Genomic DNA, 115343 nt, shown 5'->3' with positions numbered 1-115343 from the left:
CAAAAAGAACATACAGGCCATTTTCTTTCATGACCAAAGTAGACCAGCTTAATGGCTGTCTGTACCGAATCCTGGCTAACCAACGCCGGTTTTGACCGGGGGTCAATCTTAAGTCTTCTCTGATCCAATGTACATCTGCGGATGGAACAAAAAGTCCATGCCTCATCAGACCAGGATGTTCTTCCCCCAAACCGGTATAGATAACATTTTCCTTGGTGTCCGTTTCGATAACAAACAACGGTTTACCGGTTCCGCCCACATTGAGTCCTTTTCTTTGACCGACGGTAAAGTAGTGGGCACCGTTATGTTCAGCTACTTTTTTACCTTGTGCAGCCTGATAATGGATCGGTAAACAAATCCTGTCCAGGCTTTCCTGATCAAGATCTCCCATATCCACCCCAGCGGGAATTCGCTGTTTCTCGTAAACAGGAAGGTCATCCGGAATGATCACAATATCACCTTTCTTGGGCTTCAACTGCTGCTGCAAAAACTCAGGCAACCTTACTTTACCAATGAAGCAAAGCCCCTGGCTATCCTTCTTATCAGCTGTTACCAAATCCTGTTCTTTGGCGATCTTCCTTACCTCGGATTTTTGGAGGTGACCGATGGGGAAGAGGGCTTTGGCAAGCTGTTCCTGGCTGAGCTGACAGAGGAAATAACTCTGGTCCTTATTATTATCGGCACCGGCTTTAAGCTGGTAAATGGGATTTCCATCCTTTTGGATTATACCTTTTTGACAGTAATGTCCCGTGGCCACAAAATCCGCTTTCAGCTTTTGCGCGGCTTTCAGAAAAATATCGAACTTGATTTCCCGGTTGCAGAGCACATCCGGATTGGGGGTTCTGCCGGCTTTATATTCGGCAAACATATAGTCCACTATCCTTTCCCTGTATTCTTCGCTCAGGTCGATGGCCTGAAAGGGGATTCCCAGTTTTTCTGCCACCAACATGGCATCTGTACTGTCCTCCATCCAAGGGCATTCATTGGAAATGGTGACCGATTCATCGTGCCAGTTTTTCATAAACATGCCGATGACTTCATAGCCCTCTTGTTGTAGTAGGTAGGCGGCGACAGAACTGTCCACACCTCCGGAGAGCCCTACAACGACTCTTTTCTTGTTGCTCATGACATTTACTTTTTCATGGGGTCAAGGCCCATGAGGTTTTGTAACTTGATTTCACCCTTGGTGAAGCTTATTTTACTTTATTGAAACCTTCTTCTTATAGATTAGTTCCAATAAGCAGAGTGCAAAGATACATAAAATAGCCAGTGGAAAGAGGATTGGAAACCGTTTCCTTCAAATGAGGCTGTCTCAAAAGTAATTTTCACCGTTCCATGACCAAATTTTATTCAGAGATTCGAATAATAGTGATTTGATAAAGGAAATGTGATCTATGCTATCAGACTAAATGAATCGAATCACAAATTACCAAATCCCGAATCACTGCTGACCGCTCATTAGAGACAAAACATTGTATGGCCGGATTTTGGTAAAAATCTGTGGGGATACTTCCTGTTCTTCTCTATAAATCAGCCCTATAATTATTTCCAAGAGTGCTGAAATATTAGTATATTCTTGAAGGCAATAAGGTGAGGGAAAAGCCCTTTTTTCATGGATTTTAAGAAGCAAATATGGATTTTGGTGTAGTCCTTGCGTATAAACAGATATAAACCCGATAAAACAATTTAAACATGAAGCGCTTAATAAAAGAAGCAGTCAAAACCATCAAAGAGCATCCCGAAAAATTTATTTATTACGATACCAAGGGAAAAGAAGTCAAACTGGACGATGCCGCCCAAAAAGGACTATCCATCAAAGCGGTACTGGTAAAAACTAAGGCTGTCGAAAAGCTCAAAAAAGAAGGCTTGGACCTTGGTGATGCCGAGCTGAGATCATCCCTTCGGGAGCTTTTGAATATGTTGGATGATAATGGTAACCACCTTCAAAAAGAAATATCCCACAAGGTCTTCAGCAAAGACGAAATCATAGAAAAATGGTTTGACTACGCCATGATCGATGAAAACGCCAATGCGGAAGAATTTGCCGATGAACACCATATCGGTTACAATACCTTGACCAAATGGATCAATGAGGTAAAACCCAAATAGTAACTTTTTATTTTTTCAAATCAGTTAAACCTGACAGGTTAGGTATCCAAAGGGTCGTTTTGGACTTTAGGACAAAACCTGTCAGGTTTCTTTTCCTTAAACAAATCCAGTAACGTCGGCAGGAAATAAACTTTCACAATTGACAGAACAGGCAGTTCACTTCGACAAGCTCAGTGACTGTTTAATTATCAATACCTTTCATTCTTACTGCTTATACCCAAATTAATTCTCCAAAAAGCCTATTTTTGTCCCCATGAATAACTTTGATAGAAAAGGGAAGGTGGTAGTGACCTGTAAAGACCGCTTTGCCCCTTACTTGGAACAGGAGTTAAGGGAACTGGGCTTTAAGCCCAAAAAGGTGGACCGTACCAGTATAGAAATCTATGCCACGCTTAACGAGTGCATATTCCTCAACATGCACTTAAGGGTAGCCAGCAGTGTACTCTATGAAATAAAATCCTTCTATTTACATCATGCAAGGGATATTTACCGGCGGATCAAAGCCATCCCCTGGGAAGAATACATTGACAATGACACCTATTTTTCGGTGGTTTCCCATGCGGAAAATGAAAGCATCAACAACCCTCTGTTTGTAAACGTCAAGGTTAAGGACGCCATAGTAGATCGGTTTCGCGAAAACACATCAAAACGTCCGGACACCGGCGCAGATTTCAATGGCGCTGTTTTCCAGCTATTCTGGAAGGAGCAGCAGGCCGCCATTTTTATCAATACCTCCGGGGAAACCTTGTCCAAACGGGGCTATAGAAAAATTCCCTGGAAAGCACCGATGGTGGAAAACCTGGCCGCAACCACTATTTTAGCAAGTGATTGGGACAGAAAAAGCCCCTTTATCAATCCTATGTGCGGGGCGGGAACTTTGGTCATAGAAGCAGCTTTGATGGCCACCAACCGCTATCCGGGATTATTCAGGGACCATTATGCCTTTATGTATATCAAAGGTTATGATCCCGAAAAGTACCAGCAGCTTTTATCCCAGTTAAAGGCCAAAGTAACCGATAATATTCAAGCCAAATTTGTGGCATCAGACCTTAGCGACAGAGCATTATATGCTGCGAAGGAAAATGCTGAAATGGCTGATGTAGTGGACCATATCATTTTCGAAGAAGGAGACTTCGCGGCCACCACCGTACCTGAAGCTGACAAAGGAGTGGTCTTTTTTAACCCTGAGTATGGGGAAAGGTTAGGAGAGGAGGAGGAACTGGTTGAGGTATACCAAAGGATCGGAGACTTCCTCAAAAAAGAATGCAGCGGTTATACCGGTTATATCTTTACAGGCAACCCGAAACTGGGTAAGCGGGTAGGCTTAAAAGCCAGCAGGAAAATAGAATTTTACAATGGCACCATAGATTGCCGCTTGCTGAAATATGAACTTTATCAGGGTACAAAAAAGGGAAACCCCAATATCAATTCATAAAAAAAGCCCTTTTCCTTGAGAGGGGAAAAGGGCTTATGATTATCCCTTGAGTAAAGGAACAATCAGATAAGCAACGTTTTCAAATAACTGACTTTTAAACTTATAACGCCAACCGAGGCATTTTATTTTACCCCGTTCAGTGCAATGCTTGATCGACAGATAGAACATGTTCACTGTCCACCTTCCGGATACGTTTGGTCCTTAAATACCTGCCCAGTTCATAGGCATCATAATGGGGACTCTCAGGATCAAAACTGCTTACGCGGACTCTTCCACGGGAATGAATAAAGGAATCATTTCCTATCCACATGCCCACATGGACCACTCTTTCGGGACTGTCCTCTGTTGCTTTCCTTCCAAAAAACAACAGGTCACCCACTTTTAAATTCTTCCAATCTTTGTCCGTATCCACCAATTCTCCTTCCATTATCTGCTGTGATGCATCCCTGGGGATTACCTGTCCGTTGAGAAAATAAATGGTTTTGGTAAAACCGCTACAATCCACGCCCTTGATGGATGTACCACCCCACAGGTAAGGCACCCCCATCATGTTGTGGGCAGTACTGATCAGCTTTTCATCTGTCAACTCCCTGCTGCTGATCCAATCGCCAAACAATTGCGCTGTTTCCTTTTTTATATATCCACTGCGGCCGTCAGGCAGTTGCACACGATAGTGCTCCTTGTCAGTATCCAATAATTCCAATAGGTTTCCTGCAGTGAGGTCACTGACCATAGCGGCCTCGCTTTGGTCCTCATACACATAGCCCAATAAACCGGTAAAAACCACCTTTTCCGCCTTATCCCAGGTTTGAAAGGACCTTTCGTCCATCACTTCGATTCCTGCAGCATCTACCCAGGAAATGTATTTGTCGGGCGTCTGTACCAAATACCAGCTGTCCTCTTTTTTCAACACCTGTAAAGGCGTTCCCATCGTTGCCTGTGTGGCCAGCTCAGCACTATGTTTTGGGGCACTTCGGATATTGGCGACCGATAGGGTGACCACAGCACGGTGTTTTCCTTCCAAATTCTCCTGGGGAAGTAGGTTTACTGCATTTACATAATCCATACCGGCACTGTCCAGTTTTGCCGCCAGAGCGGTCAAGGCTTGGGGAAGATTGGTCTCTCCCTTCAAGGTATCTCCTGTCCATTCGATATCCCATACGGCCACCCGTTTATCCGGGGCATATTGTTCCTTTATTTGGGAAAGAATAGGGGAGATGTCCTGTTGCTGTCCTTCCTGACATGCAGAGAAAAAGACCAAAAGCAACAGTAATGATAAGATGGATAAGGTATTGAGGATTCTCATAAAGGGTTAAATTACATCTATCAAATAAAACAAAATCCCCGGAAATTATACCGGGGATTTTCAGTTATTCTTCCAATCCTGGATTTCTCTCCAAAAATTCCTGGTAAAGACGAATGTGTCTGTTGGTCATCGGTATTTTGTAGCCATCGATAAACAAATGGTTTACCTGTGTTTTCGGCTCGAAGGGATCTCCATCACAAACAAACAACGAGGCACTTTTGCCTACTTCAATGGAGCCCAAGTGCTCATCCACCCCAAAAATTTCTGCAGGAATGATGGTTACTGCCTTCAGCGCTTCCTCTTTGCCCATTCCATAAGCAGCGGCAAAGCCGGCATTGAAGGGCAGGTTCCTGACATTTTCGGCATCGGCCGTTCTTAAGGCCACTTTTACCCCTGCTTTATGCATTTTTCCGGGATTGGTATAAGCTGCGTCATAGCGGTCTGATCCTCTTGCCGGGAGCGCCAATACCGGACCGGTGATCACCGGCACCCCCGCGGCAGCAATCTCATCGGCCACCCTGAATCCTTCTGAAACCCCAGTAAGAATGGCATTTTTCAGCTCCTTTTCACTGATCCATTTCAAGGCGTTCTGGATATCTTCTGCCTTGTTCACTTCGATCAGCAAAGGCAATTGTCCCCGAACAGCTTTGGCCAGTTGTTCCATTTCAGGATAATACTGTAAGGCTGCTCCAGCATCTTCCAGCTTCCTATAATTGGTGGCCCTTTCCCAGATATCGTTGATATCCTTCATTGCTTTCTCCGCATCCTTTTTTATTTCCTCATCAGAACGCTTGTCCCAACGCCCCCTTCTAGCAGAAGTGGGGAAGTTCATCGGAATGCCTTTAAACCCGGCATACATCTGATCCGGCGTATAGCCGTTCAGATTGATCAAAGCTGCCGTACCGGGAAACAAGCCTCCGGAAGGCACAGAAAGCGCTGTGGTGACACCATTGACGCGGGTAACGGGTATGGCCACCGAATTGGGGTTGATGGCTGTAAGGGCCTGCATATTGGCGCTTACATTGCCTATCTCAGCATAGTCCTGGGTTTCGGCCAGAGAACCTACTTCCACTAATCCAAGCCTCGTGCCGCTGTCAATCAGTCCAGGATAAAGGAACTTTCCCGAACAATCAATTACCTGGGCTCCTTCAGCACTCAGATCCTTCCCAATGGCCTCAATCTTACCTTGGTCAATCAGTACATGGGTATTTTCCAAAACACCCTTGGTGACGGTGACCACTGTCCCCCCCTTAAGCAAAAATCTTCCGCTCTGTGGTTTCAACACTTCACCGTCAATTTGTCCGTAGGACATCACGGGAAAAAGGAGGAACAATATAAAATATAGTATTAAATTATTTTTTCTCATCTGTAAACCAATTGATTGTTTATCAATTTATTATGACTAATGACTGTGTGTAAAATTAGCCTGCCCATTGGTAAAGAGCTCTACCCCGTGCATGCACCTTTCATCTTCTGCTTGGAGGTAGACAGGTTCCACCATCTCCGTAGGGCTTACCTTAAGCCTTTGGTCATTTTTGTCCGTATTGATATCAAAGTATTTTACCCCGTCAACAAAGGTCATCTGGGGTATGGCATATACGGAAAGCGGGTGTTCATCAAAAATCACCAAATCTGCCTGCTTGCCCTCTTCTATAGATCCTACGTATTGGTCAATGCCCAACTGTTTGGCCGGATTAATGGTGATCAGTGACAAGGCCTGATCATCGCTTAGGCCACCGTACCGCTGGGTTTTGGCCGCCTCATGGTAAAGATGCCGGATCAACTCGTCAGAATCCGAATTGATAGAGGTGATCACATCGTTTTCCAAAAGGATGGCCGCGTTATAGGCAGTGGAATAATATACCTCAAACTTATAGGCCCACCAATCACTGAACACCGAGGCCCCCATGGTGTACTTGGCCAGTTCTGGAGCCACCTTAAACCCTTCATTTACATGGGTAAAGACCAGTTTATCTACACCAAAATCCCGGCAAACTTTGATCAGCATATAGATTTCATCTGCCCGATAAGAATGACAATGGATAATGATCTTACCGTCCAGAATATCTGCCAAGGTCTGTAATTTCAAGCTGTATTTCGGAGGTGTGGCTTTTTGATTTTTCTTGCCTTCTACCGCCCGGTATTCTTCCCACGCTTTTTTGTACTGCAGCGCCTCGGCAAAACCGTTTCTGATAATCGCTTCCACACCCATCCTGGTTCTTGGTTGGATGTTTTTTCCTCTTCCGTGAACTCTGGTGGGGTTTTCGCCCAAAGCAAACTTGATCGTTCTGGGGGCTTCCTTCATAACGATGTCTTCCGGATTGTCCGTGCCATAGCGGTACTTCATGGTGATGCTTTGCCCGCCTATGGCATTGGCAGAACCATGGAGTCCGTGTGCAATGGTGGTTCCTCCAGCCAAAGCCCTATAAATCCCTACATCAAAGGGGTTGATCACATCAGCCATGGAAACTTGAGCGGTAATTGGAGCGGTGGCTTCGTTTATCACATCAAGCGCCAAGTGGGAGTGCGCATCTATTATGCCTGGCATAAGGTATTTCCCGCTGGCATCAATGGACTCTACTCCTTTGGGAGCGGATAATCCCTTTCCGATTTTTTCTATAATCCCATTCCTTACCAATACATCGGTATCTTCCAAAGTACCCTGTGTAACTGTCAAAACAGTAGCATTTTGAATCAAAACACTGCCCTTGGGAGTTTGTGCATGCAGATAGTTGACTGCAAATACCAGTATTGAAAGCGTCGTATATATTACTTTCTTCATTGATTTCATTTGTTAAAATTTAACCTGAGGCTCTTTGGTGGCTTTAAAGGAATAGCTTCCCATATCCTTAATGTTTAAGGTGCCTTCAAATTTATCCCCTTCTACAGTCCCTTTGATATTTACCAACAGTTTCTCTCCTTTTACCATGATATGAAATGAAAAAGAAAGTTTAGTGCCGTCAAAGTGAATATCCTCCAAGTCCAGGGTAGTTTCTCCGCTACCATCAGGATCATCGACAACAATTTCACCGCTCAGATCTCCTGAACTCTCACTGAAGTCCATGGTCCCATCAGAGGTCCCTCCAGGTGTTTCAGAGACATATTTCCAAGAACCCAATACTTTTTTGTACGCCTCTTTGACGTTTTTTGACCGATCCACATCGTATTCAAAAAGGTAACCATCCGCCATGACATATTTTACCGCGGTGCCTTCTTTAAAGAGGGTATCAGTTGTGGCAATCCAGTTGGCGAGCTTGCCCTTTTCCAGACTTCCTGTAAACCGCTCAATGCCCAGCAGCTGAGCAGGGTGGGTGGTCAGCGCAGCCAGTGCTGCTTCTTCACTAAGCCCCTTTTCGAGCATTAAGCGTACATTTTTAAAAAAATCATCATGTTTGGCCCCTGCAGTGCCAAAAGCAAATGGAATATCAGCCTTCTCAAATTGGGAAGCCTCGGCCAGCCTTGTGTCATAGGCTTCTTTTACCCTTTGGTGGGCCATTTGCGCTTCTTTTCCAGCATCCTTCATTTCCTTTTTGAAGGCTTTGTCCTCTGGTAGCTCCAGCGCAAGGATTACTTTTGCATCGGATAGGGAGATATCATCGCTTAAACTGCTTCCGCTCTCGACTCCTGCCAGGACCAGTTTAAAACCTAATTCATTTTGTAGCTTCAAAGCCCTTCGGATTTCCAGTTCATCCTTAGTTCTGAAAACTACTGGAATATCTCCTTTAATTACAGGGTATAAGGCCTCCAAAGTCAGGTTGCTTTCGGGACGGATGACCCCATTGGCTGTGGACACAAACAGTTGGTCATGCGCTGCCCCGAGCTCCGCATTCTTATAAAGGTCCCGCCATTTGGCCATAATGCCCAAAACAGTTCCTGGATAAAGGTTCCTAGGAGTCTCAAACTGGGCAAAAAGACCGGTGGACCTGGAGATAATATTACTAGAATTTCCACTTCCCAAAATCACCACGGCAGATTTACCGGGCAGCATTTCCCCTTTGGGCATGATTTGGGCCATGGTAAAGCCTACATTTCTCCACTTTTCCAGCTCCTTGTGCTTGAGATCCCAATAATCCAGCACATCGCGCTCCGGGGTGATTCCTGCCACATTATTGGGCGGATCGGAAGGGTCCATGTTTTCAGGCTGTTCTATTTTTGGCGGAGCAGAAACTCCCTGGAAACCCATGGCATCGATAAATCCGGCATAAATAAACAGGGAATCTCCCTTTATTTCGATGGCGTCTTTCGGAATGTCCAGTCCCTTGCCTACAGATTGGATCAGTCCATCTCGGATGATTATGGTGGCATTTTTTTCGAGTTTGCCCGGTTGGGGAATGATGGTCGCGTTGGTAATGGCATAAGCCCCCGTCACCCTTTTTTGGCCCGATGGATCGCTTTGGCCAAAAGCAGTTTGAAGTGACAGTAGGCATATCCATGCAACTACCTGAAATAAAATGTGTTGTCTTTTAATCATAAAATTTGGGATAGGTTGATGCTTACAAACAAGCTGTAAACTAACAAAACATTTATTTTTTGACCCAATATAATTTTCTAATTGGCCGAAAACTATATTAAAATACAATAAACTGTATACAAATGAATCCAAATGCAATTTGAAAATAAACAAACAAAATTCGGGTTTATACGAATGGTTTTTGAGGATAGAATTCTGGATAAAAGTATATATTTTTACATCTTAGAGTAAAAAGTTTGAATTATCCATGAAAGATATATTAGTAATTGAAGATGATCAGCTTATTTTGAAAATGGTTGAGTTCAGGCTAAAAAAAGAAGGACACAAGGTGATCATCGCAGAGGATGGCAACCAAGGTGTAAAAATATTGGATGAATGTATGCCCGACCTGATCATCACTGATATTATGGTCCCTTTTAAAAGCGGAATCGAAATTATTGAATATGCTAAATCCAAATATCCTGATTGCCCCATTCTCGTTTTAAGTGCCCTCGGGGAAGAAGAAAGTACGGTCATGGAAGCATTTAAAATGGGCGTTTCCGATTTTGTCCCCAAACCATTTAACCCAAATGAGCTAGCGATCAGGGTAAAACGTCTGATTAACTAAAAATTAATCCCTAATGTGAGTAAAACACTGCGTAAACTATATTTGACTTTCCTGCTGTTCTGCGTCATTTTCACCCTCAAGGCGCAAAGTAACAGCGACTCGCTATCAACCATCGAATTCCTTAAAAAAGCGGATAAAGTGCAGTCCATGACTTTTGGTGTGGCCATCGATGATCTTAGCACTTCATCAAAGGAAGAGGGGAACCAAAGCAAACAGTCCCAAAGCTTTGGCGCAAAAACCTATGTGGATTTTATGTCCGCCCTTAATTTAAGGGATTCCCTGCTCCAGTCTGGCGAAAAGAGAGCGAGGCTCCAATTTTTTATATTTGACAAGGAAAAAAACTTTAAGAGTGTAGTGGAATATATCTCGATCGTTAAAGAAAATGAGCTGTATATTCCGAAGTCAGAAGAGTCCCAATCGGATGAGGACATCATCATTGCAGCGAACAGGGTGGATTTTAAGCCTTATTACAAATTAAGGTATCGGATTTTGACCGATATTAAATTCATTATCCTCATAGGCATCTTGGGCCTTATGCTGATCACGTTTACCTTTCTTTTGTTTTTTCTCTTGGTGATCCGTTCTAAAAACAGAAAATACCGAAAAACGGTAAAGGAATTTAAAGCCATATGCCAGGACCCCTTATCCAGTTTACTGTTTGAATTCAGTTTGGAAGAAATATCCAATATGTCCTACGCTGAACTAAAAAGTAAATTCAGCAACGACTATTTCGAAATAGATCTTTTCAAAGATACCTTGATCAAAGAAATTGTCAACGTCAATAAAAGTTTGAAAGGGGAATTTAAGGATAAACTCAGGGAAATTTACATCATTCTTAAGCTTGACCAATTTTCCATCCATAAGCTGGAGAGCCGTAAGTGGGACGTCCAAAGCTCCGGGATTATAGAACTGTATGAAATGAATATCGATACAGCCAACAACAAGATCCAAAAGCTTACTTCCAGTAAAAACTTTATCGTAAGAACCAATGCTGTCCGGGCGATGCTTCATCTTTCAAAGGACAAAGACCTAAAATTTTTGGCAGACCAGGAATACCCCTTGTCCAGATGGCAGCAGATGGCCTACTATAGGGTATTAAAAAACCTCCGTCAAATCCAAAAAGTAAAAGTCAGCAACCTTTTGGAATCTCAAAACGAAAGTGTCAGGATATTCGGCATCAAGCTGGTACGGTTTTTAGGCAGGGTAGAGCTTCTGGAAAAGCTATCTGAGATGTATCCTACTGCAAGTTTGGAGGAGAAAAATGAAACCCTCATCACCTTTAGGGCTTTGACAGCTTTTGGGGAAACCAAAATTGCTTATGAGGCATTGATGCAAGAAGACACCAAGCTGGCCATCAGTGCAGCCACTTTGTTGGGAGAAATTGGTGACCAGGAATCCGTTGAAAAATTGGTGGAGAAGCTGAATTCTACGGATGAATTTATACTTCAAAAAACGATATTGACCAGTTTGTACCAATTGGATGAAGTCCGTTTTGAACAAGAAGTAGAAAAACAAAATGAAGAACACATCTATCTTATCAGGAATCATATAAAGGACAGTCTATTGACCTATGTATAATTTATTATTTGATATTGGGATTGAGATTTTGGGAATATTCTTCCTACTGTACTGTTTTGCTACCATCATTATATACATGGTGATCGTAGGGATAGCAGCGGTGGAACTGAGGATACAAAGCAAAAAGAATAAGTTTGTCGATTATAATGACGTCATTACCACACCGGTGGGGCCTGGTGTATCTATTTTAGCCCCCGCATACAATGAGGGCAAGACTATTGTACAAAATGTGCGCAGCTTGCTTTCACTGCACTACAGCAAGTATGAGGTAATTGTAATCAATGATGGCAGTAAGGATAACTCCATGGAGGTATTGATCAAAAATTTTGATCTTCGCAAGACCTCCCTGGCCTATGACCAGGTAATTGATACCCAACCTGTGAAAGCAGTCTACCGGTCCAATAACCCTTCGTTCAGCAAACTCATTGTTGTGGACAAAGAAAACGGGGGCAAGGCAGATGCATTAAATGTGGGCATCAATGTTTCCGGACAAGAGTTGATTGCCTGTATTGACGTAGACTGTATTCTGGCTCCGGACAGTATCATCAGAATGCTACGTCCCTTCCTCGAGGAAACCAACAAAAAAGTGATTGCCGTAGGAGGGGGGATTGGAATCGCCAACAATTGTGACATCAAGGACGGCACGGTGCTGAAATACCGTGTGCCAGAAACACTACTGGGCAGGTTTCAGGTGATAGAATATTTCAGGTCCTTTTTGATGGGAAGGATGGCTTGGTCCAGGGTAAATGGCTTATTGCTTATCTCTGGAGCCTTTGGCTTCTTCGATAAGGACTTGGTCATCAAAGTCGGGGGATATTTCCCAAAGACGGTTGGTGAGGATATGGAATTGGTGGTGCGCATGCGAAGATACATGGAAGAAAAAAAACTTCCCTATAAAGTAGCCTTTATTTCGGATCCCCTTTGCTGGACCGAAGTGCCGGAATCCGAAACGGTTCTCTCCAAACAGCGGAACCGATGGATGAGAGGTACGATAGAAACCCTTCAGCTCCATCGTGTAATGCAAATGAATCCCAAGTACGGATTTATGGGTATGGTTTCGTTTCCTTTTTGGGCAATGTTTGAAAAAAACGCACCGATTATAGAAGGTACCGGGCTGCTTTATACCTTAATTCTTATTTGTATAGGGGACTTTAGTGCATTGTATTTTTTAGGATTATTTATTCTGATTTATATTTTTGCCGTAACACTTTCTACCTTTAGCATCTTGTTTGAAGAATTGATCTTTAACAATTACCAAAACAAAGGGGATGAAAAGAAGCTTCTCCTAACAGTGCTTAAGGAACCTTTTTATATCCACCCGAAGCTAATGTACTGGTGTCTAAAAGGCCATTGGAACTTTATCAAAGGCATAGGAGGCTGGGGAGAAATGGTCAGGACGGGCTTCAACAGTATGATAAAAGAACAAAAAAAGACATGAGAAATAGATTACTGCTAAGCTTAGCGTTGTTATTTTCCTTATCATTTGCCTCAATCGCGCAGGAAAGCTTTGATCCGGACAAGAAGTTTTTCGAAGCTCGGGACCTGGCGCTGGACGGTAAAAAGAAAGAGGCCATTTCCCTGGCAAAAAAAATAGTGGAAAAATACCCGGGATATTCCGATGTATGGATTCTTCTGGGCAGAGTATACAGCTGGGAAGGGATGAACGATACAGCTTCGGTTTATTTTGAAAGGGCCATCAAAGAAAGTCCCGATTACGAAGACGCCTACATCGGCTATCTGGACAATCTGTTCTGGGCTGACCAATATGATTCCGCACAGCATGTATTGGAAAGGGCCGAAAAACAGTTCGGGGAAGGATCCTCTGCTCTGCAATACAGAAAATCAAGGTTGGCCTACTATCAGGAAGACTACAAAAAGGCTATTGAAATTGCGGAAAAAATCTACAAGAACCAGGCTGATATTGAAGGATTACTTTCTTATATCCAGCGATTGAAGCGGCTTACCATGAACAGTTCTGTCGGCATTACTTCGGATTTTGATAGTTTTGGTGGACAGATAAGTCCTTGGCAAACCTATGCGCTCTATGCAAGTTCGAGGATTGGATTCTTAGGCACTGTGATCGGCAGGGCGACCCATTCCCACCGTTTTGACAATTACGGAACACAGTTCGAAATAGATGCTTATCCAAGTCTGGGAAAAAACTCCTATGCTTATGTCAATCTGGGCTTTTCGAATGCCTCCTTTTTTCCCAATTATCGTATCGGCGGTTCCATCTACTGGAGCCTGCCCAAGGCTTTTGAATTTGACATAGGATACCGGCATTTGAAATTCTCGGAGGTAACCCATATCTATACGGCTTCCGTGGGGAAGTATACCGGGAACTGGTGGCTGAATTTAAGGGCCAATCACGTCCCTTCTGAGCAAGGAGGATCCATCAGCGGCAATGTTCAGGCCCGTTATTATTTCAAGGGGGCAGAAGATTACCTTATGGTGCAGTTCAGTACCGGGGTTTCTCCCGATGAGGAAAACAGGGACCTTCGCAGCCAACTCTTGGACTCTTACCGGGGAAGGGTGGGCTACCAGCAATTATGGACTCCCAGATGGATGGGGTTTGCCTTTGTAGGCTATTCCTATGACGAACTGAGCCCCGACAATTACCGACCCAATTTCAATGTAACACTAGGCACCGAGTTTAGATTTTAGTGGCATCCAACAAAGAACCATACCAGTACCCCAAAACGAGAATAAGGATTACATTAACGGCCTTTTTTCTCTTTTTTGTGCCTTTGATCATTATTCCAGGGATCAGCCATTTGATCTGGTGGGTATTTCCCAGCCAGCAGATGAATGTATTGGTCCTGGATAAAACCGTTTCTGATGAGGAAAGGATCGAACATCGCTCTATTTTCTGGACGCTAAAGCACCTTAAGATCAGACGCAAAGACAACGAGTTTTATCAGCACAAAAAAGACTATTTAGGTTTCTATCCGCAAAAGAACGGTCAACACAAAATAAAAAGCATCCATCAGTACAGTAAGGAGGATGTCGAGAAGTTAGTGGACCAGCTTGACCTCTTTTATGTTTCGGATACCTATGGTGTTTATGAAGCTGATTTCAGGGAAGAAGACCGGCAGGAATTTTCCAATAAAATATACGGTGGCCTCAACGCAAAGGAACTTGAGCTGATAAAAAGGGTGATCGATGAAGAAAAAGTTCTGGTGGCTGAATTCAATACCATTGGGGCCCCCACCCCCCTGAAGCAGCGAACAGAGTTTGAAGAACTGATGAAAATCAAATGGTCAGGTTGGATAAGCCGCTACTTCGATGAAATGGACACCCTGATCAATGATGAACTGCCCAAATGGCTGGTAAGAAATTATAAGAAACAACATAATGGGGAGTGGCCGTTTATCGGCTCAGCTCAGGTGTTTGTCAGTGAAGCCGGCAGGATAGAGGTATTGGAGCATAAAAAAGATGTGCGCAACAAGGTTCCCAAAATCATGTCCACTTTGGACAGTCAGGAAAAGTACGATATTCCAAAAGAAACCCAGTACCCTTATTGGTTTGAAATTATCCGGATAGACAATTCTTACGAGGTCATTTCTTATATTGATTTGGCAACGACCAAAGCAGGGCTGGAGAAGCTTCAGGCCATGGGCCTTCCCACTTATTTTCCCGCCAGCATCGTCCGAAAAAACGGCAGAGGGAAAATATTTTACTTTACCGGAGATTTTTCAGACAATCCTGTTCCCATGTCCTCCTCACCATTCTATGGGGTTCCTTTTCTTTACAAATTGCTCAATGAAAGTTCGGATTATTCCAACAGGACCTCCTTTTACTGGAACTATTATTTTCCATTAATGAAAATAGTCTTGGCCAATGAGGAGGAAGACCAATAGGGCCTATTTCGGAAGCAGGGAATTGTTAGTGATCACATAGGCGTCTTTTCCTTTATACTCCTCAAATGCTGCCCGCATTGGGTCGTATTTCTCCCGCATTTGAACCGGCTCGATGTACAGGTTTTCCATGATTTTAAATAACTGATCATCCGACATGAAATACTCGCCGTCAATATAATCTCCAAACTGATACTTGTTACGCATCAAAGCGTGACTCACATGCGATTGAAACTGGGCTGCCGTATCCAAGACATATCCCCTCCAGGCCACGGTGTCAGGAAGCTGTAAGCTTTGGTATTGGTCAAGATAGGCCAGCAGACTTGGAGCCACCTCAAAATGCGTATTCACCGCCTCCATTGTTTTGGGTCGTTTAATATTAGGGGAGTAGATCAACAGCGGAACATGAAAACGGTCAATTTTGGTGGACATGGGAATCTCAGGAAGCCTGTGGTCACCGGTGATGATGAAAATCGTGTTTTCTGCTTTAGGCCTTTTTAAATATCCCTGGAAAAACCCTTTTAACGCATCATCTACATAGAGAATACTGGCCAGCTCTTTTTGGTATTTACTGAGGTCAATCGTCGGGTGCTTATAGCGCTTTTCCGCCAGAAAATCCTGGAACTTTTTATTGTAAAAAGCCTGATCGGGTACCGTAAAAGGGGAATGGGAAGACATGGTTTGAAAGATATTCACCTGCGGTTGGTTGGTGACCGGCAACTTTCGTAACCCATTGGAGAACGTTTCCTTATCGGCATATCCCCAAGAAAAACCTGAGACATCAGGAGATTTATCAAAATCCGGGTCAAAATCATCAATGTCCACCAAAAGGTCTATCTTTTGATAATTCAAGAAAGCCTTCGCATTGTCAAACTCCTCATCCGCACCGATGAAATAGTTGACCTGGTACCCGTTTTCCTTTAATATGGACAGCAAGGTTTCGTGATATGGAAAAGGATCGACTTCCATAAATCCGTTTTGCCCAAAGGGCAGGGATCCAAAGAGCCCGGGAAGTACCCCAAAAGTCCTTCCTGTAGTAGAAAGCGTATTTTCCCAGTATAGGCCATGTTCACTTAATGAATCCAAAAAAGGCGTCCAACTGCCCAAATAGGCATTCTTACCAGAATAAGCTTTCCCTAAGCCTTCCACGACCACAAATACAAGATCGGGTACTGTATCAAACTCGTGGAAAAACGTTCCCAACATATCCGGATACTCATTGAGATGCAGAAAAGGGTAGTTGGGATCGAGAAAAGTTTTTTGTACCAACGCATTTTCGTTTCCTTCAGGAGCAAGGTAAAAATCGAAATAAATATTTTGGGAGGTCGAGAAATATTCATAAGCCTCTTCATAAAAAAACAATGACTTGTTGTCTGCCAGGTTTTCCTCTAGCCCGGTAAAATCGGAAGATTTGCCGACAGGCACGAACAGTAGTACAATAAGGACCATATAAGAAAGGATGGAAAGTAAGTACACCGTCCGAGACCTGAACTTAAAGTACCTGCCCAAGCCGAACAAAAGGTAAAACAGCACCAATATGATCACTAGCCCTGCCAAATTGGTGGCATTTAATGCCCCTGCGGCCTGAACGGTTTCTTTGAGATCCTCAACCGAATAGGTGAACAGGTCGGCCCCAAGTGGAACCAAAGTTTCTGAAAAATAAAATACCAATCCCAATTGGCTGATAACCAACAAGCTTAACATCAAGCGGTAAAGAAAATAGGATAAACCGGGGAACAGCAGGCCGGTAAAACCCAATACTATAAAAAATACCCCAACAGTATACAAGCCCCATTCTAAAGTATTCAGAAAATTCAATAAAAAGATTTCGTATTGATTATCAGCACTTATGCCATGCTCAGAACTGATCCAGAGCACCTCAAAAAGACTCACAAGAATTAAAAGCAATAAGAAACACGTGCTGATTTGCCAGAATTTAATCAAATTGCTCGTAATATTGTTGACCAGATTCGATTTGATGACCGCTTTTTGGCTCATTTCGTTTTTATTATTATTGGTTTTATCCGTCGGATTATTCGACGATACTGAAATAAATTTCTCTGCAAAATAACTATATTGTAAAATAAACTGGAAGTCAAAAATGAATAAAAGTTCCTTAATCAAAGAACTCTTTGCAAATATAAAAACTACTGGAGCAGTAACTTTTAGTTCCAAATCCCTGGTGAACAAAATGCTTTCCTTTGCCAATTTTAAAGGAGCCAAGATTATCGTCGAGTTGGGTGGGGGAGATGGCAGCATCACCCGCGGTATTATCGATAGGATGGATAAAGATGCCCAACTGTTGGTTTTTGAAATCAGCAAGCCTTTTTGCGAGAACCTGAAAAGAAAATTCCCACAGAAAAATGTACAAATCATCAATGATTCTGCGGAAAACCTTGATCGATACATAGAAGGAGCAAGCGCCGACCTTATCCTGTCCTCCTTGCCCTTCAGCCTCATTCCAAAGGAGTCGCGTAACGAAATCTATAAAAAGAGCCGGACACACCTTAGCAGTGACGGTTTTTTTATCCAAATCTGCTATTCCTATCTGCTCAAATTCCAATTTGCCGAATACTTCCAAAGTATCAGAACGGCTTTTACCTTAAAAAACTTTCCGCCGGCATTTATCATTATCTGTAGCTGATTTCTCCTACTTATCCGGTATAAAAGAGCTTCCTTTTAATTTTTGAGACATTCTCTGTCATCGGCTTTTTTGGTTCGTTTTATAAAGGTAACTTGATGTCCATGAGTAAGGATGTATTCAAAGGAAGAGGAGCCAGCATCAGTCCGGCAAATCCCTACCTGAAGCGTAGGGAGGTAACGGATCATCTAGAGGGGATCGATGAGGAGAAGTATTTGGATAGGCCGACAACCAAGTATTACAAGGAACATACTGTCGGCGCACTGAGCAAAAACGACAGTCCAGATCTGCCACTCAACTATTCGGTAAATCCCTATCAAGGCTGTGAGCATGGCTGTATTTACTGTTATGCACGAAATTCCCACCAATATTGGGGATTTGATGCAGGCCTGGGATTTGAGACCAATATTATGGTGAAAACAAATATCGTTGAGGTCTTGCGCAAGCAATTTCTGGCCAAAAAATACCAGCCCTCGCCCCTCATGCTTTCAGGCAACACTGATTGTTATCAACCTGCAGAAAGAAAATATGGGCTAACCCGAAAAGTATTGGAACTCTGTCTCCAAATGGGCCATCCTGTAAGTGTCATTACCAAAAACAGCCTGATACACCGTGATCTTGACATCTTGGAGCGATTAGCGCAAAAAAAGCTCGTTCATGTATATTTCTCAATCAACCACTTGGACAGAAAGTTAAAGTCCGTTTTGGAACCTCGGACGGCTACCGCTGAGAAAAAGTTAATGGTGATGCGGGAATTTACTGATGCAGGCATTCCATGTGGTGTCATGGTTGCCCCTATAATTCCTGCACTCAACTCCGAGGATATACCGGCCATTATCAAAAAAAGTGCGGAAGCAGGGGCCTTGGCAGCTGGATATACCATTGTTCGCCTGAATGGAAACGTCAAAGCTGTTTTCACCGACTGGATACAAAAACATTATCCAAACAGGGCAAACAAAGTTCTTTATCAAATAGAAGCTGTCCATGGCGGCAAGCTGAACGATACAGAATGGGGAAGGAGAATAAAAGGGAGTGGACAATTTGCGGAAATGATTGCCGCCATCTTCAAATCCTCCAAGGCGAAATACCTTTCAGGACGTTCCATGCCTGATTTTGATTTGGGTGCATTTATGCCCCACGGCCAAACCAGATTATTTTAAGCAGCAGCGAATGGATAATATATTAGAAATAGCTATTTTGGAAATGGGAAGGCAGAAAGCCGGTGAGCCCTTTGACCTCAAAGAGGTGATCAAATGGATCTATCCGCAGGACTGGAAACATTTCGAAGGAGACATTCAGCAAGCTGCCCAACAGTTAAAAGACAAAGGAAAAATCCAATTGCTCAACAAGACTACAATGACAACACTTCCACAAACCACAGTGAACAATATCCCATCCGGCCATGAGGTCACTACATTAGGAGCAGGCTGTTTCTGGTGCATCGAGGCTGTATTCCAAAGGTTGAAAGGGATAAAAGGCATCGTACCTGGCTATAGTGGGGGATTGATAGAAAACCCCAGCTATCAGGAAGTATGCTCTGGCACCACCGGGCATGCGGAAGTGATACAGCTTTTCTATGATCCTGCTGTCATCGCATTTCAGGATATCCTAGAGGTGTTTTGGGCCACCCACGATCCCACCACCCTGAATCGCCAAGGAGCTGATGTAGGCCCACAATACAGGTCAGCGATTTTTTATCATTCTGACGAGCAAAGGGTGATTGCTGAGGATTTTAAGCAAATGGTGGAAAAAGCAGAAATCTACGATAAGCCTATCGTAACCGAAATTACAGCATTCAGTAATTTCTATCCGGCAGAGAACTATCACCACAATTATTATGAAAGCCATAAAGGCCAACCTTACTGTCAGTTTGTGATCAGCCCCAAACTAAAAAAACTGGAGGGCGCTTTTGACAACCTATCCAAAAAGGAATAATTACCGTCAAGGCTCTTAAATAAACCCAAGGAAAATGCAGTATGCCCATTTTCTTAAGAGATCTTTGACCAGATCACTCTTCAATCGTATAACAAGCTGATAACCAAATAATCCTATTGGCTACCGCTGATCAGGCAAGCTTTCCATGTTCAGTTTAGCCATCAATGGACATCAATCCCCATCTTTTAAACCCTAGGGAATCCCAATAAAAGTCCTATTTTTAAGCAAAAGCCCAACGAATAGGAGAGGGGAGTGTTTACTTACTTTTATTTCTAACTTATGAGAACAAGAGCACAAGAATCAAGAGCAGCCATAGAAAGACTTTATATTACCATGCGACACCTTTTTATGAGGGGGGTGTATAAACCTTTAGGGGTTTCCGGTGAATCCTTGATCAGTGCACTTTACCTGTTAAGGCCCGAGATATATGGCTTGGTAACAGAAACTGAAAAAGTGGAATTGGACGGCTTGCTGTATGTGATGGAGAGGCTGCCGAGAGGTATTGAAGAATGCCGCTACATCAGGCTGATCAGTAGGGAGGGCTATGAAAATGCTGATTTTGAAAAACTCATTCCCTCAAAAAGAAGAAGGAACTGCTATCGGGTGGACAAGGATCAGATGTTTGTGGAGATGACCCGTGGAAAAAGTGATATTTATGATATTCTCACCCACCTTACTTTTTTGTACATCGAAGCAGAAAAAATCCGAAACAACAGTACCGATGGCAAGGGGCGGATCAACCTCAACTGGAAGATGCTTGCCGAAATTGTGGAAAAGGAAAAACACGGAGAACCTTATAACCATGAGGCGGCCTGTAGCTATCTCAGCCATATTACGGGAAGGACTTACGATGAAACCCATCGTGCGATGGAAAAATTCAATGCTTCCAGGAATTCTAATAGCCTGTTCTCCATCATCCATCATTTGGGCAAATTGTCGATAGATGAGGCTGTAAACAATAATGACAGGGAAATCTCTTTTTCCGCCACCTTAAGGGAACGGATAGGACATCATGTCTATGGTGAAATGTGGGCGCAAAATATTAAAAGTATCCTGGATGAAAACAACCTGCTTCACCGCCCCATCCATATCATCAGTGCCAATCTTCATAGTGTGGTCAATACCATATATGGGCACCAGGGACTTGGTCTGAACAGTTTTGAGGAAATTGAACAGGTGGTGCTTGATATCAGTGTCGGTGCCAAGAAAAACAAGCAAAAGGATATTTTGACCTATGCCGGCAAACATGGATTTATCCAAGTTCCCGATGTATCAGGAACCAATATTGGCGCACAGATCATTGACACGGCCAAAATGGATGAGGCGACCATCATTCCAGGAGTGGAGCTACCGAAGGATAGCAAGAAGAAACCCGTGATAGTTGTCATGGATTATGCTTTCGGTGAACAAGCTTATGAATGCTTTGATGAGCTGCTGAAACCGTTTGAAGCCGAAACCCAAATGGTTCCCCTGGATGTCGTTTCGGCTTCCATTATGGGAAAAGCAGGAATTTTGGAGGGTAAAAAAGGGGACCTGATGATTCCTGACAGCCATGTCTTCGAAGGCACAGCGGACAACTATCCTTTTAAAAACCATCTAAAGGCCAGCATCTTTGAAGGTTACGGTTTGGGCGTCTATGAGGGAGCCATGATCACGGTATTGGGAACTTCCCTTCAGAACAAAGATGTGCTCAGCTATTTTAGGGATTCTTCATGGAAAGCCATAGGACTGGAAATGGAGGGAGCGCACTATCAAAAAGCTATTCAGTCCGCCAGTAAAATACGGAGAAGTATTCGGAAAAACGTGAAAGTACATTATGCCTATTACGCCTCGGACAACCCTTTAAAGACAGGCAGCACACTGGCTTCGGGAAGTCTGGGCATGGATGGGGTAAGGCCCACTTATTTGATTACTTATAAGATTTTGGAACAGCTGTTTAAAAGTTAAAAGGGTTCAATATATCCTTTTTTGAACGGTCATAGCATTATAAATCAAAAAGAGATTTTTATATTTCATTGATTAGAAGTAGTTTTGGAAATAGATGAAATGGAAAATTTTCTTCGTATAATGGATTAGGTCCAAAAAAGGGAATCAATCAACGGAAAGGAATTTTTAAATTTAAGTTCACCCATAACCTCCTAACTTTCAAATCCCCTCTCTCTGATTGATAAATGACGAATGAATTAATTTATGGAAATAGTGACTTTCAGCAGTTTTAGCTTCAATGACAGCCTCCAAGAGGGTTTGGATGCTATGGGTTACAATAAACCCACACCGATTCAGCAACAGGCAATTCCTGAAATATTGGCGGGAAAAGACCTCATTGCCTGTGCCCAGACGGGGACAGGAAAAACGGCAGCCTTTATTCTGCCCGTTTTGAACAAGATTGCTGAAAAAGGTTCGAGCAAGTTAAACACCCTAATACTAGCCCCCACCAGAGAGCTGGCCATTCAGATTGACCAACAAATCCAAGGCTTGGCCTATTTTGTTGGAATCAGCTCCATTCCAATTTATGGAGGCGGCGACGGCTTGGTGTGGGAACAGCAAAAGAAAGCCCTGGAGCATGGCACAGAGATCGTAGTGGCCACCCCGGGAAGGCTGATTGCCTTATTGGCCAGTGGAAAGATGGACCTGTCCTCTTTGGAACACCTGGTACTGGATGAAGCGGATAGGATGTTGGACATGGGATTTTCTGATGATCTTTTGAAAATCATCACCTACCTACCGAAGAAACGCCAAACAGTACTCTTCTCCGCAACCATGCCGCCAAAAATCCGGCAGTTCAGCAAAAAAATCCTCAACCATCCGGTAGAGATCAACATTGCGATCAGCAAAACAGCAGAAGGTGTCAGCCAGTCTGCCTACCTGGCCTATGACAGCCAAAAGGAGGAGCTCCTCCAGCATATTCTGAACCAAAAGCCCTATGAGGCAGTGGTAATTTTCGCTTCCACAAGGGAAAAGGTCAAAAACATCTATAAATCACTCCGCAAGAAATTTGAGGTGGAAGCCTTTCATTCTGACCTCGAGCAGGTGGAACGGGAAAAAATCATGTCCCGCTTTAAAAATAAGACCTTAAAAATACTGATAGGTACCGACATTATTTCGAGGGGAATAGATGTGGACGGCATTGAACTGGTCATCAACTATGACACGCCAAATGATCCCGAAGACTATGTGCATAGGGTAGGGCGGACTGCCAGGGCTGACAAAAAAGGGGAGGCCATTACCTTTGTTAATGACAAAGACCTCTTTAAGCTCCATAAAATACAGCAATTGATCGGCATAGAGGTGGAGCGCACGCAACTCCCCGAAGGATTTGAGCAAGGTCCTGATTATGTGGAAAAAGCCCAAAAATCGAACAGAAACAAGGGTAACAATGCTTCCAAAGGGAACAACAGAATTAAAGGAAAACAGCAAAGGCCAAAAAATAAACCAAACAAGGCCAAAAGTGGCGATAAGCCTAAAAAGCAATCAACAAAGACCACTGAGACTGCTGCTAAGCCAACCAATAACTCCAATCAGGGTAAGTTTAGAACCAGATCAAACGTTAAAGAACAGGGGAATTAACCCTATTGCCAAAAGGCCTGCCCCCAAGTCAGGCCTTTATTTTTTAATAATATCATCATTTTTTATTATAAAAAAACTGAATAATTCCATTATTAATTTTTTAGTACCGAAATTATATTTCTAATAATTTATTTATAACAAGGATTTGTTTGATATTCTAATGCTATTACCTATCTTTATTTTAGTTCAAATCGAGTAAATACCAACACTCGAACAGGTATTGAGAGGCCACTGTCTGTCAACGGTTACTGAAAACAGCATTAAGGATAGCATTTTTTCCTTTTGTATTCAGGGAATAGAAATCATAACAGGTTTTACTAAGCCTGCCGAAGGAGTATTATAAAAGCCGGAGTGTTTTTTAATTGTTGAATCTTTTACCATGATTTTTGAAGTGCTCAAAATCATTGCTGGTGAGGTCAACCAGTATTTCAGTGAGTTAGAAATGGAAGATTCCGAGGTAATTCTCGAGAATGTAGCCATGATTGATTCCCAGCAAGATGGAGCTGAAGCCTTAAAAAACAAGGTTATTCTTTCCTTGATCAATCTAAGGGAAGAAATCACGCTAAAAAACTTTCCCAATCACCTTAAAGAGGGGGAACAGGTAAGCTATAGAAATCCCAAAGTCAATTTAAACCTGTTTCTGATATTTTGTGCCAACAGGTCTGTCTACAAAAAGTCCTTGAACGATCTATCAAAGATCCTTGAGCTATTTCAAACCAAGAAAGTTTTCACCCAGTCCAATACTACGTTTGACCGTGATTTAGATGAAATGAGTGCGGTGAAAAACTTCCGCTTTACCATGGAACTGTTCACCCCAACTTTCGAAGAGCTCAACTACATCTGGGGAACACTGGGAGGAAGGCAGTTTCCGTCCATTTTCTACAAACTCAACTTAATCGAAATAGATAGGGGACTTACTGCTTCAGAACAAACCGTTATCACCGAAATTCACCGACGATACAAACAGCAATAAACATGATAGCCTCTTCTATCTATAAGCCATTGATAAAGCTGAGCATCCATCACAACTATTTTTTAAATGATGGTGAGGAAACATTTTTTGATATGACCGATAAAGATAAAAATAGACAGTTGGAACTTTTTGACTTCGGTTCATTTATTCGAATAAAACCGACACAAGAGACCTCAAGACTAATTTCCGGCTCTAAAATGGTTTTTAAGCACTACAAGGACCACCTCCTTATTGCCCTAAAAGTGTCGGAAGATGATCACCGAGAACCCTATATAGCGCTTTCAAATGATGATGCTTTGGTATTTGCCATAACCATCCTTGATCCCTTTTTTGGAAACTACACCAAACTTGGAGCCACTGGGACAGCGTTAATGTACTTTACCAACAAAAGCCCTGATCTACCGGCTCCTGTTACTTTTGAAGCTATTCACAGGAATTCGGAAGCCAAAACCGTCAATGAAAACTTTCTTTTCATCGATGAAAATAAATTGGCATTACTGGAGCAAAACGGGTTTGCAGGCACTGCTCCTGATGGACTTATTAAACTCCATCTAAAAGGAGATAATGCAGCAATGAGTATTATCCAGAACAATGGCAAGCTAAAAAACAATTTGCCCCATTTCAAAATCCATTTTGAGAACCAAAAGACCATCTGGAAATACATCAATAATAAGGCTGGGTTTGAAGTGGAAACCAAACAGGAAAAACCTTTGACCCATTTTGGCTTTATTCAGCTGGAGCCCCCTTCCGACTTCAAGTCACCACCAGCAGACCTGGATAAGTATAAATTCCCCAATCCCAATGCCGGTCAAGTAAAAAAAATAGGCAATAAACTTTACTCAGAAATATTCATCTAAACATTTTTAATCATGGCAACAACATATAAAACACCTGGTGTTTACATCGAGGAAATCACGAAGTTTCCTCCATCCGTAGCGCAAGTAGAAACCGCAATACCCGCTTTTATCGGCTATACCAAAATGGCTGTGATTGATGGTGTTGATTACCACGCTGAAAGCATCGTAAAACCCATCAAGATCAGTTCCCTACCGGACTATGAGTTCTTTTTTGGTGCAGGCCCTGAGCCGACTACACTCGAAGTGAACCTCAACAGCGACAATACGGTCAAAAGCACGGTGGTAAACGGCATTAACCTGCTGTATGACTCCCTACGCATGTTTTATGCCAATGGAGGAGGTGACTGCTATATCGTTTCCGTTGGGGACTATAACACTGATGCAAGCAATATTGATAAACAAGCACTGTTGGATGGGCTGAAAACCCTGGAAAAAGTGGACCAACCCACCTTGCTGGTAATTCCGGAAACAGTACATCTAAGTGTTTCTGAAGCAGGAGAAGTACATGCTGCCATGCTGGGCCAATGCAACAAACTGCAAGACCGCTTTGCTGTAATGGATATTGTAAATGGGGACAAAGAGATCACCCCAACAACAGACCCCATCCAGGATTTTAGGGATAATGTCGGCATGAACTATCTAAAATATGGTGCTTCCTATTACCCTTGGATCAAGACCACCTTGCCCTTCAGTATCACTTATGATGCCATCATCAATGGCGATTATACCAAAGACGGTGCGCCTTTGGCAGATATCACCACTTTATTGAATCCTACCTTAGTGGGAGGGATCAATAAGATCACCACCGACATCACCGCTGCAGGGGCCATTTCAGCTCCTGCTAATACTGCTATTACCAACCGGACAGAATTGGCCACCTATGCAGAGGCACTGTTTGATTATTTAAAGGCCTTTTATGCTCTCAGTCCTGCGGACAATGATGCCAGCGACCCCAAAAACGCAGCCTTGATCCATCAGAGATACGTGGGACCAAATTCCAACTTCCAATCACTCGTGCAGACTTTTTACGATTACATCCATTTCAGCGACAATGCCAACAGTGCCGCCTCCATGCCCTCATGGACAGGAACCATTTTGGACACAACTGCCGGTAATGGATTCAATGCCGGGGAAGAATTCAACGGTTTGACATTGGCTGCTCCGGCAAATTCCAATGATATCTATACGGCGACACAAACAGCCGTCAATGCTGCCCCCCAATTTAAAAGCATAACCGGAAAGCTCACTTCACTGATCAACGAGTACATCACCGAACTGAAGGGCAGCAAAGAACTTAAAGTCGAAAGTATGGCGATGCTGGATCCGGTATATGCTGCCATCCTAAGTGCCATTCAGAAAAAGGGAGTGGTATTGCCTCCCAGTGGTGCCATAGTCGGCATTTACGCTGCCGTGGACAGTAACCGCGGTGTTTGGAAAGCTCCCGCCAATGTCAGCCTTACCGCCATCAAAGGTCCTACAGTCAATGTTACCCATGAAGAACAGGAAAGTCTCAATGTGGATGTGGACGCCGGTAAATCCATCAATGTAATTAGGACCTTCACCGGAAAAGGAACCATGGTCTGGGGAGCCCGCACCCTGGCGGGAAATGACAATGAGTGGCGTTACATTCCTGTCAGAAGGTTTTTCAATATGGCCGAGGAATCCATAAAAAAGGCCACAGAACAGTTCGTATTCGAACCCAATGATGGAAACACCTGGGTAAGGGTAAGGGCCATGATAGAGAATTTCCTGATTTTACAATGGAGAGCAGGTGCTTTGGCAGGTGCTAAGCCAGAACATGCCTTTTATGTCAAAGTAGGGCTGGGGCAAACCATGACCAGCCAGGACATTTTGAACGGCAAGATGAACATTGAAATAGGTATGGCAGTAGTACGTCCAGCTGAATTCATCATCTTGAAGTTCTCCCACAAAATGCAGGAATCATAGTGAGGACGACATACGAAGGCGAGGTACTAAGTGGGAAGGACGAAGTGGGAAGGACGAAGTGGGAATCCCATAAGTTCATGGGGCCTTTCAGAGATCCCTTACCTTAATTTTCAATAACTCAATTTTTCAATAACTAATAACACTATCATGAGCTATCCATTATCAAAGTTTCACTTCTCTGTACAATGGGGAGGAACAAAAATCGGATTTACAGAAGTTTCCGGATTGGATGTGGAAACGGAAGTCATAGAATATAGACATGGAGCAAGTCCGGAATACAGCAAAATCAAAATGCCCGGTATGCAAAAGTTCTCCAACATTACTTTGAAACGGGGCACTTTTAAAAGTGACAATGAATATTATGAATGGTACAATACCATCAACCTCAATAAAGTGGACAGAAGGGACATTACCATCAGTTTACTCAATGAAGAACATGAGCCAGTGGTAACCTGGAAAGTCAAAAATGCTTGGCCGCTCAAAGTCCAAAGCACAGACCTCAAAGGAGACGGAAATGAGGTGGCCATTGAATCCATGGAACTGGTCCATGAAGGATTATCCATCCAAAATGAATAGCGCATATGGCCACCTATTATCCTCCTTCCAGCTTCCATTTTATTGTGGAATTCACCGGTATAGATTCCAAAAGGCATGATCACGAATTTCAAAGTGTTTCGGGACTGTCAGTGGATATCGACACAGAAGAGTTTGCTGAAGGAGGGGAGAACCGGTTCAAGCATAAATTTCCTGTCAAGACCAAGTATCCCAACTTGATCTTGAAAAGGGGCATTTTAGCAGATTCTAAAGTCATTTCATGGTGCAGGGATGCTATCGAAGACTTTGAATTTAAGCCCATCGACCTGACCGTCAAACTGCTCAATGAAGAGCATGAGCCTCTAATGACCTGGAATGTGGTGCATGCCTACCCGGTAAAGTGGACCGTGGAAGATTTTAATGCCCAGGAAAGTAAAATGGCCATTGAATCCATCGAGTTGTCCTATAACTACTTCAAAACAATCATCTGATGCCCATAGAGATCAAAGAGCTGCATATCAAAATAACTGTGGACGAAGGCAAAACATCTTCTCCTACAGGTGCTGCCAAAGGAATGGACAAGCAGCAAATCATTTCGGAATGTGTAGAGCAGGTCATGGAAATTTTGGAAGCCAAAAAAGAACGATAAGTCATGAGCGAAGGTAAGTTGGAAAAATTAAAAATTGTGGCTTATAAGGATGCCAAATTCTCCGAAGAAGTCGACAACGGGGAGTTCACCACCCTGCTCAATCCAGAAAAATACAAATTCCAATATCGGGTAGAGCAAAACGAAGACCAGGCCTCTGGCACCAGTGCCGCTCCCATACGTTTTAACAAGATCCTTCCCCAAACCCTGGAGCTTGATTTTCTATTTGACCGTACCGGGGTCATCGCCGGCTACGAAGCTTCTGAAGACGGCGTAATCAACGACCTCGAGCATTTCAAAAAAGTGGTCTACGAATACAATGGGGAAAAGCACAAACCCAATTACCTGATGATCACTTGGGGCAGTCTTTTGTTCAAAGGTTACCTCAAGGAGATGGATATTGAGTACAAACTTTTCCGGCCGGACGGCACGCCCATCAGGGCATTAGCCACGGCCAAAATCGGTGAGTTCGTCGAGGAAGAGCTAAGGACAGCCCAGGAAAACAACCAGTCTCCTGACATGACTCATTTCCGTACCGTGAAGGAGGGAGACAGTCTGCCACTAATGGCCTATCAGATATACGGAGATTCTCGGTATTACCTGAGCGTAGCCAAAGCCAACAAGCTTACGAACTTTAGAAAGTTGGAAACCGGAATGGAAATTTTCTTTCCTCCCATTGAAAAAGCAAAGTAAATGAATAACAGCGGAACCATACAAACCAGCCAAAGTGTCGACAGAGTGACCCATAAGGTGCTGATTGAAGGTCAGGAAATTCCCGGAAGCTTTCAGGTAAAAAGCATTATGGTGAACAAAGAAACCAACCGTATCCCTACTGCCAAACTGGCCATCTTGGATGGAAACCCGGCTGAACGTGATTTCTCCGCCAGCAATGACGAGCTGTTCATTCCAGGCAAGGAAATCGAAATCACCGCTGGATACCATTCCGATGAGGATACCATTTTTAAGGGAATCATCATCAAACAGCAGATCAAAGTCAGAAGCAACCAGTTCCTGCTTCTGGTCGAGGCGAAGGATCAAGCGGTAAAAATGACCTTGAGAAGGAAAAACAACTATTTCTACGAATCTTCTGACGCCGATATCATGGAAGAACTTATTGGGGCCTATGCCTTGGACAAGGAGGTCGAAGCAACCAATACCACACACGCAGAACTGATTCAGTATGATGTTACCGACTGGGATTTTATGATGCTTCGTGCCCAGGCTAATGGATTAATTGGTCTGATCGATGATGGAAAAATCACACTGAAAAAACCAGACCTCAATGCTGAGGAGGTAGAAACGGTCACCTTTGGAGCCACTATGCTGGAATTTGATGCGGAGATGGATGCCAGAACCCAGGTTCCCAAAGTCATTTCCCAAGCCTGGAATCCTGCCAACCAAGAAATCCAGGAAATGGAAGGTACTGATCCTAATTTAGCTGCCAACGGCAACATAGAAGCATCGGATTTAGCCTCACTGCTAGATGAATCGGAGGTGGTTCTGAGGCATGGAGGAAATAAAATGGACAGCAGTCTACAGGACTGGGCGGACTCTAAATGGACTTTTCAGCAAATGGCCAAAATCAGGGGAAGGGTCAAGTTTCAGGGAATCCCTTCGGTTAAACCCGGGGCAATGCTGCTTTTGGAAGGAGTGGGGGACCGCTTCAATGGCAAGGTATTTATATCAGCCATCAGCCACCAAATTTCCGAGGGAAATTGGACTGTGGATGCCCAATTTGGTTTCGACCCCAACTGGTTCTCAGAGAGCGAAAAAAATATCCAATCACCACCTGCAGCGGGATTGACAGCTGCCATCAAGGGATTGCAGATCGGCATTGTCACCCAATTGGAAGGGGATCCAGACGGTGAGGACCGGATTTTGGTCAAATTGCCCATCGTCAATTCAGAAGAACAGGGAATTTGGTGCAGGCAAGCTTGCCTTGATGCGGGAGAAGAACGAGGAGTAAGTTTCCGGCCGGAATTGGAGGATGAGGTAATCGTTGGCTTTATCAATGAAGATCCCAATGATGCCATTGTATTAGGCTGCCTGCACAGCAGCGCGAAGCCATCCCCCTTACCTGGATCTGATGATAACCACGAAAAGGGGATTGTTACTCGCTCCGGTATCAAGATGATTTTCGATGACGACAAAAGCAGCTTCGTATTGGAAACACCTAATGGCAATAAACTTTCCCTTTCGGACGATGAGGGAGCCATAAGTTTGGAAGATGAAAACGGCAATAAGGTCATGATGAACGGCGATGGGATTACCATTGAATCGAGCAAGGATCTCAATTTAAAAGCAACCGGTGATATCAATGTCCAAGGGGTTAATATCAGCACCAAGGCAGATGCCCAATACAAAGCTGAGGGGGGCGCAGGAGCGGAACTGTCCACCAGTGCAGTAGCGGTTATAAAAGGATCATTGGTACAGATCAATTAGTGGAGGATTTAGTATGGAGTATTAAGTATTGAGTATAGAGTATTGAGTATGGAGTATGGAGAAGCAAGAACAAAGAGCAAAGAGGGAAACACTAATGGAAATAGATGCTGAGATACGAAGAGTATGGCATGTCCCGAGGGGCAAAAAAGTCCACAAATGTATGGGCGATTGGCAGTGTGGGAGTGTTCCCCCTTTAGGGGGCCAGGGGGGAGCTTAGCTAGTAGGAATTATTGAGAACAAAGAGTAAAGAGAGAAAAACTAATGGGAATAGATGCTGACATACGAAGAGTATGGCATGTCCCAAGAAGGGTAAAAAAGTCCACAAATGTATAGGTAATGCGCAGTGAGGGGGTGTTCCCCCTTTAGGGGGGCAGGGGGGAGCTTAGCTAGTAGGAATTATTCAGAACAAAGAGGAAAGAGGGAAACACTATTGGGAATAGATGCTGACATACGAAGAGTATGGCAAGTCCAAGGGCAAAAAAGTCCACAAATGTATGGGCGATGGGCAGTGAGGGGGTGTTCCCCCTTTAGGGGGCCAGGGGGGAGCATAGCTAGTAGGAATTATTAAGAACAAAGAACAAAGAGTAAAGAGAGAAAAACTAATGGGAATAGATACTGACATACGAAGAGTATAGCAAGTCCCAAGGGGCAAAAAAGTCCACAATAGTATAGGCGATGGGCAGTGAGGGGGTGTTCCCCCTTTAGGGGGCCAGGGGGAAGTGAGATGTGCTGAACTAGGTTGACATAAAATGAAAGCCAAAAACGATTAAGAGGAGTGTCAAATGTCTTAAATCTAGAGTCTAAAGTCTAGGGTCTAGAGTCTAATATCTAAAGACTTAAAATATGGGAATGCCCGCAGCAAGAATCAACGATATGCATATCTGTCCGATGTCCAATGGACCTGTTCCCCATGTCGGGGGGCCGATCATGCCTCCAGGAGAGCCTACCGTGCTCATAGGAGGAATGCCCGCTGCGCGCGTAGGTGATATGGCCGTTTGTACAGGACCTCCTGATAGCATCATAGCCGGTTCTGCCACTGTCCTGATAGGAGGGATGCCTGCAGCAAGGTTAGGAGACAGCACCGCCCATGGAGGCAGCATAGTATTAGGAGAACCAACAGTTTTAATAGGATAAAGATGAATGGAAGTGATGACTTTTTGGGTACAGGCTGGAGCTTCCCACCTGAATTTGATCAGGGAAAGGGAACACTCAAAACCACCAGTGGAGTAGAGGATATCCAAAGGAGCCTCCAGATTCTCCTGAGCACCAAACTCGGTGAAAGGGTCATGCAGCCCACTTATGGCTGCAATTTGGAGGACCTGCTTTTCAATCCAATAAATAGAACCCTTAAGACCTATGTATCAGAATTAATCAAAAATGCCATTTTATACCATGAACCTAGGATTGATGCGGAAAAAATCAACATCAACCAGGGTGATGCCCTAAAGGGAGAACTATTGATTCAGATTGAATACCGCGTGAGGGCCACCAACGCCCGAAACAATATGGTATTTCCATTTTATATCAATGAAGGAACCAATATCTAAAACAAGTATAAATGAGTATGGATTGTAACCATATCGTTAAGATTTTGAAAAGAGATGGGACTGACCGGACCAGTTTGCATATTCCGCAGCTGGATCCCAATAGCCTCCAGCTACAAGGCTTCAAGCTGAGTGATTGGATCATCTTTGCGCTTAATTTTTCTACCCACCTTAATTTTTACAAAAAAGAAAACCCTAAGGATCCCAATGGTGACTGGTCCTCCTTTTTCAGTTTTTTTACCGATGACAAAAACATCCTACAAAAGGATCCTGACAAAAAGGTAATTGATAACCTTAAAGCAACAATCGATACCTACTTGAACCAAGCTGCCTCCACGCGGGATCTAACCCCACATTTGACCTTGTTTATCAGTTTTCTCAAACTGTTGGAGCATGGTCAGGATCGGTTCAACGGCTTGACCAAGCGGCATCTCGACTTTTATTACCGGGAGATTTTGCACTTGGAGAAAGCCCCTTTGGTGCCTGATCACGTCTATCTCGTATTTGAGTTGGCCAAAAACATTTCCCAAAGCAAGCTGGATGCCGGAACAGCTCTGGATGGAGGCAAAGATAGCCAAGGAAGCAAAAGAAGCTATTTGACAATAGAAGAAGCCCTTGTCAATCAAACCAAAGTGGCTGAGCTAAAAAATGTATTTAACGAGATCAAGCTTCCCAAAAGCAGCATTAGCAATCTTGAATCCGATTCAAAAAGCGGGATCATGGTGGCATCCCCTATTGCCAATTCCGCAGATGGTTTAGGGGCAGATTTCCCAAAAGAAAGCCGGCAATGGTGGCCGTTTGGGCATACCAAACCATGTAGTGGTTCCACGGAGCTTTTGCCACTCCCCAATGCCCATATTGGCTTTTCACTTGCCTCAAGCATGCTTCTGCTAGCGGGGGGAAGAAGGACAGTGACCCTTAAATTCACTTTTACGGATACCATTCTCAATGCTGATAGGACCACGCTAAACAAGGCTTTGTCCCTGGCCATCACCTTGGAAAAAGAATGGATGACATTGGGCTTTGCCCAATTCGAAGAAGCCACGGAAATAAGCGGAAATATCCTCACTTTGGCTTTTACTCTTGCCGAAGACAGTCCGGCAGTGATTGCCTATGATCCCGTTATCCATGGCGGTCAATACGATACCCATCTACCGCTTATTAAAGTCAGCTTTTTGACGCAGAACAAAGAAGGCTATAACTTATACCGACTGCTAAACGAGAACATCCTCCGGGAGCTAAGCATTAAAACCACCGTAACGGAAATCAAAAAGCCGATCATAGAAAATGAATTGGGTAATCTCAATCCGGAAAAGCCCTTTTTCCCTTTTACCCCAAGGCCCTCAAAAGGTGCTTCCTTTAGGATCCATTATCCAGAAGCAATACACAAACCGTTGACAGCCATGAGCTTTCGGATGGACTGGCTAAATACTCCCATAGACTTCAAAAGCCACTATAGTGCTTATCTGACCTCAGCGGGGGACGAAATTGTCGATGGGCCGGAATATTTTAAGGCGCAACTTATGCCGGGCGCAAGTGAGGGAAACCTTTTTGAGGAATCCAGTGAAGGAGGCTACTATGCTGAATTTAACATTGAATTCGGCAGTCCCGTTTGGGCAGATGGGGAAGAAAAGAAATTAAAGCTAAGCATAAGCAATTCCTTTCTCCACGAACTTTATGCCCAGTACTTTACCCTTGCCGCCATAAAAAGCAACAACAGTACTACCATCGAGGAATTACCAAAAGAACCCTATACACCTTTTGCTGAGAACATTAATCTCTCTTATACGGCTAAAGAAACAATTGACTTTAGTTCAAATGTCTCCGCTACGGATTTAAAGCTTTACCACGAAGAACCTTTTGGACATTATGAGTCCTATCCCAACTCCACCGACAAAAAGGAGCTGTGTTTGATTCCGGCTTTTTGCCATGGGGGAGAGCTGTATATAGGGCTTGAAAAAGCCCTTCCGTTGCAGCAAATATCACTGCTTTTTCAGTTTTTGGAAGGCAGTGAAAACCCCAATGAATTGAATATTTTCAAAGGAAAACAACAGATTACTTGGGCTGTACTGGCCAATAATGCCTGGCATGACTTGGATGCGGACGATATAGTACTTAACCAAAGCCCAACTTTCCTCAAAACAGGTCTTTTCAGATTTGTCTTACCAAAACAGGCCACTACAGACCATACAAGGTTGCCAACTGGTTATCATTGGTTGAGGGCCAAGATGAAAAAACCGTACGATGTAGTGTGCCAATTGCTAGATGTACAAGCCCAGGCTGTAGAAGCTGTATTTGAAGACAACGGAAATAACGGTGACCAATTGGACAAAGGACTGGAAGCCGGGACCATCAGCAAATTGCAGCAGCGCTTAAGCACCGTAAAAAGCATCAAACAGCCTTTTCCTTCCTTTGGAGGCAAAGAGCAGGAAAACGATGATGCCTACTATCGCAGAATCAGTGAGCGATTAAGACATAAGCAGCGGGCCATAAGCCTATGGGATTACGAACATTTGATTTTGCAGCAGTTCCCAAAAGTCCATAAGGTAAAATGCCTCAACCATACCCGTGAGAAGGCCTTCCAGTCTCCTGGAAACGTAACCCTCATTCTGGTTCCGGATACTGTACAACAAAAGGTTTTTGACATTTACCAGCCACGGGTGAGCCAAGCCACCCTCAACGAGGTAAGTACTTTTATCAATGGACTGAATTCATTCCATGTGGATGCATCCGTCATCAATCCCCATTATGAGGAGGTAAGAGTGGTCTTGAAGGTGAAATTCAAAAAAGGATTGGATGAGAATTTCTATCTGATACAGATACAGGAAGACATCAAGCGCTTTCTTTCTCCATGGGCGTACGATCAAACGACCACAGTCAGTTTTGGGGTTTCCCTACACAAAAGCCAATTGATCCACTATTTGGAGCAACTCAACTATGTGGATTACTTGGAAGATATCCAGTTCAAGAGAAGGGCTGAAAACAGTACTGACCCTTGCAATCCTGAATTTGAGGAAGTAAAAAACAAAGAAGTCATCAATCCAACCGATCCCAAATCCATATTGGTTTCGGCAAAAAATCACAAGATCGATTTGGTGGAAAAAAATTGTTCGAATTCGAATAACGAACCCGAAGAAGCATGTCAACACTAAGGCCACATATTACCATTCCCAAAATCAAGGCACAAAACAATGACCTGGATTTTGACTTTTTGAGAAAGGAAGGGATCAACTACATCGAGCAGTTTGGTTCCAAACTTTGGACGGATTACAATACCCATGATCCCGGAATTACCATGTTGGAAGTATTATGCTATGCCATCACTGATCTGGGACACAGGATTGACCTTCCAATTGCCGATTTGATGAGCCAAGAGGGCAAAAAGGACTATCAGGGACAGTTTTACAAAGCCACGGCCACCCTACCTTCCGCGGCTACCACCGCGTTGGATATCCGGAAGATCATGATTGATATCCCGGGAATCAAAAACTGCTGGGTCAAAAAGGCCATTATCCCGGTCCACGCAGACCTGAAACAGCAAAAACTTTCCTATGATGCAGAAGATTTTAAACACACCACGGACGCGCTGAAAACGGAATTCAACCTCAAAGGCCTCTATAAGCTATTGGTAGAAACTCAGGATGCCGAAAAGGAACTGTCAGAAGACCTCCAAAGTGCCATATACAAAACCTTCCATGCCCACCGAAACCTTTGTGAAGACCTTATTTCGGTAGAGAAAGTATCGTCCCATCCCATTTCTATTTGCGCCAATGTGGAAGTTTTACCTGAAGCAGATGAAGAGTTTGTACATGCACAGATAATCATTGCCTTGGAAGATTATCTTGCCCCAGCTCCACAATTTTATTCCCTTAAAGAAATGACGGATAAGGGCTATCCTACAGAGCAGATTTTTGAAGGCCCATTATTGGACCATGGCTTTATTGACCTCCAGGAATTGATGGATTCTGAACTGCGCAAAGAGGTTCGCTTGTCGGATATCATTAATCTCATCATGAAAATCAAGGGGGTGAAGTTGGTCAAGGAGATTACCATGGACAATTGCAATACAGGAGATGAAAAAAATGGGGACAACTGGATCATTTGCGTGCCCGAAAACAAAAAGCCCAAGCTTTGTGATAAGACCACAATAAATTACTTCAAGGGAATCCTTCCGGTCAATCTAAACAAAAACAAGGCTGCTTCTTACAAAAACGAAATTCTTTTGGCCCGTAAAGAGCAGCTATCCCACGCAGCTGAACATAGGGAGCCCCCTCTCCCGGAAGGAGTGGCTGGTCCATGGGGGCATTATGACTCCATCCAACACAATTTCCCAGAGACTTACGGGCTTAGTGACAAAGGCCTACCGAAAGAGCTTGGGCCGGAGAGACATGCCAAAGCCAAACAGCTCAAAGGCTACTTAATGTTCTTTGACCAAATTCTGGCCTCTTACTTTAAGCATCTGGAAAAGATAAAAGAAGTGCTTTCCCTGGACCAAAAGCCCAAGCAAAGCTATTTTACCCAAGCAGTTAAGGACATCAAAGGCTTCAATGAGCTGATCAAGGAAGAGTATGAGGACCTTTTTGATGATGATGAAAGTCTTTCGGAGGCTTTAATGGGACTGCTTGATGAAGATATCGCCAGAAGGAATCAGCTATTGGACCATTTACTGGCAAGGTTTGCCGAGCAATTTGGCAATTATGCCTTTTTGATGAAGCTTCTTTACGGGGAAAGCACCGATGAACTGGTCCTTCAACACAAACAGGAGCTACTGAAAGAATACGATGTGATCAGCAGGGAAAGGGGAGAAGCCTTCAATTATTATGAACAGGAAGGGGATCAGCTTTGGAACACCAAAAATGTCAGCGGTGTACAAAAGCGGATTGCCCGTTTAGCAGGCATCAGGGACTATAGCAGAAGAAAAATATCAGATTCCCCAGTAGAGATTTACAAGTATGAAAATATAAATGGAAACTGGGTCTACCGGTGGCGGATACGGGATGAAGAAAACAAAATTATCCTCTCCGCTACCGTTTCCTATGACAGTTATAATGAAGCTGGACAGGAGATGTATTTCTCTATTTTGAAAATTCTTGAAACCAGGGAAAAAGATATCGAAGCGCTGAAAGAGATCAGCTTTGGGACATCTATAAAACAGGGCAGCTTTCATATTCATAAGACCGCCACCTCGGAAAAATTCAGTTTTGATGTAATCGATCCTGAAATCGAAAATGAAGATGATACGGATTATATCATTGCGAAACAATTCAAATACTACGCAGGACGGAGAGAGGTTGTCGATGGCATTTTAGCGCTTATCTCATTCATTAAGTACAAATTTACCGAAGAGGGCATTTTCCTGATAGAGCACATCCTCCTTCGTCCCAACCAAAAAGATAATGCTCATGCCAAAACACAGGCTGAGGCAGGGAAGGACTATACCTTAGCACGCTTCATGCCCTTTTGCTCAGACGACTTTGAACTTTGTCAAAATATCGATCCCTATTCCTTCAGGGTCAGTATTGTGTTACCGGGATATACTTACCGGTTTGCCAATAAGGATTTTAGGGATTATCTGGAAAACCTGATCAGGGAAGAGCTTCCGGCCCATATAGTGGCAAAAATCTGTTGGATAGGATACAGGGAGGGAGAGGAGCCTGAAATACCGCAGGAAGATGTGGAAAACCCCACAGAACCCATCTTTAAAGAAAACCAGTTAGTCAGGTTTGAAAAAGCCTACAAGGCTTTTTTACTGGAACACACCGATATCCATCAGCGGGATGGTTCAGCGGCATCCTTGAATAAATACAACAAGGTGCTGAATGAATTGATAACAATACTTACAGGCCTTCACACCATCTATCCGTCAGGCAGACTATACAACTGTCAAGATGAGGAGGAGGACTTAGCTGGCAAAATTATTTTAGGAAAAACGAACTTGGGAACTCTTTAATCAATACCGTCATGGCCAATAAACTTACCGCTATAACCACACAGTACCGTACCTACAAGGTAGACCAGGTGCTCACCCATACACAATTGAACGAATCCATTGCTTTTTTTGAAGATCAGGACAGGTTGACGCGAGTATTTTTAAATGGAGTGGGACTGGTCTGCGGCTTTAGGACCAAGCTATTGAGCAATCCTACCCGTGTCAGTATTAGACAAGGTGTAGGAGTAACTACCGACGGGGATCTTTTAAAACTCCTGGAGGACATTCCCAATGAAAGTGCCAAAAGCTTGGTGGATGGGGATCTTGAATACAGCCATTACCATGCTTTTGAGGATATCCATGGCAATTATCCGCGGTTTTTAAATGGTGAAAACCGCATCAATCTTTGGGAAATTGTTCCGGAAAGCAAAAAGGCCGATACAGATTTGCCTTTACAAAATCTGGAAGGACTGAGCGAAAAGGTAGTGGTACTCTACCTGGAAACCTATGCCAAGGAAGCTGACCTCTGTGGGGGTATAGATTGTGACAACCAAGGTGTGGAACAGGTGGCCCGTTTAAGGGTGCTTTTAACAGACAAGGAAGGGGCTGATTACTTGATGTCTAAGGACACTGTATACGAAAAGATTGATATCAAATCCGTATATGCCTCTTTACAGAAAGTAAAGTTAAAAAGGGTGCTGCTCAGCAAAGCCAATACACAAAAGCTCCAAAAATTGGAAGACAGCTATTATGCGGCCATCAATTCCTTAAACCTTAACCAACTAAAATCCGGCATCAAAGCAATCAGTGACTTTCTTGGACTAAACAAAAACATTGAAAGCTATATCAACCAATTTGCGCTTAAGCCTCATCCAAAATTCGTCAACCAATTCCAATATGACTATGATTGGCTGAAAGACGTGGTCGACACCTACCATGAGATAATAGATCAGTTGTTCAACCTAAACACCACTTGCCTTCCTGATATCAAGGCCTTTCCAAAGCATCTAATGCTTGGAATAGTGGGCGATACAAGGCCATATGCCCAATACCGTCATTCCTTCTATAAATCTCCCATAACCGGAGATAGTCGGCTTACAGCAAAGCTTCATCTACTGGTCGAGCGGCTCTATTTATTGCTTAAGCTCTACCGAAAATCCGCTACAACCCTACGCATCACTCCTTCCCAGCAAAGGGGAAGGCTAGGAGATAAGGCCATTCCGGTTTATTACAAATCCAACCCCACGCTGTTGAACCATTGGAGCTATGAAAAGACAGCCAAAGGTTTTCAGGAGGATATCTACCAATATGAAAGAGAGGTCGACCCAGCAACCAATGAGGTGAAATTTGAACCTTTGGAATATGATGTTAGCAATTATGACTTTTATAGAGTTGAAGGCCATATCGGACAAGATTACCAACGAGCCCTGATTAAAATACAGGACATGGTTAGCACCTACAACCTTGATTTTGATGTAAAAGCCCTTTCCATTGACCAAGTGTTGGAAAATATCAAAATGGAAGATTACAAATGCCATTTTGAAGATTTAATGGTACTGCTGGAAGCCTGGAATGATGAGATCAGCTGCATCACCGGGAAGATTTCCAAGTTTTTCTCCTCACTGGATATCAAAAAACTGCTGGCCGCCAATACATCAACGAACCCACCCCCCTCCCCAGCTATCAGGGAAGAAGCTGTAGCCACGGCCAAACCCAGTGAAAAAAGTAAACAGATGACCTTGGAAAAGCTTGCCACACTGATCAAATCAGGCAAAATCACCCTTGCCGAGGCCCAAAGGCTTTATCCCTACCTCTTCGAATCCACTAAAGATTATAAGACAAAGACCAGAACAAGTATCCAGGATAGCATCTCCAAAAACATCAACAAAGACACCGAAGCCTTGGGCATTGTCTTTGACAGCTCGATCAAATCAAGAACGGAAACCTATTATAGTTATAACGACATCAAAGTGGCAGCTGAAAAGGAAGCCATCAATTATATCAAGGATATCAACATCACAGCAGACTACAAAGCAACCTTTATAGACAAACCCATTGAGATCATTGCGGCCTCTTATGATATTTCTAATTACATCCCGGAAAGGCTATTTGAATTGGACAATACCTATATCGGAAAGTACGAGACATCCATCGAAAGCCTCTGCCTGAAGCTAAACGAATTCAGTAAGAGAATTGAAAAGTTGGATTTAAATGACCGCTTGAAGTCCTTTTATCAGTCACAAGCGCTCTATTATACTTCTATTTGCTGTGCCGCTAACAAACTAAAAATCCTGCAAGCGGAAATTGAAGCCCGAAAGAAAATCATCTTGGAAGGCCTTCAATTGAACAAGTTTATAGAACATCACCCTGGTTTGGAACATCAGGCGGGAGTCCCCAAAGGAGGTACCTTTGTAATGGTATATTATACCCAGCCAGCAAGAACAGGTAATCAGTTCACGATAGGCACAGCTCTTGGTTCAAAGGAAGGTACAAGCAGGACCAGTGCTTTGGAATCCAAGATAATCGATTATAATTCCCTGGCAAAAGAGCTGAACCTTTTTACTGATCCTACCAAACTGGAAAGTGATCTTGACCTCTTAAAGGAAAGACTTTCAGCAGGCTTGCAACCTTCCTCTCTTTTTGAACTGACCATGGGTCAACTCAAAAGCAATTTAAAGGACAAAACGGTCATAGCCGATTTCATGTTACCCTACCGATGTTGTTCTGATTGCAATCCTATCAACTTCATTGTTCCACGTCCGGTGGTATTCCTTAATCTGGATGAGGACACTTATTGCTTGGGCTTGGATCAGGCCCCGGTATCCTTTGAGGTCATTCCGGCCGACGGGGAGATCAAAACCAGCGAGGAGATCCCAGGGGTGATTATCGGAACAAGTGCCATTTCCATCGATCCGGCACTTTTCCCTAAAGCCATGCTGGGCCAGGCCATTTCCTTTACGGTGAATGGGGAGACGGTCAATGCCGAACTGACTGTTCACCAAAGCCCGGTATTTGTTTTGAACCTTCCTGATGGGCCCGTCAGCAACCCGACCCTGAGCCTATCAGCTTCACCGGTCTTCGAAGGGGCTGCCTATGCATGGGATTTTGGTGATGGTACGAGCTCCACGGACAAGAATCCGCAAAAAACCTATCAGCTTCCTATAAATGAAGAAAACAAGGTGACCATAAGCCTGACCATTACTCCTACAAATGGGGCTTGTCCAGCTGAGGTAACAGGAGAAATCCTTTTTGAACAAGCCGATGAAGAAGTGAGTTTGGACCTCAATCCTAAGGAGATCTGTAGAGACCGACAAACACAGCCGATTCCATTTGAGGTGACACCAGAAAATGGGGTAGTTGATGGGGAAGGCGTACAGTTGGTATCGGGCAAATATGTCTTTAACCCACATTTGGTAAGTACCATTAACTTGGGCAAGGAACTGAATTTTACAGTAAATGGCGAGTCCACTGATTTGGTGGTAAGGATTTTCGAAAGACCTACCGTCAGCTTTACGGCCAGCGTAGCCCGAAACCCAAGCAATGCCGCTTATAGGGTTACTTTTACCATAACCAGTCCATTCCCGTCCGGAACGGCTTATAGATGGACCATAGAAGATAAAACCCTGGAGCCAACAACGTCCACCACCTTGGTGCAGGACTTCTCTGGTGATATGGATCAGATCACCGCTTTTGTTACTGTAGACCTTAACAACTTGTGCGAACAAGCCCAATCAGCGGTTCAAACCATCTCTCTCACTACAGATAATCCAGAGCCTGGACAATGCATGGAAGAAGGCAATACCTTTATCCAAACAGAGGCAAAACGCTACGGCGCATTCCTAAATTCACCCGATTTCGAAAAAATAGACGGCTGGGGCCAAGGCATCCTTTCGCAAGCCATTGATGTCCTTGTTAATACCGCCCGTGAGGCACAAACCTATTTGGAAGGCAAACAGAATGATTTCATCACTGAAAAAATCACCGAACAAATCAATAACCTGGTGGAATACATGATCGAGATGAATTCCGGAAATGGACCCGGTATGCCTCCTGCCAAAGCACTTTATAAGGTATATATCAAACTCTTCTATATGCTGATCAAATGCCAGCCAGAAGAAAATTTTGATATTAATAAAGACCAATTCAATAAGGTGATGCTGCGGATTACTGAAACTATGAAGCAGCTGATTGAATTTAAGGTGATCTGGGACGTGGAAAAAGATATGGCTGCTTACTTCGAAGCACTCATCAAAGTGTTTACCAAGGCTCCATACGTACAAGAAGCCATCAGGGAACAAATGGGCCTTATAAACTCATAAAAGATGGATATCAGGCCTAAGCATATTGTCCATAAAGTCAGTTGTGAACTGATCAGTCATAATTCCCAGAATGCCCACCTTCTGAAAGACTATCTAGGGGATTGGCTAAAGACGGATCTTTTGCCAATTATTGAACAGGTATTAGACACCATAGATGATCACACTGGACGGATGTATCTCCAAGTGCCTGAATTGGAGTTAGTGCTGAAGAGTCCCGGACCTTTATTTGAAGGGCAAAATGGAAAACTCAATCATCCATCAAGCGATCAAATGCTGGGACAATTAAAAAGACAACTGACCATGCAGTTACAAAAAGCACTTGACAAAATCGATGATGTAAGTGATCCAAACCATACTCTTTTTGATGCACTTCAGGTGGGGCATGCAAAAAAAACAAGCTCGCTTAGTCATTTAAATAGAGAAATAAATACCATCTGTCATTTGCTTCAAAACGGCAGCAAACCTTGGTGGATGGGTGAGAATGAGAAAGCACCGCTATTCTTTTCAAATTGGAATAAAAAAGGCGCTGTGAAGGAAATATTGGACCATCCAATCTTCATTGCTTTACTCAAACATTCCGCTCAAAACCCATCACTCCGCAGAAGACTGGTCAAACAGTTTACCATCCAACAGAACAGGATGATGTATGAGCAATTTGTACATCAGGAATATGGTCTTACGGTGGATAAACAGCTCTTAAACGCCTTGGAAACCAAGATCGGAATAACTTTGAAGATACCGTTATGGGACTTTATTTGGGCCATCCCCAATTCTGCGGTACTAAAAGACAATCTTAAACAACTCATCTCAACAGTACTTGAACAGCTGAGGAATGCTCCCAACAATGAAAAGATGGCTGCACAAATCACACTTAAGAAACTTATCGACTGGGTTAAAGCAATTCACCAGTCTCCCAGAAACTGGTTGGATGAGGACATTTACATGCGGCTTTCAGGAGATAGGATTATTCCAAAGAATGAAGTGAAGTCACTTTTCCAAAAAGGACAAAAGTCACGGAAAAATAGCGCCGACAAGGATGAATCACTTCCTTATTCAGACTCTAAATTTGAATCTTATTCAAGTATATCGGATACTCTCACCAATCAAAACCATCTTTCCAATGAGGCAGACCATGTAGAGAGTAGCTCTGATGATACAGGTCTTGAGGAATTAGAGGTAGGGCAGGCAGGGCTTATCCTTTTGCATCCCTTTTTGAAAGAACTATTCCTAAAGACAAAATTACTTACTGCTAACAATGTATTTTCCGATAGGGAAAGGGCTGTGCTTCTGCTACATTATTTGGCTACAAAAAAGGAATCGGCCTTTGACCATGAGTTGATTTTTGAAAAGTTCTGCTGTGGGATGAGAGTGTCTACAGCGGTAAACAGAGAGCTTGTATTATCCAAGGAGTTGAAATCGCAAGCAGAAGAACTATTAAAAACGGTAATAGGCCACTGGACTTCCCTGAAGGGGACGGGTGTGGATACATTAAGGTCAGCATTTCTTTGTCGAAAGGGGAAGTTGTTCTTGGAAGGGAAATACCCTAAACTGATTCTAGAGCGGAAAACTCAGGACATTTTGCTGGAAAAGCTCCCATGGGGCATCAGTATGGTCAAGTTTCCATGGAGAAAAGAACTCCTCTTTGTCGAATGGTAATTGGTAGTATCAAGATTTGAGACATTAGACTTTATACCCTAATTGTAAGACTTGAGATGCCGGTTAAGGAATATAGAAGGATGGTGATCAAATCCGGATTAGAAAAAGGTAAAGGTTTTCACACAATAACCAAAAGCCATGAGGGAATTAAAACATCTAAAGAAGGCGAACCAAGGCCATAGTCAACAGCTGTTCCAGAAAGCAGAAGACAAGCCGAAGGATTTTTTCGGTGTCCAGGCCAAACTGGAAATGGGCCAGCCAGGCGACCAATATGAGCAAGAAGCCGATGCCATGGCCGATCAGGTGGTCAATCAGCCATCCTCATCGGTGGATCTTATCCAAAAGCAAGGAAGCGAGGAGGAGGAAGTACAGCAAAAACCCCTGGCAGATTCAATAAGCAGGGTTCAAAAACAGGAAATGGCCGAAGAGGAGCCTGTTCAGGCCAAGTGTGCCGAATGTGAAAAAGAAGAAAGCCTGCAACAAAAACCAGCAGAGGAAGAAGAGCCATTACAGAAGCAGGAAGAGGAAGAACAGGTCCAAAGTAAGACCGGAACATCAGCAATGCCCCCGCAGGAAACAGGATCAATTGAAGGCCCCTTGTCCCAAAGCAAAGGATCCGGCACCATGATGGATAAAACCTCCAAACAAGAAATGGAAAATGGATTTGGTGCGGACTTTAGCAAGGTGCGCATCCATACCGATGCCCGTGCCCATGAAATGAGTGATCGGATAGGCGCCCAGGCTTTTACCCATGGCAATGATATCTATTTCAATTCAGGCAAGTACCAGCCGGAATCCTTAAAGGGCAGACATTTATTGGCCCATGAGCTCACCCATACCATTCAACAGAAGGGAGCAGTCCAAAAAAAACTACAAAAGAAAATAGGGGATGGGCATGATCTCAAAGCCCAAAGATTTGCGGGAAATGCTAAGTTGGAGGCCGCATTTGATGATGAACAGCACATTAGAAACGGCAGCAGTGGCGGACATGTCAAAAGTCTCCAACTTGCCCTGATGGATATAGGGTACGAATTGCCCAAGTTTGGGGCCGACGGTATTTTCGGCTCAGAAACAGACAGCGCGGTCAAAGAATTCCAAAAGGAATTTTCCCTTTTAGTGGATGGTATTGTGGGGCCTGAGACCATGGGCACATTGGATAATGTTTTCAGTTCAGAAAACACAGAGGAAATCATTGATTTCGATGATGATTCCGGCGCCGATGTGTTGGACGGGGACTCAGGGCAAGGCCCTACCGTTCCTACCCAAGAAAAATCCATCAACCAGATGTTGGCAGGTGACTTTGACACAGTTTCTGAAATTCAAACAGCGCCACTGGAAAATCCTCCTGAAAAAGTAAAACCGCCTTCTATTTCCAAAATAACCATCAACCTGACCAATCAAAATCTCAAGATCCTTTGGAGCAATGGCAAAACGAGAGGCCCCTATGACATCTCCAGCGGAAAGGGATGTCCAAATACAAAAGGGGATCCTTGCATTGATCCAAAAAGAGGGGACAAGGACACCTACTGTACCCCTGTGGGCAGTAATTTCAAAGCAGAAAAACTGGGGGGAGAAGATTATAAGAGCGCTGCAGGAGATGCCATGTCCTGGTATATGGCATTTGTCACAGAAAGAGGCATTGGCATTCACAATGCCCAAGCGGTCACCGGAACCCCCAAATCCCATGGATGTGTACGCGTGGTCGAATCAGTGGCAGAACTGATTCACAATAATGTCACCAAAAGTTCAACAATAGTGGTCACAGGCAAAGCCGCTACTTCCGCTTGGTCACTGTCCAAAAAGAAGGCGGCCAAATCCTATAAAGGCTGTCCGGGCAAAAAAGCAAAATGAAACAAACCCACTTTTTATGGCAGAAAAGACGCAAAAATACAGACCAAAGAGCCAAGCCCCTCAGAAGCCTTCTGAGACATTTTTTCAGGCCCAGCTCAACATGGGCCAAGCCGGGGATAAGTATGAAGTTGAAGCTGATCAAATGGCCGATCGGATAGTGGCCGATAATAACAGTCCGGAACCTTCAATTTCCAATAATGACATAAAGGTTCAAAGCCAGCAAGAGGAAGATGTCCAAAACGAGGAGCTGGCAGAAAATACCCTTCAGGAAAAGCCCGTGGCGGAATCCATCACACCTCTGGTACAGACCAAGGTAGAAGAAGAACAAATCCAGGAAAAAGAAGAAGAGGAAGAGTTGCAAAAGCAGGAAGAGGAGGAGGTACAAAAAAGCCCCGAAGCATCGAATGAAGATGATGACAATAGTGGGGAAAACCTGCAAGCCAAATCGGAGAATTCCACTACCGTTTCCCCAAAGCTTGAAAGCCAATTGAACCAAAGTAGCGGCGGTAATAATATGGATTCTTCTACCCGACAAACCATGGAAAGTGGTTTTGGAGCGGATTTCAGCGGGGTCAACATCCATACCGACAGCTCAGCCGTGCAGATGAACAGGGAGCTGGGCGCCCAGGCTTTTACCCATGGCAATGATATCTACTTCAATGAAGGAAAATACGATCCAGGAAGCTCATCTGGTCAGCACCTACTGGCCCATGAGCTGACCCATACCATCCAGCAGGGAAGCAGTACTGCTGTGCATGGAAAAATGCTGCAGAAGGAAGAGGATGATACCGAAGTACCTCAATCAGGTACTAATTTTGACTTTACCACCAATCCACCCAAGATATTTGTAGACGACCTGCCTATTCCCGCCTTTAAACTTCCCTTTATGAACGGGGAAAATAATTTTAGGGCCAAGGAGTTTAGCGATGGTGGACGTGAAGAAGAGAATAATCCAGATCAGGCTGGCGAGTGGGACACTATTTCCAGTGACGGAGCCTTGGCAAAGTTAAGAGAAGGAGGGATTCAGGATGACAGACTTTACCGTGTGTCCACTTCTGTAAGATCAGGGGGGAAAACGAAAAGATTCGAGCGTAACGGGGATGCTATTCTGCTAGCTGATAACCTGAAAGTTCCTTTTTGGGATGATCCAAGTGGAGAAAAGGAAATCTATCAGATAGATCACAAACAGGAATTACAGTTAAAAGGCTGGCCTAGGATTAAGAGTAACAGCATTAAAGGTGTACAAAATCTGCATTTACTCAGTAAAGAGGCAAATAGGGAATCGGGTAATTTGATTAAAGGTAATGTAAATACTGCCTTAATTAATTTAATCAATTCCGACCAGGCTTTAAAAACCGCATTGGAGTCAAAAGACATCAATCTAAACAGGGTTAACAACAGGACTATTGATAGGTATATCAAGCCACGGTTTGACATTCATTACAGAAGCTTCAGCGCCGGTACCAATCCTGCCAATATCAAAACCTGGGATCAAACCAGAATCGAAAGTGGAAACCATATTGAAAAGCTTTTAAATAGACAAAAGGGAAGAGGAGCCATCAATATGTATGACTTCCAAGACCCCAATCCCAACATAAGCTTACCTTATGATGCACATCCGGCTGGACTGGACTTGGCAGGTCAAATAGGTTCCACCTCCTCTTATGTGATTTACTGGGGTGACAATCTGAATTCAAGAACAAAAATCTCATGGCAAGATCCTAATGCGATTGAACAGCAGTTATCCAATAGCCTGTTTGATCCTGTTCTAAGGCTTCATAACAAGTTTTTTAATGTTGAAAGTATGAAGTTTGAACCTCAGGTAAATGAAGGGAAAAAGGGGCATATGAGGGGAAAACCTTTTTATTTAAAAAGTGTAGATGGCTCCAAGAAAATAATGGAACTTCCTGAGTATTTTAACTGGCCGATTTATAAAATGCCAGGAACCACCTATGCGGGCTATCTAAAATCACAAGACTTAAAGGACTTTATTAACAATAGTGAGGCTGACTTTCAGTTTTTGAGCCCTTTTACCATTTCATCCCTTCAAATCACAGAAGCTGGTTTGGTGGGTACGGGAACCCTATTACCATCCGTTCCTTTTATCTCCAGATCCAATGTGGAGATTGTCATCACCGAAGATGATGTACGGTTGCAAAAAGTATTTTCAACAGGGGATTTGGATATGCCAGCTCCCTTTACCATAAGCGATGTAAGTTTAACCTTAGGTTATGGAGTCCAACGGGGCTTCCTTATTGAAGGCCAGGTCAACTTCGGCATTGACCAAGTAGGTGAGGGGCATATCGGAGCTTCAGCCTCCACCGAAGGCGGTTTTGAGTTGGAAGGTGCTTTCAATTTTGATTCGGATCTTTTTGACCCAGCAGAAATCAATGTAGAATACAAGGACAATATCTGGACCATAGGCGGAGAAATCGGTATTCCGGAAGGCAAGGTAAGAGGGGTAAAAAACGCCAGCATTACTGCTTCCTACAGTGAAAACAACTTCACGGCTGCCGGAGAGGCCGAACTGGACATTCCGGGAATTGAACGAGGTTCAATGACCATTCAATATGGTGAGCAAGGTTTTTCCATAGGGGGAAATTTTGACCTGAGCAGTGAAATACCGGGCATTACCGGAGGAAACGTGGAAGCCCGGGTATCCAAACCTGCCGGAGCCGAGGAATATGATGTATTTGTCTCCGGTACCGCCCAGCCCGATATTCCTGGCATTTCCTCCTCCTTGACCGTTACCTATGAAAATGGGGCGCTGACCATAGAAGGTTCCGCTTCCTACAGTAGGGGCATGCTCAGCGGAACGGTCAATGTAGGGGCCACCAACCGAGTCATTGGAGATGATGGGCAGCCTACAGGAGAGCCGGACGATACCATGAGGGTTTATGGTGGGGGAAGTTTGACCTTACAGCTCACCCCATGGCTGGCCGCCACAGCAGGCGTGAATTTCACCCCTGAAGGGGAGATAGAAGTGACCGCCAGGTTGTCCTCAGATCGCTATGAGGTATTTAGAAGACGGGAGGTTAACCGTAACCTGTTCAGCGTTCCTACCATAGAAATACCACTATTTGCCATTCCTCTTGGCCCCCGAAGCATTGGTTTGGTCGCTCAGATAGGAGGAGGGCTTGATTTTACGGCTGGCTTTGGTCCGGGAGAATTAAGAAACATGTCGGCCGAGATTACCTACAATCCTGAAAGGGAGGAGGAAACCACGGTAAGCGGACATGGGGAATTTGCCATTCCTGCCGATGCGGGACTGACTTTAAGAGGAGATTTAAGCTTAGGTGTCAGCGTGGCGATAGCCAGTCTATCTGGAGGAATAGAACTGGCCGGTACGCTTGGGCTTGAGGGAGAGGCTGCAGCCGAAGTGGATGTCAACTGGAGCCCACAAACCGGCCTGGCATTGGATGCAGAGGGCCGGATTACGGTCAATCCCAAGTTTACCTTCGACCTCAATGCCTTTGCCAGGGCCTCCTTGGGAATTGGCTGGTTTTCCATTTCGGAAACCTGGAGGCATAATTTGGCCTCTTACGAATGGGGCCCAGACATTCAGTTCGGAATAGTATTTCCGGTCCATTACCGGGAAGGAGAGCCCTTTGATATGTCCTTTGATGATATCGAAGTTATCTATCCGGATCTGGATGTAATCGATATGGCCAAGGGACTGGCCAGGGACGTTAAAAACGATTTATTTGATTAAATTATACTATGGAAATTAGCAAAGCAACCGAACTCAATAATGAAGGGGTACAACATTTCCTTAATGGGAATTTTGAAAAGGCCGGGAATTGCTACAGAGAAGCTTTTAAACTCAATCCCCAAAACCCTTCTTTGCTCAACAACCTGGGGCTTTTTTACCACCATCAAAAGCAATTTGATGATGCCTTGGACTATTTCGAAAAGGCAATTGAGCAAGAAGATAAACCCAGCTATATCATAAATTCGGGAAACACCTTGGCGATGCTGGGCAAACTGCAGGAAGCAGAAAAGCGCTACCGGCTGGCCGCAGAAAAATACCCTGACCATGCCAATGCCTGGCTGAGCTTGGCAAAGCTTTCCACTCATAAAAATGAGCTGGATAAAGCCAAAATCTACTGGAATACCTTGCTGAACCTGGAAGCCAAGTTGGAATACTTTGTGGAACTGGCCAAAGTATTCCTTCTGCAAAAGGATTATGAAGGGGCTTTGAAAATTCTCCATGACCTTACCGCCTCCGATGATCATCCGGAAATTTGGTTTCACATCGGAAGGTGTGAGTTTCATCTCCGCAATCATGGATTGGCCGAAAAGGCCTTTAAAAAAGCCCTGGCAGATTTGCCTGACCAGCCGGATTTCAGGTATTATTTGGCCACCAATTATCTGGGCATGGGAAACATAGAGGAGGGCCTAAAACAGTTGAACATTTTACTGAAAATGAATCCTGAAAATCCCCTGATTTTAACTGAAAAGGGAGTCATCCTGTGTAGCATGCACCAATACGACGATGCCCTGCTGCTTTTTAATAAAGCCCTCAGCATCCAACCTGATTTTGCCAAAGCCTTGCATTATAAAAAGTTAATCGAGAACCAAACTTCCTAATTTTATGAAAACCCTAAGATACCGTTCCCGAGGACCGGAAGTCCAATTTTTAGAAGAAATATTGGCCGATATGGGATACCGTGTAAATGTCTCCCATTTCTTTGGCCAGGATACGCATCAGGCCGTGGTGGATTTTCAGCAAAAGCATGATCTGGTCGTTGATGGTATTGTAGGATTGAAAACCTGGACCAAACTGCTGGCTTTAAATCCCAAAGCCTTAAAAGAACATTCCAAATTTCTTTCCGAGCAGGACCTGATCAACTTTGCCCAGGAATATGGATTGGAACTGGCCGCAGTAAAAGCGGTCAACGCAGTAGAAAGTAGTGGAAAGGGCTTTCTTCCCGATGGAAGGGCCAAAATTCTATTTGAGGGACATGTTTTCTGGAGGGAATTAAAGAAACGGCATATCAACCCTGAGGATTTTTATAAGCAGCAGACCAAGGATGTGCTTTATCCCAAATGGACCAGGAGCCACTATAAGGGAGGGGCAGGGGAATACGATCGCTTGCAGAAAGCGGCGACCATTTCAGACAATGAGGTCTTTAAAGAAGCCGCTTACCGTTCTGCTTCCTGGGGGGCTTTTCAGATCATGGGCTACCATGCGGACAGCTTAGGATATGCCTCCATTGACGATTTTGTCGGTAAAATGCAGCAGCATGAACGCGAACACTTGAGGGCGTTCGGAAAGTTTTTGGAAGTCAATAAATTAATGTCCCATCTTAAGGCCAAGGACTGGGCCAAATTTGCCCGTGGTTACAATGGTCCCGGCTATGCCCAAAACCGCTATGATGTGAAACTACAGCAAGCGTATGAGAAATATAGTATTGAGTATTGAGTATTGAGTATTGAGTAGATAGTCTTGAGTATTGAGATAGACGGTAGATAGTAGACGATAGATTGTAGATAGACATAAGACGCTAGATTTTAGATGCTGGATTTCATCGGATTACATGGCGGCTGGTCGGAATTTGCAATTCCGACCTTTAATAAAAAGGTTTGGGAATCCAGATTATACTTATCATTGGTCCTCGGTTCCCCATAAGCTATTAACCAATTACAAGTAACTAACACCATGAACGAACTGTTACAATTTTTAAATATGGCCATCAGGTCCAGATTGGATTTTGAACTGGGAAGGAGCAAGGCCCTGCAAAAGCCCCAAATGCAACTGCATTTGAACAGGGAAGAAGCCTTAGGGAATTTTATTTTTGAACAGAGAATCAAAAACCAAGAACTACTCCTTCTCATACTCGCGTTGGTGCCTCATATCGATCCGGGCTTTTTCAACAGGATCATACAGGATTATTTTCCAAAAGGAGGGGAGTTCCCCGAATTCGGTGGCATCAAGGCCAAAAACCACCGGGGCATTATTCCCACAGGGGAAACCGCTTTGTATATCCTGGCCGGTAATGATCCCAACACCCGTAAAAAATACTTTCCGCTTTTTTATCAATCCCCGCTTTTTGGGAAAGGCATTCTCCACTTAGGGGATACAGAAAGGAAGGAGCCCGAATGGGCAGGGCCGCTGCTGATGGACAGGGAATATGCTGAGCTCTTTACCACCGAACATATCAGCAAGCCTAAGCTAAGCTCCAATTTTCCCGCACAACTTATTGACACAGAATTGGATTGGGAGGATCTTGTTCTCAACCAGAAAACATTGAACCAGATTCAGGAAATAGAAGAATGGCTGAAACATGAACAAACCTTGCTACATGACTGGGGAATGAAGAGCAGGATCAAACCGGGCTATAGGGTCATGTTTTTCGGGCCTCCTGGTACCGGAAAAACACTTACGGCCAGTTTATTGGGGAAATACACCAACAAAGACGTCTATAGAATCGATCTATCATTGGTTACTTCCAAGTACATAGGCGAAACCGAGAAAAACCTTTCCTCCTTATTTGATAAGGCCATCAACAAGGATTGGATCTTATTCTTTGATGAGGCGGATGCCATCTTCGGAAAACGTACCAATGTACGGGACGCTCACGACAAATATGCCAACCAGGAGGTTTCCTACCTTCTCCAACGGATAGAAAGCCATCCAGGCTTGGTCATTCTTGCTTCAAACTTTAAGAGCAATATCGATACGGCCTTCACCAGAAGATTCCAGAGCATCATCGAGTTTCCGATGCCTGTGGCTGCTGAAAGACTGGTACTGTGGGAGAAAAACATCCCGCCAAAAGCCGGCTTGGCCAAAGACCTTGACCTTAATACCTTCGCCAAAAAATATGAACTTACCGGAGCCAATATCGTGAACGTCATCCAGTTTGCCAGCCTTAAAGCCCTCAGCAAACAGCAAAAAGTACTTGATAAGGATGACTTATTGACCGGAATCAAGAAGGAACTGGTCAAGGAGGGAAAAATGGTGAATTGAAACTAATTATCCACAGATGAAAATGATAAACACAGATAATTTTACCATTTATCTGTGTTTATCCCCTTTATCTGTGGATAATATAGGATATTATACCAATTTGGCTTCCAAGGTGATTTCGGTATTCAGGGATTTGGAGATAGGGCAGTTTTCTTTGGCCTCGATGGCCGCTTTTTGGAAATCCGCATCACTCATGCCTTCAACCGTTGCCGAGAGTTTCAAGTGGATATTACTGATTTTTCCATCCTCAAAAGCCACGATGGCGGTGGTATCGATATTGGAGGCGGTATGTCCCTTTTCATTGATCACAAAAGCCAGCTTCATGCTGAAACAACCAGCATGTGCGGCGCCTATAAGTTCTTCCGGGTTGGTGCCTTTGCCGTCCGCAAAACGGGCCTTGGTGGAATACTTCGCTTTGTCCAATACACCGCTTTGGGTGCTTACCGTGCCTAAACCCTCATCGCCTGTTCCTTGCCAATTGGCCGATGCTCTTCTTGTAAATTTCATAATTTGGTTATTTAAGGTGGAAAAACTATAATTTACGCTTAAGTATCGAGCAGAACAAGGGTTTGGTTGTTGAGTTTTTACCACAGAGGCCCCAAAGCTGGCACAAAGGGAGCAAAGGTTTTAAAATATAAAACTCAGTGCCCTCTGTGCTACCTTAGTGAACTTTGTGGTAAAAAATTAAAAATCAGTGACCTCAGCGCACTTTGCGGTAAAAATAAACAGTTAAACCACGGAGGACACCAAGAACACTGAGGTAATGGCTGTCCACAAATAACTTAAGTTTAAAATTAAAAACTCAGCGACCTCCGTGACACCTCAGTGACCTTTGTGGTTAAAATTTTAATTAACCACGGAGGACTCAAAGGTGGCACAAAGGGAACAATGGTTTAACAAATAAAAACTCTGCGACCTCCGTGCACTCTGTGGTTAAAATAAATAGTTAAACCACAGAGGACACCAAGAACGCTGAGGTAAAGACTAAAAACAAAAGTCAATGGTTAAACTCAGTGCCCTCTGTGCTACCTTAGTGAACTTTGTGGTTAATGGTCTAAAGTCTAGCATCTTATTACTAGATACTCAATACTCACTACTAAAATATTCCTACCTTTACATTATGGCAAGACATGATATCCAAAACAGGGAAGATGTGGAAAAACTGGTCCATAGTTTTTACGCACAGGTAAGGGAACATCCCAATCTGGGACCGATATTCAACGGGATTGTCAGCAACTGGCCGGAGCATCTGGAGCATTTGTCGGATTTTTGGGAGATGATTTTGCTGCAAAGCGGTCCGGGAAAAAACAAGTTTAACCCACTCAAAGTCCACAAGGAAGTGGACCAGAAAATAGGCCAGGGCATTACCCAAGTACATTTCGGCAACTGGCTGGAATTATGGTTCAACACCCTGGACATACTTTTTGACGGCAAGGTAGCCGACCACGCCAAGGAACATGCCAGGAATATGGCGAGTATATTGTTTTTGAGGATTTATGAGGCAAGGGACAATTAGGGTGGCCAGTATTGAGTAGGGAGTCTTGAGTATTGAGTAAGACGCTAGATGTCAGACATTAGATGGTAGACTCAGACTTCCTTGGCGAGATTGAATTTTATCCGTCATACTAAGTTAGTGGCGGAAAAAGCGTTGTAAAAATATCGGAATATTATTTGGTTTGCCTGAGAAGCGGGACGCTGCTACCAGGTAAATGCAGAAGGAATAAGGACGTTATCCGTCATTGGTCGTAAAGACTGTTCGCAATGCTGTTCCCTTCTGCTCTTATTACCGAAATCAGGACAATTCATTAGGTCACAAGAACCTGTTTTAAGTATAGATTGATCCGGTAAAAGACTTATCTGATAGCAACGGCCGCCATAGACATAGGGTAAAGTTAGCAAGAAAATGGAAAAACCAGAAAAGGTATACATAGGCGTTGATATTTCGAAGGCAAAGTTTGATATCTATTTCAAATTGGGAAATGGAGAGGAAACCAAGGCAAAGCTGAATAATAATTCGGAAGGCTTTTCAGAGTTACTGAATCTTCTTCCTTCTGATTCCTGGGTGATTATGGAAGCATCTGGACCATATTATTATCAACTGGCAAGCTTTCTATATGATGAAGGAATCATGGTTTCGGTGATCAATCCGCTTGTAATCAAAAGGTTTACGCAGATGCAGCTTAGTAGAACCAAGACAGACAGTGCCGATGCAAAAAGCATAGCTGAATATGGAAGCCTACTCAAAACAAAACCCTGGGAACCGTTAAAGTCCTGCTACCTTGAGATCAAACAATGGTATGCCTATAGAAAGCAGCTGTTAAAACACCAACATGCCATTCAAATGAAACTGGAAGCCTTTATATCAACAGGTAGGCTTAACGACCTTTTGAGGGAATCAATAGAGAATGAGCTCTTTAGGATTGATGAAAACATCAAGGAAGTGGACAGACAATTAAACCATTTGATAGACCAGGAAAACGGCCAGTTAAGGGAGATTCGGCTTACTATGGCAATTTACTTCTCCAACGTCATCACGAATGGAGCCTTAGCGGAATGAAGTAATCCCTTCTAAGGACAGGGGAAATTTCGTCTTGACTGATAACATAAACCACAGATCCGAGAGATAAACACAGATGCTGTATGAAAGGGGATGCCAAAAACATAAGGGGAGGAATCAATGTTTGGAGGTATTGAATTCTTTATTTAACATAATGTAAATTATATAACTATTTTAATTATTTGATGTTACATTTAGAAATGTCCAAGATTTGTACTGTTTAAATAGAATGCAGATATCATCCCATGTAATTCCATTTTCTATTCCAGAAAAAGTTACATCTAACTTTTTTTTAAAAATTAATTCTTGTTAACCTGTCTAGCGCCAGATAAATCCGTGTAATTCGTGGACACCTTTTGGTGTAATTCGTGGACCCCTTCTTGATATTTTCGTTTGCTGCCATATTTGCGGATATTCATAATTTCTGATTTAAGCTGGCTTAGTTCGCCGGTCTTCCGGCTCTTTTTTTTATGTTTGCGGAATTAAAATGCTTTCATCATTCGCTTCTGACCCCAACCTATGTTTTTATCCTTGACCACAGAAATCAGTACCGCTTCATGGATTCTAAGTTTTTTAGCCGCTTTTGTGATCGGATTGTCCAAAGCCGGAATCAAAGGAATAGCGGTCATCAATGTGATTTTTATGGCCATAGCCTTCGAAGCTAAACAATCCACTGGCATCGTATTGCCCCTTTTGGTGGTGGCAGATGTGTTTGCGGTGATCTATTACAACCGACATACCCAATGGAAATACGTGGCCAAATTTCTTCCCTGGATGATACTGGGAATTGTGCTGGGAAGTTGGTTCGGTATGGACCTTCCTGAGCAAACCTTTAAAATCATTATGGCCACCATTATCTTCCTTACCGTAATCTTTATCGTCTGGTGGGATCAAAAAAAGGTAAAAGATGTACCCACTCACTGGGCTTTTGCAAGTGGTGTTGGGACCTTGGCTGGCTTTACCACCATGGTCGGTAACTTGGCCGGGCCCATATCCAATATTTACTTTTTAGCCATGAGACTGCCCAAAAACCAATTTATAGGAACCGCTGCCTGGCTTTTTATGATCATCAATGTCTTCAAATTACCCTTTCATTTCTTCATCTGGAACACCATTACAGAAGAATCACTCCTACTCGATCTGAAATTGATTCCAGGGATAATCCTCGGATTTATCCTAGGCATCAAGATCGTTAAAATAATCGATGAGGCCTTTTTTAGAAAAATGATTTTGGTATTAACAGCCTTGGGAGCGGTTATTATTCTGTTTAAATAAATGATACTGCAAAGGGATTTTAAAGGATCATGCTGACAGATCAGGTGCCTGAGCCCGGTAATCGCTTTGGAAATGATTGAAATTAAAAGAGGCTGTCCCATAAGTCATTATCGGAATCTGATTACCAAATATTCTATGGGTATAGGATTTCTGATCGCTTGTGATGACGTAATTATAGACATTATCTTGGGTAGATTTCTCAATTGAAATCTGCGGGTTTTGGCGTCAAGTTATATGCTCTATTGCTATTAATCCGGCCAAAACATGACCCTTTCGGGTTACTATTGCCTGGGGCTGCCACCCCAGGCTATTATTAGTTCGCCCCTTTGGGGCGGGCCCTTTCTTCACTGATTCAGACACTACAACGAAATATTATTTGTGTAGGACTCAGAGAAATCTACTTATGAGACAGGCTCTCGATTTTGAATGTGCTTAAGCTAAGGCCTCTTTAAGGGCTTTGGCAGCGGCGGCGGGATCTTCAGCACCATAAATGGCTGCTCCGGCTACGGCAACTACCGCACCTGAATTCTTTACTCCCTCAATGCTTTTCAAGTTTACACCACCCGCAATGGAAACAGGAACTCCGGCTCTGCTGGCCTCATCAATCAATACCTGGATGGAATATCCTGGTTCGGCTTGTTCATCCAGTCCGGCATGCAACTCCACAAATTCTGCTCCCAAAGCAATCACCTCTTTGGCGCGTTGAACACGGTCTTTGACACCAATGGTATCCACCACAACTCCTTTATGGTATTTTTTGGCAGCTGCCACCGCTCCGGCAATCGTCGAATCTCCGGTAGCACCTAAAATCGTGATATAGTCTGCTCCCGCTTCAAAGGCCATCTGGGCTTCCAATGCACCGGCATCTGCTGTTTTGAAATCCGCAAAAACCTTTTTATCAGGAAAAGCATTCTTCATGGCAGTGATGGCACTCAACCCTTCGCTTTTGATCAGGGGGGTCCCCAATTCTATGATATCGATATAGGGAGCGACTTTAGTGGCCAGGGCGATGGCCTCTTCAGTCTTTAACAAATCAATGGCTACTTGTAACTTTGTCATAATATATGTTTTAATGGTAATTTTTTTCAAGCTTCTAAAGCGCTTCCTTACTCCATATTGGTATGCCGCTTCCAGAGTTCTTCCGCAGTGCTCCCCTCTTCTTTCCAAAGGTGCTGAATTAGGGCATCAGTGAGCAGCAGAAAGGACTGTTCAAACAAGCTTCCCGCATACTGCGCAGACACCGTTCCATCATGGTCTTGCTTACCGGCAGCAGGAATGCTGATCATATGCCTGGCTAATCCAGCCAGCGGGGATTTGCTATTGGTGGTAAAACAGATCACCTCCGCCTCATTTTTAACAGCGGTCTCTGCCGCCTTTACTATCGAAGCAGTAGTTCCTGATCCGGAGGCCGCAATCAGCACATCTCCCTTCCCAATGGCTGGTGTGGTGGTCTCTCCCACTACGTGCACTGCATAACCCAAATGCATCAAGCGCATGGCTGCGGCTTTGACCATAAAGCCCGTTCGGCCAGCCCCGGTCAAAAAGATTTTATGGGCTCCTTGCAAAACGGGAATGATGGCACTCAGGGATTCAAACTGAAAGTTTTGGGATACCTGCAAATGTTCCCTGATGATCATGTCCAGGGACTCCTTTAAAGTAATGGTTTCTATCATTGCTTCCATATTATCGATCATGATACCGCTTGGTGAATAGCTAATTGCATAAATACTGGACACAAAATTAGGGGGATCCAATGGTCCCATTTGTACACTATTTGATAGATGTGTGGCACAATTTGCCCAAGATGGTTAGAGCCCGGGTGATATTCGCTAGTTTTGTGGTACTATATGGAAACACAGCAAAATTTACCCCAACAAACCAACGCATATGTTAAGTGATAAGGTAATCTATATTCGCAACCTTGATAACTGTCCTCCTTCCTATCTGGATGATCCGGGAAGGAAGGAGTTTTTTGAGATTGTATGGCTCAAGGATGAAGAGGCCCTTCATGTTCCACAGCATAATTTCCAGACCCTGCGCGGTGACTGGATCTACCTCATTCCCCCATATCGGGTACATCAATTGAACAAGGCAGGAAAAAAAGGACTCTTGATTTCCTTCAAGAGGGAATTGCTGGAAGGAGATCTCAAGGAATTTTTGCTCGATGTCTTCCGCATGTTCAATATCCAAGGGGAGTTTTCTTGTTTACAGGTCAATGCAGAGAGCTCCAAAAAGCTACAGACGGTTTATGAACTGATGAATGAGGAATACCAGCAGCCCACCTTGAACCTCATCATGATCAAAGCCCTTCTGAAGGTGTTTTTACTTCAGTTGATCCAATTGAAAGAGCAGCATTTTACCTTGCAGGACATCAATGAAAAGCGCATCTATGAATTCATGCTGTTGTTGGAAATGAATTATTTAGAAGAGCGAACTGCAGAATTTTATGCAGATCATCTTGGTATCAGTGCCAAAAGACTGAACCAAATTCTAAAGGAAAAATTAAACAAGACAGGCATGCAGCTGATCCATGACAGGGTTTTACTGGAGGCCAAAAGGCAGATCATCCACAGTGAAAACACCATCAAGGAAATAGCCTTCAACCTGGGCTTTAAGGACAGGTCCTATTTTAGCCGCTTTTTCAAATTGCATGCGGGGCAAACTCCCCAGGAATTTCAGTTGAGTGTCAAAACCCATATCAGCCATTACGAAAACACCCTTATTAACTGACCACATTAACCATCGATTGGACTGACACACTCCTCCCCCGCGTTTGCAACGCGGGGGATTAAGTATAAGCATTTGCAATGCGGCTAGAGAGCCATAGATATGCGGCGTTGAAAACACGGGGATTTAGGAGTCCTCGTTGCAAACGAGGACTAGGGATCACGTTCTATTATTTGAAAATTAGCGCATTAAGTCTATTTTTAATACTTAACAAATTTTTTCATTATGTCTGGAGACCAATATAAGATCGCTGATCAAAATGCTTTATACTTTTTAACCTTTACCATTGTGGGGTGGCTCGATGTATTCACCCGAAAAGAATACAAGCTTGACATTGTTGATTCCTTAAATTTCTGCCACAGTAATAAAGGCTTGGTCATCTATTCCTGGTGTCTTATGAGCAACCATCTTCATTTAATTTGCAGGGCTAAGGAGCCTTACCATTTATCAGGGATTATCCGTGATTTTAAAAAATTTACGGCGAAAAGAATTCTTTATAGAATCGAAAATGAGCCTGAAAGTAGACGCAAATGGATGCTTAACCAATTCGAATATGCGGGCCGGAATCTTAAGCGTATAAAGAAATACAAATTTTGGAAAGATGATAACCATGCCATCCTTTTGGAGAAAAATTACCTGCAAAAACAAAAGCTAAATTATATCCATCAAAATCCGGTCAAAGCACTGATCGTGGATGAACCGGAAGATTATTTGTTTAGCTCCGCAAGAGATTATTGTGGCATCAAAGGCTTGGTTAATATCGAATTTATGGCTTGAGTTATAATGGGCTTAGTGGCGTTCAAAACACGGGGATTTAAAAGTCCTCGTTGCAAACGAGGACTAGGAATTTCGTTCTGCTTTACAATTCTACTTCTCACCCGCGTTTGCAACGCGGGGGATTAAGTATAAGCATTTGCAATGCGACTGGTGATCCATCAACAAGAGATCTTGTATTTATCAAAATGCCAATGCGCTATCTACTGTGCTAGATAGGCCTTCATTCCCGTGGTATCCACATTCCCCTGAATGGACCAGGCAAAATCCAACAATAACTGTCCCTCAAAGATCGCATCAGAACGGCTCACATAGGAATTTCCCACATAGGGTGTTTTGGAATTGGAGGAAGTGGAAAGTGCATCAGGATTTACCGAGGCCATTCTATGGCAGCTCATGCAATTGGTCCTGACCCCGGCATAGGTATCGATTTTTCCTTCTTCTGTATTTACAAAACTAATGGCATCATCAAATACCTTGGGGCCAAAACCTGCCTCTAAATACGGATTGAAGGCATAATTAGGAGCACCCACAATATCCTCTCCCTCATAGGGCTCATTGGGATTCACCATATAATAGGCAACTGCCATGGCATAATGGCGGGCAGCTCCCTTCAGTTCCTCGGGCCTGCTATCTGCAATGGACTTAGAGCTGGGTGCTGGAGGATTGCTGGGATCAGGTGTCCACCAAAAGGTCTGCCATGTCCAGTTGGTGATTTCCCTGGTGGTCACGTGCATCCCCACCAAAATGGCTACATCACCGGGTTGGGCATTGAATTGATTTCCGCTATTTTCCGAAAATTCCTGATTGAGAAAATAGACATCTTCATCATTTAACTTAAAGTGAATGAAATCATCCAAAGGATAAACACCATTTTCCACATTTCCCTTATTGTTCACATCCACCGTTACATAACTTCCCCAGTCAGACTCGGGAAAAGCAGCCAGTGAATCTATCGTGCCCGGCCAGACAGCAATGTCAAACTGTGTTTCTCCCCCGGAGGTAGGCAGCAATTTAAACACCGGCTTAATGGTAATTGCATCCGTTGGGAAAAAGGGAATTTCCTCCCTGTTTTCTACTTTGGCAAAATCGTAAAGTGTGGTAGCCATGAATAATTTATTTTCAATGGCAAAGCTGGATGCCCCGGGACTATAGGATACCGACTCGAAGATACTGTCATTCACCGTTTTTTGCTTTGAAGCAAAGTGGGTAAACTGGTTGGGGACTTTTAGGTTAGACCTGTTGGATCTTTTGATCGGCTGGTTTTTGATGGAGTCGATCATCTCCTCCGGGGTGAGCCAAGTCTCAAAAACCAGTAAATTCCTAGGGTCTCCGGGGATTTTCTGGGAGCTCATGGAAGTGATTCCTGTCCAAATCCCCCACCCGTGCAAGTAGATATTGTTGGTATCCATCTCATGGATCCATTGATTGAGAACGGTCGAATCCTCTGGAAAATTAAAGCCGGGGATATTCAGCTGAGGAAAATCAGCAGGCTCTACCTCATGGTAGGCAAAATGCATTAGAGCGGTGTCGGCAGCTTCCTTTTTTTGGTCCTTGCAGGAAAATAGAATCAGCAGCAATCCCGCCAATAATGGGTAATGTAAATTTCTGTACATGATCGTTGTGTTTGGTGAAAAAAATCTTTTAAATCGTCAGGTTTATTTAGATGCACTACACTATTCCATTGATTTGAAATAGAATGCTCACAAACGCATACTTAGGGCGGAACCAAAAGACTTTAATTGGAACCGTCACAATCATTAAAATTTATACAACTCGAATGTTCTTATCCCATCATCCCTTCAAAGTTCCCCTTTAAAACAATCTTGAAAGTAGGGGCTGTTTAGACCAAAATCCACTAGTGTCTTTCTCACATTCGTCAACAACTGGTATAAAGCTAACCATTATAAGTTCTTTATAATATTTTTTAGGGATTATTTTTTATCATTAAAAAGCAACCATTTATTTACATTAAACTTTAATTCATTTACAAATACCCTATTTATCAACTTGATCTAAACCACCGATGCTGCCGGCCTCCCGACGAGGATCATTTAAAATTTTAATTGATGGATTTTACAACGCTAATCGTTCTTTTTCAGTTAAGCAGTCAAACAAGCCGTCTTGTCTTATCAGCACAATCAAGCAGCTTTTTGAATAGTTAATCCTGCCTTGCCCTTTGCAATGGGCCACCTAAAATCTTGTGCTGGCGTCTTGTGTCTTTTATCTAGCGTCGTGCGTCTCTATTACCTAACATCCAGTGTAATCCTGGAGCCTGAAAAAAGATCATAAACTGCCACCAGTCCTTCCTCGCCAGAATGATGGGGATACTGCTGAAAGCCATTGATTTCGGGACGCTCTTCTACATATACCGGCTGGTATTTTTCCTCATAGGCATTCCAGATAATCAAGAGGTAATTATAGCTGATTTTCTTGGCGCGGCCTTCTTCCAACCAGGTTTCAAAAAGTTCCTCATCAAGAGGTTTTGGGTAATCTGAGCTTTCAAACATATATGTACCGTAAGGAAATTTTCCTGAAAGTTAACAAGGATATCATACGGTGACAAGGAAAAGGAGGATTGAATATCAAGTATTGAGAGCAAACTAAAGCAGAGTCCTATAAACCCTGGTAAACTCAGTACCCTCCATGGTTTTCCCAGCAATAACCCAAGTTTTCCCTATCTTTGTGGCCTTATAAAAACCAAATACCGAAATGTCCGAAATACTCCCCTGTCCTAAATGTGGTTCTGAATACACCTACCCTATGGATGCCCTGATGGTCTGCCCAGAATGCGCCCATGAGTGGAATCCTGAAGAAACTGCGGAAGAGGAGGCAGGCCTCTTGGTCAAAGACGCCAACGGGAATCTCCTTCAGGACGGGGATGCTGTGGTGGTCATCAAAAACCTCCCGGTGAAAGGAGCCTCACAGCCAATAAAGGCAGGTACCAAAGTAAAAAATATCCGGTTGGTCGAAGGTGACCACAATATCGACTGCAAAATAGACGGCTTTGGCAGTATGGCTCTGAAATCGGAGTTTGTGAAAAAAGCGTGATAGAGTAGTGAGTATAGAGTAATTAGTATTGAGTAATTAGTATTGAGTAATTAGTATTGAGTACTTAGTATCAAGACGCAAGACCAGTACTTCTTACTTTGTACCTTGTACTTAGTACTTGATACTTCCTACCCCTTCAACTCCTCCAACACCTCCTGATAGTCGTATTGTAAATCCTCATGGAGACCGGCAACCAGTTTTTGAATTTTGTTCAACTGCATCTGATAAAGGTTATCGATCACGGGATGGTCAAACTTCAGGTAGCCCTGTTCCTGAAGTCCGCGACAGAAAAAGGCAATCAATTCAATCTGGATTGTTTTCTCCTTGGTGAACTTAAGGTACTTGTTGAGCTTACGGCGAATGGCCTGGGCGGATTTTTTGGCAAAGTGCGCATGATCCAGATTGGCACCCTCAAAAGCCAATTGCAGCTCCTCCTCTACCATTTCCTGAAAAAATCCAGGATTCTCCCTTCCATAAACCTTGAAAAACAGAAACTGCTTATTGTCCGTGGTGAATTTTGCCGTCTCCATCAATAAGGCAATCAATTCTTCCTCTGTTAAGTGAGAAAGTTCCTTTTTGATCTGAGCAAGGCTGGGGAGTTTCATACTGGGAATTGATTTGATAGAAATATGTCCACGAATTACACGAATTTTCACGGATTTATACCTCGCTTGAAAAGAAAAATCAAATTGGAGATGGGTAAACCCTGTTCTGCACCAAGGTCTTGCTACAACACTTTTGGGAAACAAAAGTTGTAAACCATGAAGGCATGAAGGAAATTAAGACGTCCCCTATCCTTCTTCATGCCCTTAACTCCTTCATTTATTAATGGTTCAAAAAAAGGCCTCAGTCAAGGTGATTTCTGTAGTTTAACAGCCGTCCGGAAGATACAAAAAGGGAGAGAATCGAGAAAAGTTGTAAACCATGAAGGCATGAAGGAAATTAAGACAGGCCCCTATCCTTCTTCATGCCCTTAACTCCTTCATTTCTTAATGGTTCAAAAAAAGGCCTCAGTCAAGGTAATTTCTGTAGTTTAACAGCCGTCCGGAAGATACAAAAAGGGAGAGAATCGAGAAAAGTTGTAAACCATGAAGGCATGAAGGAAATTAAGACAGGCCCCTATCCTTCTTCATGCCCTTAATACCTTCATTTATTAATGGTTCAAAAAAATCATCATTTTATGCACTCTTAAACGGAAATAAAGAATGTACGCCTATTCTTTTGCCAAACATTGACTTATGGTCAGTTTTTATTTATTAAACTTTTAGGCGAACATGCCGTAATGTTACACTATTAGTTTAGCCAAATTTGCTATTCTATGATTTGAAAATCATCAAGGACTTTTATAAACCTATCAAAAAATCACTTTTATGCTAAAATCCTTATCCCTATGCTGCCTCATTCTTTTTTCACTTCTTGTATTTTCCCAAGCTGACTACCAAAATCAATGGGACCGGGTAGAAAAATTGGAGGTTAAAAATTTGCCCCAATCAGCTTTGGAACTGACCGATTCCATCTTCAATCAGGCCAAAGAAGAAGGCAATGCTCCTCAATGGATCAAGGCATTGATCTATCAATCCAAATTTGCCCTGACCTTGGAAGAAGAAGCTCAGTTGAAGGTTGTAAGTAGGTTTCAGAAGGAAATAGCCAATGCAAAAACAATCGAAAAGAACATCTTGGAGAGCATGCTGGCCCAGTTTTACCATGACTATTTACAGCAAAACCGATGGCGGTTTTATAACAGAAGCAGCACAGGGCAAATAGTTGACAGTACCGATTTCCGAACTTGGGATCTAGATAACCTTAATAAGGCTGTCCATACACATTACCAAAAATCACTTGAAAATAGTGGCCTTCTGAAGGAAACTCCCCTAGAAGATTTTGAAGCTATTTTGATCAAGGAAGAGAAAACCACTCCGCTGAGACCTAGCCTATTTGACTTTTTGGCCCACAGGGCAATCGCTTTTTACCGAAACAGTGAAAGCAGCATTACCCAACCCATCCATCCCTTTCGGATAGATGATCCCAGGTATTTTTATAAGGAAGATTTCCTCCCTCCTTATGATTCAAGCGGCTTCTCCCCTACTTATGAAGCCCTGAAACTATTCCACTCGCTTATTGAATTCCATTCAAATGATGTTCTCCCAGCTGCCAAGGTCATGGCACAACTGGACTATTTGGAGTTCATTTCCCAGTCCTATGTGGGCAGTGAAAAATCTGTCCATTACGAAAAGGCTCTTAAAACGCTGTTGAGCCAATATGAAGGAAAGGAAATCAGCGCATTGATCAGTCATCATGTGGGCCAACTCTATTATGATCTTGGGCGTCAATATCAAATAGGTAAAAACACTTCCCATCAATTTAAAAAGAAAGAAGCCCTTGAACTCCTTGATCAAGCTATAACGCAATACCCCAATAGTATCGCTTTGGAGAGGATGATGCAGCTAAAGAAAGCCATCGAAGAACCTTCCTTGGTGCTGAATATGGAAGAATACATTCCTGTGATGAAGGCAAACCGTATTTTGGCAAATTATAAAAATATGGATGGGCTGGCCTTTAAGCTTTATCCCCTGACTGCCCAACAACAGAAACAGTTTAAAGAGCTGTACAACAAAGAACAAAAGGAAAAGTTTATCCAAGCCCTAAAGCTGTCCAAGAGTTGGGAAAGCACCTTGGTCAATGAAGGGGACTACCAAGTACACAGCATGGAAAACCTCTTTCCTGCCCTCCCCGCGGGAGCTTACCTGCTTACCGTTCAAGGCCAATCCAAACAGTTGGAGGGAGCAAAAAGCCAAAAAGCCCATCGTATTGTGCAAGTGACCGACCTTGCTTTGATACAGCAAAAGATAGGTGACCTGCTCCGCTTTCAGGTCATTGACAGGAACAATGGCAGCCCGGTTTCCAAAGCCAGCATCTCTTTGAAAGCCCACAAACAGGGGAAATTGAGCACCATCAAAGACCATTTGATTACGGACCAAAACGGTTTTGTAGCGCTAAGTTTTTCGGAAAACTATTATGGTATCAGCGCCGAGGTAGAAAAGGGTAATGACAGGGCTATTTTTGACAATCTGTATTATTCTATGCGGTACAGGCAGCAACAAACCCCTACTAAGATCAAAACCCAACTTTTTACAGACCGGAGCATTTACAGACCGGGACAAACAGTCTATTTCAAAGGCATCCTTTTCACCCAAAAGCAGCAAGGCAGTGAAGTCATGGAAAAGAAGCCGGTGGAGGTCAGCCTCTATAATGTTAACGATGAGGAAGTATCCAGCCTATCGCTTTGGACCAATGAGTACGGTTCTTTCAATGGGGAATTTGTGCTCCCCTCATCCGGACTCACCGGAAGGTATTACCTGGAAGTGAGTGAGGACTTGGACGAAAAAAGCAGCGATAAGTTTAACCAATATGAATTTATCGATAACGAGCACTCTTTCTCTGTGGAGGAATACAAACGGCCTACTTTTGAAGCGAGTTTTGAAGCCATAAAAGAGGAATATCAGGTCAATGACAGCATTGCCCTTCATGGTACTGCCCAGTCTTTTTCTGGTAGCCCACTTTCCAATGCCAAGGTGGTTTATCGCGTACATCGTAAAGTGGAAATGCCTTATTGGTATTATTTCAGAAGAAGTTTTCCACAAGGCCAATCGCAGGAAATTGCCTACGGAGAACTGGAAACAGACCCGGAGGGCAACTTTACGATTCCCTTCAGGGCAGTTCCTGATCCTAGCGTAGATAAGGAACAACAGCCAGTTTTCCATTACGAAGTAACTGCAGAAATTACCGATATCAGTGGGGAAACCAGAAGCACCCAAACCACGGTGAATGTGGGGTACCATGCCCTGTTGCTGAACTTGGAAACGCAGGCTAGCTGGACTAAACAGCAGGACAGTCTTTCCCTGCAGGTCAACAGCAGCAACCTGAATGGGGAATTTATTCCGGCCAAAGGCAAAGTGACAATCTATAAACTGCAGGCACCTGACCGGGTTTTAAGGAAGGCCGCCTGGGAAGCACCGGATTATAAGCGTTGGGAAAAAGAAGAGTTCAAAGCACTCTTCCCCCACGACCCATATGACAAGGAGTCCATGATGGAGTCTTGGGACAAAGCGGAAGTCGTATGGGAACAGAATTTTGACACGGATACTTCGAAAACTATGCTGGTCAGTGATTTTGGACGCTGGTCAGCCGGACAATATCTGGTGTATGTAGAAGCCTTGGACAAATATGGTCAGCAGGTCAAAACCGAGCAATTTATCAAACTAGAAGATGACAAGGCAAGGAAAGTAACCGAAAACCAATTGTTTGAAATCAAGCTGGATAAGAAACAGTATAAGCCCGGAGAACTGGCAAAACTGACATTGGGCACAGCCGCACGCGACCTGACCGTGGCAATTATGGTAGAAAAAGCTGGAAAAATCCGAAGCACTCAACTATTGAAACTCCGTGATGAATACAAATCCTTAAATATTCCGGTCGAAGAAAACGATTGGGGAGGTTTTGTAATCCATTACAGCTTGGCTTTTGCCAATTCGGCCCAAACAGGCCAATTAAGCGTGAATGTCCCCTACCAGAAAAGCGAACTGAAAATCGAAACCCTAAGTTTCCGGAATAAGATACATCCTAGGTCCCAGCAGCATTGGACCTTTAAAATCAAGGGCCCTCAAAAGGACAAAGTGGCTGCCGAGCTATTGGCCAGTATGTACGATGCCTCCCTGGACCAGTTTCAGCCACACCGTTGGAGTTTCCAGCCCATTAGAAACCGTCCTTATAACAGCCAATTATCGCTTGATACAAACATCAGTTTTGGCAGGGGCTATTTTGAGAGGGATTACCACCCCTACCTAAACCCTTTCACTTCTTTTAGCTTTACCGATTTTGAATGGTTTGGCTTTAATTTAACCAATACCTATGCTAACCATGCTTACCTGAAGAAGATACGGGAAAAGTGGATGCCCATCAAACCTGAAATAAATGCATCCCACGATCCTGACCTGAAAAAGGGAATGGTGAAAGGCCATGTAAGCGATATGGAGGGCAATCCTTTGGCCGGGGTTTCTGTGGTGCGAATGGCGGACAAGAGCGGCACCGTCACTGACATGGAGGGCAACTATATCCTCCAAGCTAAGGCCGGCGATCAACTGGAATACCGTTATATAGGATTTATCAGTGCTAAAACACTTATAAGCGGAAATACCAATGTACTAAATGTAAAACTAGCCAATGACCTCAGCGGCCTCGATGAGGTGGTTGTCGTAGGCTATGCCGCAGAGAGAAAGCAATCCTTTACCGGAGCGGTAGCCGGGGTGGCAGATGAAGCAGAATTTGAAGAAGTACTCAGTGTTCCTACAACCGAACAACCCAATTTGGCCATCCGTGGCAATAACAGTAATTTAGAAGGCCTGCTCTATATCATCGATGGTAAAGTAGCCGATTCTTTTACAGGATTTGAAAAGGACATTTTGTCCATGGAGGTATTGGAAGCCGAAGAGGCCATGGTCCTATACGGGGCAAAGGCTGCCAACGGAGCCCTTGTGATCACCACCCTTACCGGACAGGCTGAACTGGAAAAGCAGCTCAAGCAGGTCAAGGCCCGAACTGACCTGAAGGAAACCGCCTTCTTCTATCCTACCCTACAAACTGATGAAGAAGGAAACATCAGCTTTACCTTTACTGCACCTGAATCCCTTACCCGATGGAAACTGCAGTTGCTGGGCCACACCAAAACACTTGATGTGGTGTATCAATCACTGGAAACGGTCACGCAAAAAGAACTGATGGTGGTGCCCAATGTCCCCAGGTTCCTGCGTGAAGGTGACCAAATCCGAATCTCGGGCAAGGTTTCCAACCTGACCGACCAGACCTTGAGCGGGAAAGTAAAATTGGAACTGACCGACCCCATTACAGGTGAGAAGTTGGACGGAGCACTGGGAAACAGCCATGCAAGCAAAGACTTCCAAATAAAAGGCAAAAACAATTTGGCCCTTCACTGGACCATCTCCCTTCCTGAGGGCATCCAGGCGGTGCAGTACAAGATGGTCGCTGCTGCTGGGGACTTTGCTGACGGGGAACAAAATGCCCTACCGGTACTGTCCAACCGCATGCTGGTCACCGAGACCATGCCGATGTGGATCAGTGATTCCGGAGAGAAAACCTTTAAGATGGAAGCCTTGGACGATAAGTCCTCCAAGACCCTTCGTCACCATCACCTGGCTTTGGAAGTCACCTCCAACCCTGCTTGGTATGCCGTACAGGCATTGCCCTACCTGATGGAATACCCCTATGAATGTTCCGAGCAGATCTACTCCCGCTTCTTTGCCAATTCCCTGGCCAAACATATCGTGGACCAGCAGCCAAGGATCAAAGCGGTCTTTGAACAATGGAAGAACCAAGGTGCCCAAGACTTGTTGAGCAACTTGGAAAAGAACCAGGAGCTGAAGTCACTGATCATCCAGGAAACCCCTTGGCTGAGAGAGGGCCAGTCAGAGGCCGAGCAGAAGCAGCGAATTGCTTTACTGTTTGACTTGAACAAAATGAATGATGAACTGTCAAAAAACAGCAACAAACTGCAGGATATGCAATTTGGTATGGGAGGTTTTCCATGGTTCAAGGGAAGTCAAAGAGCCAACCGCTACATCACGCAGTACATCATCTCGGGACTTAGTGACTTGCGCAACATGGGCGTTCAGGCGGCACTTGCCCCCACTGTAGAGGAAATCATCAAAAAAGGGAATAGCTATTTGGACCAGCAGCTATTAGAAGATTATAAAAAGCTAAAGACTGAAGCTGAGAAGATCAGATCCAAAGGGAAAGATGAAACTGAAGGCTCCAATATTGCCCAAAATTTCCTGAATGAAAACCATATCCGACCTATCCATATCCAGTATCTCTACCTAAGGTCGATGGATAAGAACAGGATTTATCCGAAAGAACTGAACGAGGCCATTACTTATTATCAAAAGCAGGCCAAGCGTTACTGGACAGCATTGGGTTTGCAGGAGCAGGCCTATATGGTGCTGATCAGCCATCGGCTTCAGGCCAATACCACCAAGCAGGCCATTATGAATTCACTGGTGGAAAACAGTATCAGCAGCCCCGAATTGGGAAGGTACTGGAAAACCAATAAGGCCGGCTGGCTCTGGACCGAAGCCCCGATAGAAACACAGTCCCTGCTGATCAGGGCCTTCTCGGAGGTAGCTATGGAGCCAAAAATGAGTGAGGAGCAAAAGCAATTGATCCATCAGATGAAAATATGGCTGCTGAAACATAAGCAGACCAACCGCTGGAGCAATACAAAGGCTACGGCCTCTGCCGTTCAGGCTTTGCTGCTGGAAGGCAACGACTGGCTTAGTATCTCCCAATTGGTAAAGGTGCGTATAGGAACGGAAAATATCTATCCGGATCAAGATCCTGGTATAGGAAAAGAAGCTGGAACCGGATATTTCAAAAAGTCCTGGACAGCAAATGAGATCAAACCGGAGATGGGCCATGTTACCCTCAAAAAAGAAACTGACGGTATGGCCTGGGGAGCCTTGTATTGGCAATATTTTGAAGACCTGGACAAAATCCACAGCAGTACCACCACCCCGCTTCAACTGACAAAAAAACTGTTTTTGAAGACCCTAACAGACCAAGGTGAAGTGTATCAGCCGCTAGATGAATCCAATCCTGCTCATATTGGGGATTTGGTCAAAGTGAGGATTGAAATCAACGTGGACAGGGACATGGATTTTGTTCACCTGAAAGACATGCGTGCAGCAGGTTTTGAACCGCTCAATGTGCTCTCTTCCTACAAATACCAGGATGGACTGGGATATTATGAAAGCACCAGGGATGCGAGTACCAATTTCTTCTTTGAGCGATTGAACAAAGGGGTCTATGTTTTTGAATACGAGCTCAGGGCCACCAATGCAGGTACCTTCTCCAATGGCATCAGCACCCTACAGTGCATGTATGCACCGGAGTTCAGCAGTCATTCTGAAGGGATTAAGGTGAGGATAATTGAGTAAGGTGTAAACCATGAAGGCATGAAGGAACTTAAGATGGGACTCTAACCTTCTTCATGCCCTTCACTCCTTCATTTCTTAATGTTTAAAAAAAAAGACTCTGTCAAGGCACTGTCCATAGTTTAGTGGATGTCCGGAAGATAAAAAAGCGATGAGAATTGAGAAAAGTTATAAACCATGAAGGCATGAAAGAAATTAAGATGAGTCTCTAACCTTCTTCATGCCCTTCTCTCTTTCATTTCTTAATGTTTAAAAAAACACACTCAATCAATGTGTTTTCCATAGTTTATTAGTCCTGCAGCAGATACAAAAGCGATGAGAATTGAGAACAATTTTAAACCATGAAGGTATGAAGGTAATTAAGATGAGGCCCTAACCTTCTTCATGACCTTCACTCCTTAATTTCTTAATGTTTCAAAAAAAGACTCAGTCAAGTCGCTGCCCATAGTTCAGTGGGTGTCCGTATGATAATAAAGTGAGAGAATTGAGAATTATTTTAAACCATTAAGGTATGAAGGTAATTAAGATGAGGCCCTAACCTTCTTCATGTCCTTCACTCCTTCATTTCTTAATGTTTTAAAAAAAAGACTCAGTCAAGGCACTGTCCATAGTTCAGTGGGTGTCCGTATGATAATAAAGTGAGAGAATTGAGAATTATTTTAAACCATTAAGGTATGAAGATAATTAAGATGAATACCTAACCTTCTTCATGCCCTTCTCTCCTTCATTTCTTAATGTTTAAAAAACACACTCAATCAATGTGTTTTCCATAGTTTATTAGTCCTCCAACAGATACAAAAGCGATGAGAATTGAGAACAATTTTAAACCATGAAGGAAATTAAGATGCCCCCTAACCTTCTTCATGACCTTCACTCCTTAATTTCTTAATGTTTCAAAATAGCCCCATTGAATGCACTCAAAAGAGGGAATTAAAGTCAAGAAAAATGAGTTAGTTTTGGTAAGAGGTTAAAGCCTTTAAAAAATAAGGAAAATAATAATCTGCGCATATCAGCGCGAACCAGTTTAAGGTTTTCAAATCGACCAGTATAATTGTGCATAGACATTATTCCTTAATCGACGAATCTTGTATCTTATGTCCCTTGTCTCAAATCTAAAGTCCCAGCATCATGCAAGAATCCTGGAAATTTAATTTATCCGAAGATATCCGTTTGGATGAAAAGGAAGACTTAAAGCATAAAATTAAAACAGCGCTGAAAGCGCAGCAAAAGGAACTGGGAATCTTCCTTTCCTACTATTACAAAGCCGATGGTGCCGTGGTGGAGGAGGTAGAAGTGGAAGATTTCATTGAATTAAATTCATCCGGTTCGGGAAAAGTATTACTCTCTTTTAGGTTGATCTTTTACAATGCCTGTCTGAATATCCACGAAAAGGAAAAAGATAAAATGGAGCTTGAGTTCAGCATTGACAAAAAGGAGAAAAAACTACAGTTGACTGGACCTTTTGTGCCCGAAAGAGGGATGGATGAGATTTAGTATTGAGTATTGAGTAGATAGTCTTGAGTATTGAGATTTGGATCTCTCAATGATTGTAGGACTACAGTCCATTGACAACTGTTGACCGTTGACTGAGGACTGTAGACTGTGTACTTTAACCACCCAACCCAAACTTTCTCACCAAACAACTCAGTAAGCCCATTTCCCAATAACTCAATAACCACCCCATAAATTTGAAAATCCGTTTCTTGCGCCTATTTTAGTGCCCAACTTTTAATTAAACCTATCTAAAACCCATAAAAATGACGAAAACCATCAAAGCAGCTATTGTTGGAACCGGTTTTATTGGCCCGGCACATTTAGAAGCCCTAAGAAGAATTCCAAATATCGAAGTAACAGCCCTTTGTGAAGTAAACCAGGAACTTGCTGAGGAAAAGGCAAAGCTTTTGGGAATCCCCAATGCCTTTACCTTTGATGAAATGCTCAAGCAACCGGATATTGATGTAGTCCATATTTGTACCCCTAACTTCCTTCACTATTCCCAGTCCAAGGCGGCCCTGGAGGCAGGCAAGCATGTGGTATGTGAAAAACCTCTGGCCACCAAAATTGAGGAAGCCGAAGAACTGGTAGCCCTGGCCAAGGAAAAAGGACTGGTGAATGCGGTGCACTTCAACCTTCGCTATTACCCTATGGTCCGTCAGATGAAGACCATGCGGGAAAATGGTGAGCTTGGCGATATCTACAGCATTATGGGCTCTTATCTGCAGGATTGGTTGTTTTTGAAAACAGACTACAACTGGAGGCTGGAGCCGGACAAATCCGGGGATTCCAGGGCCATTGCAGATATTGGTTCCCACCTCTTGGACCTCACCGAATATGTTACCGGACTGAAAATAACCGAGGTGATGGCCGACTTTTCCACAGTGCACAAAACCCGACTGAAGCCTTTGAAAGCCATCGAAACCTATTCAGGTAAGATGTTAAAAGAGTCTGATTATGAAGAGGTTCAGATCAACACCGAAGATCATGCCACAGTACTCTTGCGATTTGACAATGGCAATAAAGGTTCGGTAACGGTAAGTCAGGTAAATGCCGGCAGAAAGAACCGTTTGAACATTGAGATCGCCGGTTCCAAATCCAATTTTGAATGGTGCTCTGAAAAACCAAACGAAATGTGGATTGGAAAGCGGGAAACCGCCAACCAACACCTGATGAAGGATCCTTCACTCTTTACGCAGGAAGCAGCCGGACTGATCAGCTTCCCTGGAGGACATAATGAAGGTTTCCCTGATACTTCCAAGCAAATGTTCAAAGAAGTCTATGCCGCTGTGGCTACTGGAAAGCAACCCGAACGTCCTAGCTTCCCTACCTTTGAAGACGGCTACAGGGAACTATTGATCTGTGAGCGCATTATAGAAAGTCACAAAAAGCAGGCTTGGGTAAAAATCTAAGCGTTTGCTATATAAAACAAATTAAGATTTAAGACTGTTTCAAAAGTACTTCGTCATGATTATCCATCGAGATGGACAAGAAATCTCATAGCATGGGTTTGAATAGCTCCATGAGATCCCTTCTTTTCACTCGTGATGATGGTTTTGACTACTTTTGAGACAGTCTCTTTTCTTTCTGGAAAATGATGGAACTCCCTATACTCTTTGAGGACGATCACTATGTGGCTGTAAACAAGCCGGCGGGGATGATGGTGCATAAGTCCAGCATTGCCATGGACGACGAGCCGGTTTATGCCATGCAGACCCTGAGAGACCAAATAGGTCAGAAAGTTTATCCTTTGCACCGGATAGACCGCCCTACCTCTGGTGTATTGTGGTTTGCCAAATATTCGGAAGCCGTACTTCCCCTGCAAGAACTGTTTACCTCAAAAAACATTAAGAAATACTACCTCGCTGTAGTAAGAGGCTATACCAAGGAAAAAGAAGGGCTAATCGACCATCCATTAAAAAAAAAGCTTAAAAAAGAACTTCAGGAAGCCCAAACAGAATACCTTAGTCTCGGACAGGTGGAGATTCCCTACCAGAGTTCTCCGCGACACGAAACCAGCCGTTACTCTTTGGTAAGGGCTTATCCGCTGACCGGTAGGATGCACCAAATAAGGAGGCATTTTGCCCATGAAAGAAATTACATCATCGGAGACAATACCCACGGGGACAATCGCCAAAACCTTTTTTTCAGGACGCATTTTCACCTGCACCATATGCTCTTGCATGCTTGGAGTACCCAATTCATCCATCCATTTACTTCTCAGCCAGTGCTGGTCACCGCATCCCTCCCTGAATATTTCATGGATGTTGTCAGGGAATTTGCATGGGAAGAAATGATCTAAGGCCTCCTGTCACATTTCTAGCATTCCCCCAAAGCTATAAATTCAAGTTATTGGGTGAAATCCCCTATATTTAACAAGAGATTAAATTTAGCAACCTAATGAAGCACAAACTTATCCCCATCGCCTTGGCAGGCGCATTATTTTTGCCATTGAGTTCTCACGCTCAAAAGTCCCATATAGATGAATGTATCACCCAAAAAGAAGCCATATCACATTTTAGGTACCTTGCTGCTGATGAGTTAAAAGGTCGGGATGCTGCTCGGCCGGAAATAGACGTCGCAGCACGCTATATTGCCGAACAGTTTTGGAAATACGGGGCCAAACCGGTCGCTGATGCCCAGGATTATTATCAACCTGTCCCCTTGAGGCTTTCAGCTCCCCCCAGGTCAGGCTCCCTTACTCTTGGAGACGAAACCCTGACCCAAGGTCAAACCATGTTAGTACTGGACGGAAAATCTTTGGAAGGAGATTATGAAATGGTCGTCGCCGGTTATGGCCTCGAAAGTGATTTGGAGGGAAAAGACCTGAAGGGGAAAATACTGGTGGTTCGCGTCGGTGGACCTGAAAAGATGGGACCCTCGCAGCTTTTTGCAGCTGGCAGGAAAAAGCTCGCGCTGGCAGAGGAAAAAGGGGCCGTGGCACTTATAGAAATGTACAACCTTCCCTCCACCCCTTGGGGAGTGCTCACGGGCTTCTTGAACAAACCCCAGATGACCCTTGGCCAAGAGGATGCCCCTGAGGCAGGGATTCCCTATATCTGGGCAAAAGACCTCAGCGGAAAAATGATCAAGGACATTGATACCGGCAAGATAGCCAGCGTCAAGGTCGAAATTAAAGGAAAGGTCAATGAAGCCATCAACGGTAAAAATGTGGTGGCCATAATAGAAGGCAACGATCCTGCTTTGAAAGAGGAGTATGTGATGCTTTCGGCCCATTATGACCATATTGGAGTAGGAACGCCCAATGCAGAGGGAGACTCCATCTACAACGGTGCCCGGGACAATGCTGTAGGAACCGTGGCCATCATTAATGCCGCCAAATTCTTTTCAGATCATCCGCCAAAACGTTCCATACTGCTATGTGCATGGACGGCGGAGGAAAAGGGCCTCTTGGGTTCAGCCCACTTTTCTGATCATCCTATGGTGCCACTTGATAAGATCATCTATAACCTCAACATTGATAACGGCGGTTATAATAATACCGATATTATCACTGTCATCGGATTGGGCAGAACCTCTGCTGACCATTTTATCAAAGAAGCGGTGGATGAATACGGCCTGGAAGCCATGGCAGATCCTTCTCCCGAACAAGGGCTGTATGACCGCTCGGATAATGTAAACTTTGCTAAAAAGGGCATCCCTGCTCCTACCTTTAGCCTGGGATTCACCGCCTTTGATGCAGAAATCATGAAATACTATCACCAAGCCGCAGATCAGGTGGATAACTTTGATCTCGATTATGCGATGAAATACTGGAAATCCTATATCCTGACCGCGCAAAAGATTGCCAATGCAGGTACACGTCCTAAATGGATAGAGGGTGATAAATATGAAGCTGCCGGAAAATCACTTTACGGAAGCAACTAACTTGATAATCCTATTTGTCATATTGAGAATATGTCTAAAACCTTTCAGGTCTTAGGAGCTCAAAGCTGGAATTTACCCTTATAAACCTGAAAGGATTGGGTCAAGCCATATTTCTGGGAGACAGATCAATTAGCTATGAAATTTATCTATTCTTATCAGTTTGAGTTTATTATCAACCACAGATAAAAAGGATGCACACAGATTTTTAATGGGCTGATAACTATATCTGTGTTTATCTTTATCTATCTGTGGAAAAAAAGACCATAAAGAAGGTGTGTTAAAACTAAAATATTCTTGCCTCCCCAACTTTTCCGCTTGATCCAAAAGTTTGCCAACTCTAATTTGAAGTAGCATTTTAACAAAAAGGGATTTCCAAGGCTGGAAATCCCTTTTTGATTTATAGTTAAAAAGTCAGTTGTTAGTTATCAATGGTAATACTTCCTGAGCTTACAACTCCCCTTACAGTGGAAGCTGAATTATTATTGATATTCAATTGCTTATGACCTGACTGATTGCCCACTTTTATGCTTCCGCTGCTGGCAGACATTTCAAAATTATACTTACTTAAGTCATCATTGGTCTGTACCTTGATGGAACCTGATGAGCATTTTAACTCGGTATTGGCCCCCAAGCCTGCCCCGTCTGCGCTGATACTTCCCGATGAGGCTATCAGTTCTCCTATTTCACCTACATCATCAAGTTTTATTCTTCCTGAACTCACCTTAGCATGTACGGTCCCTGTTACATCTTCCATCGAAAGCACCCCGCTGCTGGCTGTTGCGTCTACATTTCCTTTAACATCATCCAAATGAGCCTGCCCAGAAGAAACTTTGCAGGAAACCTCACCCGTGAGGTCCTCAGCCTCAATTTTTCCCGACCCTACTGTCAAATAAATCCTTCCAGCTTCTACATCATTGACATGAACAACACCGGATCCCGAGGCAACCTCTATCTCTTCATGTTGGATTCCTGATACAAATGCCTTTCCGGAGCCGCTGTTTACTTTCAAACGTATATTACACGGACCCTTTAGACTGATAAATCCCTCATTCCGGAAGTTTCCCCAGGAAGAGCTTCCTTTCCTTTGATCGTATTTGACCGTCAACTTGTCTCCATTTACAGCATAGCTGATTTCCACATTCTCCTTATTGGATTCCAAGTAGGCATTGAGCGAAATTTCGGTGGCCTTTTCGTTTCCCTCATAGGTCACTTCCAAGGGGCCACCATAAAGCTCCACTTCCCTGATACCTTCGAATATCTCTTCAATATCAGACACCACTCTCATTTGGGAATAGGAACAGCCCGGAAGCAGGGCCATCCAAAAAAATACCGCAAAGAGCAGGTAAAATCTATTTTTAATCATTGTTTTCAGGTTTTGGTTCAGTGCCGGTAGCTGGAGATGCAACACCATGTGACATCATGGAAAGTGTCTCATGCGCTATTTTGATATTATACTCATAGGCCAGGCTCTTGTAATTTACCAAGTCCACGATCGTCCCGATAAAACAAAGACCAACGGTGAAGAAATACAAAATCCCCAAGCCTATCTGTCCCAATATAAAGCGGTGTAAACCGGCAAAGCCAAAGAACCCCAGCAGGGCCAAAATAAGCACCATCTGACTGTCTTTTCTCCTTGCCCGGTACACTTGGGCAAACAAACTAGCCTGTTCATCATCCATGTTCTTCAAGATTCCTTGGATATAACCAAGTTCCATCCCTTCCAATTCAGGAAGGTGTTTCAATACATTAGCCATAGTTATCTGTGTTTTTTAATAGTTTGATAAGTTCTACCATTCTGAATAAAATGATCCCCCAAGCCAGCCCTCCTAAAGGGTGCATTTTCCAAGATGCCATAAAATCCCCCTGTATGAAAAACTTCATACTTCTGCCCAATCCGCATCCCGGACACCACTCTATGCCCAACATTCCCAACGGACAAAGGGTAAAGTGGGACAGAGAGGAAGTATCTATCAACAGGATTCCAATCAGCGCCAGGCACCAAAAGACCAGCTCTGTCGGAAAACGATTAATAGGATATGCTTTGGTTTTCATGTGTTTTTGAAATTACGAAAAGAATGCCATTTCATAAAACTGCCCCGCAATGTAATATGGAGGCTTTTTCTTGCCCAACAATGCATCAAAATCGAACAAAATTTGACCGAAAACGGACACTTTTTCCTCCGGTTTTTATAGGGAGCCCAGGGATATCACAGATATTGTTAGGCAATCCCATTTCCTTTTGTAATTTAGATTTCCAATGTAAAAAAGACGCTTTATGACTCATCTGCCGATACGCTTTCTTCTACTTTTCTTGTTTTTTATTACCTCCATCACTTCTGGTTCGTATGCCCAAGAAAACTGTGACCTGATAAGCCTTGAAACCAAGAATTTTCTGGGCAATTACAGCATTGTCCCCGGCAGTGCAAAAAAATTGACCGATCGCGCAGGATATGATAACCAACCCTATTTTATCAACAACCAACAGCTTGCTTTTTCTTCTATCGATGAAAAGGGCAACAGTGAGATCATTCTTTACAGTTTCGATAAAAGCAGCTTTACCAATATGACCCGGACCGAAAGCAAAAGTGAGTTCTCACCGAAACTGACGGATTGTGGACAATATATTTCAGCTGTAACGGTAGAGGAAGACAGTAGCCAGCGTTTATGGCTTTACCCTATCAATTTTGGGGAACCGGAGCTGCTATATGACGATATTGCACCTGTGGGATATTATGACTGGTACAATGATATTGCGGCGATGTACCTCCTTGGAGAGCCCAACCAATTGGTCTATCCCTATAGCCGGGAAAATGTGATGACCCTTGCGGAAAATATTGGAAGGAATGTACAAAAACGGCCAAAAACCGCTGAAATCACCTTTCTGGACAAAGGATCGAGCGTGGTCTTGAACGGAAAAAGTACCCATGAAATCAAATTTTATGATGTGGAGGAAAATATAACGGGCAACTATGGGACCAGTTTGGGAGAGAGCGAAGATTTTGTCTGGATAGATAAAAACACCCTTTTGATCGCCCAGGGACAGGGGCTGTTTGTAAAAAAGGTGAACAAAAGCCGGGAATGGGAAAAAATCGCCACTGTCTCCATGCCTGGATACGGAAATATCAGCCGCTTGGCCGTAAGTCCCAAGGGGGATAAACTGGTATTGGTAATGGAGAGAAAGTAAACTACGAAGCCTTTTTAACGGCTCAGTGTCAAGCTGCGCCATCCAAACCAATGGATGGCGCAGCTAGTAAATTTTTGCAGACCTCCAGCTTTACAGTGATAGCAATCAATCTTTTTTCAACTTGATTTCCATCTGTCCCACTGCATAATTGGGATCTACATGATTGTCCAGTTGTTTGAGGGCATTAATGGCTTGATTGACTTCGAAAACATAATCCCTGCTTTGTGGATTGTACGGAATATTGTTAATGGACTGAATAATTTCATCCATCCTTTTGGCTCCTTCCAGTAACTTCGGTTCAAAATAAGCCTCCGTAAACTTAGAGGTTATGTATTCGATGGCCTGGCTGTTGGGCTGGAGAAAATCCCTTTTATAAAACCTGTAATCCCTTAAATCACTGGTTTGCAGCTCATAGGCAGGGAAATACTTTACTTCAGGGAATTCGTTGACAATCTGATGAATGGCCACTCTCAGCACGGATTTACTTACGCAGTTCAGCGTGATGGTATCCTTGGTATGCATCACCGGACTCAGCACCAGTATGATGTTTTTGAAATGATTCAGCTGGGGGTAAATATGCCTAAAAGCCTTAAGAATCTTCTCTGGGGTCAAGAGCTCCTTCTCAAACAGTTCCTGAGGGGCTTTATGACAGTTGGCCACCACGGATTTGGTTTTATTGTGGCGGAATACATAGGCCGTCCCCAAGTTGATCATCAAAAATTCCTGCTTATAATATTTTTGTTGCATGCTGGACAGCTGCTGCCGAATATTCTGAAGCAGTTCTTCAGGAGATTTTTGTCTTCTTAAAAAATTGAACTGATAATGGTTCCAATTCCCCTCATACTCGGTAACCTGGCTTACATCCAAGTCCACATGCTTGCCCATCAGTTCCAGGTGATGGAACAAAGAAATGGGGTTATAAATTTTTCCAAATGGATTGCTAATGATGTCGAGCCCATAATGCATTAAACTCTTGTCCATCATGGCTGAAAATCCTGCTCCCAGGGAAAGGATTTTTGCCTCCTTGGCAATCTTAACGGGATTTTCCGCAATCATCAATTCACTTCTGAAGATACTCATAGGCTGGGTTATTTTTTAAAGGTTATATGCTTTGAAAAGCGGCATAAACTGGATATTAAACCAGTCAAATATGCGCCCTGTTTGATTGTTAAGTCCATTTGTAAGGATGCTGAACTCCTGTTTAATTTATAAAAAAGATCAGATAAACGGTCAAAAAGCAAGCGATAAAGCCTTATTTATCACCAATCTAATTAGGCCCCTCTCAAAGGTCAAACAGAACACAAACCTTAGCGATAGTATCGTTTCAATATCCCCTGATCTACTCCCTCCCTCCTTTCAAATTGCTAAGGTCACCTTGCCCAACGCTATTCTGCCTATAATTTTTCTCTTCTATACCTTTAAACCCTATATTTGCAGCTTTGAAACGAATATAAATAGGCAAAACAATACAATGAACAACTTCATAGAAGAACTGCGCTGGAGAGGCATGGTCCAGGACATGACTCCGGAATTGGAGGAACACCTAAACAAGGGCATTACTTCTGCCTACCTTGGATTTGACCCTACAGCGGATTCTTTACATATAGGACATTTGGTAGGTGTAATGACCCTACTTCACTTTCAGCGCTGCGGCCACAAGCCGGTGGCTTTGGTGGGAGGTGCCACAGGAATGATCGGTGATCCTTCCTTCAAATCAGCCGAGCGAAACCTATTGGATAAGGAAACCTTGGATAAAAACATTGCAGGCATTCAAAAGCAACTGGGCAAGTTTCTGAATTTTTCCGATGATAAGGCCAATAAGGCTGAGCTGGTCAATAATTATGACTGGATGTCCCAGTTTTCATTTTTGGATTTTATCCGTGACGTAGGAAAGCACATCACGGTAAACTATATGATGTCCAAGGACAGTGTCAAAAGGAGATTGGAAGAAGGAAACGGGCTATCCTTTACGGAGTTTTCCTACCAGCTGATCCAAGGATATGACTTTTATCACTTATACAAAAATAAAAACTGTACCATGCAGCTTGGAGGTTCTGACCAGTGGGGCAATATCGTCACCGGAACAGAGCTGATCAGGAGAAAAGAGGGCGGCAGTGCCTATGCACTTACCGTTCCGCTGATCACCAAGGCAGACGGTTCCAAATTCGGCAAAACCGAGGGCGGCAGTGTATGGTTGGATCCGGAGAAAACCTCTCCTTATGCTTTCTACCAGTTCTGGCTAAATGTCTCTGATGAAGATGCTGCCAAGTATATCCGTATTTTCACTACACTGGACAAAGCGAGCATCGAACAATTGGAAAAGGAACATGCAGAAGCCCCTCACTTAAGGGTATTGCAAAAGGAAATAGCCAAGGAAATTACCATTATGGTACATTCTGAGGCAGACTATGAGATGGCTTTAAAAGCTTCTTCTATCCTTTTTGGGAAATCCAGTACAGAGGACCTTGCAGCTTTGGACGAAAGGACCTTTCTCCAGGTTTTTGAGGGAGTACCCCAAGTGGAAATCAGCCAGGAAGAATTTGATGGACTCGACGGAGTGCTCGACCTGCTTGGAGACAAAGGACAGGGCATCATCTTCAAATCCAAAGGTGAAGCCAGAAAAATGATCCAAGGTGGTGGTGTAAGCATCAATAAAAACAAGCTTTCTGATCCACAAGCCACGGCAAATGAGCTAGAGCTTTTGCAGGGCAAGTATTTGCTGGTTCAAAAAGGTAAAAAGAACTACTCCATCATTAAGGTAGTGGAATAAAATAGCTTGAATGGACTTAAACCGTCCCCAGATTATGTGGGGACGGTTTTCATTTACCATCAGCAAAGACTCGACTAGTTTTTTCTATTAGAGGTATCTCATCCTTTCTTCCCCATAAATTGGCTCAACAGGGCTCACCTTGTAAGACCGCTATTTTTGAGGAAAACTTCTATTTTTTAACTCTTATTCAAGTTTTTTACACTTTTACTACGATTTTTAAATAAAGTTCAATAACTTCAAATCCAATTTAACCATTGCTTACTTTTTGGAACTATGGGCGTTTACGAAAGACAGAAAAAAGAAAAAGAGATATTGGAAGCAGCCATTGGCTTGTTCAGTTCAAAAGGCTTCCACAGCACCAAAATGGATGAAGTGGCCAAAAAGGCCAAAATGAGCAAGGGACTCATCTACTTCTACTATAAAAACAAGGAAGACCTTTATATGGCCGTCACTAAGAAGGCCTTTGAAGAACTCAAAGAGGTATTCCGTGAAACCCAAAAAACAAAGGGTAAATCAGGCTCCGAGTTGATTAACATCCTGATAGAAAAGCACATTGATTTTACGGAAAACAACGGGATGTATCAGGAAGCCATATTGAACTTCATGGGCATTATGAAAAAGTATAATGATGCCACGAAGCGCCAACTGATCGACCCATTGATTCTGGAAAGTCCCAATTTCACCGAATTGCTTGAAATTCATCATGATCCGGCTAAAATAGGGATCCAAATTATTTCATTTGGTGTCAGGGACGGGAGCATGAGACCAGACCTGCAACCTGAAATAACCTTCTACACCATCTGGACAATGCTATTGGGCTATGAGCGCTTAAGCGGCCCCATCAACTATGAAAAGAAGGAGGTTAAAATCAGTCAGGAAAACTGGAAAAACGGTTTTATCAAACTCATTCAGGATATGCTCAAAGGAACCATCCAAGCACAGCGTCCAAGGGCTGTTCAGGGCAGCCTCTTCTAACTAATGTATTTCTAAATCTGACATATTTCTTATCAAAGGCCCGTTTTTATAAAACGGGCTTTTTGTTTTTTGGTGTAGGAACAAAGTCTTCTCTTATCAGTTTTGGTAATTCCTGCAAGGTGGAAAAACAAGGCTATAAATGTTTGTAATACACTAAATGAGACAAATTAAGGCAAAAATGAAGCAGATTTTTCAAGAGTTGGTGACATCAGTAATTTTTTAGCGAAAAAATAACACAAAATATAGATACAAATAAAGGAGATTGTTTAACTTCATCGCAGATTTTTCAGTCAAGCTAACCGGTATTATTCATGGATTTATCTGCCTTATTCGCGTTAAACAATAAAGTAGCTATCATTACAGGAGCCAGCAAAGGCATCGGGCTAAGTATTGCGGAATTTTTTGCTGCAGCGGGCGCAAAAGTGGTCATCAGCAGCCGAAACCAAGAATCCCTCGATCAGGTCGCCAAAAAATTAAACGACAAAGGTTATGATGTGGTAGGCGTCGTTTGTAATGTGAGCCATGATGACGAACTGGAAGAACTGGTCAACAAAACCCTAGAAATTTACGGTCAGATAGACATCCTTGTCAACAATGCCGGCATCAACCCCTATTGTGGTCCTGTCCATGAAACTTCTCTGGAAATTTTTGACAAGATCATGGCGGTAAACGTTCGCGCGCCCTTCGAGCTTTCCAAATTGTGCCTTCCACACTTAAGAAAATCCTCAGGCGCCTCCATCATCAATATCAGTTCAATAGGAGCGATTTCACCTGAACCTCAATTGGGCGTTTATAGTGTGAGCAAATCTGCCTTGCACTCCCTTACCAAGGTCTGTGCAAAAGATTGGGGCCAGCAAAAAATCCGCGTGAATGCCATCTGCCCGGGAGTGATCAAAACCAAGTTCAGTGAAGTGCTTTGGTCCAATGATCAGATTATGGAAATGATCATGAAAAGACTGGCCATCAAGCGCATAGGTGAATGTGAAGAAATAGGCGCTTTGGCCCTCTTTCTGGCTTCACCAGCTGCTTCCTACATAACGGGCTCCATTTTCACGGTAGATGGTGGCTATACCAGTTAACATCATTTATCCAATTCTTTGATTTCTATCTTGACAGCCTGATTAATAGGTCTTATTCCCCTTCCTGTTTTCTCAGCGATATAATAAGTGATATGTGCTCCAAATAGGAATATGCTGGTGGAATAGTAAACCCATACCAAAAAGATGACCAAGGATCCGGCCGCACCATAAGCGCTGCCCACATCACTATTGCCCAGATAAAGACCGATAAGGTATTTCCCTATGGCAAACAGCACCATGGTAACGATGGCCCCGAGCCAAACCGATCGCCACTTCACCCTGGCATCAGGGAGTATCTTGTACATCAGTCCAAATATCACCACCATCAAAGATTGGGTCAGGACAAAATTGGTAGCTGAGGCCAGGTAAAAGGTATATCCTTCAAAGAAATCAGCTATATAGTTAAAAAACACCACCAATAAAGTGTCAATGATCAGGGACACCAACATAATGAAACCTATAGAGGCCACTAAGGAAAAGCTGAGCAAACGATTGACAATGTATTTTAGCAGCCCCTTTTCCGGTTTGGGCCTGATATGCCAGATATGATTGATGCTATTTTGGAGGCTGACAAACACGGTGGTGGCACTAAAGGCCAAAACGCCGATCGCAATGATTTTGGAAACCACCCCCTTTTTATCGATCGCCACATTGTAGAGAATCTGGTTGAGCACTTCGGCACTTTCAGGACCACTAAGCGTTGAAATCTGGGAGGTCAGTTCTTCCCGTATGGTTGTTTCGTTGTAAAATGCCGCCCCAATACTCAGTAAAATGATCAATAAGGCAGGCATGCTAAATAAGGTATAAAAGGCAATACTGGAAGAATAGGTCATGGAATCACTTCTTCCAAATGCCATTACACTGTCCTGAAGGATCTTGAAAACGGTAAGTTTCTTTATTCGTTTGATCATTCTCTTTGGATTTGTGTTTATGTCTATCGCTATACAAGACAGCAATACTCCAACTAAGCCGACAAACTGAAAAGAGAAAATCCTTGTAATTCCTTATCGAATACCTTGATCGGGATATTTTGCAGTCACTTGACGACCAAATTCTTTGATTTCCTCCATTTGCTCCTCTAAATTGCCATTGGGCATTATTATCGGACCAATACCGGCATGCTTTTTCTTATAATCCAGAAAGCCCACTACAATGGGGACCTCAGCGCCCAAGGCTATGTGATAAAAGCCTGTTTTCCACCTTTTGGCATAACCCCTGGTGCCTTCCGGAGTGACCATCATCACCAACTCATCACTGGTTTTAAGCAAATCAACCATGGCTTCCGTATAGGTCAGCTGCCTCTTGCCTACTACTTTTTGCCGGTCTATGGAAAGGCCTCCCAAGCCTTTGATAAACCATCCCAAAGGCCCGACCATCACTTCTTTTTTAATGGTAAACCTCACCGGAACCTCCATGATATAAAAAGCAGCTCTTGCATACAGCAAATCCCAGTTACTGGTATGGGGAATGGCTACCATTACTGCTTTTTTAAGGTCTTTAGGCCATTCACCGGCAACTTTCCAACCTGTAATCCAAAATACAAAACGAGCTAGTAATTTCATTGTTTAAAGGGAATTGTTTTCATCACTTAAGCCAAGATCGGCCAATGATTGATTATGGGCAATATATTTTTGTGCGGCATCATAGCCTGCAGAAAAAATCTCCTTGGACTTCCTAAGGTCAAAAACCCCGTATTTGGCCAAACCTTCAGGTTCAATGAAGAAGTCGCACCTATTCTTTCTGCTGTAGACATTATGGTTCATCGACATGATCACCGTCCGCTCGATCATTCTTTTAATATTATTGATATTATGTTCCTCAGACAAATGGTTACAATTAACACCGATAATATAATCACATCTACCCTCCAAGGGTTCCATGGGTAAATTGTTCAGCACACCTCCGTCGATGTAATATTTACCATCAATCTGAATGGGCTCAAACATCCCGGGGATGCAGGTGGAAGCCATCAATGGAGGGATCAGGGGGCCTTCCGAAAAGTAGACCACCTTCCCCCTTTTCAAGTCTGTCGCAGCGATGCAAAGCGGCTTTTGCAACTTTTCAAAGCTGTTGTCCGGCAGGTGAACACTGTAAAGCTGGTCTATGGTATCCATTTTCAAAATTGCTTTCCAGCTGATGGCTGGCCGCAAAAACTTGAAATAGTTGGTCTTGATGATGATATCCAGTATGGCGTCAGGAGTATATCCTTGGCAATAGAGAGCCCCCACGATAGCCCCAGCACTGGTTCCTGCCACCATATCCACCATGATATTGTTTTCCTCCAAGGCCTTCAAGACCCCCAGATGGGCGATTCCTCTGGCACCACCCCCGGACAGAGCGATTCCGATTTTTTGTTTAGAGCTCACTCAATGAAAACGTTTGGTCCAAACGAACTCCCTTTTCGGTCATTTTCACCGTGCAGCACTCATGCAAGGGATCATGCTCCAAAAAGATGATGTATTCCTTTTCAGCTGCTTCTTCTAAAAACTCCTGCTTTTCCTGCATGGTCAGCAGTGGCCTGGTGTCGTATCCCATCACATAAGGCAAAGGAATATGCCCCACCGATGGCAACAGATCCGCAGCAAAAACAATGGTTTTCCCTTTATAGCGGATTTTAGGAATCATCTGCTTATCGGTATGTCCATCAGCCGTAAAAAAACTAAATCCCGAAAACAATTCGGGCTTGTCCAGGTCCAGGAAGCCCAGTTGTCCACTTTCCTGCATGGGCAACAAATTTTCCGAAAGAAAAGAGGCCTTTTCCCGCGCATTGGGCACAGTAGCCCACTGCCAGTGATCTTTATTGGTCCAGTATTGCGCTTTATTAAAAACCATTTCCGGCTTATCGGTACCCTTCTGGTATTGTACGCCTCCCCCACAATGATCAAAATGAAGATGGGTCAAAAAATTGTCCGTTACCTCACTTACCGAAAAACCTGCTTTTTGCAAAGAACCTGATAAACTGTCCTCTCCATGTAAATAATAATGCGAAAAAAACTTATCGCTTTGCTTATTCCCTATGCCGTTGTCTATCAATACCAAGCGATCTCCTTCTTGCACCAAAAGACATCTCATCGCCCAAGTACAAAGGTTGTTCTCGTCCGCAGGGTTCGTCCGCTGCCATAAAGACTTGGGTACCACCCCAAACATCGCTCCCCCATCCAACTTGAAAAAACCGGTATTGATCACGTGTAATTCCATTCAAAACAGAATTTTATAGATAACTGAAATACAGAAAATTAGATTCAATCACTTAAAGTATTAAGACAAAAAAGCCCCTGCGGATACAGAGGCTTTTTTTCTATAACTACGCCAACTTATTCGTTGACAACGCCCATATTAGAAAACTTATCGATACGCTTATCTATTCTGTTTTCGGGCTTCATTTTATCCAATTCTTTAAGGGCCTCTTTGATGGCCTCCTTCAGGGTGGCCGCCATGCCTTTCATGTCTTTATGAGCACCACCTAGTGGTTCAGGAATGATCCCGTCTACCAGCTTGTTGTTCATCATATCTGAAGCGGTCAGTTTAAGGGCTTCCGCTGCCTGCTCCTTATAGTCCCAGCTTCTCCATAAAATAGTAGAACAATTCTCGGGAGAGATCACTGAATACCAAGAATTTTCGAGCATCAATACCCGGTCACCAATGGCAATCCCCAATGCACCTCCGGATGCCCCTTCACCTATAATGATACAGATGATAGGAACCTTCAGCATAAACATCTCTTTGATATTTCTGGCGATGGCCTCTCCTTGTCCCCTTTCTTCAGCTTCCAAACCTGGAAATGCACCTGGAGTATCTATTAAGGTAACAATAGGCTTTCCGAATTTTTCGGCCATTTTCATCAGACGCAGCGCTTTTCTATAGCCTTCAGGGTTAGCCATACCAAAATTACGCTCCTGGCGCTGTTTGGTATTTCTACCTTTCTGCTGTCCGATAAACATCACGGTACGGCCATCGACATCCCCGAGACCACCTACCATTGCCTTATCGTCTTTTACATTTCTATCACCGTGCAACTCGATGAAGTCATTGGTGATTTCATAAATATAATCCAAGGCATATGGCCGATCAGCATGTCTTGAGAGCTGAACCCTCTGCCATCTGGTTAAATTTTGAAACGTTTCTTTTTTCAAAGTTTGTATTTTATCTTCCAAAGACTCTATATCGCCTGATAAATCGATTTGTTTGCCTTTAGCCAAATCCTTCATTTCCTGAAGTTTTTGCTCTAAATCAGCAATCGGCTTTTCAAATTCTAAGACCATATCTACATATTTTTATCACGACAAAGATAAAAAGATTATCCCGAAGTAAAATCTTTGGTATAGTTGTCTTTTAAATTCTCCCGCCCTTCAAACAGTAAATTCAACAATATCCAAACCTAATTATTTTATTCTCAATATATTAGTTTTATAACACAAACATTTATTTTTTAAGAAATTTCTGCAATTTCGCTGGGATCAGGTGTCCTTCAGCGTCCAATATCAATATTATTTTTCCTTTAAAACCTGTTTGATGGTTTCCTCGCCCATAAATCCTTTTTCAGAAAATTGACCTTATATAGAGGCTTATCACCAAAATTTTTGCTCTGAATAAGAGTGCAATAAAGCTCTGGTGTCATATTTTTTACAATGTAGTTTTGCTTTAAAAAACATTACTGCTACCTTTGCATCACTTCAAACGAGGAGTGTTCAAAAAGACAAAACGGAGTGGTAGTTCAGTTGGTTAGAATGCCTGCCTGTCACGCAGGAGGTCGCGGGTTCGAGTCCCGTCCATTCCGCTTGTATCTTCTGAAAGTTGATTTTGAAATATTAGCAGAAAGTTTGTTTTCTTCCATGTAAAAAAGAATATCCATAAGTAAATGAAGATTTTCTTCAGAAACATCAAGGGATATTTTCTTCTATAGTAATAGAGTGGTAGTTCAGTTGGTTAGAAAGTCCCGACTTGTCGGGAAGGTCGCCAGTTCGCTACTTATAAAATTACTTGGAGTGTTAGTTCAGTTGGTTAGAAAGTCCCGACTTGTCGGGAAGGTCGCCAGTTCACTACTTATTAAAATACTTGGAGTGGTAGTTCAGTTGGTTAGAATGCCTGCCTGTCACGCAGGAGGTCGCGGGTTCGAGTCCCGTCCATTCCGCAAATACATTAGAAAGCAATTTCGTTCTTGTTTTAAAGCATTTTGAGAAGATACTAATTAATACTAAAAGTAGTCGTTTTCTTGATGAAAGGATTTTAATGAATCTAAAAATCATTTGTCCACTACTTATTTAAAATACTTGGAGTGGTAGTTCAGTTGGTTAGAATGCCTGCCTGTCACGCAGGAGGTCGCGGGTTCGAGTCCCGTCCATTCCGCTAAAGCCTTGCGTTGCAAGGCTTTTTTCTTTTATAAAAAGTACGGTTTCCACCTGCTTATCTCCTAGTTTGCCCAAACATAGCTTATCTTTATAGCGTTTAAAAGTAGATTATTTTATTCAAATGAGTGTTTCTGTTTCTTTTGAAGGTATCATCCAGGCTAGCCATACATTGGCCCAAGTCATCTCTCCCACTCCATTACAGTACAACTATCAGTTGAGTGAAGAGTACGGATGCAATGTGTACTTAAAAAGGGAGGACCTACAGGTAGTCAGGTCCTATAAATTGAGAGGTGCCTATTACAAGATTTCTACTTTAAGCGAAGAAGAAAAAGCCAGAGGGGTGGTCTGCGCCAGCGCCGGAAATCATGCACAAGGAGTGGCTTTTGCCTGTAAAAAACTAGGAATCAAAGGAACCATCTTTATCCCTTCCACAACCCCTGCCCAAAAAATCAACCGGATGAAACTATTTGGGAAAGACATGGTGGAAATTGTCCTGTCCGGGGACACCTATGATGACGCATACCAAACTGCATCAGATTATTGCAAGGAAAAAGGAGCGGTATTTGTCCACCCTTTTGACGATATTAAGGTAATAGAAGGTCAGGGAACCGTAGGCAAAGAAATACTGGATGAAGCCAAATTCCCTATAGACTGCCTCTTTTTACCTATTGGAGGCGGAGGGCTTACTGCCGGGGTATCCACTTATTTTGACAAAATCAGCCCCAATACCCATATCATCGGAACGGAACCAAAAGGAGCCCCATCCATGTTGACCTCCATTCAAAACCAGAAAAACACCCCCTTAACCGAAATAGATGGTTTTGTGGATGGTGCAGCGGTAAAAAAAGTGGGGGACCTTACTTTTACCATTTGTCAGAAAAACCTGGATGAAATGCTGCTGGTTCCGGAAGGCCGGATCTGTACCACTATCCTGAACCTCTACAACAATGAAGGCATCGTAGTGGAACCTGCGGGCGCCTTGACCCTCGCTGCGCTTTCCCTTTACGACGATGCAAATATAAACGATAATTATCCATTTATACAAACTTGAATCCTTAATTAATTCATGTTTTTTTACTGTTTTAGGCGGTTTATTAATTAAGCTTCTGTGATTCAGGAGGAAAAATATATCTAAAATAATTCCAGTTGTGGGACAATACTATTTTAACCTTTAATTGAATCGTGATATCCCCATTTTTAAAAATAATTTTTTACCATTTAAACCTTGATAAAGCGGTCCAACGCAGGATAATAATTAAGCCATTCTCTATGAGTACATGAGATATAATGCTAATTTATACCATGGATACAATTAGCTTAAACAAAGATGAAAATATAGCCACTGGTTGGAAGAGGCTGATTACAGAACAGTGCCAGTCCATTGCTGAAGTGTTGCGCAGCCGTAAGGCTCCTCCTGAACGCATTCACGATATTAGAAAATCACTCAAAAAGATCCGCGGATTACTGAGAGCTGTTAAAGAAGGATTTCCCGGCTATACTGAGGAAAATATTTTCTTTAGGGATGCAGGGAGGGCCGTCAGTAAGTTAAGGGATTATCAGGCGGTTCAGGACACCCTGGTGAGGCTTTATGCCACCAAAGATCATCCGGCCAATAAAAGCACCTGCCGAACAATCGCCAAGAAACTTGACCGCGCAAAATCGACACTTGAAAAGCAAATGCTCAAGAAGGAGAAAGTCTTAGAGTCCATAAACCTCCAAATACAGGAAAAACTAACAGAGATAGAAGATTGGTCTTTGGAGCGGTCATCTTTCGATGTACTGTCCTCAAGCATAACAAAAGTATACAAAAAAGGGTACCGATTAAGGAAAATTGCCGAGGCAACCGGCAAGTCAGAAGACTTCCATGAATGGAGAAAGCAGGCGAAATACCTTCGTTACCAGCTGGAGTTCCTTAACCCATTGTGGCCAAACTTAATGACCTTTTGGGAGGGGGAAATGCACCAGCTGACCGATTATATAGGAGAGGGGCATGACCTGGTAGTACTACAGGAGATGATAGAAACGGAAGGGGTGTTTATTTCCAATACCAAAGAAAGGTTGGCTTTCGATGAAACTGTAGCTTATCATAAGTCTTTGTGCAGTCTAAATGCACTTGATTTAGGCAGTAAATGCTATTCGGAGCGACCTAAAAATTTCAAGCAGCGATTGGAGGCCATATGGGAGGCTTATCAATACGGTCTTTCGCTTGAAAAGAACGAAAAAGCCCCTTTGTAAAGGGGCTAGCAATCAATCTTAATTACGTTAATTCTAAAATGAATAATTATTGGTAACCAACCTGAACTGGTTCATGACTTTATAAGTCGCCCGGGTAAGGTCAAGGTTGATACTGGGAGAGTTGATATCGAAATTGGCGGCGGTATATCCTTGCCAAATGGTTTTGTTCTTTTTATAATCGATGACATAGATGATCAGCATCCCATCATTTTCATAATATTTAATATTGTCGTAGTCTTCGCCGGCTTGCCTTTCCTCATCACTTTCTTCTTCTTCCTTACCTTTTCGTTCTTTTTCTTCCTCTTCTTTAAGTATTTCCAGGCCTCTGCTGGACAGCCAGTTGTCAAACTCCGGCTGGATATACCCGCGGTACCTGATTTGGCTAATGAACAGTTTGTAATATATCAGGATATCCGGTTTGTTCAGCTGATGGGTAAACCCTTGGGAATTCAACCTGGAAACGATGGTTTTGTCGATGATGGGAATATGCTTAATGGAATCTGTCCCGGTGTCTTCCATAAAGGCAAAGGTTTTATACTTTTTGAAGTTACCTCGGTAATCATAATCGTACTCGGCGACAAAGTCTTTGGATGAAAAGCAAGCTGTAAACAGGAACAGCGTTAAAATGAGACATAGATGAGCTTTTTTCATTTCCCTGGTGTTTTAGATCTTCTAATTAAGCATAGGTAATCATGGTAGTATGACAGTCTAGTTGGGGTTCGGTTTTAGTGCTAATTTAGGATGAATTGACATCAGCCGTTTTGAAAATACAATATTGGGCAATTTTCAAGCTGACATACTGAATATTAATTAATTAACTTCAATTATCAAAATATACGATGCACGAAATTGAACGGATCATCTAGAAAATATCTTTTGTCCAGGAAAATAATAGGTAAGGCCTTTAAGGGTTGTTTCGGAAGTACCGAAAATGAGTTGAACAGGGGCTAAACTTCTTCATCTGGCCTGAACCTCATGTAATCCGGATAGGGAAACGCATGGATTAACTCTCCGTTTTCGATACGGTGCTGAATGGCCTTCCAATGCTCGGCATCAAAGAGCAGCTTATGAAATTCAAAGAAATGGGGCTTCACATCCTTCCTTCCGATCATAAATCGCTTAAAGTCCTCTGGAAACACATCATTTTTGGCGATATCATACCATGGCTTGGAGGCATAAATCTGGTCAAATGTCACCGGCTTGGGTTTTTCCCTGAAATTCATTTTGGTCAGGAACTCGATTTCGTCATAATCATAAAAGATGACCCTTTTCTGACGGGTAACCCCAAAATTCTTCGTCATCATATCCCCTGGAAAAATATTGGCCTTGGCCAATTGTAAAATAGCATTTCCATACTCTTCCACCGCTATTTTGGCATCATCCAGACAGCAATCCTCCAGGTACATGTTCAGCGGGGTAAGCCTCCTTTCAGTATAGAGGTGTTTGATGCAAAGCGTATCCCCTTTTATTTCAATCAGTGAATTGGCCGTGTTTCTGAGTTCCCGGAGCAAATCAGGGTGTACCCTTTCCAAGGGCAACTGGAAATGCTCAAACTCATGGGTATCGGCCATTCGACCGACCCTGTCATGCAAGGAAACCAGGCGGTACTTGTCCTTTACTTCTTGTCTGGTCATGTTTTTAGGCGGATCAAAATTATCTTTGATCACCTTGAAAACAATATTGTAGGAGGGGAGCGTGAACACGGTCATCACCATGCCTTTAATCCCTGGAGCCACGACATATTGGTCATCGCTGGTCTTTTGGTGATTGAGAAAATCCCTATAAAACTCTGTCTTTCCGTGTTTGTTAAACCCGATGGCATTGTAGAGCTCATAGACTTTCTTATGGGTGATCACCGAATTCAGAAAGGCCACAATTTGGGAAGGGATTTCTGTTTCGACCATAAAGTAGGAGCGGGTATAGCTGAATATGGCACTCATCAGGTTAGGGTCAAAAATCAATGTATCGACAAACACCCCCTTTGGCCCATGCATAAAGGGAATAATAAAGGGCATCCATTTGCCACCTAAAAAAGTCCTTCCAATAAGGTAGGCGGCTTTGTTTCGGTAAAAAACCTGCTTTAGGACCTGAGTGGTAGTGTTTTCATCCACTTTATACCGGGTTAAAATAATTTCCCTGATACTCCTGACCAGGAATTGGACATCCTTTTCTTTTTGGTAATAGGGAGCTTGAAAATCAAAATCCTCCAATATCTTCCGGATGATCTTCTGAACACCCCAGTGAGAGGGGTAATTATTGAATAAGGGTTCCTGGGGATGGATTTCACAGGAATCATAGCCTTCCAGGACAAACATAAGTTCTTCATCTATGCTCAGTTCTGCTACTGATTTCCGGATGACCGAATTGTAAAAGGACTCTGCCAACTCCTTATCCTTTCGCTGATCAATTTCGAAAGAAAAACACTGCTTTACTTCGTACCAGAATTTCCTGTCTTTTAAATATTCGCCAAAGCGGTTTTTGCTGATAAGGACTACTTCATTGACGCAGTCCTTGTAAAGCCGTAACCGTTGACGGTGGTTAAGCTGTACGCCATCCCAGTCCCGCTCTCTGAAATAGATAGGTGCTCTTTTGGTGTGCTCGTGGAATGCGGCAATGTATTTTTTATACCCTTCCAAAATCTCATTGACGACAACTAGAATTTCCGATTTGGTTTGCAGCATGGTGAAATTATTATTCTTTCTTAGGGTCGAAATATAATTAAATCCACTTTGGTCAGCATGTAAAATCCCGAAAGTCCTAAAAATAAATCACTTATTTCACCAAAAAAGCTGAGGCTTAATCAATTAGCACTTGGACCGTTTCAAGAAATAAAATACTATTGAATTTCTTTGATCTGAGAAGGATATTTGGGAAATGCTGCTTGAAAAATAAAAGAGCAATATCAGTATTGTTTTTCTTCCGCAAACGATTGTTTGCATATTGAGAATAATTTTTTACCTTTCCGTTAAGTTATTCAACTCATTGAATAATTCAACAATAGGTTTAATAGGTTTGATAGTAAAAAAAGGTCCGCATTCTGTTCGGACCTTTTTTGTTGTAAATCACTTTTTACAAGCAGCAATTGAATTTTAGTCAACTAAGGATTGTTGCGTGATAGAAAAGCACTTGTAATAGCATGAGATTAGAAACGGTCGTACATCATCTTGAAACCAAATTGAAAAATCCCCTTCCAGGCAGGCAGGGACAGATCACCATGGCCCCACAGCCCATCAATGAGGCCCGGTTTGCACAACATGATCAAAAAAATGCCAGAAAGGGGGCCGTGCTGCTATTACTGTACCCTGGGCTAGGCGGCTGTACGGTGCCTTTTATCAAAAGACCAGAATATGACGGTACCCATAGTGGACAGGTATCACTTCCCGGTGGCAAATGGGAACCACAGGATCAAAACCTGCAGGAAACTGCTTTAAGGGAAACTGAAGAAGAAATAGGAGTAGACAAAGAACAGATCAAATTGATAGGAAAACTATCCAATCTCTTCATTCCCCCCAGCAATTTTTTAGTGACGCCTTATATTGGCTTTACTGATAGCCTACCTCATTTCAAACCTGATCCGAGGGAGGTCAGCAGAATCATCCATTGCAGGTTTGAAGAACTGGTGGACCATAGGATCAGAAAAGAAACCGAGCTTAAGCTGCATTCTGGACACCAAGTGATGGCGCCCTATTTTGACATCGATGAGGAGGTTGTCTGGGGAGCTACTGCGATGATTCTGGGTGAATTGATGGCTATATGGCAATAAGTTGAAAGCCTACTATTTTTATTTCTTGAAGCTTTTATTTGTTTTGCACTGCGTAATGCTCTAAATACCAAGTGCAGAAAACACCGATAGATTAACCGAAAGTATCATGATAGCCTTGTAAACCCCATTATAGATGCAGGAAACTTCTCCTTTGATTACCAATGACGCTGTTGTCTTGGGACTTTTGATGGGCATATTGGCCCTTGTTTTTGCCACTTCAGGCAGCCATAAAACCTTTTGGAAAAAGTTTTATGGTGTAGTACCCTCTGTTTTACTATGCTATTTTTTACCCTCCATTCTCAATACTTTAGGAATAATCTCGGGTGAAACTTCCAATCTTTATCAGGTTGCCTCCAGGTATTTGTTGCCGGCTTCTCTGGTCTTGCTTACCCTCAGCATAGATTTTAAAGGAATTATCCGATTGGGCCCTAAGGCACTGATCATGTTCCTTTCCGGAACCGTGGGGATTATCTTGGGGGGCCCCATTGCTTTATTGATCGTATCGGCCGTGGATAATTCTGTACTGGGAGGGGTAGGGCCGGATGAGGTCTGGAGAGGCTTGGCCACCATTGCAGGAAGCTGGATAGGAGGAGGGGCCAATCAGACCGCTATGCTCAGGACTTTTGGTGCCAGTCCGCAGCTTTTTAGCCAGATGATAGCAGTAGATGTGGTCATCGCCAATTTATGGCTGGCCTTCCTGCTGTATTGGGCCGGCAATCCTTCAAGGGTGGACCGTATCTTCAAAGCTGATAGCTCAGCCATCAAGGAATTACAAAAAAGCGTCGAATCTTACAGAGGAAGTATCATGAAAATCCCCACCATGGGGGATACTTTTAAGGTATTGGGAATAGGCTTTGTGCTCACCGGACTGGCTCACTGGATGGCAGATTATATTGCCCCTTGGATAGGCACCCACCATCCGGAATTGGAAAAGTATTCCCTGGATTCCAAATTCTTTTGGATAGTCATCATTGCCACTACCGGCGGGCTGATCCTTTCCTTTACGAAGGCCAGAGATCTCGAGGGGGTAGGTGCTTCCCGTCTTGGGAGTGTGCTGTTATACGTTTTGATTGCTACCGTGGGGATGCAGATGGATTTATTCGCTATCTTAGATAACCCTACTTTGTTTTTGGTGGGGATCGTTTGGATGGCAGTGCATATTACAGTCATGTTGGTAGTGGCTTACCTTATCAAAGCCCCCTTCTTTTTCGTGGCGGTGGGCTCGCAGGCCAATGTTGGTGGGGCTGCCTCCGCTCCGATTGTGGCTTCGGCCTTTAATCCCTCCTTGGCTCCTGTGGGAGTCCTGCTGGCAGTATTTGGCTATGCGGCCGGTACATACGGAGCTTATTTGTGCGGATTGTTGTTACAGTTAGTATCAAACCTTTAGATGATCATGGGAAGATATAGAAAGTTTATTTTTGTTTGCACAGGGTCTGACTGCAAAAAAAACGGGTGTAAGGCTTTGCTGAAGGAGGCAAAGGATGTGATCAAATTGGATGATCATAAAGGACAATACAAATTGGTAAAAACAAAATGCATGGACTTTTGCAAAACGGGCCCCATTATGGTCATTAACAACGAGGTGATCAAAAAAGGAGATAAGGAGAAAATGGTGGCCGCTTTAGGCAACAAACATCTCTAAAGGACCTAAAAGCACTATTTCTCGCAAAGAAGCAGAAGCCCTAAGGATGAAGCGTTAAACGCAAAAATTATACGGCTTCCGCGACCCGGCGAGAAATAAGTTAATTATACTGCAAACTACAGCTATTCGGTTTTGGCTATTTTTGCTCAATAAGCACGGCGGTGCCGCTGGCCGTGACCATCAGCATTCCATCTCTGATAGTTTCATAATCCAAATCCACCCCCACTACCGCATTTGCTCCAAGTGCCCTGGCCTGCATTTCCATTTCTGCCAAGGAAGTGGTTTTGGCTTCCTTAAGTACTTTTTCATAAGCACCTGACCGGCCTCCCACAATGTCGGTGATTCCCGCAAAAAAGTCACGGAAGATATTGGCACCTATGATCGTTTCACCGGTTACAATACCGCAATACTTTTTGATTTCATGTCCTTCGACATGAGGCGTTGTTGTCGTAATCATGTTTGGTTTGATTTAATCAGTAATATTTAGTGTTGATAAAAAATTAATTTCGATACAAGAAGAATTTACGTAAATCCATGACTAGGGTTAGGAAAATATGGGCACAGGCTTTGTTAAAGAATGAAAAGCCCTCTTTACTTTGGACTTGTATTGAGGGGGAGGCTTTGATAAGGCAGTCTGGTCTTGGGGTATACCGAATGGATTATTGGTGGGTAAAGTGATGCTCAGTCTGACGATTCCATCTGAAGCAGTTATACCGGACGATAATTGATATATCCGATGTAGGGCATAAAGTTGATTGCCCCTTTCATTTTAACAGAAAAAATTATCGAAAAACATCATTATAATTTTAATTTTGGGTTGAAATCAATCTTCATGAGATACCTGATCATTTTTATTGTTTTAGCTTTCACTTGGCAAGGTGTTCTGGCCCAGAGCAGTGGTTACCAACGAACCGGCTTCAATGCCTATTATGGATTTTCAGGCGGAACCTTACTCGATTTCAATGAACTGCTGGAAGATAGGGGAGCAGACCCCATGCCCAACGGGTACAAAAGTTATGGCCTGGGCTACCAGACCAGGTTCAATGATTTTATCATCGGTGCCGAACTGTACCAGAACAATGGTATGAAAAGCAGTTTTGGCGATTATGAGATGGATTACAGAACCACAAGGGGCTTTGTAAGCTTTGGCTATAGTTTTACGGAAGAAGGCCGGTTTCAATTGATCCATTATATGTCCATCGGACTGGGGTACCTTAACTTTCAAATGCTCCAAGATAGGGAGGAAGTAAGTTTAGGGGAGTTTTTGGAACAGCCTGCACGCGGCTATATTTTAAGAAGAAACGATGTGACCAAAGGGAGCCAAAATTTAGGTGGTTTCCTGACAGAAATCGGTTTTGAGCTGGGCTATGACCTGGATATACTCCCAAGGGAAGAAGTCTTGAGCTTAATGGCCAAGGTGGGCTATTCTTTCAATCCCTTCGAAGAGTCCTGGAAGATCAACAATATGAATTTTGACAATCTCCAGAGCGGGGCCTTTGTCCGTTTAGGAGCGGGAATAAGCTTGCCTGAGGGAAACTACTTTTATCGTGATGCTTCCTTGGGCTTTCATGTTTTTTATGGTCAGCATTTTACCAAGCCCAATGCCCTTAACAACCTTTTGGAAGAAAAGGGATACCGCAAGCTTTCCGGTACACCATACAATATCGGACTAAAGATACTTGGAGAAAACCGGGGCACACTTTATGGTTTGGACCTATTTAACCTCAGCATGAGTGGTGAGGCCAATGAAACCTATGTGCACAACCTGAACAGCTTGAGGATTTATGGCAATTTTGGAAAAAAACTCTTTGATCTGAACAATTGGGAGCTGGGGGTGACCGGTGGCCTTGGCTATGCCAACATCCGCTATACCATGCTGCACAAATACAAAATCGGTTTTCCAGAAATGATCGATCTTCCGGATTATGATGGAGAACTCAAAAATGCCGGCGCCATGGCAAAGCCTGAAGTTTATTTTTCGTACGCTTCTCCCTTGTCGAAAAAGACCCAGGCAGCATTGGTCTACACCCTATACGGAGGATATGAAGTCCCACTGGCCAGGTACCGATTGGCTGACCAGAGCATGGCCAAGTACATGGCCGGACCCTATTTGCAATTGGGGGTAGGAATAAGGCCTTAATAATTTCTTTCAATTAAGTAAAAAGTTTTCCAGAAGCGGTAGTTGTAACGCTATCAGCAGTTTATAAAGCGCCGCAGGAGGGCGTCAGCTTTCACAGCACATCAGGTCACCCAAGTTTTTCCACTAAGGCCGTCGTTTGGTGGAATTTTCGGGATGAGCAAAATCGCCTCACCGCAAATAATTTCTGCTATTTGCAATTGTTTTCCATCTTTTCCTGTTAACTTTGGGATTGCTTATCGAGAAAGACCGAGGGAAGGGCCCTATGACGTCTTAGCAACCTGAATCTAGCAAGGTGCTAACTCCCATCCTGTGAAAGACAGGAATAGATGAGCGGTAGATGAATGCCAAGTTTTTCTTCCGGTTCTTTGCTCGATATAAGCTTTTAGATGAACAGATGAGCATGAATACTAGAACGGATATATTACTCCAACAGCTTAAAAAGAAAATTTTGATCCTCGACGGGGCCATGGGTACCATGATCCAGCGTTATACATTGGATGAAAAGGATTTCAGGACGCCTGCTTTGGAGAGTCACCCCAAGCCACTTAAGGGCAATAACGATTTGCTGTCCCTAAGCAGACCGGATGTCATCAGACAAATCCACGAGGAGTACCTGAAAGCTGGTTCGGATATTTTAGAGACCAACACTTTCAGCAGTACTTCCATTGCTCAGGAAGATTATGACCTGCCCCATTTGGCTTATGAGCTTAATGTAGAATCGGCAAAAATTGCCAAGGAAGTGGCTTTGGCCTATTCTGAAAAGACCCCCGACCAGCCGCGTTTCGTAGCGGGAGCCATCGGGCCTACAAACAGAACAGCCTCCATCTCCCCGGATGTCAATGACCCCGGTTACCGTGCGGTCACTTTTGACCAACTGGCAGAAGCATATGCCGAGCAGGTGAGGGGCTTATTGGACGGTGGTTCAGACATCCTTTTGGTGGAAACCATCTTTGACACCTTGAATGCAAAAGCTGCGCTATATGCCATCCAGGAAGTGTATGAGGAAAAGGGTATCCCTTTGGATCCACAGGAAGGCGGTATTCCCATTATGATCTCGGGAACGATCACCGATGCATCAGGAAGAACCCTGTCCGGACAGACCACTGAAGCATTTATGATTTCCATGTCACATGTTCCGTTGATTAGCATAGGGCTCAACTGCGCATTGGGAGCGAAAGAGCTGAGGCCTTATCTTAAGGTCTTGGCTGAAAAAGCCCCCTTTTATGTCAGCGCCTACCCCAATGCCGGATTGCCCAACGAGTTTGGACAGTATGACCAAACGGCCAAAGAAATGTCCGATCAAGTGGAAGAATTTCTCCAGGATGGCCTGATCAATATTTTGGGGGGATGCTGCGGCACGACTCCGGAACATATCAGAACCCTTGCTGAAACGAGCAAAAAATACCAACCCAGAAAACTAGCATTTGTAACTGAAGAAGAATAGTGGGAATGGACAAAAAAAAATACAATGACCTGTTAAAACTCTCAGGTTTAGAGCCTTTGGTGTTTACCCCTGAGTTGAATTTTGTCAATATCGGGGAACGAACAAACGTTACCGGTTCCAAGAAATTTGCCCGTTTGATATTAAATGGGCAGTTTGATGAAGCCCTGGAAGTGGCCCTTGACCAGGTACGCGGTGGCGCCCAGGTACTTGACGTCTGTATGGATGAGGGGATGCTGGATGGAGAGGCTGCCATGGTCAAATACCTTAACCTCTTAGCCTCCGAACCAGAGATAAGCAGGATTCCTATCGTAGTCGATAGTTCCAAATGGAACATTATCGTAGCAGGCCTGAAATGTATCCAGGGCAAGGGAATCGTCAACTCCATCAGTTTGAAAAATGGAGAGGAAGAATTTATCCATCAGGCCAAGACCATAAAGAAATTTGGTGCTGCAGTAGTGGTCATGGCCTTTGATGAAGATGGACAGGCCGATACCTATCAGCGAAGGGTGGATATCTGTAAAAGAAGTTATGATATTTTGGTGGAAAGGGTAAGGTTCAATCCGCAGGATATCATTTTCGATCCCAACATCTTCCCTGTTGCCACGGGTATGGAGGAGCACCGGACCAATGCCATTGACTTTTTCAAAGCTACCCAATGGATCAAACAAAACCTTCCGGGGGCTAAAGTCAGTGGTGGTGTGAGTAATGTCAGTTTCTCTTTTAGGGGCAATAACCCTGTACGCGAAGCCATGCATGCCGCCTTTCTTTACCATGCCATACAGCACGGTATGGACATGGGGATTGTCAATCCAGCCATGCTGGAAGTATACGATGACATTCCCAAGGACCTGCTGGAGCATGTAGAGGATGTATTGTGGAACAAGAGGGACGATGCCACTGAGCGACTGCTTGAATTTGCCGAAACAGTCAAATCATCAGGCAAAAAGGAAGTGGCCAATGAGGCCTGGAGATCCGAACCGGTAGGAAAAAGAATTGAACATTCCCTGGTCAAAGGGATCATCGATTATATTGAGGCAGATGCTGAAGAAGCCCGTCAAAATTTAAAAAGTCCCCTGAAAGTGATAGAAGGGCCTTTGATGGACGGCATGAATGTGGTAGGAGACCTGTTTGGTTCAGGGAAAATGTTCCTGCCGCAAGTGGTAAAGTCTGCCCGGGTGATGAAAAAAGCCGTGGCCTATCTGGAGCCTTTTATGCCCAAAGCTGGAGATGCTGATTTCAATGAATCCAAGAGTTCCATCAAAAAGGTGCTTTTGGCTACAGTGAAGGGCGACGTACATGATATCGGTAAAAACATTGTCGGCGTGGTGTTGGCCTGCAACAGCTACCAGATCATTGATCTGGGAGTGATGGTGGATGCCCAGACCATCATTGACGAGGCGATCAAAAACGACGTGGACATCATAGGCCTGAGCGGGCTGATTACCCCATCACTGGATGAAATGGTCAATGTAGCATCAGAAATGGAAAGACAGGGTTTGACCATACCCCTGTTGATAGGTGGTGCCACCACCAGTAAGATCCATACTGCGGTAAAAATTGATCCTGCCTACAGCGGTACGGTTGTTCATGTATTGGATGCTTCGAAATCAGTTCCGGTAGCAGGAGAGGCCATAAGCGAAGATTCCCGTGAAGCCTATCAAAGGAACATGAAGGCTACCTATCATGAGCTTAGGGAGGCCCATCAGGCCAAACAGGAAGCAAAACAGCTGGCCACCTACGAGGAGGCGAAGGCCAATCCTGTAGCCATTGACTGGGATAATTATATTCCTTTTAAGCCGGCCAAACTTGGAAAGACCGTTTTGGATCTGGACCTTAATGTCCTTAGAAACTATATCGATTGGACTCCTTTCTTCAGCACCTGGATGCTTGCGGGCAAATTCCCTAAAATCCTCAAGGATGAGGTAGTGGGAGTACAGGCCAAGAAATTATACGACGAGGCCAACGAAATGCTGGACAGCATCATTGCAGAAGGATGGCTGGAGGCAAAGGCAGTAGTAGGCCTTTATCCGGTAAGAAGATCCGGAGATGATATTACCTTATTGGACGAAGACCATCAGGACACTTCCACTACCTTCCACTTTCTAAGACAGCAAGGCAAAAAAGGCAAAGGGGTACCCAACCGCTCTTTGGCGGATTATCTACATCCTGAAGAGGTGGATTATTTTGGGGGCTTTGCAGTAACTGCCGGATTAAAGATGGAAGATAAAGTGGCGGCTTTCAAAGCTGTGGGAGATGATTACAATGAGATCATGTTCAAGGCATTGGGAGACCGCCTGGCCGAAGCTGCAGCGGAATATATGCACGAGGTAATACGAAAGGAACTTTGGGGGTATGCAGCAGAGGAGCGTTTTGACAATGAGGCACTGATCAAAGAGGCCTATTCAGGCATCCGGCCTGCACCGGGTTATCCGGCCTGCCCGGAACACTCGGAAAAAATCACTTTGTTCAAACTCTTGGAAGCTGACAAAAACATAGGTGTCGATCTCACCGAAAGTTTTGCCATGGTCCCTACCTCTTCTGTAAGCGGTTTCTATTTTGCCCATCCCGACAGTAAGTATTTTGGATTGGGTAAAATAGGTGAGGACCAGGTGGAGAGTTATGCCAGAAGAAAGGGCGTTTCCAAAGAGCAGGCCGAAAAGTGGCTCTCGCCAAACCTGGCATACAATCCTAAATTAAATCCTGTATTGGAATAATCATTAGCTTTGCGATCAATTGTAAGGAGCATTGTCCTTTTATTTTTCGGGCCATGCTCCTTATCACTGTGACAATTACAAATACACATGAAAGTAACCGAACACATTAAACAAGCGAAAAAAACACTTTTTTCAATTGAAATTCTACCACCACTCAAAGGCCAAAGCCTGAATGAAATGCTGGACGGTATTGCTCCGTTGATGGAATTTGAGCCTCCCTTCATTGATGTCACCTACCACCGTGAGGAGTTTATTTATAAAAAGCATAACAATGGTTTGCTGGAAAAGGTAAGTACCCGTAAACGGCCAGGAACAGTGGGGATCTGTGCTGCCTTGATGAACAGGTTTAAAGTGGACGCTGTACCCCATATTCTTTGCGGAGGTTTTACCAAAGAAGATACAGAGAACGTACTCATCGACCTTAATTTTATCGGTGTGGAAAATGTTTTGGCACTGAGAGGTGATGCTCCAAAATCAGAAGGTCGGTTTGTCCCTGAGGAAGATGGGCACAATTATACCAACGAGTTGGTCGGACAGATTGTGGGCATGAACAAAGGAAAATACCTTCATGAGGAAACAGAAACGGGTTTTCACACGGATTTTTGTATAGGTGTTGCCGGATACCCGGAGAAGCATTTTGAAGCTCCGAGTTTCAAATTTGACCTGAAATATCTAAAGGCCAAGGTAGATGCCGGTGCAGAATATATTGTGACCCAAATGTTTTTTGACAACCAAAAGTATTTTGAGTTTGTCAGACAGGTAAGAGAGGCAGGCATCGACGTTCCGATCATTCCAGGACTTAAGCCGATTACGACTTTGGGACAAATGACCATGTTGCCAAGAACCTTTTTCCTGGATCTTCCGGATGCTTTGATGGATGAGCTGGAAAAATGTAAAAACAATGCAGATGTAAGGCAAGTAGGGATAGAATGGGCCATACAGCAGAGTAAAGAACTGATAGATTTTGGTGTGCCTTGCCTTCATTATTACACCATGAGCAAGGCCAGCACAGTGCACAAGGTTGCCAGTGAGGTGTTTTAATATCAAAACTAAAGATAATTCTAAAAGAGTCATTTCACCCAAAGGGCAGAATGACTCTTTTGTTTTATATCACTATGGCAAATAAAAGTCGTAATATGGGTAAAATCCTTCTATAAAAGATGCAGGGTTTCAGCTAACTTGGGCATATGCCCAATAACCGTTAGCCAATCCCATGTACCCTCATTTCCATCACTTTACCGATGAGCATATCTGGTTTCTTGTAAAAGAAAGTGATGAGGCTGCCTTTACTTTTATTTATGAAAAATATGCCGATGACCTTTTTCGGTACGGGCAGCGGATCAGTTCCGATTTTGATTTGATCGAGGATGCCGTACAGGATGTTTTTATTTCCTTGTGGCAAAACCGCCATAAAATAGCCATCTCAGACTCGGTAAAATTCTACATACTAAAATCCTTCAAAAGGGAATTGCTGCTAAAAATCAAAAAGAAGGGGAAGTTTAAAATCATCCCTGAAAACAACTTTTGTCAAACCGTCGGGGAAAGTCACCAGGAGCAGCTGATCCAAAAGGAAACCCAGGAAGGGAATCTGGCCCTGTTGGACCTTTCCATGAAAGACCTGACCAATAGGCAACGCGAGGCCCTGCATTTACGCTACATCGAAAATTTGTCCTATCAGGAAATCTCCGCGATCATGGGCATTGAAGTGTCCACCATTTATAATGTCATTTTCAGAGCCATAAAAGAACTCAAACGGGACTTCCAAAAACACCGATCCAAATTCCTCCTGTTTGCCCTGATTTTTCTTTTGGGAAGTCTTTTATAAAAAAAATCATTTTTTTTTGTTAGATCTGGTAAGTAGCTCCCTCTTGTTCTAAAAAGGGAAATACAATTGAAAGAGCATATCACTACTACCAGGGATTTATTGGAAGATGAAGACTTCAGAAAATGGGTTTTGGAGGAAGAAAAGGGCCATTTGAACTTATTTTGGAGTAGATGGATCAAAGAAAATCCTGATAAAGCCAGCATCTTTCATGAGGCCAGAGAACTTTTAATCAAGCTCAATCAAGAAACTGTTTCATGGGACCAGGACAGAAAAGCAAAAGCCCTGTCCAACATATCCATGCAAATAAAAAAGGAAGATAAACAGCAGATGCGGACGGGCTATTCCAAGAACAGTATTGTTTCAAAGCGCCTATTTTTTAGAGCTGCCGTCATCACCTTATTTGTCCTTTCGGCCACACTGGTTTTGAGGGAAGTTTTTCATGATAAAGGACTGGAAAATTTACGGCCTTCCGAGGAATGGGTCACCCGAAGCAACGGCAAAGGACAAAAGTCAAAGATTCATCTCCCTGATGGCAGCTCGGTGATTTTAAATGCCGACAGTGAGCTGTCATACGATAAGAGCGGTTTTGGTTTAAGCCATAGAGATATACAGTTAAGAGGAGAGGCCTTCTTTGAAGTGGCACATGACACCTTAAGGCCTTTTCGGGTAAAAAGTGGAGAAATGACGACCACCGCTCTGGGGACCTCCTTTAATATTAAGGCCATGGAGGGAGAATTGGCCCAAGTGTACCTGGCTACCGGCAAAGTACTCGTAGAACATCAACTTGACAACACGATGCCCAGTACCGTGTACCTGGAGCCTGGGCAGGAGGCCTTTGTGGGCTCATCTGAGGTTTTGGAAAAAAGAAAGGCAACAAACCTCAAACAGTATGCTTGGAAAGAGGGCATTTTGTATTTCAAGAAAAAACCATTGATGGAGGCGGTCAAAGAACTCGAAAGGTGGTACGGAGTGGAGATCACGTTAAATGGGCTTCCGAAAAAACCATTGTTTATAAGTGGTGAATTTAAACAAGAGACCCTTAAAAATGTCCTGGAAACCATGCAGTATTCCCTGGATTTTTCCTTTGACATTTTACAAGAAGAAGTGACCATAAATTTTAATCCCCAATAATACAATCCATAACCTAAAATAACTAACTATGAAACAATTGATACCCATTCCCAAAATCCTTGGAAAGGTGCTTGCAATGGCATTTTTCTTTCAGCTGATGCTCAGCCATTACAGTCATGGTATGGGCGGAGCATTGCCACAGCAAACCGATATGGCCAAGGTCATGGTTTCTCTGGACCTGAAAAACGAAAAATTGGAGCGTGTCTTCGAGGAAATCGATAAACAAACTGATTTCAGTTTTTTCTATGAGGAAGGCCTACTTCGAGACTTTTCATTGATCAATGTGACGGCCAATGGAAAATCCCTCGAACATGTATTGTATGAATTGGCCGGTGCCTACCGCTTGCAATTTAAGCAGGTAAACCACAGGATAAGCGTTAAGAAATCAGCCACGGCACAGGTGAATAAACCTATTACCATAGAGCTGAGCGTTCAAGGGGCAGTGAAAGATGAAGCAGGCCAGCCTATTCCCGGAGCCAGCATCTTGGTGAAGGGGACAGCCCTTGGAACAGTTACAGACTTGGACGGCAACTATGTACTGGAAAATGTTCCAGACGACGCCCAACTGGTATTTTCGTTTATCGGTTATGAAAAGCAGGAAATTGCATTAAACGGCCGATCTGTCATCGATGTCACCTTGGTGCTGGATACCCAGTCATTGGATGAAGTGGTCGTGATCGGATACGGCACCGTAGAAAAAAGAGATTTAACAGGCGCCGTGGCAAGTGTGGGAGTAGAACAACAGCAGGAGCTGTCCAATGTCAACCTGCTGCAATCGCTTCAGGGGCGTGTGGCAGGCCTCAATGTAGGAGCCATCACCTCATCCGGTGCTGAGCCAAGAATCGATATTAGGGGACAAAGCACCTTGTCCAGCTCAGCCAGTGACAATGCCCCCTTGATTGTTTTGGATGGTATCATTTACCGGGGAAGCATGGTAGATATCAATCCTTCCAATGTGGAATCTGTGGAAGTGCTCAAAGATGGCAGTGCCGCCGCAGTGTATGGTTCCCAAGCCTCAAACGGGGTGATCTTGATAACCACCAAAAAAGGGCAACAAGAGGGAAAGCCTATTATCAGCTATTCCGGACAGTATTCACTACAGTCACCTGCTAATACCTTGGAGCCCTTTAATACGGCAGAAAACAAAGCCTTTCTCAACGATGTGTATTGGACCGACAGTAGGATAGGACCTGACTTTTTGGAACCCAATCCCGATTTTTCGGTTACACCCTATTTGAAAACCCTGCAGATTTCCGAAGGCTATCAAAACAACCTCGATAATGACTGGTGGGGCATGTTGACAGGCAATGGCCAAATCAATAAACACGATATCAGCATTCGCGGAAGGACACAGAATTCCGGCTATTTTGTGGCGGCAGGTGTCTTGAATGAAAAAGGCTTTGTAAAAAATGATGACTATAGACGCCTCAGCTTGACGGTAAACATGGACAGTAAGGTGACTGACTGGTTGACCTTCGGCATGGAGACATTTTTGACCACCAGTGATTATTCCGGTGTATCCCCAAGTGTGAACAATATTTTCCATTTCCAGCCTTTTGCACCCTTGTATGATGAAAACGGGGAATATATCCTTGAACCCAATGGGCTGAACCTTAATCCATTTTTACAATACCAAATTGACGATGAGGAGAAAAGACTGAACCTTTTCGGTAATTTCCACTTGGATGTTAAACTACCCTTCCTTGAAGGCTTCAATTACCGATTGAATTTCGGCAACAACTACATCGTCAATACCCACAACCAGTTTAATCCTTGGGGAGCCAATTATACGGGCAGTGGATTTAAAGACAGAAATGAGCGGTACAGTTATATCGTAGACAATATATTTTCCTACAAGAAGACCATTAACGACATCCACCGTCTGAACTTTACCTTCTTATACGGGATAGAAAGCATTGAAACCAATGTGACCAATTCTTCTGCCCAGAACTTTGTAAATCCTATTTTGGGTTATAACAGACTGCAGGCAGGCGATCCTTCCCTCAACCTGATCAACACAGGAGCTGAAAAAGAAACCAGCCTTTACACCATGGGAAGGGCCATTTATACCCTTATGGACAAGTACATGCTGACGGCCACGATAAGAAGGGATGGATTCTCCGGGTTCGGGAGCAATAGCAAGATAGGGGTGTTCCCCTCGGTAGCTTTGGGCTGGGTGATGAGTGAAGAGGATTTTATGGCCAATTCAGGGATAGAATACCTGAAGTTAAGAGCTTCTTACGGCGAAACAGGCCGAAGGGCGGTTTCCAGGTACCAGACACTCGCCACGGTTCAGGCTCAGCCGACCATCATCTTTGGAGACGGTGGAAGTGCTACCATCGGGCAGTGGATCAATTCCATGGCCAATGATGACCTGAAGTGGGAAACCACCACAGGACTGAATGTCGGGGTAGATTTTGAATTCTTACGATCTAGACTTTACGGTAATATTGAATATTATAACAACCATACCAAGGATATTCTTTACAACATCCAGATTCCCGAAATCACTGGTTTTTCAAGTATAGCCACCAATATCGGGGAGGTAAAAAACCATGGAATAGAACTGGGACTAACCGGTAGAATCCTGCAGAGTCAGGACATGAGTTTGGAAACCGGGTTTAATTTTTCCAGAAACAGAAACGAGATCGTTTCTATCCTGGGTGCTGACAATGATGGAGATGGCAAAGAAGATGATATTGTTACCAACCGGCTGTTCATAGGCCAACCACAAAATGTGGTGTTTGACTACGATGTAGTGGGCATGTGGCAATTGGAGGATGAAGTGCCAACCGGCTTCTTCCCTGGCACTTACAAGCTGGATGACCTCAATGGAGACGGCATCATTTCGCCAGATGACAGAAAAATCATCGGTTATCGGGACCCCTCCTATAGGTTCGGCATCAGCAATACCTTCAAGTATAAAAACTTCAGTATTTATATGTTTATCAACTCCATCCAAGGCGGAAAAGATTATTACTATGCTGACGGCAGCCCTTACAGCGATGGCGACCTGTTCAAGAAAGACCAGCTTTCCTATTCCAACGCTATGGCTTTTGATTATTGGATGCCGGAAAATCCCAATGCGAAGTACAGAAGGTTGGATACCCCTTCCAGCTTTGTGGGTAGGCCCTATGACCAGAGGAGTTTTGTGAGGCTACAGGACCTTTCCGTATCCTACACCTTTACCCCGGATATTCTGGAAAAGCTGAAAGTAAGAAGCTTAAAAGTCAATTTGAGCGGAAAAAATCTGGCTACTTGGACCAAATGGGAAGGATGGGATCCAGAAACCGGCATAGGACTGGTATCCGGCGTGCCGCTCATGAGGAGTTATACTGTTGGTTTGAACATTGAATTTTAATCTGAATACCCATGAAAAGAATATATAAATTATTGATACCTGCAATCTTGTTGGGAGGCTTTTCCTGCAACGAGTCCGAATGGCTGGAAGAAGAACCTCTTGGGATCTATACTGCTGACAATTCCTTTAGCAGACCTGAAGATTTCAATGCGGCAGTGGCCAAAATGTACGATAACGTATTTGCAGCCTTGCTTAATATCAACAGCAGTGAGGGAAGGGCCATGCATTATCCCACCGATATGGCCTGGGATGCCATCGATGTGACCCATGACCTTAACCTGTATGAGGACAAAATGAACCCGACCACAGGGGTGGTGCAAAATGTATGGGCTGATCTGTATAAAATGATTTCCAATGCCAATGCAGTCATAGAAAGAATTCAAAATCCGGAAATCAATTTTGAATCGGAAGACCTCAGAAATGAATTGCAGGCAGAAGCCATGTTTTTTAGAGGCTACGCCTACAGAACCCTCAGTATTTTATATGGTGGTGTGCCATTGGTACTTGAGGAGGCCACCTCTCCCAAAAGGGACTATGTAAGGGCTACCAAAGAAGCGGTATTGCAGCAAGTGATCAGCGACCTGAACTTTGCTGCTATCAATTTACCTGGAGCCAATGAGGTAAAAGAGGATGGACGACTTAATAAAGCTGCCGCCAACCACTTATTGGCAGAAGTACATATAATGGCGGGAGACTATCCCGCGGCCATTGCAGCTGCCAGTGCGGTCATCGATGATCCCAACTTTGAATTGATGAACAGCCGTTTTGGATCCAGGATGAACGAACAGGGAGATGTATATTGGGACCTGTTCAGGATGAACAACCAAAACAGGGCCAGTGGCAATACGGAGTCCATTTGGGTAAGGCAATATGAATACCTGGTTGAGGGCGGGGGAGCAGGCAATCCTTGGCCAAGGTTTTTGATCCCTCTCTATTGGCAGCTAAAAGGACCGGACGACGTCAATCTCTTCATCGGTCCATCCAATGCTTATGGCGGAAGAGGGATCGGCTGGTACGCGCCGACACCTTATGTGCGTGACCTTATTTGGGAGGACGCTGGTACTGATATAAGGACTTCAGAAAACAATATCATGCGGGATATTGTGGCCAATAATCCTGCTTCAGCCTATTACGGGCAGAAAATCGTAGAAAGCGGAGCCATTGACAACTTTCCCAACCCCCTTGATCGATGGTGGAATGTGATCTTTGCCAAAGTGGCCCCGATCAATAATTTCCCACAGGAATTTGTCCTAGATCCTGAAACTGGACTGCTCAACAATTCCTCCAATAATATGGCTACCGACCAGTATATCTTTAGGTTGGCAGAAACCTATTTATTGAGAGCTGAAGCCCATCTGCTGAATGGCGATGCGGGAAGTGCAGCTGAGGACATCAATGTGGTAAGAAGCAGGGCCAATGCCAATCCGGTTGCCGCCGGTGAGGTGGATATGGATTATATCCTGGATGAGAGGGCTCGTGAACTGGCTTGGGAAGAACTTCGTCTGCTTACATTGATGAGAACGGGAAAGCTGGTAGAAAGGGTAAAACAATACAATCCTGTTACAGGAGTACGTATCGCCAACCATCAAAATGTATGGCCTATACCATTTCGTGAAATTGAAACCAATACGGAAGCGACTTTGGAACAAAACCAAGGTTATTTCTAATGGAAATTAAATTTTGTCGAGTAGGTCTTTTGGACTAATTTTATCAAAAGAAAGTGTAGCCTCGTGTTTTTCGGGGCTTACCTTTCTTTTTCTATTTACCATATTGAACAAGTCAAAGCATGATGATTGGAACAAGACGGATATTTTCTATAGGAACACTTTTATGCATTTTAGTATTCACCGGACTCCCTTCCTTTGCCCAAAAAGCAATTGAAATTGATCCGGGTGAACAAGATTTAAACGTTTGGTATGCCTCACCTGCCAAAGAGTGGACCGAAGCCATTCCCATCGGTAACGGCTACATGGGGGCTATGATCTTTGGTGAGGTAAACAAGGAACGTATACAGTTGAATGAGGGCACCTTATATTCGGGAGATCCAGACCACACCTTTAAGACCATCAATGTCCGTAAAAAGTATCCTGAGGTCATGGAATTGATGGAAGCAGGAGAATACCAAGAGGCGACAGAAATCATCAAAAAAGATTGGTTGGGCAGGGCACAGCAATGTTTCCAGCCCATGGGGGATGTATGGATTGATTTTGACCATAAGGAAGAAATCAAGGATTATAAAAGGAGTCTGGACTTGGGCAGATCAGTGGTTCAGGTCAGCTATAAAGTGGGTGAGGTGACCTATACCCGTGAGTATTTTGCAAGTTATCCGGATCACCTTATTGTGGTGAAGATCTCCGCAGATCAGCCAGGAAAGATCAACTGCGAACTGAACCTTTCCACCCCTCACAAGCCTACTGAGAAGGTGTTCAGTGAAAATGACCTCTTGATTTTGCAGGGAAAAGCCCCTGGAATTGCTTTGCGGAGGTCACTGGAAACGGTAAAGAACATCGGTGACCAACACAAATATCCTGAGATCTTTGATAAGGATGGAAATGTCAAACCGGGAGCCACACAGGTGATGTATGATGAAGAGGTGTTTGGTTTGGGAATGGCCTTTGATACCAGAGTGGAAACCAGAAATTCGGGTGGACAGGTGGTCCAAAAGGACGGCAAAGTAAAAGTTGAAAATGCCGATGAGGTGGTGTTTTTAATCGCCGCAGCCACCAGTTATAATGGTTTTGACAAGTCCCCGGTAACAGAGGGAGTGGATGAATCAGCCAAATCCACAGACTTTTTAAAAGCAGCAGCAAACAAGAGCTATGAATCTTTATTGTCGACCCATACGGAGGACTATCAGGAGCTGTTTGATAGGGTAAAGATCAAATTGGATAAACAGAGCAAGCAATCCAAGCTTCCAACAGACCAGCGTGTCCTGCACTTTTCCAATGGAAAGGACCAGTCTCTGGTAGGTCTTTATTTTCAGTTTGGACGGTATTTAATGATTTCCGGTTCAAGACCAGGAGGACAGCCCTTGAACCTACAAGGGATCTGGAACGATAAGGTCATTCCACCCTGGGCAAGTGCTTATACCATGAACATCAACTTGGAAATGAACTATTGGCCTGCAGAACTGACCAACTTGGCCGAATGCCAGGAGCCGCTATTTACGGCCATTGATGAATTGGCGGTAAATGGTGCCCAGACCGCAAAACAGATGTTCGGCAACCAGGGATGGCTGGGAAATCACAATATGACCGTCTGGAGACAAGCCGAACCGGTGGATATGTGTGAATGTTCCTTTTGGCCCATGGTAGCAGGATGGCTGATGAGCCATAAATGGGAGCATTACCTGTTCAGTGCCGATAAAGCCTTTTTGAGGACTCAAATATTCCCCCTTTTGGAAGGTGCGGTCTTGTTTTATAAAGATTGGCTTATTCCCAATAAAGAGGGTTATCTGGTTACCCCGGTAGGACACAGTCCAGAAAACAAGTTCATATTTGGAGAGGGGGGGATGTCTACCCAAAGTCCAGGCCCGACCATGGACCTGGCCATTATCCGGGAGTCTTTTTCCCGTTATTTAGAAGCTTGTGATCTACTCGGATACCAAACCGATATCCAAGGAGAAATCCGGCAAAAACTAGGAAAACTGCTGCCTTATCAAATCGGCCAATATGGTCAATTACAGGAATGGCAGTTCGATTTTGAGGAGCAGGATCCGGAGCACCGGCATATTTCGCATTTGTATGGTTTTCACCCAGGCAACCAGATCAGCTGGAATGAAAACGAAGATCTTGTGGCTGCGGTAAAAAGAACCATGGAACGAAGAGGGGATAAAGCAACCGGCTGGTCCATGGGCTGGAAGGTCAATATTTGGGCAAGGCTGCATGAAGGGGACAAATCCCTAAAATTACTTACCAATCTGCTTCAGCTTGTCAAGGATGGGGAAAAGGGCAGTTCCAGAAGCGGTACTTATTCCAATTTGTTCGACGCGCACCCACCGTTCCAAATAGACGGTAATTTTGGTGCCACTGCCGGGATAGCTGAAATGCTCCTTCAAAGCCATGAAGGCTGGGTCGAGCTGTTGCCTGCTTTGCCAACTGTCTGGAAAAATGGGGCAATAAGCGGCCTAAAGGCTAGGGGAGGTTTTGAAGTGGACATGGACTGGTCAGGAAATGTACTGAAAAAAGGGACGATCATCGCACATAAAGGTGGGCTATTGCCCATTAAGACTTCCACACCTTTGGAATTTGAGGAAGACATTCTTCTGGTGGACAAAGCTGAAAATGACTTGCTGAGCCCGATCACTTCAGGTAATTTTCTTAACCATTATGAGGGGCAACTGCCTGACTTGAAACAAAAAGATGATTACGAATATTATATCCAAACCAAGCCTGGGGATGTGATTGTATTTACGGGGAAATAAGGGCAAACATAGATTATGCCTTACCATGACTCCCTTATTTCACGATGGATAAAGCCAGCACGCTGTACAATATGGCCTGTGAGGTGTTTTAAAGAAAATAACATTGAATAAAAAACAGGCTGTCTTATAAGTCAAGATTAGAATCTATTTTCAAAATATTCTATGGGTATGGCATTCTGATCGCTTGCAATTTCGTGATTCTCAATTGAAATCCACGGGTTTTGGCGGCAAGCGGCAAGTTGTATGCTCTATTGACGGTTGTCCGGCCAAAACATGGCCGTCGTGGTGTATAATAGCCTGGGGCTGCCACCCCAGGCTATTATAAATTTGCCCCGTTGGGGCGGGACCATTCTCCACTGACTTACA

Annotated in this window: 84 protein-coding genes, 3 tRNA genes and 1 riboswitch (1 of these 88 running past the window's edge); of the genes, 63 read left to right on the top strand and 24 right to left on the bottom strand. The window is 43.6% G+C overall.

Annotated features, from left to right (window positions below; genetic code table 11):
• Nucleotides 1-1126, bottom strand: the 5' portion of a protein-coding gene (gene mnmA, locus ACYVAA_RS01210; RefSeq protein WP_460538179.1) for an MnmA/TRMU family protein. Its footprint begins 86 nt before the window's first position; only the first 1126 of its 1212 coding nucleotides appear in the window; its start codon is at nucleotides 1124-1126; its stop codon lies beyond the left edge, outside the window.
• 566 nt (nucleotides 1127-1692) lie between these two features.
• On the opposite strand from mnmA, the gene ACYVAA_RS01205 reads away from it, so the two are divergent.
• On the top strand, nucleotides 1693-2109 hold the full coding sequence (locus tag ACYVAA_RS01205) for a hypothetical protein (RefSeq protein WP_460538178.1): 417 nt from the start codon (nucleotides 1693-1695) through the stop codon (nucleotides 2107-2109).
• 253 nt (nucleotides 2110-2362) lie between these two features.
• Nucleotides 2363-3544 (top strand): THUMP domain-containing class I SAM-dependent RNA methyltransferase, encoded by a 1182-nt coding sequence (locus ACYVAA_RS01200; RefSeq protein ID WP_460538177.1) that lies wholly within the window; start codon nucleotides 2363-2365, stop codon nucleotides 3542-3544.
• 136 nt (nucleotides 3545-3680) lie between these two features.
• On the opposite strand, the gene ACYVAA_RS01195 is transcribed toward ACYVAA_RS01200, so the two are convergent.
• From ACYVAA_RS01195 to ACYVAA_RS01180, 4 genes are all read right to left on the bottom strand, one after another.
• Complete coding sequence (locus ACYVAA_RS01195) at nucleotides 3681-4850, bottom strand: C40 family peptidase (RefSeq protein WP_460538176.1); 1170 nt, start codon at nucleotides 4848-4850, stop codon at nucleotides 3681-3683.
• A gap of 64 nt (nucleotides 4851-4914) precedes the next feature.
• Nucleotides 4915-6162, bottom strand: coding sequence for an amidohydrolase family protein (locus tag ACYVAA_RS01190; protein WP_460538175.1), 1248 nt, complete (start codon nucleotides 6160-6162; stop codon nucleotides 4915-4917).
• A 90-nt stretch (nucleotides 6163-6252) separates the two neighbouring features.
• Nucleotides 6253-7632, bottom strand: a complete 1380-nt coding sequence (locus ACYVAA_RS01185; protein ID WP_460538174.1) for an amidohydrolase — start codon at nucleotides 7630-7632, stop codon at nucleotides 6253-6255.
• Between the two features lie 12 nt (nucleotides 7633-7644).
• Nucleotides 7645-9321 carry an amidohydrolase family protein gene (locus ACYVAA_RS01180; protein WP_460538173.1) on the bottom strand — a complete coding sequence of 559 codons (1677 nt, stop codon included), beginning with the start codon at nucleotides 9319-9321 and terminating at the stop codon, nucleotides 7645-7647.
• A 247-nt stretch (nucleotides 9322-9568) separates the two neighbouring features.
• Here ACYVAA_RS01180 and ACYVAA_RS01175 point away from each other — a divergent pair, with 247 nt between their 5' ends.
• From ACYVAA_RS01175 to ACYVAA_RS01155, 5 genes are all read left to right on the top strand, one after another.
• On the top strand, nucleotides 9569-9928 hold the full coding sequence (locus ACYVAA_RS01175; RefSeq protein WP_460538172.1) for a response regulator transcription factor: 360 nt from the start codon (nucleotides 9569-9571) through the stop codon (nucleotides 9926-9928).
• 15 nt (nucleotides 9929-9943) lie between these two features.
• Nucleotides 9944-11506, top strand: coding sequence for a HEAT repeat domain-containing protein (locus tag ACYVAA_RS01170; protein WP_460538171.1), 1563 nt, complete (start codon nucleotides 9944-9946; stop codon nucleotides 11504-11506).
• Nucleotides 11499-12944 (top strand): glycosyltransferase family 2 protein, encoded by a 1446-nt coding sequence (locus ACYVAA_RS01165; protein ID WP_460538170.1) that lies wholly within the window; start codon nucleotides 11499-11501, stop codon nucleotides 12942-12944. Before ACYVAA_RS01170 ends, ACYVAA_RS01165 begins: the two co-directional genes overlap by 8 nt.
• A complete protein-coding gene (locus ACYVAA_RS01160) occupies nucleotides 12941-14170 on the top strand; it encodes a YaiO family outer membrane beta-barrel protein (RefSeq protein ID WP_460538169.1) in 1230 nt (409 codons plus the stop codon). Before ACYVAA_RS01165 ends, ACYVAA_RS01160 begins: the two co-directional genes overlap by 4 nt.
• Nucleotides 14171-14247: 77 nt before the next feature.
• Complete coding sequence (locus ACYVAA_RS01155) at nucleotides 14248-15366, top strand: hypothetical protein (RefSeq protein ID WP_460538168.1); 1119 nt, start codon at nucleotides 14248-14250, stop codon at nucleotides 15364-15366.
• Nucleotides 15367-15369: 3 nt separating this feature from the next.
• Here the strand turns inward: ACYVAA_RS01155 and ACYVAA_RS01150 are convergent, their stop codons facing one another.
• Nucleotides 15370-17361 (bottom strand): LTA synthase family protein, encoded by a 1992-nt coding sequence (locus ACYVAA_RS01150; protein WP_460538167.1) that lies wholly within the window; start codon nucleotides 17359-17361, stop codon nucleotides 15370-15372.
• Between the two features lie 103 nt (nucleotides 17362-17464).
• Between ACYVAA_RS01150 and ACYVAA_RS01145 the strand changes: the two genes are divergently transcribed.
• The 24 genes from ACYVAA_RS01145 to ACYVAA_RS01030 all read left to right on the top strand — a co-directional run bounded on the left by ACYVAA_RS01145 (nucleotide 17465) and on the right by ACYVAA_RS01030 (nucleotide 53174).
• Entirely contained in the window at nucleotides 17465-18007 is a 543-nt protein-coding gene (locus ACYVAA_RS01145; protein ID WP_460538166.1) for a class I SAM-dependent methyltransferase, read from the top strand.
• A gap of 101 nt (nucleotides 18008-18108) precedes the next feature.
• Nucleotides 18109-19164, top strand: coding sequence for a PA0069 family radical SAM protein (locus tag ACYVAA_RS01140; RefSeq protein ID WP_460538165.1), 1056 nt, complete (start codon nucleotides 18109-18111; stop codon nucleotides 19162-19164).
• 10 nt (nucleotides 19165-19174) lie between these two features.
• Entirely contained in the window at nucleotides 19175-19939 is a 765-nt protein-coding gene (gene msrA / locus ACYVAA_RS01135; protein ID WP_460538164.1) for a peptide-methionine (S)-S-oxide reductase, read from the top strand.
• 279 nt (nucleotides 19940-20218) lie between these two features.
• Nucleotides 20219-21886 (top strand): DUF6909 family protein, encoded by a 1668-nt coding sequence (locus tag ACYVAA_RS01130; protein ID WP_460538163.1) that lies wholly within the window; start codon nucleotides 20219-20221, stop codon nucleotides 21884-21886.
• A 243-nt stretch (nucleotides 21887-22129) separates the two neighbouring features.
• On the top strand, nucleotides 22130-23506 hold the full coding sequence (locus ACYVAA_RS01125; protein ID WP_460538162.1) for a DEAD/DEAH box helicase: 1377 nt from the start codon (nucleotides 22130-22132) through the stop codon (nucleotides 23504-23506).
• A gap of 379 nt (nucleotides 23507-23885) precedes the next feature.
• Complete coding sequence (locus tag ACYVAA_RS01120; RefSeq protein ID WP_460538161.1) at nucleotides 23886-24479, top strand: Pvc16 family protein; 594 nt, start codon at nucleotides 23886-23888, stop codon at nucleotides 24477-24479.
• Between the two features lie 2 nt (nucleotides 24480-24481).
• Nucleotides 24482-25336 carry a hypothetical protein gene (locus tag ACYVAA_RS01115; RefSeq protein WP_460538160.1) on the top strand — a complete coding sequence of 285 codons (855 nt, stop codon included), beginning with the start codon at nucleotides 24482-24484 and terminating at the stop codon, nucleotides 25334-25336.
• 12 nt (nucleotides 25337-25348) lie between these two features.
• A complete protein-coding gene (locus ACYVAA_RS01110; RefSeq protein WP_460538159.1) occupies nucleotides 25349-27283 on the top strand; it encodes a phage tail sheath family protein in 1935 nt (644 codons plus the stop codon).
• 147 nt (nucleotides 27284-27430) lie between these two features.
• Nucleotides 27431-27859 (top strand): phage tail protein, encoded by a 429-nt coding sequence (locus tag ACYVAA_RS01105; RefSeq protein ID WP_460538158.1) that lies wholly within the window; start codon nucleotides 27431-27433, stop codon nucleotides 27857-27859.
• Between the two features lie 5 nt (nucleotides 27860-27864).
• A complete protein-coding gene (locus ACYVAA_RS01100) occupies nucleotides 27865-28308 on the top strand; it encodes a phage tail protein (RefSeq protein WP_460538157.1) in 444 nt (147 codons plus the stop codon).
• A complete protein-coding gene (locus tag ACYVAA_RS01095) occupies nucleotides 28308-28466 on the top strand; it encodes a DUF5908 family protein (protein WP_460538156.1) in 159 nt (52 codons plus the stop codon). Before ACYVAA_RS01100 ends, ACYVAA_RS01095 begins: the two co-directional genes overlap by 1 nt.
• Before the next feature lie 3 nt (nucleotides 28467-28469).
• Nucleotides 28470-29156 carry a CIS tube protein gene (locus tag ACYVAA_RS01090; RefSeq protein ID WP_460538155.1) on the top strand — a complete coding sequence of 229 codons (687 nt, stop codon included), beginning with the start codon at nucleotides 28470-28472 and terminating at the stop codon, nucleotides 29154-29156.
• A complete protein-coding gene (gene vgrG, locus ACYVAA_RS01085) occupies nucleotides 29157-30905 on the top strand; it encodes a type VI secretion system tip protein VgrG (RefSeq protein ID WP_460538154.1) in 1749 nt (582 codons plus the stop codon).
• 843 nt (nucleotides 30906-31748) lie between these two features.
• Complete coding sequence (locus ACYVAA_RS01080) at nucleotides 31749-32039, top strand: PAAR domain-containing protein (RefSeq protein WP_460538153.1); 291 nt, start codon at nucleotides 31749-31751, stop codon at nucleotides 32037-32039.
• A 2-nt stretch (nucleotides 32040-32041) separates the two neighbouring features.
• Nucleotides 32042-32452: a GPW/gp25 family protein gene (locus tag ACYVAA_RS01075; RefSeq protein ID WP_460538152.1), complete on the top strand. Its 411-nt coding sequence runs from the start codon at nucleotides 32042-32044 to the stop codon at nucleotides 32450-32452.
• Nucleotides 32453-32463: 11 nt separating this feature from the next.
• Nucleotides 32464-35601: a baseplate J/gp47 family protein gene (locus ACYVAA_RS01070; protein ID WP_460538151.1), complete on the top strand. Its 3138-nt coding sequence runs from the start codon at nucleotides 32464-32466 to the stop codon at nucleotides 35599-35601.
• A complete protein-coding gene (locus ACYVAA_RS01065; RefSeq protein ID WP_460538150.1) occupies nucleotides 35589-38399 on the top strand; it encodes a hypothetical protein in 2811 nt (936 codons plus the stop codon). The genes ACYVAA_RS01070 and ACYVAA_RS01065 overlap by 13 nt, the downstream gene beginning before the upstream one ends.
• 11 nt (nucleotides 38400-38410) lie before the next feature.
• Nucleotides 38411-42697 carry a PKD domain-containing protein gene (locus tag ACYVAA_RS01060; protein ID WP_460538149.1) on the top strand — a complete coding sequence of 1429 codons (4287 nt, stop codon included), beginning with the start codon at nucleotides 38411-38413 and terminating at the stop codon, nucleotides 42695-42697.
• A gap of 3 nt (nucleotides 42698-42700) precedes the next feature.
• Nucleotides 42701-44353, top strand: coding sequence for a contractile injection system tape measure protein (locus ACYVAA_RS01055; RefSeq protein WP_460538148.1), 1653 nt, complete (start codon nucleotides 42701-42703; stop codon nucleotides 44351-44353).
• A gap of 138 nt (nucleotides 44354-44491) precedes the next feature.
• Entirely contained in the window at nucleotides 44492-46204 is a 1713-nt protein-coding gene (locus ACYVAA_RS01050; RefSeq protein WP_460538147.1) for an eCIS core domain-containing protein, read from the top strand.
• A gap of 16 nt (nucleotides 46205-46220) precedes the next feature.
• Entirely contained in the window at nucleotides 46221-49916 is a 3696-nt protein-coding gene (locus tag ACYVAA_RS01045; protein WP_460538146.1) for an eCIS core domain-containing protein, read from the top strand.
• Between the two features lie 8 nt (nucleotides 49917-49924).
• Nucleotides 49925-50794, top strand: coding sequence for a tetratricopeptide repeat protein (locus ACYVAA_RS01040; protein ID WP_460538145.1), 870 nt, complete (start codon nucleotides 49925-49927; stop codon nucleotides 50792-50794).
• A gap of 4 nt (nucleotides 50795-50798) precedes the next feature.
• A complete protein-coding gene (locus ACYVAA_RS01035) occupies nucleotides 50799-51629 on the top strand; it encodes an N-acetylmuramidase domain-containing protein (protein ID WP_460538144.1) in 831 nt (276 codons plus the stop codon).
• A 237-nt stretch (nucleotides 51630-51866) separates the two neighbouring features.
• Nucleotides 51867-53174 carry an ATP-binding protein gene (locus ACYVAA_RS01030; RefSeq protein WP_460538143.1) on the top strand — a complete coding sequence of 436 codons (1308 nt, stop codon included), beginning with the start codon at nucleotides 51867-51869 and terminating at the stop codon, nucleotides 53172-53174.
• 90 nt (nucleotides 53175-53264) lie between these two features.
• On the opposite strand, the gene ACYVAA_RS01025 is transcribed toward ACYVAA_RS01030, so the two are convergent.
• On the bottom strand, nucleotides 53265-53681 hold the full coding sequence (locus ACYVAA_RS01025) for an OsmC family protein (RefSeq protein WP_460538142.1): 417 nt from the start codon (nucleotides 53679-53681) through the stop codon (nucleotides 53265-53267).
• Between the two features lie 613 nt (nucleotides 53682-54294).
• Here ACYVAA_RS01025 and ACYVAA_RS01020 point away from each other — a divergent pair.
• The 3 genes from ACYVAA_RS01020 (at nucleotide 54295) to ACYVAA_RS01010 (ending at nucleotide 57006) form a co-directional block, all read left to right on the top strand.
• On the top strand, nucleotides 54295-54690 hold the full coding sequence (locus ACYVAA_RS01020; protein ID WP_460538140.1) for a group III truncated hemoglobin: 396 nt from the start codon (nucleotides 54295-54297) through the stop codon (nucleotides 54688-54690).
• Between the two features lie 387 nt (nucleotides 54691-55077).
• Nucleotides 55078-55731, top strand: a complete 654-nt coding sequence (locus ACYVAA_RS01015) for an IS110 family transposase (RefSeq protein WP_460538139.1) — start codon at nucleotides 55078-55080, stop codon at nucleotides 55729-55731.
• Between the two features lie 519 nt (nucleotides 55732-56250).
• The gene (locus ACYVAA_RS01010; protein WP_460538137.1) at nucleotides 56251-57006 is read left to right on the top strand and encodes a sulfite exporter TauE/SafE family protein; all 756 of its coding nucleotides are present in this window, start codon (nucleotides 56251-56253) and stop codon (nucleotides 57004-57006) included.
• Nucleotides 57007-57438: 432 nt separating this feature from the next.
• On the opposite strand, the gene hxlA is transcribed toward ACYVAA_RS01010, so the two are convergent.
• Together hxlA and hxlB are read right to left on the bottom strand one after the other, a co-directional pair.
• Nucleotides 57439-58065, bottom strand: coding sequence for a 3-hexulose-6-phosphate synthase (hxlA, locus tag ACYVAA_RS01005; protein ID WP_460538136.1), 627 nt, complete (start codon nucleotides 58063-58065; stop codon nucleotides 57439-57441).
• Nucleotides 58066-58112: 47 nt separating this feature from the next.
• Nucleotides 58113-58769 (bottom strand): SIS domain-containing protein, encoded by a 657-nt coding sequence (gene hxlB, locus ACYVAA_RS01000; RefSeq protein WP_460538135.1) that lies wholly within the window; start codon nucleotides 58767-58769, stop codon nucleotides 58113-58115.
• A gap of 124 nt (nucleotides 58770-58893) precedes the next feature.
• On the opposite strand from hxlB, the gene ACYVAA_RS00995 reads away from it, so the two are divergent.
• Together ACYVAA_RS00995 and ACYVAA_RS00990 are read left to right on the top strand one after the other, a co-directional pair.
• A complete protein-coding gene (locus ACYVAA_RS00995; protein ID WP_460538134.1) occupies nucleotides 58894-59736 on the top strand; it encodes an AraC family transcriptional regulator in 843 nt (280 codons plus the stop codon).
• Between the two features lie 222 nt (nucleotides 59737-59958).
• Complete coding sequence (locus ACYVAA_RS00990; RefSeq protein ID WP_460538133.1) at nucleotides 59959-60510, top strand: REP-associated tyrosine transposase; 552 nt, start codon at nucleotides 59959-59961, stop codon at nucleotides 60508-60510.
• A 200-nt stretch (nucleotides 60511-60710) separates the two neighbouring features.
• Here ACYVAA_RS00990 and ACYVAA_RS00985 read toward each other — a convergent pair whose 3' ends face one another.
• Both ACYVAA_RS00985 and ACYVAA_RS00980 read right to left on the bottom strand, forming a co-directional pair.
• Entirely contained in the window at nucleotides 60711-62123 is a 1413-nt protein-coding gene (locus tag ACYVAA_RS00985) for a hypothetical protein (protein ID WP_460538132.1), read from the bottom strand.
• A 630-nt stretch (nucleotides 62124-62753) separates the two neighbouring features.
• Entirely contained in the window at nucleotides 62754-63017 is a 264-nt protein-coding gene (locus tag ACYVAA_RS00980; protein WP_460538131.1) for a hypothetical protein, read from the bottom strand.
• Between the two features lie 202 nt (nucleotides 63018-63219).
• Between ACYVAA_RS00980 and ACYVAA_RS00975 the strand changes: the two genes are divergently transcribed.
• Complete coding sequence (locus ACYVAA_RS00975) at nucleotides 63220-63558, top strand: zinc ribbon domain-containing protein YjdM (RefSeq protein WP_460538130.1); 339 nt, start codon at nucleotides 63220-63222, stop codon at nucleotides 63556-63558.
• Nucleotides 63559-63686: 128 nt separating this feature from the next.
• On the opposite strand, the gene ACYVAA_RS00970 is transcribed toward ACYVAA_RS00975, so the two are convergent.
• Complete coding sequence (locus ACYVAA_RS00970; RefSeq protein ID WP_460538129.1) at nucleotides 63687-64163, bottom strand: hypothetical protein; 477 nt, start codon at nucleotides 64161-64163, stop codon at nucleotides 63687-63689.
• Nucleotides 64164-64928: 765 nt separating this feature from the next.
• Here ACYVAA_RS00970 and ACYVAA_RS00965 point away from each other — a divergent pair.
• From ACYVAA_RS00965 to ACYVAA_RS00945, 5 genes are all read left to right on the top strand, one after another.
• Complete coding sequence (locus tag ACYVAA_RS00965) at nucleotides 64929-71564, top strand: alpha-2-macroglobulin family protein (protein WP_460538128.1); 6636 nt, start codon at nucleotides 64929-64931, stop codon at nucleotides 71562-71564.
• A 1125-nt stretch (nucleotides 71565-72689) separates the two neighbouring features.
• Nucleotides 72690-73055 carry a hypothetical protein gene (locus ACYVAA_RS00960; RefSeq protein WP_460538127.1) on the top strand — a complete coding sequence of 122 codons (366 nt, stop codon included), beginning with the start codon at nucleotides 72690-72692 and terminating at the stop codon, nucleotides 73053-73055.
• 263 nt (nucleotides 73056-73318) lie between these two features.
• A complete protein-coding gene (locus ACYVAA_RS00955; protein ID WP_460538126.1) occupies nucleotides 73319-74467 on the top strand; it encodes a Gfo/Idh/MocA family protein in 1149 nt (382 codons plus the stop codon).
• A gap of 182 nt (nucleotides 74468-74649) precedes the next feature.
• On the top strand, nucleotides 74650-75357 hold the full coding sequence (locus ACYVAA_RS00950; protein ID WP_460538125.1) for a pseudouridine synthase family protein: 708 nt from the start codon (nucleotides 74650-74652) through the stop codon (nucleotides 75355-75357).
• A 98-nt stretch (nucleotides 75358-75455) separates the two neighbouring features.
• A complete protein-coding gene (locus ACYVAA_RS00945; RefSeq protein ID WP_460538124.1) occupies nucleotides 75456-76943 on the top strand; it encodes a M28 family peptidase in 1488 nt (495 codons plus the stop codon).
• Between the two features lie 418 nt (nucleotides 76944-77361).
• Here the strand turns inward: ACYVAA_RS00945 and ACYVAA_RS00940 are convergent, their stop codons facing one another.
• The 3 genes from ACYVAA_RS00940 to ACYVAA_RS00930 are packed head-to-tail and all read right to left on the bottom strand — an operon-like array spanning nucleotide 77362 to nucleotide 78995.
• The gene (locus ACYVAA_RS00940; protein ID WP_460538123.1) at nucleotides 77362-78306 is read right to left on the bottom strand and encodes a DUF4097 family beta strand repeat-containing protein; all 945 of its coding nucleotides are present in this window, start codon (nucleotides 78304-78306) and stop codon (nucleotides 77362-77364) included.
• Nucleotides 78299-78697, bottom strand: coding sequence for a TM2 domain-containing protein (locus tag ACYVAA_RS00935; protein WP_460538122.1), 399 nt, complete (start codon nucleotides 78695-78697; stop codon nucleotides 78299-78301). Before ACYVAA_RS00935 ends, ACYVAA_RS00940 begins: the two co-directional genes overlap by 8 nt.
• Nucleotides 78690-78995, bottom strand: a complete 306-nt coding sequence (locus tag ACYVAA_RS00930) for a DUF2752 domain-containing protein (RefSeq protein ID WP_460538120.1) — start codon at nucleotides 78993-78995, stop codon at nucleotides 78690-78692. The genes ACYVAA_RS00935 and ACYVAA_RS00930 overlap by 8 nt, the downstream gene beginning before the upstream one ends.
• A gap of 223 nt (nucleotides 78996-79218) precedes the next feature.
• On the opposite strand from ACYVAA_RS00930, the gene ACYVAA_RS00925 reads away from it, so the two are divergent.
• Nucleotides 79219-80127, top strand: a complete 909-nt coding sequence (locus ACYVAA_RS00925) for a TolB-like translocation protein (RefSeq protein WP_460538119.1) — start codon at nucleotides 79219-79221, stop codon at nucleotides 80125-80127.
• A gap of 105 nt (nucleotides 80128-80232) precedes the next feature.
• Here the strand turns inward: ACYVAA_RS00925 and ACYVAA_RS00920 are convergent, their stop codons facing one another.
• On the bottom strand, nucleotides 80233-81207 hold the full coding sequence (locus ACYVAA_RS00920) for a GSCFA domain-containing protein (protein WP_460538118.1): 975 nt from the start codon (nucleotides 81205-81207) through the stop codon (nucleotides 80233-80235).
• Nucleotides 81208-81598: 391 nt separating this feature from the next.
• Here ACYVAA_RS00920 and tyrS point away from each other — a divergent pair, with 391 nt between their 5' ends.
• The 3 genes from tyrS (at nucleotide 81599) to ACYVAA_RS00905 (ending at nucleotide 84951) form a co-directional block, all read left to right on the top strand.
• Complete coding sequence (gene tyrS / locus ACYVAA_RS00915; RefSeq protein WP_460538117.1) at nucleotides 81599-82897, top strand: tyrosine--tRNA ligase; 1299 nt, start codon at nucleotides 81599-81601, stop codon at nucleotides 82895-82897.
• A gap of 273 nt (nucleotides 82898-83170) precedes the next feature.
• A complete protein-coding gene (locus ACYVAA_RS00910; protein ID WP_460538116.1) occupies nucleotides 83171-83872 on the top strand; it encodes a TetR/AcrR family transcriptional regulator in 702 nt (233 codons plus the stop codon).
• Nucleotides 83873-84183: 311 nt separating this feature from the next.
• A complete protein-coding gene (locus ACYVAA_RS00905; protein WP_460538115.1) occupies nucleotides 84184-84951 on the top strand; it encodes an SDR family NAD(P)-dependent oxidoreductase in 768 nt (255 codons plus the stop codon).
• Between the two features lie 2 nt (nucleotides 84952-84953).
• Here the strand turns inward: ACYVAA_RS00905 and ACYVAA_RS00900 are convergent, their stop codons facing one another.
• From ACYVAA_RS00900 to ACYVAA_RS00880, 5 genes are all read right to left on the bottom strand, one after another.
• Nucleotides 84954-85862, bottom strand: coding sequence for a YihY/virulence factor BrkB family protein (locus ACYVAA_RS00900; protein WP_460538114.1), 909 nt, complete (start codon nucleotides 85860-85862; stop codon nucleotides 84954-84956).
• A gap of 93 nt (nucleotides 85863-85955) precedes the next feature.
• On the bottom strand, nucleotides 85956-86513 hold the full coding sequence (locus tag ACYVAA_RS00895; RefSeq protein WP_460538113.1) for a lysophospholipid acyltransferase family protein: 558 nt from the start codon (nucleotides 86511-86513) through the stop codon (nucleotides 85956-85958).
• Nucleotides 86514-86516: 3 nt separating this feature from the next.
• Nucleotides 86517-87317 (bottom strand): patatin-like phospholipase family protein, encoded by an 801-nt coding sequence (locus ACYVAA_RS00890; protein WP_460538112.1) that lies wholly within the window; start codon nucleotides 87315-87317, stop codon nucleotides 86517-86519.
• On the bottom strand, nucleotides 87307-88149 hold the full coding sequence (locus tag ACYVAA_RS00885; RefSeq protein WP_460538111.1) for an MBL fold metallo-hydrolase: 843 nt from the start codon (nucleotides 88147-88149) through the stop codon (nucleotides 87307-87309). The genes ACYVAA_RS00890 and ACYVAA_RS00885 overlap by 11 nt, the downstream gene beginning before the upstream one ends.
• A gap of 116 nt (nucleotides 88150-88265) precedes the next feature.
• Complete coding sequence (locus ACYVAA_RS00880; protein ID WP_460538109.1) at nucleotides 88266-89213, bottom strand: acetyl-CoA carboxylase carboxyltransferase subunit alpha; 948 nt, start codon at nucleotides 89211-89213, stop codon at nucleotides 88266-88268.
• 441 nt (nucleotides 89214-89654) lie between these two features.
• On the opposite strand from ACYVAA_RS00880, the gene ACYVAA_RS00875 reads away from it, so the two are divergent.
• The 5 genes from ACYVAA_RS00875 to ACYVAA_RS00855 all read left to right on the top strand — a co-directional run bounded on the left by ACYVAA_RS00875 (nucleotide 89655) and on the right by ACYVAA_RS00855 (nucleotide 92534).
• Nucleotides 89655-89728 (top strand) — tRNA-Asp (locus tag ACYVAA_RS00875).
• Between the two features lie 280 nt (nucleotides 89729-90008).
• Nucleotides 90009-90082 (top strand) — tRNA-Asp (locus tag ACYVAA_RS00870).
• A gap of 141 nt (nucleotides 90083-90223) precedes the next feature.
• Nucleotides 90224-90297 (top strand) — tRNA-Asp (locus ACYVAA_RS00865).
• A 123-nt stretch (nucleotides 90298-90420) separates the two neighbouring features.
• A complete protein-coding gene (gene ilvA, locus ACYVAA_RS00860; protein ID WP_460538108.1) occupies nucleotides 90421-91350 on the top strand; it encodes a threonine ammonia-lyase IlvA in 930 nt (309 codons plus the stop codon).
• Nucleotides 91351-91601: 251 nt separating this feature from the next.
• Nucleotides 91602-92534: a CHAD domain-containing protein gene (locus tag ACYVAA_RS00855; RefSeq protein ID WP_460538107.1), complete on the top strand. Its 933-nt coding sequence runs from the start codon at nucleotides 91602-91604 to the stop codon at nucleotides 92532-92534.
• Between the two features lie 33 nt (nucleotides 92535-92567).
• On the opposite strand, the gene ACYVAA_RS00850 is transcribed toward ACYVAA_RS00855, so the two are convergent.
• Both ACYVAA_RS00850 and aceK read right to left on the bottom strand, forming a co-directional pair.
• Nucleotides 92568-93185 (bottom strand): DUF4136 domain-containing protein, encoded by a 618-nt coding sequence (locus tag ACYVAA_RS00850; protein WP_460538106.1) that lies wholly within the window; start codon nucleotides 93183-93185, stop codon nucleotides 92568-92570.
• A 296-nt stretch (nucleotides 93186-93481) separates the two neighbouring features.
• Entirely contained in the window at nucleotides 93482-95215 is a 1734-nt protein-coding gene (gene aceK / locus ACYVAA_RS00845; RefSeq protein WP_460538105.1) for a bifunctional isocitrate dehydrogenase kinase/phosphatase, read from the bottom strand.
• 455 nt (nucleotides 95216-95670) lie between these two features.
• Between aceK and ACYVAA_RS00840 the strand changes: the two genes are divergently transcribed.
• From ACYVAA_RS00840 to ACYVAA_RS00830, 3 genes are all read left to right on the top strand, one after another.
• Complete coding sequence (locus ACYVAA_RS00840) at nucleotides 95671-96297, top strand: NUDIX hydrolase (protein ID WP_460538104.1); 627 nt, start codon at nucleotides 95671-95673, stop codon at nucleotides 96295-96297.
• A gap of 133 nt (nucleotides 96298-96430) precedes the next feature.
• On the top strand, nucleotides 96431-97684 hold the full coding sequence (locus ACYVAA_RS00835; protein WP_460538103.1) for a DUF819 family protein: 1254 nt from the start codon (nucleotides 96431-96433) through the stop codon (nucleotides 97682-97684).
• A gap of 6 nt (nucleotides 97685-97690) precedes the next feature.
• The gene (locus tag ACYVAA_RS00830; RefSeq protein ID WP_460538102.1) at nucleotides 97691-97939 is read left to right on the top strand and encodes an NAD(P)H-dependent oxidoreductase subunit E; all 249 of its coding nucleotides are present in this window, start codon (nucleotides 97691-97693) and stop codon (nucleotides 97937-97939) included.
• A gap of 136 nt (nucleotides 97940-98075) precedes the next feature.
• Here the strand turns inward: ACYVAA_RS00830 and ACYVAA_RS00825 are convergent, their stop codons facing one another.
• Nucleotides 98076-98396, bottom strand: a complete 321-nt coding sequence (locus tag ACYVAA_RS00825; RefSeq protein ID WP_460538101.1) for a YbjQ family protein — start codon at nucleotides 98394-98396, stop codon at nucleotides 98076-98078.
• A 375-nt stretch (nucleotides 98397-98771) separates the two neighbouring features.
• Between ACYVAA_RS00825 and ACYVAA_RS00820 the strand changes: the two genes are divergently transcribed.
• From ACYVAA_RS00820 to ACYVAA_RS00780, 9 genes are all read left to right on the top strand, one after another.
• On the top strand, nucleotides 98772-100079 hold the full coding sequence (locus tag ACYVAA_RS00820) for a hypothetical protein (RefSeq protein WP_460538100.1): 1308 nt from the start codon (nucleotides 98772-98774) through the stop codon (nucleotides 100077-100079).
• Between the two features lie 230 nt (nucleotides 100080-100309).
• A riboswitch (SAM riboswitch) is annotated at nucleotides 100310-100412 on the top strand.
• A 67-nt stretch (nucleotides 100413-100479) separates the two neighbouring features.
• The gene (locus tag ACYVAA_RS00815) at nucleotides 100480-101523 is read left to right on the top strand and encodes a homocysteine S-methyltransferase family protein (RefSeq protein ID WP_460538099.1); all 1044 of its coding nucleotides are present in this window, start codon (nucleotides 100480-100482) and stop codon (nucleotides 101521-101523) included.
• 5 nt (nucleotides 101524-101528) lie between these two features.
• Nucleotides 101529-104237, top strand: a complete 2709-nt coding sequence (metH, locus tag ACYVAA_RS00810) for a methionine synthase (protein WP_460538098.1) — start codon at nucleotides 101529-101531, stop codon at nucleotides 104235-104237.
• A gap of 87 nt (nucleotides 104238-104324) precedes the next feature.
• Nucleotides 104325-105278: a methylenetetrahydrofolate reductase [NAD(P)H] gene (gene metF, locus ACYVAA_RS00805; protein ID WP_460538096.1), complete on the top strand. Its 954-nt coding sequence runs from the start codon at nucleotides 104325-104327 to the stop codon at nucleotides 105276-105278.
• Nucleotides 105279-105450: 172 nt separating this feature from the next.
• On the top strand, nucleotides 105451-106062 hold the full coding sequence (locus ACYVAA_RS00800) for an RNA polymerase sigma factor (RefSeq protein WP_460538094.1): 612 nt from the start codon (nucleotides 105451-105453) through the stop codon (nucleotides 106060-106062).
• Nucleotides 106063-106128: 66 nt separating this feature from the next.
• Complete coding sequence (locus ACYVAA_RS00795; protein ID WP_460538093.1) at nucleotides 106129-107193, top strand: FecR family protein; 1065 nt, start codon at nucleotides 106129-106131, stop codon at nucleotides 107191-107193.
• Between the two features lie 28 nt (nucleotides 107194-107221).
• Nucleotides 107222-110554 (top strand): SusC/RagA family TonB-linked outer membrane protein, encoded by a 3333-nt coding sequence (locus ACYVAA_RS00790; RefSeq protein WP_460538092.1) that lies wholly within the window; start codon nucleotides 107222-107224, stop codon nucleotides 110552-110554.
• Between the two features lie 11 nt (nucleotides 110555-110565).
• On the top strand, nucleotides 110566-112221 hold the full coding sequence (locus tag ACYVAA_RS00785; RefSeq protein WP_460538091.1) for a RagB/SusD family nutrient uptake outer membrane protein: 1656 nt from the start codon (nucleotides 110566-110568) through the stop codon (nucleotides 112219-112221).
• A gap of 119 nt (nucleotides 112222-112340) precedes the next feature.
• Nucleotides 112341-114977, top strand: coding sequence for a glycoside hydrolase family 95 protein (locus ACYVAA_RS00780; RefSeq protein ID WP_460538090.1), 2637 nt, complete (start codon nucleotides 112341-112343; stop codon nucleotides 114975-114977).
• Nucleotides 114978-115343: the final 366 nt, after the last annotated feature.

The organism is Echinicola sediminis (assembly GCF_054777495.1).
Note: the sequence above shows the minus strand (reverse complement) of the source record. Positions and strands in the feature narration are given on the sequence as shown.

Coding starts and splice junctions, on each gene's coding strand:
- ACYVAA_RS01205 (WP_460538178.1), top strand. CDS start 1,693: ATGAAGCGCTTAATAAAAGAAGCAGTCAAAACCATCAAAGAGCATCCC.
- ACYVAA_RS01200 (WP_460538177.1), top strand. CDS start 2,363: ATGAATAACTTTGATAGAAAAGGGAAGGTGGTAGTGACCTGTAAAGAC.
- ACYVAA_RS01195 (WP_460538176.1), bottom strand. CDS start 4,850: ATGAGAATCCTCAATACCTTATCCATCTTATCATTACTGTTGCTTTTG.
- ACYVAA_RS01190 (WP_460538175.1), bottom strand. CDS start 6,162: ATGTCCTACGGACAAATTGACGGTGAAGTGTTGAAACCACAGAGCGGA.
- ACYVAA_RS01185 (WP_460538174.1), bottom strand. CDS start 7,632: ATGAAGAAAGTAATATATACGACGCTTTCAATACTGGTATTTGCAGTC.
- ACYVAA_RS01180 (WP_460538173.1), bottom strand. CDS start 9,321: ATGATTAAAAGACAACACATTTTATTTCAGGTAGTTGCATGGATATGC.
- ACYVAA_RS01175 (WP_460538172.1), top strand. CDS start 9,569: ATGAAAGATATATTAGTAATTGAAGATGATCAGCTTATTTTGAAAATG.
- ACYVAA_RS01165 (WP_460538170.1), top strand. CDS start 11,499: ATGTATAATTTATTATTTGATATTGGGATTGAGATTTTGGGAATATTC.
- ACYVAA_RS01160 (WP_460538169.1), top strand. CDS start 12,941: ATGAGAAATAGATTACTGCTAAGCTTAGCGTTGTTATTTTCCTTATCA.
- ACYVAA_RS01150 (WP_460538167.1), bottom strand. CDS start 17,361: ATGAGCCAAAAAGCGGTCATCAAATCGAATCTGGTCAACAATATTACG.
- ACYVAA_RS01145 (WP_460538166.1), top strand. CDS start 17,465: ATGAATAAAAGTTCCTTAATCAAAGAACTCTTTGCAAATATAAAAACT.
- ACYVAA_RS01140 (WP_460538165.1), top strand. CDS start 18,109: ATGAGTAAGGATGTATTCAAAGGAAGAGGAGCCAGCATCAGTCCGGCA.
- msrA (WP_460538164.1), top strand. CDS start 19,175: ATGGATAATATATTAGAAATAGCTATTTTGGAAATGGGAAGGCAGAAA.
- ACYVAA_RS01130 (WP_460538163.1), top strand. CDS start 20,219: ATGAGAACAAGAGCACAAGAATCAAGAGCAGCCATAGAAAGACTTTAT.
- ACYVAA_RS01125 (WP_460538162.1), top strand. CDS start 22,130: ATGGAAATAGTGACTTTCAGCAGTTTTAGCTTCAATGACAGCCTCCAA.
- ACYVAA_RS01120 (WP_460538161.1), top strand. CDS start 23,886: ATGATTTTTGAAGTGCTCAAAATCATTGCTGGTGAGGTCAACCAGTAT.
- ACYVAA_RS01115 (WP_460538160.1), top strand. CDS start 24,482: ATGATAGCCTCTTCTATCTATAAGCCATTGATAAAGCTGAGCATCCAT.
- ACYVAA_RS01110 (WP_460538159.1), top strand. CDS start 25,349: ATGGCAACAACATATAAAACACCTGGTGTTTACATCGAGGAAATCACG.
- ACYVAA_RS01105 (WP_460538158.1), top strand. CDS start 27,431: ATGAGCTATCCATTATCAAAGTTTCACTTCTCTGTACAATGGGGAGGA.
- ACYVAA_RS01100 (WP_460538157.1), top strand. CDS start 27,865: ATGGCCACCTATTATCCTCCTTCCAGCTTCCATTTTATTGTGGAATTC.
- ACYVAA_RS01095 (WP_460538156.1), top strand. CDS start 28,308: ATGCCCATAGAGATCAAAGAGCTGCATATCAAAATAACTGTGGACGAA.
- ACYVAA_RS01090 (WP_460538155.1), top strand. CDS start 28,470: ATGAGCGAAGGTAAGTTGGAAAAATTAAAAATTGTGGCTTATAAGGAT.
- vgrG (WP_460538154.1), top strand. CDS start 29,157: ATGAATAACAGCGGAACCATACAAACCAGCCAAAGTGTCGACAGAGTG.
- ACYVAA_RS01080 (WP_460538153.1), top strand. CDS start 31,749: ATGGGAATGCCCGCAGCAAGAATCAACGATATGCATATCTGTCCGATG.
- ACYVAA_RS01075 (WP_460538152.1), top strand. CDS start 32,042: ATGAATGGAAGTGATGACTTTTTGGGTACAGGCTGGAGCTTCCCACCT.
- ACYVAA_RS01070 (WP_460538151.1), top strand. CDS start 32,464: ATGAGTATGGATTGTAACCATATCGTTAAGATTTTGAAAAGAGATGGG.
- ACYVAA_RS01065 (WP_460538150.1), top strand. CDS start 35,589: ATGTCAACACTAAGGCCACATATTACCATTCCCAAAATCAAGGCACAA.
- ACYVAA_RS01060 (WP_460538149.1), top strand. CDS start 38,411: ATGGCCAATAAACTTACCGCTATAACCACACAGTACCGTACCTACAAG.
- ACYVAA_RS01055 (WP_460538148.1), top strand. CDS start 42,701: ATGGATATCAGGCCTAAGCATATTGTCCATAAAGTCAGTTGTGAACTG.
- ACYVAA_RS01050 (WP_460538147.1), top strand. CDS start 44,492: ATGAGGGAATTAAAACATCTAAAGAAGGCGAACCAAGGCCATAGTCAA.
- ACYVAA_RS01045 (WP_460538146.1), top strand. CDS start 46,221: ATGGCAGAAAAGACGCAAAAATACAGACCAAAGAGCCAAGCCCCTCAG.
- ACYVAA_RS01040 (WP_460538145.1), top strand. CDS start 49,925: ATGGAAATTAGCAAAGCAACCGAACTCAATAATGAAGGGGTACAACAT.
- ACYVAA_RS01035 (WP_460538144.1), top strand. CDS start 50,799: ATGAAAACCCTAAGATACCGTTCCCGAGGACCGGAAGTCCAATTTTTA.
- ACYVAA_RS01030 (WP_460538143.1), top strand. CDS start 51,867: ATGAACGAACTGTTACAATTTTTAAATATGGCCATCAGGTCCAGATTG.
- ACYVAA_RS01025 (WP_460538142.1), bottom strand. CDS start 53,681: ATGAAATTTACAAGAAGAGCATCGGCCAATTGGCAAGGAACAGGCGAT.
- ACYVAA_RS01020 (WP_460538140.1), top strand. CDS start 54,295: ATGGCAAGACATGATATCCAAAACAGGGAAGATGTGGAAAAACTGGTC.
- ACYVAA_RS01015 (WP_460538139.1), top strand. CDS start 55,078: ATGGAAAAACCAGAAAAGGTATACATAGGCGTTGATATTTCGAAGGCA.
- ACYVAA_RS01010 (WP_460538137.1), top strand. CDS start 56,251: ATGTTTTTATCCTTGACCACAGAAATCAGTACCGCTTCATGGATTCTA.
- hxlA (WP_460538136.1), bottom strand. CDS start 58,065: ATGACAAAGTTACAAGTAGCCATTGATTTGTTAAAGACTGAAGAGGCC.
- hxlB (WP_460538135.1), bottom strand. CDS start 58,769: ATGGGACCATTGGATCCCCCTAATTTTGTGTCCAGTATTTATGCAATT.
- ACYVAA_RS00995 (WP_460538134.1), top strand. CDS start 58,894: ATGTTAAGTGATAAGGTAATCTATATTCGCAACCTTGATAACTGTCCT.
- ACYVAA_RS00990 (WP_460538133.1), top strand. CDS start 59,959: ATGTCTGGAGACCAATATAAGATCGCTGATCAAAATGCTTTATACTTT.
- ACYVAA_RS00985 (WP_460538132.1), bottom strand. CDS start 62,123: ATGTACAGAAATTTACATTACCCATTATTGGCGGGATTGCTGCTGATT.
- ACYVAA_RS00980 (WP_460538131.1), bottom strand. CDS start 63,017: ATGTTTGAAAGCTCAGATTACCCAAAACCTCTTGATGAGGAACTTTTT.
- ACYVAA_RS00975 (WP_460538130.1), top strand. CDS start 63,220: ATGTCCGAAATACTCCCCTGTCCTAAATGTGGTTCTGAATACACCTAC.
- ACYVAA_RS00970 (WP_460538129.1), bottom strand. CDS start 64,163: ATGAAACTCCCCAGCCTTGCTCAGATCAAAAAGGAACTTTCTCACTTA.
- ACYVAA_RS00965 (WP_460538128.1), top strand. CDS start 64,929: ATGCTAAAATCCTTATCCCTATGCTGCCTCATTCTTTTTTCACTTCTT.
- ACYVAA_RS00960 (WP_460538127.1), top strand. CDS start 72,690: ATGCAAGAATCCTGGAAATTTAATTTATCCGAAGATATCCGTTTGGAT.
- ACYVAA_RS00955 (WP_460538126.1), top strand. CDS start 73,319: ATGACGAAAACCATCAAAGCAGCTATTGTTGGAACCGGTTTTATTGGC.
- ACYVAA_RS00950 (WP_460538125.1), top strand. CDS start 74,650: ATGATGGAACTCCCTATACTCTTTGAGGACGATCACTATGTGGCTGTA.
- ACYVAA_RS00945 (WP_460538124.1), top strand. CDS start 75,456: ATGAAGCACAAACTTATCCCCATCGCCTTGGCAGGCGCATTATTTTTG.
- ACYVAA_RS00940 (WP_460538123.1), bottom strand. CDS start 78,306: ATGATTAAAAATAGATTTTACCTGCTCTTTGCGGTATTTTTTTGGATG.
- ACYVAA_RS00935 (WP_460538122.1), bottom strand. CDS start 78,697: ATGGCTAATGTATTGAAACACCTTCCTGAATTGGAAGGGATGGAACTT.
- ACYVAA_RS00930 (WP_460538120.1), bottom strand. CDS start 78,995: ATGAAAACCAAAGCATATCCTATTAATCGTTTTCCGACAGAGCTGGTC.
- ACYVAA_RS00925 (WP_460538119.1), top strand. CDS start 79,219: ATGACTCATCTGCCGATACGCTTTCTTCTACTTTTCTTGTTTTTTATT.
- ACYVAA_RS00920 (WP_460538118.1), bottom strand. CDS start 81,207: ATGAGTATCTTCAGAAGTGAATTGATGATTGCGGAAAATCCCGTTAAG.
- tyrS (WP_460538117.1), top strand. CDS start 81,599: ATGAACAACTTCATAGAAGAACTGCGCTGGAGAGGCATGGTCCAGGAC.
- ACYVAA_RS00910 (WP_460538116.1), top strand. CDS start 83,171: ATGGGCGTTTACGAAAGACAGAAAAAAGAAAAAGAGATATTGGAAGCA.
- ACYVAA_RS00905 (WP_460538115.1), top strand. CDS start 84,184: ATGGATTTATCTGCCTTATTCGCGTTAAACAATAAAGTAGCTATCATT.
- ACYVAA_RS00900 (WP_460538114.1), bottom strand. CDS start 85,862: ATGATCAAACGAATAAAGAAACTTACCGTTTTCAAGATCCTTCAGGAC.
- ACYVAA_RS00895 (WP_460538113.1), bottom strand. CDS start 86,513: ATGAAATTACTAGCTCGTTTTGTATTTTGGATTACAGGTTGGAAAGTT.
- ACYVAA_RS00885 (WP_460538111.1), bottom strand. CDS start 88,149: ATGGAATTACACGTGATCAATACCGGTTTTTTCAAGTTGGATGGGGGA.
- ACYVAA_RS00880 (WP_460538109.1), bottom strand. CDS start 89,213: ATGGTCTTAGAATTTGAAAAGCCGATTGCTGATTTAGAGCAAAAACTT.
- ilvA (WP_460538108.1), top strand. CDS start 90,421: ATGAGTGTTTCTGTTTCTTTTGAAGGTATCATCCAGGCTAGCCATACA.
- ACYVAA_RS00855 (WP_460538107.1), top strand. CDS start 91,602: ATGGATACAATTAGCTTAAACAAAGATGAAAATATAGCCACTGGTTGG.
- ACYVAA_RS00850 (WP_460538106.1), bottom strand. CDS start 93,185: ATGAAAAAAGCTCATCTATGTCTCATTTTAACGCTGTTCCTGTTTACA.
- aceK (WP_460538105.1), bottom strand. CDS start 95,215: ATGCTGCAAACCAAATCGGAAATTCTAGTTGTCGTCAATGAGATTTTG.
- ACYVAA_RS00840 (WP_460538104.1), top strand. CDS start 95,671: ATGAGATTAGAAACGGTCGTACATCATCTTGAAACCAAATTGAAAAAT.
- ACYVAA_RS00835 (WP_460538103.1), top strand. CDS start 96,431: ATGCAGGAAACTTCTCCTTTGATTACCAATGACGCTGTTGTCTTGGGA.
- ACYVAA_RS00830 (WP_460538102.1), top strand. CDS start 97,691: ATGGGAAGATATAGAAAGTTTATTTTTGTTTGCACAGGGTCTGACTGC.
- ACYVAA_RS00825 (WP_460538101.1), bottom strand. CDS start 98,396: ATGATTACGACAACAACGCCTCATGTCGAAGGACATGAAATCAAAAAG.
- ACYVAA_RS00820 (WP_460538100.1), top strand. CDS start 98,772: ATGAGATACCTGATCATTTTTATTGTTTTAGCTTTCACTTGGCAAGGT.
- ACYVAA_RS00815 (WP_460538099.1), top strand. CDS start 100,480: ATGAATACTAGAACGGATATATTACTCCAACAGCTTAAAAAGAAAATT.
- metH (WP_460538098.1), top strand. CDS start 101,529: ATGGACAAAAAAAAATACAATGACCTGTTAAAACTCTCAGGTTTAGAG.
- metF (WP_460538096.1), top strand. CDS start 104,325: ATGAAAGTAACCGAACACATTAAACAAGCGAAAAAAACACTTTTTTCA.
- ACYVAA_RS00800 (WP_460538094.1), top strand. CDS start 105,451: ATGTACCCTCATTTCCATCACTTTACCGATGAGCATATCTGGTTTCTT.
- ACYVAA_RS00790 (WP_460538092.1), top strand. CDS start 107,222: ATGAAACAATTGATACCCATTCCCAAAATCCTTGGAAAGGTGCTTGCA.
- ACYVAA_RS00785 (WP_460538091.1), top strand. CDS start 110,566: ATGAAAAGAATATATAAATTATTGATACCTGCAATCTTGTTGGGAGGC.
- ACYVAA_RS00780 (WP_460538090.1), top strand. CDS start 112,341: ATGATGATTGGAACAAGACGGATATTTTCTATAGGAACACTTTTATGC.